Below are 115343 nucleotides of genomic sequence, written 5' to 3' on the forward strand. Positions count from 1 at the left end.
CCAAGCTACCTCTGGTGCAAATCCCTCAACATGATCCTTCTCTACCTGTAGAAGACTCTCTGGAATAAACATTGGCATATATACATTCTGTACGCCAGTTGCCTTGAATCTTCTGTCTAACTCGTGCTGGATATTTTCCCAAATAGCATACCCATCGGGCTTGATAATCATGCATCCCTTTACAGATGAGTATGCAATCAAATCTGCCTTAACAACAACATCGGTATACCATTGTGCGAAATCCTCTGACATAGAGGTAATCGCTTCTACCAGCTTTTTTTCCTGTGCCATTTCAATCTCCTTTGTAATAATTATTCGCATTTTACTATGAAAATGCCGTATTTGCCCGTTTATTTTATAACATACCGCCACTAAAAACAAGCCCACCTCACACAAGGTGAGGCGGGCTATCTATTATATCTATATCAAATAAAGTTCTTCGAAGCGTTTGACTGGGAGGGGCTTGTCGAAGAAGTAGCCCTGCAGGTAGTCGGCTCCGGTGCCGCGAAGGTATTCCATTTGCTCCTGGGTCTCTACGCCTTCGATGATTACAAGCATTCCCAGGGCTTTGGCAAGGGTGATGATTGTGTTGACAATCTTGCGGCCCCTTGTAACGTTTTTATCCATTGATAGGAATGCCATGTCCATTTTCAGGATGTCGGCTGGCACTTCCTTCAGCATGTTTAATGAAGAGTAGCCACTGCCGAAGTCATCGATTTCTACAAGGAATCCATATTCCTTGAGGGAGTTGATGATTTCCAGCTGACGCTCTTTTTCAGTCATGAATATGGTTTCGGTGATTTCTAGCTTTAATCTGGATGGGTGAATGTGGTACTTTTCAACTAGACCTACTAAAGTTTCGTATAAGTCGATATAGTAGAAATCTTTTACGGAAATATTTACCGAAATTGATAGGTCATCAAAGCCCATAGAGGTCCAGTAAGCAAGTCTTTTAGCGGCCTGTTCCCAGATGTACATATCAAGCTTGTATATGTAGCCAGTCTTTTCCAAAAGCGGAATGAATGATGCTGGTGCAATAATTCCGCGGTCTGGATGAATCCAGCGAACCAAAGCCTCTGATAGCTTGACCTTTTGGTCCATATTTACAATTGGCTGAAGGAACATTGCAAACTGACCTGTCTGTAATGCCTCCTCAAACTCGCCAAGTATCTTTTGCTCGCTTAAGTATTCACGGCGAAGCATGTCTCCGTAGTAGGCAATGGAGTTTTTGAAGCTTGAACTGATTGAATCAATTGCAAGGAACGCTCCATCTACCATGGAAATTACTGGTGCCTGCTTGTCAAAGATTTCATATACACCAACAAGGATTACCATTCTGTACTGGGCATTGTTGAGGTAATTGCTTACCATGTTCATGCCAGTCATAAAAAGCTCTTCGGTGTAGCGACTCTTTGGCATGAGTACTGCAAATCTATCTGCTTCAAGACGGGCAAATGTGGAGCCCTTCTGTATCTTTTCCCTGATTGTATCTGCGCATCTGATAAGTAAACGATCAGCTTCCTCCACACCAAACATGTCGTTGATAAGCTTGAAACCTTTGATGTTGCAGCATACCATTACGTATTCTACATTTGGATATTCGTCCAAGATGTTTCTGACATCCTCAAAGAAAGCTTCTCTGTTCAACGCGCCTGTAAGACTATCGTGGGTGCTACGGTATTTTTCCTCTTCGTATGCAATAAAATCTCCAGTTACATCATAGAATGATAAATAACATCCGCAGTAATAGCCTTTTTTGTCATATATTTTGTTGAAGTGGATGTCGAATCGATATTCATCACCATTGATGTTGAACACATCATTCCAACTGGCGTTTGAAATAGAATTTGTCTCGCGTCCATCACGCCATTTTCGGAATCTATCCTCAAAAACCCTCTTTTCTCCTGAAGGACAAAACAGTCTGTTTGCAAACTGATTAGAATAAATGCAACAGTCGTTTTCATCGAAGGATACAAGTGCGCATTCCATTCTCTCTGTGATTGTGGTAAGCATGTACTCCACAAATGTCTTTGGATTATACAAAAGTGAATAATAGCCTACATACACTGCTGCAACAGAATAAAAGCAGACTGATACATCCACTGGATAATCAAAGAATAAATAAAGCACATTTAATAGAATGATTCCCACAAACATAATGAGAATTGATAAATATCTGGTTCGGTGGAAGCCACTTGTTATAATTGTCTTCTTTAAAAGAACGACAACGATAATTGCTACTAATATGTAGCAGAATATCAAATGCACCATATAATAGTCATTGATTTCAAAGGCATAGAACCATTCCTCTGGATTCAATCTACGCTCTACTAGTGAAAAAGCATGATGCCACTTTTGATTTGCAAACAAACTAATGCTATCAAGCACAGCAATTGCCGCTATTATAAGTGGCGCTGAATAAGTATCCAACCAAATTCTAGTATACTGTCTCGCATAGAAAACAAATGTAATCAGAAGCCAATCTATTCCCGCAAAATATAGCGCATAACTAAACTCTGCCTGGCCGAAATCGTGAGTGGATATAGCCCGCACATAGGCCAAACTTGTTATTATTCCAACTATAAATAACTGGATAATAGATATGCTCAGTTTACTATGTTTAATTGTGTGTCGTGTTCCTATGTATACCGCACATGCAAGCATTATGAATGCCGTCAGCATGATTAGTAAACTGTATATCTTAATCAAATAATACCCCCCGTTCTATGCTAGCCTGCCACTTTGCTGTCTGCGAAATCTGCTCCCTTAGGTTTAATATCAAATCCCATTCTTTCACCTGTCACTGGATGATTGAAACCAATGTGATATGAGCATAACGCAAGATTATGTCCTGTAGAAATTCCGCCGTATTTTACATCACCAACGATTGGCGCAGTTCTGCTGGCCAATTGGATGCGAATCTGATGATGTCTTCCGGTGAACAAATCAATATCAAGAAGCTTTTTGTCATCCCAGTGGTCCACTGCGCGATATCTAAGAATCGCTTTCTTGGCACGAGGATCCGACTCCTTAACAACCTTTGATAAATTTGTACGATTATCCTTTACTAAATAATCAACAAGTTCCCCTTCATCCGGGAAGGATTCCCTGCTGATTACCGCATAATATTTCTTTCTAAATGTGTGGTCTGTAATCTGTTTTGTAAGCTTGTTTGCCGCTTCTGATGTTTTGGCAAAAACCATAACTCCCTCTACAGGCTGGTCTAGTCTGTGGACCACATGGGCCGTTGGCTTTTCGTTTTTGGAAACCAGGTAGTTATTAATCTCGCTTACCATGTCCTTTTCGCCAATACTTTTTGTCTGTGTTGCCACACCCGCTGGTTTGTAGCATACGAGAATGCTATCGTCCTCAAAAATTATGTCCATGCATTATACCCCCTTATTAATTGAGCCCTAATAGAATTTTAGCACTTTTCTGTATTCTTTCATAGTTTTCGCAAAATTCTCACACTTTAAATCTGTAGCCTACGCCCCAGATTGTTTCAATGTACTGTGGCTTAGATGTATTTAATTCAATTTTTTCGCGAATCTTATTTACATGCACTGTAACAGTAGAGATATCACCGATTGATTCCTCTCCCCAAAGTGTCTCAAAAAGCTGCTCCTTTGAGTAAATGACATTAGGATTTTCCGCAAGGAATGTAAGTAAATCAAACTCCTTTGCAGTAAATGTCTTTTCCTCGCCATTTATCCATACACGGCGGCTGGCCTTGTCGATTCTAAGTCCACGAATGCTGATTTCATTCTTTTGAATAGCTGGCGACTGAACAAGACGCTCATATCTTGCAAGATGAGCCTTTACTCTAGCTACAAGCTCACTTGGTGAAAATGGCTTTGTGATGTAATCATCTGCGCCAAGGCCGAGCCCTCTGATTTTGTCGATTTCTTCTTTTTTAGCTGTAACCATGAGGATAGGTACATTTTTAACCTCACGGATACGCTTGCAAAGCTCAAATCCATCTACCCCTGGAAGCATTAAATCCAAGATGTACATGTCGTAGTTGCCTGCCAATGCCTTCTGTAAGCCCTTTTCTCCATCAGCTTCTATATCTACCTCGAAATTAGAAAGCTCTAAGTAATCCTTTTCAAGCTCTGCAATTGCTTCCTCATCTTCGATGATTAATATTCTACTCATTATACGACCTCCTCATTTTCAATGAATTTTCTAATGACGAAATACATTGTTGTACCTTCGTTTTCCTTGCTTGTAACCCAAATCTTGCCGCCGTGGTCCTCGATAATTTTCTTTACTATTGAAAGACCAATACCGCTTCCACCGGCTGCAGAATTGCGGGATGTATCAGCTCTATAGAATCTATCAAAAACATATGGCAAATCCTGTGTTGCAATTCCCTTGCCATTGTCCGAAATTTCCACCTGAACAAAATCACCAACATCCTTTATGACTATACCAACACGGGATGCCACATCTGCCCTCATGTATTTAACAGAATTGCTGACGATATTGTGAATGATACGACCTAGCTGCTCTGGGTCTGCAATTATCAAAACATCTGGATCTACAAAATTAGCATAATCAAGCCTGATATGCTGATTTTCAAGATCCATCCCAAGCTCTTCAATGCAATCCTCAAAGTATGCTCTCAAGTTGAGCTTCTGGAAATTGTATGGAATCTTGTTGGTATCGATATTTGAATACAAGGTCAACTCATTAATCAGTGTATTCATTTCATTGGCCTTGTTGTAAATTGTGCGAATGTATTTCTCCTGCTTTTCTGGTGTGTCTGCAACACCATCAAGCATACCTTCTGCATAGCCTTTGATTGCAGTGATTGGAGTCTTAAGGTCGTGAGCGATATTTGAAATCAATGCCCTCTGTTCTGCCTCATCCTCTAGTCTATCCTTGGCATTATTCTTAAGGCGAACTCGCATGTCTTCAAATGCATTACAAAGCTCACTCATTTCATCTGTACCTTGGCTTGCTACGCTAAAATCAAGATTTCCTTCTTTGATGTTGTTAGCTGCAAGCTTCAACGTCTTCAGCTGTGGAGCGATTCCACGGTATATCCAAACAACCATAATGATTGCAGTCAAAAGCAGAATTACGAATTCAGAAATACAAAAGTTTGTAACTAATTCATCAAACTTGCCTGCCTCATCCATATAGCTCTTGAAAGAATGTATAATCTCATTGGATATTAGTTGCTCTTCCGTGGCCTCCAATACAAGTTTTTTCATTCCCAGCATCAAACTGCAAAACAGTGCCACTGGAACAAGTGTAATTATAAAAAAAGAAATAATAAGTCTGTTTTTTAGCTTCATAATACTTACCTCATAAAAAATAGGCAGCCCCTAAGGACTGCCTAAATTATAACATAAGTGATTTATTAAAGATATTTCTTTAAAGCCTCTGCTTTGTCTGTTGCTTCCCATGGAAGCTTAACATCTGTACGGCCGAAGTGACCATAAGCTGCTGTTGGACGATAGATTGGACGACGAAGGTCGAGCATCTTGATGATTCCTGCTGGACGAAGATCGAAGTTCTCGCGAACGATTTCGATAATCTTTTCATCTGAAAGCTTTCCTGTGCCAAATGTATCAACCATAACTGATGTAGGTTCAGCAACACCGATAGCGTATGAAAGCTGAATCTCGCATTTGTCTGCAAGACCTGCTGCTACGATGTTCTTTGCAACGTAACGTGCTGCATATGCACCTGAACGGTCTACCTTTGTGCAGTCCTTTCCTGAGAAAGCACCGCCGCCGTGACGAGCGTATCCACCGTATGTGTCTACGATGATCTTACGTCCTGTAAGACCTGCATCGCCATGAGGACCACCAATAACGAAACGTCCTGTTGGATTGATGTAAAACTTTGTCTTATCATCAATCATGTCCTTTGGAAGGACTGGATCGAATACGTATTTTTTGATGTCTTCGTGAATCTGTTCCTGAGTAACATCTTCATCATGCTGAGTAGATAAAACTACAGCCTCAAGTCGAACTGGCTTGCCAGCCTCGTCATACTCTACAGATACCTGTGTTTTGCCGTCTGGGCGAAGATAGCTAAGTGTGCCATCCTTGCGGACATTGGTAAGCTGAAGAGCAAGTCTATGAGCAAGAGAAATAGGATAAGGCATGAGTTCTTCTGTTTCGTTAGTAGCGTAACCGAACATCATACCCTGGTCACCAGCGCCTGTATCCAGGTCATCTGTAAGTGAGCCTTCCTTTGCCTCAAGAGCCTTGTCAACACCCATAGCAATGTCAGCGGATTGTTGATCAAGAGCGACCATAACAGCGCAAGAGTTTCCGTCGATGCCTTTCTTTCCATCGTCATAACCGATTTCAAGAAGAGTCTTGCGTACAATAGCTGGAACATCAAGCTGTGCCTTTGTTGTGATTTCGCCTGTTACAAGAACGAATCCTGTACATGAAGCAGTTTCACAAGCAACACGGCTCATTGGATCTTCAGCTAGGCAAGCATCGAGGATGGCATCCGATACGGCATCACATACCTTATCTGGATGGCCTTCTGTTACTGACTCTGAAGTAAAAAGTAACTTTTCCATTTTTTGACTCTCTTTCTTAAAATAAAAAAATTAGTTGCCTAAGCTTATATAGTATAACGTCATATGGGAGTTTCGGCAATAGACATATTTTTATAACTGTCATCGTCTAAGTATTGCCTTGTAATCCCGAAATTGTATACGTATAATTATAATATATAATTATGAAAAATTAGAGGTAGAACAATGACACTAGCAGTAGACGAATTGAAGGCTGGTATGGTTATAGCTGAACCTATCTTGACCAAGCGTGGCCAGACCATTTCAAAAGCCGGTGAAACGCTGACTAATCAGCTTATTGCCAAGCTTGCCTTCTACAAAATCGAAGCGGTTACTGTTGAGGACCCTGAGCCAGAACCTGAGCCAGAGCCTGAACCAGAACCAGAACCAACGCCTGCTCCTGCTTCCGCTAAACCAGAATCAAGAGTCAGTGACCAGATCACCTATACTCAGCGCCTGAAGGCTTCTCCAAAATTTCAGAAGTTCCAATCAGACTATGCGTTGAATATCGGTTACTTAAAAGAAAACTTTGAAGCTATTATCGCAGGAGGTGGCGCAGAATGCTCCGACCTCATGCTTGAGAACTGTGAATCTCTTTTCAAATCAAAGACTTCACTTGAGCTTTTAGATATGCTTTCAAACATGCGTAACTTAGATGACCCAATTTACACTCACTCTTTGAACGTAGCCCTCATTTCCCGTTCAATCGGAAAATGGCTTAAGCTTCCAAAGAATGATTTGAACGTCCTTACACTTGCCGGTCTTCTTCATGATATTGGTAAGACACAGATACCAGAATCTATTCTGAACAAGCCTGATAAGCTGACCGCAGAAGAATACGCTACTATGAAGACTCATCCTCTTCTTGGCAAAAAGCTTCTTAATAATAAGGGCTTTGATTCTAGAATTCTTTCCGCTGCTTTACAGCATCACGAGCGAAGCGACGGAAGTGGCTATCCTAGAGGTCTTCTGGAAGATGAGATGGACGACTTCTCATGTATCGTTGCCATCGCCGATGTTTACGATGCAATGACATGTGCCAGAGCACATCGCGATCCACTTTGTTCATTCCAAGTTATTGCTGAGTTTGAAAAAGAAGGACTTCAGAAATACCACACCAAATACGTGCTCACTTTCCTTGAGCGTATTGCAAACGCTTACAGCAACAGCCGCATTATTCTTAATAATGCAAAAACAGGCCGCGTGGTTTACATCAATAAGAGCAACCTTTCACGACCTGTTATTCAAATGGACAACGGCGACATCATCAATCTCGCCGATTCTGTCAACAAAGATTTATATATTAAAGCTATTCTGTAAAGGCTTCCTGTATTCTGTCTTTCAATCCAGAATATCTAGCAGCCTGGGATGTATTATCCACCATAGAGTAAAATACATTTGCGTCGCCTACCATGGTGACGCATTTTTTTGCTCTGGTAATGGCTGTGTAGAGAATGTTTCTGTTCATCAACATCTTTGGACCATCCATAACTGGCATTACAACTGCTGGATATTCAGAGCCCTGAGACTTGTGAATAGTAATAGCATATGCAAGCTCCAACTCATCCAAGTTAGCAAATGGATAAACCACTCTTCGTCTTTCTTCGTATTCTACTGTGATGGTCTTGGCCCAATCGTTAATATCCTTGATGATTCCCACATCTCCATTAAAGACACCAACACCCTTTTCTATGGTGATGTTGTAGCCACCGGTGACTTCCCACTCAAGCTGATAATCGTTACGAATCTGCATAACCTTATCGCCCTCACGGAAAATACGAGTATCTCCTGACCACTCTTTTTTGTTAGGCGCAGGCGGATTCAGGAAATTCTGAAGGATTCCATTTAATCGTTCTACACCTATCAAGCCCTTTCTGGTAGGGGTGAGTACCTGAATCTCGCTAATACCAGCATCTACGTATTTTGGCATTTTATCTCTAACAAGAGTGAGCATTACATTGATGATTGTATCTGCATCGTCTCTCTTTAAGAAGAAGAAATCCTTTGATTTATTATCAAGTACAACATGCTCTCCTTGGTGGATTTTATGAGCATTTACGACGATGTCACTTTCCTGAGCTTGACGGAAAATCTTTTTTAATGTAACTGCTGTAAATCTTTCTGATGCTAAAATATCCTTTAGAACATTTCCAGGGCCAACGCTTGGAAGCTGATTTTCATCACCTACGAGGATAAGTCTGGTACCCGGCGAAATAGCCTTTAGCAAGGAATACATCAATGAAACGTCTACCATGGACATCTCGTCGATGATGATTACATCACACTCAAGAGGATTCTCCTCATTACGGTCGAATCTGGCAAAAGATGTGACGCTATCATCGTCATTCATGTTTCCTGCAACCTCAAGCATACGATGAATTGTTCTGGCCTCGTAGCCGGTGGCCTCACTCATTCGCTTTGCCGCGCGGCCAGTAGGCGCACCTAGGAAGATATTGTAGCCCTGGTCCTCAAACAGCTTAATCATTGTAGTGATAGTGGTGGTTTTACCTGTACCTGGTCCACCAGTAAGTACGAAAAAGCCTCGCTCTGCTGCAGCAATTACAGCATTCTTCTGAAGCACATCAAGCTCAACATTTTCTTCTATTTCGATTCTTCGGATAGTGTTTGAAAGGTCTTCTTTATCGACGCTATATTTCACATCCAGCTCGCGAAGCATGCCGGCGATTGACTCTTCCATGCGATAGAATGCCTTTGAATACACCTGACGATTACCCTCAACATCCTTTTTTATAATAATCTTGCTATCCATAGCAAGGTTCATAATCTGGGCATCGATTGTAGCTTCATCCACCTTTAGCAAATCCTGTGACATGTGGTTCAGTGTCTCGATAGGAAGATAGGTATGTCCCATTCCAGCGCCCTGGCCAAGTATATATTGAATACCACCCTTGATTCGGAATTCAGAGTCCACCTTTATGCCCACCTGGCTTGCGATTTCATCTGCAGTTTTAAATCCGATTCCCGAAATTTCATCTGCAAGCTTGTATGGATTTGTCTGTATTACATTGTAGATTTCATTGCCGAAACGATTGTAGATTTTGATAGCCTTATTGCCGTGAAGGCCGTATTTATCAAGAAAAATAATGGCATTTCGGATATCCTTGGCTCCAACAATCTGGTCAGAAATTTCCATAGCCTTTGTGATAGAAATGCCCTTTACCTCCGCAAGACGCTCAGGCTCGTCCTCTATGATTCTGAAGGTATCAGCACCGAACTTCTTTACCACTCTGGCTGCAAGCTTTGGGCCGATACCCTTGATAGCTCCTGAGCCTAAATATCTTTCCATGGAAAGCTCATCTGCTGGTGCCTCCACCTCATAGCTGGCCACCTTGAACTGCCTGCCGTAGGTTGGATGTTCCACAAATTCTCCACGAAGGAGAAGATTCTCACCTTCTCCAATTACAGGAAAAAGTCCTGTACATGTGAGCAAATCGTCGTCTGCCACAAAGTCCAGAACTGTGTATCCATTATCTGTATTTCTAAAAATTATGTTTTCTACGTAACCCGTTAATTCTTCCATGGGTACAATAATAGCATAAAAAAACACCGCGTACTATATGTACGCGGTGGTCATTATGCTAAAACTTCTGTCACTTTTGACGCGTTTGTCTGTGCGATGTCTTCTGAAACTGTGGCTGCGTCAACACCTGCGGATTCTGTCTGAGCGCCTGTTGTTCCGGTAATTCCATAGTTGCGCATAATCTGCTCAACAAAATCATCTGTTACATCTCCACCGATTTGGTCTACAAGCTGAGATGCAACCTCTGTGATTGCTTTGTCCATATACAAATCCTTGTACATCGACATATTTGTGTCTTTGTTTTCTTCGTCTTCGTTTACAAAAGACTCCTTAACCTGTTTTACAACCTGCTCCATCATGTAAGTCTCGAAGCTTTTTACAGCCTCTTCGATTTCTTCTCTTGATGAATTCTGGGAAATGTTGCCAATTGATTTGGCAGTTGTTTCCGCTGTTGCTTTTGCCTGGTTGGTGTATTGCGATTGCAAATACGTATTCATACTCGTTAAATCCATTTCTCAATCCCCCTATTAGATAGATTTGGCATCATCCGCATCCCCTCTTCTATCAGCTAGTTAACCTACGCTCCGCGTAGGCTTGTTACTTTATCTCTTAAGGTTATTAGCCTGCTCCAACATGGTGTCTGAAGTAGTAATTGCCTTTGAGTTCATTTCATATGCACGCTGTGAGATGATAAGATTTACCATTTCATCTGCAACGTTAACATTTGAGCCTTCCAAGTAGTTCTGGAAAACAGAACTTCTGATAACTCCGTTTGTGTTCCATTCTGAAACTGGCTCGCCAGAAGCTACTGTCTCATCATATAAGTTTTCACCGATTTTTGAAAGACCAACTCTGTTTGTAAACTGATACAAAGCAATTGACTGGCCCGTATTGGTGTATGTACCATCAGGATTTCTATATGAAACAGATGCATCATCTGGGTTTACTGTAAATCCATTTTCACCAGCTGTGGCTGGAAGTGTGATAGGACGTCCTGCCTGATCTAGTACCTTGTAGCCTTCAGCTGTAGTAAGAACCTTCGCTCCGGTGTTGTCGATAGCCCATGTGAAGTTACCATTTCTGGTGTAGTGAGTTTCCTCACCATCCTGTACAGCAAAGAAGCCTTCGCCTGTGATGCACATCGCTGTATTGCTATCATTTGCCTGCTGTGGTCCCTGTGTAAAGTTAGAGTTGATTGATGCAACTCTTGTACCAAGTCCAACCTGTGCGCTAGTAGGTTTTGCCTCACCCTCTGCGTTTGTGCTGGTTGCCTGGAGTGTTTGATATAGTAAAGTCTTGAACTGTGTATTCTGAGCTTTATATGCTGTGGTGTTAACATTTGCAAGGTTATTTGCAATTGTGTCTACTGATGTCTGCTGACTCTTCATTCCTGAAGCTGCAGCCCACAAAGATCTCATCATAAGCTAATTCCTCCTAGAAATTATACCTGGCCTACTTGATTAACTGTTTTATCAAGCGTTTCATCCTCGGCCTGAATCATTTTCTGGCCTGCCTCGTATGCTCTGGCTATGGTAATCATTGTAACCATTTCATCAACTACATTGACATTGGATGATTCAAGAACACCCTGCTCTATGTAGCCATTTTCCGCTTCTATTATTTCTCCTCCATCAATAAGTGAATAGAGGTTTTCGCCGTATTTATTGATGTAATCGTAATCAGCCACATCCACCAATCCGATTGTATCGACTTCCTCGCCATTCTGAGTGATTGTACCATCCTTCGATACTGCATATTCCAATGCTGGATCAATCTGTACGTAATAGTCCTCTCCGTACTGTCCCGTCATGGCTCCCTCTGAATTGAGGAGGTAATCTCCGTTGGATGTTCTGATATAACCATCTGTGTCTACAGTGAAAGCACCATCTCGTGTGTACATGACTGATGTTTCACCAGCTTTGTTAGTGTAAGCAACTGCGAAGAATCCGCTTCCCGCAACTGCTAAATCTGAAGGTTTGTCGGTAATCTGGAATCCGCCCTGCTCCCAGTTAGTGTAAGTCTCTCCTACCTTTGTACCAAGAGAAATGTATCCGATTCCTTCTGGTCTGTTTGCAAGTGCTGATGTGTCCTTAATCTTGATTGCTAGGCGCTCGTCAAACGACTGTGCCACCATGCCTTCCTTTTTAAAGCCTGTAGTGTTGGAGTTGGCAAGGTTGTTAGTAATAGTATCAAGACGCTTCTGCTCATTAATCATGCCTGTATAGGCTGTATAGAGTCCTTTTACCATGGAGTCTCCCTTCTTTTAGACTTGGTTATAATACTCTCCATCTCTTTTATCGGTTTTCTGAAAAATAAAATTAACCCCTTTTATGGAAAAATATTATTCTTCATAATCATTTTACCATATAAAGGGGTCAAACATTCAATATTATTTAATTAATCTCCTGCAAGAAGCTCAACATAGCGACCTGTACCGATAGCTACACATGTCATTGCCTCATCAGCAGTCATTGTGTTGATGCCTGTGCGGTCCTCGATAAGCTCCTCAAGACCACGAAGAAGGGCACCACCACCTGTAAGAACGATACCTCTGTCTGCAACATCGGCTGCAAGCTCTGGTGGAGTCTTCTCGAGAACTGAGTGAATAGCCTCAACGATCTGCATTGTAGATTCCTTGAGAGCTTCCTCTGTCTCCTCTGAAGAAACAGTGATTGTCTTTGGAAGACCTGAAACAAGGTTACGTCCTCTAACGTCCATAGTCTCTGCCTCGCCAAGTGGGAAGCAACGACCGATCTTGATCTTGATATCCTCGGCTGTACGCTCACCGATAAGAAGGTTGTGCTTCTTTCTCATATAACGAACGATAGCCTCGTCGAAATCATCACCAGCAACCTTGATAGATGTGCTGACTACTGAGCTTCCAAGTGAGATAACTGCGATATCTGCTGTACCACCACCGATATCTACGATCATATTTCCCATAGGAAGGGAAATGTCGATACCAGCACCGATAGCTGCTGCGATAGGCTCCTCAATAATAGAAACCTCACGAGCACCTGCTGCAAAAGCTGCATCCTCAACGGCACGCTTCTCAACCTCTGTAGCACCAGAAGGAACACAAACAGCAATACGAGGCTTACGATAGCTCTTCTTGCCCATTGCCTTCTGAACGAAGTACTTAATCATTTTCTCTGTAACTGTGTAGTCAGAGATAACACCCTGACGAAGTGGACGAACTGCCACGATATTACCAGGAGTACGTCCAATCATAAGACGTGCCTCCTCGCCGATTTCCTTAATCTTATTAGTATCTCTATCAAAAGCCACAACTGAAGGCTCTTTTAAAACAACGCCCTTGCCCTTTGCATATACAAGAACGCTTGCTGTACCCAAATCAATTCCGATATCTGATGCTGCCATGTTATTATCCTTTCTAATTCTAATCTATTCTACTGCCTTATCGGCAGAATTGCGCATTTTCACGTTTCTATTATAAACGAATTATTTCATTATTCAAGTAAAAAAAAGCCAGCGTAAAACGCTGGCGTAATTCTCGGGGAGTGCGACCAAAGTCTCCTTCGGTCGCTGAGTTATGAAAAATTTGGTATTAGCTTTCCGCTAGTACATGAAGTAATATACAGTGCTTATGTGATGGCTATGTGAAGATTTGTGAAAAAATATAACTAAACTCCAATCTTCCTCACCTCTGCGAACGTGCGGTTTTATATATAATCTTTCAAATATTGCCCCGTATAACTCTTTTTTACCTTTACGATGTCTTCTGGTGTACCCTTAGCTATAACAGTTCCGCCACGATCACCTCCATCTGGACCCATGTCAATTATGTAGTCTGCACACTTAATAACATCAAGGTTGTGCTCGATTACTACGACTGTGTTTCCTGAGTCAGATAGCTTGCGCATGATTTCAACAAGCTTATTTACATCGTCAAAATGAAGACCAGTAGTTGGCTCGTCCAGGATGTAGATTGTCTTGCCTGTAGCACGACGTGAAAGCTCTGTAGCAAGCTTGATTCGTTGGGCCTCTCCACCTGAAAGTGTGGTGCTTGGTTGTCCAAGCTTGATGTAGCCAAGACCTACATCATACAGTGCCTGGATTTTATTAAGAATGCTTGGAACATTTTTGAAGAATTCCACAGCCTCTTCAACTGTCATATCAAGCACATCGTAAATTGTCTTACCCTTATAATGAACCTCCAAAGTCTCTCGGTTGTAACGCTTGCCGCCGCAGACTTCACAAGGAACATAAACATCTGGAAGGAAGTGCATCTCGATTTTGATGATACCATCTCCTGAGCAGGCTTCACATCGGCCGCCCTTTACGTTGAAGGAGAATCTTCCTTTATTGTATCCGCGCTCCTTCGCCTCAGTTGTTCCAGCAAACAAATCACGAATCAAATCAAACACACCTGTGTAAGTAGCAGGGTTAGAACGTGGTGTACGTCCGATTGGAGACTGGTCGATATCGATAACCTTATCAAGGGCCTCTGTTCCAATAATATCATCGTGCTTTCCAGATACTTTTCTGGCACGATTCAGGCGCTTTGCCAAATCCTTGTAAAGAATCTCATTTACAAGAGAGCTCTTTCCTGAACCAGACACACCGGTAACAACTGTCATGATTCCAAGAGGAATATCAACGTCGATATTTTTAAGGTTATGCTCGCGGGCGCCCTTGATAGTAAGCCATCCCTTTGGCTCGCGGCGCTCCTTTGGAACAGGGATGCAAAGCTTGCCACTAAGATACTGACCGGTGATAGATTCTGGACATGCCATAATCTCCTCTGGTGTACCAGCGGCGATGACTTCTCCACCGTCCTTGCCGGCGCGAGGACCGATATCCACAAGATAATCCGCAGCGCGCATAGTATCAGCGTCGTGTTCTACTACGATCAGCGTATTTCCAAGGTCTCTGAGGCCTTTGAGGGATGCTAATAACTTATCGTTATCTTTTTGATGAAGACCAATAGATGGCTCATCCAAGATGTAGGCTACGCCAACAAGACCTGAACCAATCTGTGTTGCAAGACGGATTCGCTGTGCCTCTCCACCTGAAAGTGTGGCTGTTGCACGGCTAAGTGTAAGATAATCCAGGCCAACATCTACCATGAACTTCAGACGAGCCTTGATTTCCTTCAAGACAACTGCACCGATTTTTTTCTGCTGCTCTGTAAGATTGAGACCGTCAATCATTTCGTACAATTCACGGACAGGATACTGAGTCATTTCGAAAATGTTTTTATCATCCAAAGTAACTGCAAGCGATTCCTTCTTCAGACGCTGACCATGACAGCATGGACAATCGCTGTAGAACATGAACTCCTCGTACTCTTTCTTTGCAGACTCTGAATATGTCTCTTTATATCTACGGCTAACATTTTCGATAAGGCCTTCGAATACGGTAGGGTACACTCCGCGGCCTCGTTGGCCTTCGTAATGAACATCTACTGACTTGTCGAATCCATGGATGAACATGTGGCGAATCTTCTCAGGGAGCTCCTTGTATGGAGTGTCGAGAGAAAACTTGTATTCCTTGGCAAGTGCCTCAAGCAAAGCGTGAGCAAAGCTTGTGGATTTGTTGGATGACTGCCAACCGATAACCTGAACTGCCCCCTCATTGAAAGAAAGGCTCTTGTCAGGAATCATTAAGTCCTCATCAAACTCCATCTTGTATCCAAGACCGAAGCACTCTGGACAGGCACCAAATGGATTGTTGAAGGAGAAGCTTCGTGGCTCCACCTCATCAATGCTGATTCCACAATCAGGACATGAGAATCCCTCAGAGAAATTGATTGGTTCGCCGTCGATTACATCAACAATCATCAATCCTTCAGCCAGCTTGAGCACTGCTTCAATGGAATCTGTAAGACGCTTTTCAATGCCTTCCTTTATAACAAGTCGGTCAACAACGATTTCAATGTTGTGCTTTATATTTTTATCAAGCTTTATCTCTTCGGATAAATCGTAAACATTGCCATCTACATTTACACGAACATAGCCTGATTTCTTTGCCTTTTCAAAAAGCTTTTCATGTGTACCCTTTCGTCCACGGACAACTGGGGCAAGAAGCTGAATCTTTGTGCGTTCTGGAAGTGCCATAATGGCATCAACCATCTGGTCTACAGTCTGTTTGCTGATTGGCTTGCCGCAATTTGGACAGTGAGGCACACCGCATCGAGCGTAAAGCAGACGCATGTAGTCATAAATCTCTGTAACAGTGCCGACTGTAGAACGTGGGTTATGGTTGGTGCTTTTCTGATCAATTGAGATGGCAGGTGGCATACCTTCCATGTGCTCTACATTTGGCTTTTCCATCTGGCCAAGGAACTGACGGGCATAGGAAGAAAGTGACTCCATATAGCGGCGCTGACCCTCGGCAAAAATTGTATCGAATGCCAACGAAGATTTACCTGAGCCTGATAATCCCGTGAGAACAACAAATTCATCACGAGGAATATCTAGGCTGACATTTTTCAGGTTATGCTCATTGGCACCCTTTATTTTTATGTATTTTCTTTCTTTCATTTTCTTTTCCTCATAAAAACGACTTGTTTTACAAGTCTATCCTGCAAGCTACCATTACTCTTCATACATATCTCTAAGCATGTTTTTAAGCTCAACCATCTTGTCACGATATTCTGCGGCAGCTTCGAAGTTAAGCTCTGTGGCGGCTTTCTTCATCTTCTTCTGAATGTCGCCAATCAGCTTCTCAAGCTCCTGCTTGTTCATCTCTTCAGGATCCTTCTTGAACTGCATCTCCTTGTGAGCGATTTCCTTAGAAATAGAAATAAGCTCACGGACTGATTTTTGTATTGTCTGCGGAGTGATGCCATGCTCCTTGTTGTAAGCCTTTTGGATTTCTCTACGACGCTCTGTCTCGGAGATGGCCTTTTCCATGGATTCTGTCATGGTATCTGCGTACATGATAACGTGACCCTCGGAATTTCGAGCGGCACGGCCAATTGTCTGAATCAGCGAACGCTCACTTCGAAGGAAGCCCTCCTTATCAGCGTCGAGAATGGCAACAAGTGTGATTTCCGGAATGTCCAATCCCTCCCTAAGAAGGTTGATTCCAACCAGAACATCAAACACATCCAGTCGCAAATCCCTGATGATTTCTGCACGCTCCATGGTATCAATATCGGAGTGCATGTATTTTACTCTAACTCCAAGCTCTGCCAGATAATCTGTTAAATCCTCTGCCATTCGCTTGGTGAGAGTTGTAATCATTACCTTATTTTTCTTTTCAACTTCCTTCTGGATTTCATTGAAAAGGTCATCTATCTGCCCCTCAACTGGGCGCACCTCAACCTCTGGATCAAGAAGACCTGTTGGGCGTATAACCTGCTCTGTGCGAAGCAGCTCGTGCTCTTCCTCATAATCACCTGGTGTGGCTGACACAAACATAATCTGGTCAATTTTTGATTCGAACTCACCAAAGTTTAGAGGTCGGTTGTCGAGAGCTGATGGCAATCTGAAGCCATACTCAACCAGCGTCTTTTTGCGGGCCTGGTCACCTGCAAACATACCACGAACCTGTGGCAATGTGATGTGACTCTCGTCCACTATAATAAGGAAGTCGTCGTTGAAATAATCAATCAAACACTTTGGTGGCTCCCCCGGCTGCTGATTCGTCATGTGGCGGCTGTAATTTTCGATGCCGGAGCAAAAGCCTGTTTCACGTAGCATTTCAATATCGAAGTTTGTACGCTCTGCGATACGCTGAGCCTCAATAAGCTTATCCTCTGATTTAAAGAACTTCACTCTCTCATCCAGCTCTGCTTCGATGCTGGCACAAGCTGCGTTAATCTTGTCCTGAGGGATGACATAGTGGCTGGCTGGAAAAATCGCAACATGCTCTAGCTCTCGTTTCACCTGGCCTGTCATAATATCTGTCTCGCAAATACGGTCGATTTCATCTCCGAAGAACTCGATCCGAATGCCGTAATCGCTGGTGTTAGCCGGGATAACCTCTAGCGTGTCACCGCGAACACGGAATGTGCCTCGGTCAAAATCCATGTCATTTCGCATGTACTGGATGTTTATCAATTCGTGAATAACATCGTCCCTGTCCTTCATATCTCCCGGGCGCAGACTAACCATCATGTTTTGGAAATCGTCCGGCTCGCCGATGCCGTAAATGCAAGAAACAGACGAGACAATAATTACATCTCGTCTTTCTGATAATGAAGCTGTGGCCGAAAGGCGCAGCTTGTCTATTTCATCATTAATTGAAGAATCCTTCGCGATGTATGTATCAGTGCTAGGCACATAGGCCTCTGGCTGATAATAATCATAGTAAGACACAAAGTATTCCACAGCGTTCTCCGGGAAGAATTCCTTAAACTCGGAATACAGCTGGCCCGCCAAAGTCTTGTTGTGAGCAATGATCAAGGTTGGCTTGTTGAGCTGCTCGATAACATTGGCCATGGTGAATGTCTTTCCAGAACCGGTAACGCCAAGAAGTGTCTGCATCTGGTTTCCTTCTTTGAAACCTCGCACCAAATCTGCGATTGCCTGAGGCTGGTCGCCTGTTGGCTTATATTCAGAATGTAATTTGAAATCCATAGTTTAGCCTTTCGGTTCAATTGTACACAATCGTATGTAATGTATTATAGCACAGCGGTATGATTAGTCAAACATTTGTTTGTACCATCTCGTTTATGTTATTATACTTGACAATTTTGTTTTATCTATGTTATATATAACACTCGTGTGACTCACAACACACATTTCAATTTCATGCAGTATCAATTGCGTAATGAACAGCAGCATTACCCGGATTATTTGCATGTCACGCCGATTTATCGGCTTTTTCCCACCAAAGACAATTGAATAATGGCTTTATAGGAGATTGCGCAAGGGTTTTAAATGCCTTGACTGGATTATTATTGGCTTTAGCTGGCTGAACCTTTTAGAATTGTTAAGTTTATCTATAGCATTCGCTTATTCCACTTAAAAGTTGTGAATGCGGTTAAGTTTATATACAGGATTCTATTTTTCACTTAATTTTACTTAAAATATTTTAATCAAAGTTAAGTTTATTACAATTTTCTTTTCTTTCACTTAACAACATTGCTATGCTTGATAAGTTTATTTCTTATTTGTCGTATATACACTTAACATCCTCTCTCAAGCTTCCACATTTTTTAAGTTTATTTTTCAAAAACGCCAATAAACTTAAGTGGTCATGACGATTTTAAGTTTATTATTTCTATCTACATAATACACTTAACAATTCATCAAAAACCATATAAGTGAAATTCCTTTTCTCTCTTTTTTCACTTAAGTCGGCCCATTTTACTTATAAACTATGCCTTTTTACTAATTAATTCGATCATATTCTCTTACTCAAGTCAGCCAACCTTCGCATTTCTCCTTTAATTCGCCTTATCATGTCTTATTTACACATTAAACAGGAGTAGTTATGAATACAGTTTTAAATATTGATACTAGCAGAACGGAAGCTAGCATCTACAATCTAATCGACGTGGTTGACAAAGAACTATTATCCGCTCCCAAGGGTTACATAAGATTAGAAAGTAGCAAAGGATATCCTCGATATTATTATTACAAAAACCGTTCTGAAACATCAGGAAAATACCTATCCGCCGATAACATAGGTTTTATCGCATCCATTTGTCAGCGAGATTACTATATTAAGCTTCTAAAGAAACTTAAAGATTTAATCAATCGTTACCAACGCGGGATTCATTTTGATATCTACGTGGAGATTGATAGTGTTTACTATTCTTTCAATCCAGGCAAACGCTCTTTGATTAAGCCTATTGTTCCCGACATAGAATCATTCATTGATGAATGGCATCTTCAACATCCCGGCTCATTAAACACTTTTCCTATAGAAAACGGAGTCTATACAAATAATGGCGAATTGGTTAGATCAAAATCCGAAAAAATCATTGCGGACAGATTGTTGGATTATGGAATTCCTTATGCTTATGAACCAAGCCTTATTATTGATGGATTAATAAAGTATCCCGACTTTCTTGTTTTAAACAAAACCACTAGAGAAACTTTGATTTGGGAACATTTAGGTCTTGCCGATAGCCTGGATTACAACTCAAATAATCTGAGCAAACTAGCTCTCTATGAAGCCAATGGACATTTGGTTGGCAAAAATGTAATCACATCGTTTGAGTCCACCAATTATCCATTAAGCACAAAGTTAATTGATAGTAAAATCAATGATTACCTTACTTAATCTAGAAAAGATTTATTTCTACATTTCTAATATCTAATTCTTTTTTATAAAAAACGAGGATGCCAATCAATTGGCATCCTCGTTGTATTTTATAATTCATCCTCTTTTGCGATGTCTTCCTCGGACATGTATTTGCGGAAGACTTTTTCGAGGATTGGGTGCAATGTGCAGGAAATGATTCCTGGTGCGAATAATATTAAAAATAGGAATCTGTAGCAAAGGTAATAGATGGCGATTAAAAGCACAAGCATTACAAGTGTCCAGCCGATGTTTGCAATCATGAAAACTGCTGAGACTTTGAATGATTCCTTGAAGCCATTTTCAAAGCGGGCGATGTATGCAAAATGGTAGATTGCCCAAAGTACTGTGAAGACTAAAAGCACCATGAAGAAAATTGATGCTGCAGCAAATGGGCTGTCTGGGGATAAGTAATTTCTGGTGATGTAGATGTCGCCTCCAAGGATTGCGTATAGCAAAATGAAAATCAGCCATGATAATGTGGACTGCTTGAAGTTGTCCTTGAATGAGTGGAAGAACTCAGTGGTGTAGCCGCGGCCCTTGTAGATGCATTTATGGGTGGCATAGTAAAGGGCTGTAGAGCTGGCGCCGATTGTCACAAGTGGCAATGCGCAAGCTAAGAAGTAAAAACTAATCAAAATCACGTCTGCGATTTTTGAAATCCCATCAATAAATCTGTTGTTAAATAATTTTTCCAAAACCTATTCTCCTATTTCTATTTCATAAAGCAGATTGTAGAAATTCTGCATGTATTCTTCATTCCCTGATAAATCAACAATGACTAGATAACACATGTTGTCATCCAAGCCGAAGTATTCCTGAACTTTTGTGCCGGAAATATCGATGGCTGCGTAGTTGTCGAAGTATGTGTCGTCGTTTTCGTTGCGTTGACTGAAAGTAGCTTCGCGATTTGCCCATAAATCTAAGAGATTGTCGGGAAGCTGCTTTGTCACATCCAGTGGTGTGCCAAGGTCGCATAAATACTGTACGCCTGCTTCGTCGGTGAAGGCGAAATCCATCTGCCCTGATACGGTGTAGATATCGATTTGATTGTAGTAGGCTGTTGAATTTGCATCCACATCTCCGGATAAACCAGCCACCATGGAGAAGCCTTCGTGCTTATCCATGCCAAGCAGCTCCGGCAGCGTTTTTTCTAGGTTTTCATCGACCTGAGATGAATTGATAACAACTCCGTAAAGCTTGTAATCTATGTACGTCATCTGATGGTGGACGAACCAACCAATCACTCCGATGATGACAAGCACAATCAACATGTGCATCCAATAATACGTAAATACGTATCCAATCTTTTTGTCTAAAGGCATCTGGGCTAGCTTTGCTTTTTCCCCTGCCCATGTTTTAGTAACCTGCTCTTGCTCATTGTCTTGATATGCCATATTACCCCACTCCATTATTTCGTCTAGAACCTATCGTAACGTAAAAAAACAGCTACCGCAATAAGCGATAGCCATTTTTAATAAACATTTAATAATAAGGGAAGTCGCAGCTATTGGAAATTTGCCTTCGGCAAAAGCTGCTCCAGTATAGCAAATAATCAAACAAAGTTTTATTATTTGCTATAATTTTAAATATCAAGAAGCTTTGCGTATGCTGCAAGTGCATCTGATGTATCGCCAGCAAGTACCTTCTTTGCAAGTACCTTACCAAGCTGAACACCTTCCTGATCGAATGAGTTAACATTCCATGCAAATCCCTGGAACATAACCTTGTTCTCGAAGTGAGCAAGGAGTGCACCAAGTGTCTCTGGTGTAAGCTGATCACCAACGATGATTGATGATGGACGGTTGCCCTCGAAGTACTTGTTGCGGTTGTCATCATCCTTACCGCAAGCGAATGCCATAATCTGAGCTGCAACGTTTGCCTTAAGCTTCTGCTGTGATGTACTGCCTTCGATTACAACATCTGTTGCCATCTGGCTGTTCTTGAAGCCAACGAACTGAAGAGGGATGATGTTTGTTCCCTGGTGAAGGAGCTGGTAGAAACTGTGCTGTCCGTTTGTACCTGGCTCACCAAAGATAACTGGACCAGTAACGTAATCAATTGCCTCGCCGAAACGGTTAACGCTCTTGCCGTTTGACTCCATGTCGAGCTGCTGTAAGTGAGCAGGGAAACGGCTAAGTGCCTGTGAGTATGGAAGAACGGCTGTAGACTCATATCCAAGGATATTTCTCTCGTATACGCCGATAAGTGCATCAAGTAATGCTGGGTTCTTGCGGATATCTGTGTTCTTTGCAAGAGCATCCTCTGCAGCTGCACCGTTAAGGAAACGAGCAAATACATCAGGACCGAATGCAAGTGAAAGAACTGCGCCACCTACTGAAGATGTAGATGAGTAACGGCCGCCGATGTAATCATCCATGAAGAATGCATCAAGGTAATCAGATGACTTTGCAAGTGGAGATGTCTCTGATGTAACTGCGATCATGTGCTTTGAAGCATCAAGACCAGCGTTCTTAAGAGCATCCTTAACAAATGACTCGTTTGTAAGTGTCTCAAGTGTTGTACCTGACTTAGAAACGAGGATGAAGATAGAGTGAGCAACATCAACGCCTGCAAGAACAGCTGCTGCATCATCAGGATCTACATTTGAAATGAAGTGAGCCTCCATCTTGAATGTGCCTGTAACCTTTGCCCAGTTCTCAAGAGCAAGGTACATAGCGCGAGGACCAAGGTCTGATCCACCGATACCAATCTGAACAACAGATGTGAACTTCTCGCCTGCTTCGTTAACGATTTCGCCAGCGTGAACCTTGTTTGCGAACTCAGCGATGCGCTCCTGCTGCTTTACATAGAACTCTCTCTTGTTAACGCCATCAGCCATAACATCATCGCCAAGCTGACCACGTGTGAGCTGGTGAAGAACGAGACGCTTTTCACCTGTATTGATAACCTCTCCGTTGTAGAGGGCTGCGAACTTGTCAACAAGCTGTGCCTCGTCAGCAAGCTTTGCAAGTGCATCAAGAACTGTGTCATCAACCTGCTTTGAAGCGAAGTTGTAAACCATGCCGTTTGACATTGGCACGCAGTACTCAGCAACACGCTTTGCACCGTTTGCACCAGCCATAGCTGTCTTGAGCTCTACCTGATTCTTAAGCCCCTGGAGAGTCTTGAATGACTCGAGCTTATCAAAATTTTTCCATTCTACCATTTTGAACACTCCTTTATATAAAACAATGTATATTGAAAACGATTTCAGTGAAAATTTTATAATAAAAGCCGTGGTATTTCAAGAAACACCACGGCTTTTTCACAATATTCCTATTTATTACACTTGAAATTGATTTATTAAATCTTCAATTCTTACAGATGACTCTGATACTGCTGTAGCACTTCCATCAACTTTCTTTGAATGAGATGCAACCTGCTCAGCTCCCTCTGCAAGGGTTGTTGCTGTAGCGCTTACTTCCTCTGTACTAGCTGACTGTTCCTCTGAGATAGCAGCCATAGCAGAAGCTATACCGTCAATGCTTCCAATTTTCTGAATCATTTCTCCAACAGTTTCACTAGCATTATCAAGGCTCTTGAAAATCTGTTCAAACGTTTCACCTGCAGTATTTACTGACTCCATGCTTTGATTGATTTCCCCAACATTCTGCTGAGCCTTTTCAGATAACAACCTGATTTGCTCTGAGATTTCTTTGATGATATCCGAAATCTGCTGAGTGCTTTCCGCAGAATTCTGAGCCAATGCACCAATTTCGTCTGCAACTACTGCAAATCCTCGTCCTGCTTCACCTGCTCGCGCAGCCTCAATTGAAGCATTCAAAGAAAGTAGATTTGTCTGGCTAGAGATTGAATTAATCATATCTACAATTGAATCAATCTTCTTTGCTGATTCATCTACAGAGCAAACAACCTCATTCATTTCCTGCATCGAATCAGCAACAGCTGTCATTCCAGACTGCACAGCTTCCATATCCTTTTGACCAGTTCGGGCTGCAGATACTAAATCATCCATAGTTTCTTTTGTTGATTCACTCTGTTGTGTAAGGTCATCTACCTGCTGCGCAAGATCTGTCGCATTCTCTGCAAGCTCTGTAACAGCGTTTGCCATGTCTTCCATAGTTAACTGAATCTGCTGCATTGCGCTAGCTTGGTCCTCTGCACGCTCGTTAAGATCTGTTGAAACTTCCTTGCTAGTGTTAGCTTCTGATGCAAGTGTTCCTGACATTGATTTAATCTCTACCAATGTCTCTCTCATGCTAGCCACGTAATCATGCATATTGTTATTCATGATTCCGATTTCGTTTTTTCCACCTTCTGGTATTTCAACTGTGAAATCACCACTAGCAATTCTTGTGATATTTTCAGTAAGATTGCTTACAGGCTTTGTAATCATATTGTTGATTAAACTGAGAAGTATGACTGTGATTGCAACTACAATACCTGCTGCAATTATCATGCTTATATACATAAATGTGTTAAGTTCCTTTAACACAGCATTTTTAGACACATATGCAGCCATTATCCAGTTTGTATTTGGCACCTCATTAAATGATACAAAATAATATGTACCTTTTATTTGCATTCCTTTTACTTTGCCAATCTGATCCGAAGAAAGTTCTTTTCCAATAGCTGTAGTCATTGGATCATCACTGTGTGAATCGATTGTTGTTCCTATGAATTCTGTCTCTGGATGAGCAAGAATCATATTCTCATAGAAAAGCATAGTTTTGCCAATTCCGCCTGGCTGATAAAGACTTGCAGTAGCTGAAATATCTGCCAAGGAAATGTCAATTGCCATTACGCCTGTTCTGCCATCTTTTAATGTAATTTGGCGCGAAGCTGATACTATCATCTCATTTGTAGAATCATCTATGTAAGGTGCACCAAGTGTCATCTGGGATTTATCAGCACCATCTTTGTACCAATCACGCTGAGTTGGGTCGTAACCTGCCCCTGGATCCCACCCCGATGGATCAATATAAGTTTTATCTGATAATCCTATATAGCAACCATTTGGAACCTGTTCAAAAGCAGTTAATGCTGGTTGCAAAATAGCTGCGATTTCTGAATCATCCGTAAATGTTCCAGATTCTACTAAATCAGCAGCACTATCAAAATAGTTTAAAATGTCTCCAAGCTGAGAGCCGATGTCCAAGGAATTAGCTCTAGACTCTTGATTTAAGGCATCTGTAGCAGATTCTGTGATTACAGATTTTGCTCGAATTGCCACAAAAGAAGTTACAAAAACAATAGCAACTGCAACCATTGGAATCAATACCATCAATAGCTGCCTACTAATTTTCTTATTGCCTCGCTCCTGTCCTTTGTTCTTTTTCATTAAATATACCTCCACTCATAGGATAGTTTTTTGCACTATCCTCAAATATGTCTTTTATGCCTCGCCAAAAAGGCACAAAATTCATCATAATCCCATGAATGATGGAGGTCAAGAGTAATAATACATAAAACGAGCTGCCTCCCAACTTCATTCAGAAGTCAAAAAGCAGCTCTTAAGCAAATACTGATAATGTCATTATTAAGTTCCTTTCTTGAATTGTCCTTCTGCTGTGCCTTCGCGTCAGCCAACCTGACCTTTGTCAAATCAACCAACGGAGATTTGGTCTTCCTGCCGAAAGAATCAACTCTTTTGTTTTATATTCTTTATATCGGCAGGAAGGGTTAAAATATTACCCTCTCTCATTCAACTCCACATCAAGGCCTAATAGATTTGAATCCGTTACTTTCATAAACGCCTCTTAGCCGTACGGCTATATTTGCCTTTGTATTGTATAAAAATAGCCGTACGGCTATGTAAACGGAATTGCTAGATTTCTATTTTACCCCACTAATGCTTACATCACATCAACTATATTTGTCATTCTTCCGAAAAATGGATCTTCTACAACAAGATTTTTAAATGACTGATCAGTGATTTCCAACTTTCCAATTAAAGTTAAAAATGCCTCATCCAACATTTTATTCTGCTGTCTCATGGACACGGGAACAATTTCTAAATAATCATTTACATACTGCATAATCCCCTGCTGCATTCGCGATACACACTCCAGATTCTCATCGCTTCTAGTTTCTTTTGCATAGACAGGTTGTCCATCTTCATCAAATTCATCAACAGATGGCATAGGTGATGTAAGAATAGTTTCTAGAATATAATAGTTATCAAATATAGCACTGGTATCACGCTCTTTTTCTGTGTAGAAAGATTCTATATCTACACCTTTATCAGCCATAAACTCCGGCTCAAGTTGTAAGAAATACAATCCGCTCATTTGCTGAGGCATAAACTTATGCAAAAATAATTGAGTCGTACCCTTAGCTACAAAATCGAACACACCCAGTTTGCCATCTGGCAAATTTAATGAATCAATGTATTTTAAATAGTTGCGGCGTTTATCCTTTGCCTTTTCCAATATCAGCGCATTCCTATCTTTGGCATCTACATAATCTTCTATCCCAAACCTGACTAACATACTTTCCTTTTCGGTACCAAAGAATTTCATGCTATCTACATAATTAATATCATCTTCATCCATTATTCCTGCACGAATAGCAGATATTCTGGATGTCAAAAAATAAAAACCATCTTTATCTTCACAAAATCTATTATAGATTTTCTTCAGTAAATACCCGTCTCTTGCACATAATAAGATGCCGTCCAATCCAAGTTCTTGTTTCTTTGCAATCATCCATTGCATAAAATCAACTATCATCGGACCGCAAATATAGTAGCCTATATCAAAACAATCATCTATTTCTATTTTTGTGCCATTCTCAAATTGAAATGGGCTTGAAAACTTTCTTGAAAGAAACAATCCAAGCTTAGCTCTGTCAGAATATGTCTCTGCTATCGATTCAACTCCCATTCCGCCAAGCGCGTCCATGATGCTATTATTTCCATATATGTGAAAGGTGTCGATTCCATATTCCTTTGCTTTCTCTATATCTGCAAATTCATCATTTCCAATGTGAAGAATCTTCTTTTCTCTATTTGCCTCAATAACATGTGAAAATAGTTTCTGTGTTTTGAATGTACCATATTCGCAAGAGACAAATAACTCATCAAATATATCTAGTCCACACTTTGCCAGCAATTCCTCCATTTGCTCTTTTGTGTAATAGGTATCACTTGTAAGAATTAATTTTTTCCCGTTTTTCTTTGCATAAGAAATGATGGTAGTCATATCATCTCGAGAAACTACCATTTTACTGTCTATTTGAAATTCAATTGAAGCTAATTCTTCAGCCGACTCTTTTATACCAGTGAGTTTTTCTTTTACCCATGTGTAAATATCAAGAAGTGTTGGAGATGAATTACGGGATAATTCTTTTTCAGCAATAATTCGTATATGCGATAATTCTTTGACACCTACTTGATTAGCAACCAAATCAAAAATATCTGTGTAATCACTTATTTTTCTGTTGATTAGTGTGTCAAAAAAATCAAAACTAATTACATCTGATTCATCTACCTTCTTGACTAAATCATCCTTGGTATAGGTTTCGATATTTGAAAATTCATAGGATGCTCGCTTTTCTTCTAATAAATTATTTCCACGAACATCATATACTTCTACGCCATTCGCTATACAAGCGTCTTTAATACGTTTTGCAATCACCTTACATGATCCTGGACGAGCAACAACTATTATTCTCTCAACTTTAAGATCAATAGCCTGCTGCAAAGAAATAATTGGATAGCCAAACTGCTCTCCAGATTCTTTATAGCCGTCAAGAAGCCCTACTATATTTAATTCATTTGTGTATGCTTTTATGAACCTTTCTGTTTCGGATCCAAGTCCGTATAACGCTATTTCAATCTTTCTATTTATTTTGCACATGTTCCAACAACATTAATCCAATTATTATTGTTATAATACTTATTCGACTCTTTCTTTAATAAATTCCTACAAAAAACGTTTAAGATGAAGCTCACGATCTATCTGTCGTCGTAATTCGAGCTTATCATCAAAATTATTCGCATATTCCAAAAACAGATTGATTAGTTTAACATCTTCCTCATCCTTTTGACGTGCATCACGAATCTTTTTGCTCTTAAGAACTTCAAGATTGATAAACTTTAATCCATAAAACTGAATATGAAGATTCTCATCAGAAATCAATACATCATCCGGCATTACAACATCGTTCTCTATAACAACAAAATCCTTACCACAAAGTTCTATATCTTCATCTATTTTCCTCGACTTTTTGCCCAATACAGCCCTGCCTTTTGAATTTACAATAAAGTCAATGTCATTTGACTCTCGTAATCCAAAGACTTCCATAATACTGCTGCCGACAAGCATTGCATCTTCAGGCCTTACGCCGTTGTCATACAGAAGTTTCCTATATTTATCAAGTTTTTCGATAAATGAAGCTCTATAGTTTCTCAAAACAATTCTAGACATATTCTTGCATGTATTAACAGACAGAAATAACTCTCTAACCCATAGGTACTCCTCATAGTTGTCTGTAGCATGTGTTACCGCCCCACTTAATACTTCCAGTTCTTCTGAGACCGAATCTCGCAATAACAGCTTCGTAGCACGTATAGTTTTATATATATCTTTTTCTTTGTTGTTCTGATTCGAAACCAACACAACTCTTATTTTGAGAGGCGCCAATTTTAATAACTTTGCTTTTAAATGGATTTGCGTATTAATCCACAAAGGATCCCAGTACATGTCCCTGATTATATTCTCAAATCCTACATAATCATGTTTAAAGTCCAAATCCACATATCCCACAACAGTACAATTCTTTTTTATCTGAGCTAAAAAATAGTCCCAGTTATGCTCTTGCGTTCCAAAAAGCAAGAAAATGCCACATTCTTTATAACAATCTCCGTAAGCATAAAGAATTCTTTGCATATCTTCGGTGCTAAAGCCATTTTTCACAAACCAGTCAAAGCCAAATCCGTCTCCGTATTCCTCTAAATCGGGATAATACTTTACATATATTTCTTTTTCCAGTGCTGCAGCCCCAGCTATGCGATGTTGGCCATCAAGCAAAATTCGATTACCTGTAACAATCGGTACGTATTTTCTTTGGTCAAAATCAGATGCTTTCATAGCATCAATTAGTTTCTTAAACTCCTCGATAAAATCATTAACAGTTTCTTTTTTTCGTTCGACAAAATAGTTTTCCTTGGTAAATATGTCTCCTTGCGCCAGTATGGTGCGTTTATACAGCGAAAGGTTTGCCTCATTGTAGACATTATTGACTATGTCACGAGCCACCAAAAAACGTGGCATTACCGACAATTCATTGACAAGACACAACTCATCAATTGCTAGACTTTCGATGCTTGGTTCTTTGTGCTCATCCTCAACTCTATTATTCGGATACACCGTATCTGTAGAGTACTCATGGCAGGTAGTGATTATTTTATCTTCGCTAATTCCATATTCATCACGCAGCATTTCTGCGACGCTGTCCGCGATATCCTTATTCACTATAGCAATTACTGCATAATCAAAGTCATTACATTCTTGTATTTTTTCTACTGCAGAAATCGGGAATTTGCAGCCAAATCTATCTTCGCCGTTTTCAATTTCATTTGCTCTTTTATCAACCCAGAGCACAACATTGCAATAATGCGTATTTATGATTTGACGGAAAAATTGAATCCCGCAATCTCCCGCTCCATAAAGGATTATTTTGCTTCCTTTTGGTATTAATTCAAACGGAAATAGTAACACCATATCGAACTACTCCTTTTTTTAGTCTTGTTCAGCCACGCCAACAAAATTCTTGTTAATTGTTTCTATCCAACCATAGCAGTTTTTACAAAGAGTGGAGTAACCCCTGTTACTATAACCCAAAGTAAATTCAACAAACTCTTTCTTTGCTCTGTCTGTCAATTCTTCATTAAGGTCAAAGTAGTCATCTCGGTTCTCCTCGATAAGGCCTGCTTTGATAGCAAAGTCACAATATGCACAGGAATATATCTTTCCATATTCATTCGTATTAAAGGGTATTCCGCATTGATCATAGTATTCTACTAAATCTTTTCCTGTATTGTCACACTCAAAAAAGCCTAAATCTACCCAATTCGACACGCGATTGTAATGATAAGGAATATTGCATTCCTCAAGTTTTTCCTTTATTGCCGAGCATTCATTTCTCATGTTTCCATAGTTTGTTCCGTAATCATCTACTACAACATCCATTTCATATTTTGACAATAGTTGAAGCAATTCATCATTAGGAACCATGGTACCATTTGTAACCAACTCAAACCTGTGTCCAATTTTACTTCTATATTTTTCGCCAATGTACTCAATTAAGCTATTAAGATCTTTCCATAATAACGGCTCACCACCGGATATCTGAAACCACCTAACATAATCAACCCATTGAAAAAAAACATCAACTTCTCTTTTGCACTCAACTAACGTTTTTATCCTATGTTGCTTGATATGAGGTGTAAAAGCCAAGCAGTACTTACATTTTAAGTTGCAAGCGCTTGAAGGAAAAACAGCTGTTGAATCAAGATATATCTTATTCTTTGCATATACAGAATAAATTCGAATATAAAATGTATCTTTGTAATCGTCATTATATGGATTTGGAATAAAATCTTTGTAAAAGAAAAAGTCTACATTTTTTATATATCCCGAAAGTAACAATCGTCGCTCAACTTCGCCAACCCACTCGCAGGAGTCCATAGCAATGATTATTATGTGGTCTTTCATGTGCTCTTTAAAAAGGACATCCGGCGTCAAAACCGGCTTGTCACAGAAGGTTCTTTTTTGCTTTTCCAAGCTTCTGTCAACAAACGCATCTACACAGTCAAGAAAATACAATTGTTCAAAGCAATACTTTCCTATGTTACCTGCCCCGTAGATGTATATATTTTTGTCCTTAAAGTTTTTTCCCAAATCATCATATTGATGACCTTTTTGTGTCCACTTCATGCCTACCTCTTAGAATCTATAAACGCTTTCTTATTCTATATAAAACATTGCATGCTTCATCTTTATCAATTACAAAAGGAATGCCTTTTCCTTTTAGTTCTTCAACCAATGCCTTCGGTTCGCTGATTGAAACTACCACCAAGTACTTTTCTTTGTTTGACAATAACTCTTCTATCGAATGACACATGGTTTTTTTGTAAAATGTACCTGCTTTTTCTTGGTTATTATCAAAGAAACAATCTACTTCCAAGAAACAGCTTTCAAAAGCATCAAAAACCATCCTACCAAAGTTTCCCATTCCAAAGATTGCTATTTTTAGACTCTTATCACAAAAATTAGTTTCAAACAGTTTTCTTACCGGTTCTTTCATCTTCCCAATCAAATAGTCTAATGCATAAGTAGCTTTTGATGTTTGATGCAATACGTCATAATACAGCGAATAAAAATTATACTCTGAACCACATAACTCTATTTTCTCATTTGTGCTTAATACCTTGCAGAAATTAATTACCATCTCATTAAATTCTTCATTATGCTCAGTCATAGTAATCTGACCCATGCTGTCATGAATTCGAACTGTAACTAACTGTTCTCTTACGAAGGCAGATTTTCTGCCACGCATCGCATTAAAAAGCCACACGGAGTCTTGTGTGGTTCTCAGTTTTTCATCCCAACCACCGACTTCATCTATCAGGCTTTTTGAGACCAAAATCGTGCTGCCATGCACAGCAAAAAAAATGGGAGCAAAGCAACTGTTTACTATTTGTTCTTCCTTATAGTAGTTCAGCACGTCTTCCTTACTTATCTTGTTTTCATTAACACGCAAAACACTTATATTAGAAAAGCAAAGACTACAATCGGGACTTTCGCTAAGTTTTTTTATTTGTAATTCGATTTTATTCGGAGAATAGTAATCATCGTGGGATAACCAAGAAAAGTAATCCCCCTTCATCTTGCTTACTCCAAAATTTACTGCTGTAGCTACGCCACCATTATCCTTTTTGAAATAACGCACTTTATTACCGTACGATAAAACAATCTCTTCTGTGTTATCTGTTGATCCATCATTAACAACTATAACTTCTATATTAGAATATGTTTGATTTATTGCACTATCTATTGCACTTCTTATGTAGTTCTCACCGTTATATACTGGTATCACAATCGATACCAAAGGACAAAACTGACTGCTCATTCACATCTCCTAAGGTCTTTAAAAACAATATAGAATGGTTTCCCACATTCCTGAGTGATATTGTCTCAAAGCAAATTTGTAGTCCGGATTATACTGGCTAATAATATACGGAAGCATTACAATATCTTCCGGTTTATGGTAAATGGATATAGCCATTCGAGGTTTATACTTCTTAATTGTCTTTTCAGCACCAACCAATGCTTTATATTCGCTTCCCTCAATATCCATTTTTATAAATGTAGCGGGCTTACCGGATAAAACATTGTCAATTGTATCCGCAGGAACTTTCACACTGGCATCCAACCAATCGTTGCTGTTCAGATTTGCCGATTCCATTACATGGCATCCACCATTACCGTTTGCAAGGCTGATTGAAAAATCCAATGTATCTTTTTTATCCCATGCTGCGATAGGTACAACCTCTGCATCGTGTAGATTATTATTCTTAAAGTACTCCTTAGTAATATCTATAAAGCGTGGATGTGCCTCAAAAGAATAAATAGCTTTGTATCCTTTTTCTCCGCACCACTTTACAAAATCAGTAGCTGTACCACCCCCATTAGCTCCTACATCCAGGAATATCTCGTTACTATTTGCTTCAAACAGGTCAAAATATTGTGGCGTTTCCCTTTCTCCGTATAGTCTATACCCAAAATACGTGAATGGATACACTATCTGTTCCATCTTTGCACCATAACTCCCCAGTTGATCCATTATTTCGCATCTGTAAGCAATAGAACTGATTATGATAACCGCATTATTTATCCTACTTCTTAGCTCTTCCGGACTAATTATAGGTGTCCTTACTACATTCAAATTGTCTATCTCAAACTCATGTGTTTGCCCCCACTGACTCATATTGTTTGTAACAAAGCTTATAGGAATGCTCGCATACTTTGACCTTGCCAATAGGCTTCTTACGTGCCTTCCATCTTTTCCGCATCCCCACAACACAATTTCACTATAGTCATTATCAAAGTTATATGTTTTGTCAAGATAGGGTATTATCCACTTACGTTCCAGCGAAAACATTGCTTTTGAAAACTCATAAAAATCTTTGTCAAACATAAAACGGAGTCTTGCGTCAAATAATACTTTAGATTCATCATCAACCATTTTTCTTCTGATTTCGTCAACGCGTCCCAAAACCCTACTAATCTCTTGCATAATTATTTTCCTTCCCCTTTACGATGCAAAATTGTGTTTGTCAGCGAAAAATCGAACGCAGTTTCTCACCGCTGTATCTTCTTTTTCTATATTGCTTACCGCGTCTTCTTAGCTGCCAATAAAGTATATACTTGCAATTATGTCGAAGCCCGAATGGGATCAGAATGCTACTCCCCCTCAACTTCCGCTCATAATCCCTACTTGCCCGTTTTAGCATTTCATTTCTTAAAAGCTTTTTTAAGATTTCGAGCAATACCTTTTCATTAAAAAACTCTGGAAATGCAAATGCTCGAACCAATAAAATAATTAAATCATTTATGTAATGCTGATGTACTTCTTTTAGATTTATTCCTTTACTGTCATAGAGCATCCTATAGAGCATTTCTCTGTGTAACACAAAAAACTCAAACAGATCTGGATAAAAATATGAGACAGCACTTTCTCTTTCACCTGCATCATATCGATACAGTTTGTAAACCGGGAACTCTCCATCGAAAACCTCTACACGAGAAACATACTTTAAATAGTCTGCAAAAAACAGCCCATCCTCCCCATTTTGATACCTCTCATCGAATCTAATTTTATTCTTTGAAATAATACTTGCAAGAAATAACTTTCCCCAAACGCCGGATGCAAGCAATTCCGTTGAAGGTTCTGTCATCATTTCATATATAAATTCTTCTTTTGTATAACTCGCTTTCTTAGTATAAAGGATTTGCCGTTTAGTGCCGCAAATCCGCACCTCACCCATATACAACTGAGCCTCTTTGCTTGTTAATGTAGTCAAAGATTCCAATGCCTTTTCTGTGACAACATCATCTGAATCTGCAAAGAAATAGTATTCACCATGCGCAGCATCCATCCCTGCATTTCGTGCTGACGACACACCGCCATTATCCTTATGCACCAACACCACACTATCATGGTACCGTTTTTTCATTTCAACACATACATTATATGAATTGTCTTTCGAGCCATCATCGACCAAAACTATTTCAAGATCAACATTGGCACTTTTCTGCACTATAATACTTTCTACGCATCTCTCTATATATTTTTCGCAATTGTACACAGGTATAATTACTGAAATCATACGTAATTGGCTCCTAATACTGTTCTGCAACCGGAATATGTTTTTGGTTAGTCATTTCATGACCGGCACAACGCTTACAAAAATTAGTATATCCTCTGTCTGTAAAACCCTGTCTGAATTCCAAAAGAACTTTTTTGTCTACCTCATCTTTAGTCAAATCAAGATAATCTAACGCACTTTCAGCTACCAGCCTTGCTTCTTTTGCATAATCATCATAATTACAACTGTATAGTTTCCCGTTATGTATTGAAGCAAACGGATTATTGCAGGTATCGTACCAAATACCCAAATCGTCTTCACTTAGATTGGAATTATCTTGATTCTCAGGATCTAAATTAATCCAGTAACCCGCGCCTCGGTCACTGTGACGTATTCCATTCTTGCATAGAATATCGATTATTTCGTCGTTCTTCATTATCTTGCCGGGTAAAGTCTCCCTGTAGTCATCTACTTCCACAAATACATCATATTTTTTTAGAGCCTGTACAAGGCTCTCACGTGGCACAACCGTACCGTTTGTCGCTGTATAAAAATCACGCACTTGCATCCCGTACTTGCTTCCTATATATTCAAGCAATTCTTCATAATGCGGGTAATAAAAAGGCTCTCCTCCTGACATATGGAACTTTCCGACGTAATCCACATGCTTAAAGAAAGCATCAGCATTCTTCTTTAAATCTTCAAGTTCATAGTGCCTTCTATTTTTATTCTGTTTTGTAAAGTTTAGACAACCCTTACAGTTTAAATTGCACGCCGTTGTTAAAAGGAAGGAAATAGAAGGAAAATATGTTATCCCACAAGCATACAAAGCATAGATTGAAAGATAATAATTTACAAACGTATCATAGTAAAAACAATTTCTTCCCAGTTCAAATCCCAAATGCATCAACTGGCTGTGTACCATCATCCCATTGTATCCAAGAACCGTAATGACAACTATTACGTCATCTTTTCTCTTTGCTAACTCACTTACTGAAATTACAGGAAGACCTTTACAACCTGATTCCTGAACGCTCTTGTTCCTGTCAACAAATGCTTCTACGGCATTTAAAAACTTTATCTCTTCATAGAATTCCTGTCCTGTAGCCGCTGCACCATATATTATTATTTTTTTATTCTTAAAACCGTTTCCGAGTTCATCGTACTGATGTCCCTTGTTACTCCACTTCATTAAAGCACCTCCCATGCCGGTATATTTTTAGGTAAAACATCTTCCATCATTTTTTCTAATTCAACATATGACCAAACATTCTTAAATCCTTTATTGTTTAAATCTTCTATTATTTCCTTTGGATCATCTTTTGCCACAAACAAATAATCATCTTTTGAAAGCTCGTTCGGAGAAACTATCCTGATACCACATATTTCTCCTCCCCACTTATCCGGATTATTGTCTGATAAATAATCGACTTCTATTTCCTTGGAAAGCATCTCATAAACAAGACTTTTTCCATATTGCCCTGTACAAAAAACGATAATTCTGCCTTTATTCCGAAACGAGTCCATCTTTTTTCTTACCATCTCAAGAGATTTCAGCTCTCTTTCTTCTCTTTCTGTTTTCGAATACAACTCCCTAACATACTCAAAAGGAGGCCTGTTATTGTCACGTCTATAAAATAAGGCCATATTCCAATAGTAGTTTCTTTTACTACCAAACAAATGGACTATCTCATCATCACTTATACTTTTTAAAAAAGTAATATGTGCCTCACTTTGTTCTTTAGTATATTCCTTGATTATTCTTTTTCCTTGTTCTTCATGTAATCTTACCAAAGTAAGAGGCTCATCTATAAATATATTCTTTTTTTTTCTTAATAATCTAAATAACCATTCAATATCTTGTGTAGTTCGAAGTTTCTCATTGCAAAATCCTACCTCTTCTATTCTCTTCTTCGAAACAACAACAGTACAAAAATGTACAAGGCCAAATAATATAGGATATAATCCATCCTCAATTTTAGCATTATCGCAGTATCTCTTTATATCAAAAAGCTTTGTTTCTCCAGTATTATGGTTTACAAACTCAAAATTTGAAAAACAAACGCAATCCTTGTCATTATTATTAATAATACTTTTCATCTGACGTTCTATCTTCGTAGGTACAAACATATCGTCATGAGAAAGCCATGCAAAATACTCGCCTCTCATCTGTTTAATTCCGTAGTTAATTGCTGTTGCCACACCGCCATTTTCTTTTTCAAAATATCTTATTTGAGAGCCATACGCATTACATATATCTCTTGTTTGTCCATTATCTGTGCTTCCATCATTGACTACTATAACTTCAATGTTTTTATATGTCTGATTAATTGCACTTTCTATTGCATCCGCCACATAATTTGCCCCATTATATACTGGTATGATTATTGATACTATTGGTTGCATACAAATTTACCTCATCAGCAGTTTTTCCAAAAAACATTTCAGATTTATACCATCTTGCTCCGTCTTTAAAACCATCCTCTTTAATTCTTCAGATGGCCAAATTTTTATTGTTTTATATGTATTTTGTTCAACATTGCTTATTATTAATTCCTCTGTCATTGTTGAATAAAATACTATACAGGTATCATTGGCAGAAATATAAATTGGTCCACATCTTTCGTTATCATTTGCATTCAAAAAATCAATTCTAGGCAAATTAAGTGAATCGCATTCTCCTGTCTTAATATCCACTCTTAGAATCATATTAGAATTGAATGACCAAAATATCGCCTTTGTACCAACTATTCTACAACTGCTCATCGATAGAATATTTGAAGCTGTAAAGTCTGATGGTAATATTACATTTTCACCATCGATTAAATCTATACTGTTGTATTTTACGATTGTTTTGTCACTTTTCCCGATCCAATAACGTCCATTTCCAAAGCACATAGACATGCTTCCCTTAAGTTCTTTTCTTAAAAAGAACGTTCCCTTATTACAATCATATTCAACGACAAGATTTGGATTTGAGCACATAATATACAATTTTTCATCGTGTCCATAACTACTAACGATTCCATATTCCTTTGTTGAATCTAAATACTTTTCCATTTCATTCATTGGAAGTTTTATAAAAGAAACTTCACCTGTAACTAAATCAACTACAGCAATATCTTTACGAAATATTGGTAACATATACATTTTTGATTCATAAATATGTATCCTATTGTAATTTACTTTTTCGGGTTCAGGAATCGATATTCTTTTAATCTCATCATATTTTGCATTAAATATAATTAATGTACTACTCACGTGCGGAATTAGAACTAAATTCTCCTCATATTTGGCGACTAAATGTAACGATTCACCTTCTTCATCACTTATTTTTTTTATTAATGATACTTCTCCAGATGATAGTGATATCTTGCATAAAACATCACAGTATGCCATAGCAACATATACATACTCATCGTCGATTACTCCTGATACGGGTTTAAAAATATTCTTATTATTCTCCAATATCATCAAATATAATCACCTCTGTCAATTTTTACATATCCTGTTCTGCCGCTTTTATTTTATATGGGTTTATATCCATATATCCTGCACATTTCTTGCAAAATTCTACGTACCCTTTTTCGGTAAAACCTAATCTGAACTCCATTAATTCTTTCTTATTTTTATTTTTGTATAACGAATAAGTTTCATTATTTATGTCAGTATCCACAATTCCCGCGTTTGCTGCAAAAGAAGCATAATTACACGAATAAAGCATACCGTCTTTATACTCTTGCCATGGACAATGACACTTGTCATACTTTTTTATAAGCTCATCCTCACCTATAGTTTCCAATGTATGCGGAAACAAACTTATCCACTCATCATAACTTCGCACCAACAGATTTTCACCTTTATTTAGTCCTTCATATACATTAATGATTTCTGTTATTTTATCCCTCATATTAGGAAGCGCTTCACGATAGTCATCTACTGTTATTCGTATACGTGTCTTTTTTAAAACTGAAATAATATCTTGTGACGGCATAATAGTTCCATTTGTGACAATTCCCAGTTCATACATCCTATTACTATATTTTGTATCAATATACTCTATTAATTCTGGCAATTGACTATATAACATTGGTTCCCCACCTGATATAAAAAATAAACCAGTATATGTTATACAATCAAAATATAAATCGATTTCTTCTTTCAGCTTTTCTAATGGTTTAAATGTAAAATTTGTAATATAATTAGTGAAATTAAGGCATCCTTTACACCTTAAATTACATGCATCTGTTGGGAGTATGCAAATGGAAGAAAAAAACAGTTCATCGTATTCATACAATGCATAAATGGATAAGAATTGTTCGAAATGCCACGCATTCTTCCCAAACTCAAAACCCATATTCTTAATTTGCAGGTCTATCTTTTGCACAAACTCAGAAGCAAAGCTTACAACAACTCCAACATCTTCTTCAGTTGTCACATTATTAGGGTTTAGAATTGGTATTCCATCAAGCGTTTGTCCCCAAATTCTAGAATCATTATCCAAAAATGCTTTTATCTTTATTCGTGTGTATCTTTCTCTCATTATTCGTGCAACCATTTTTCCATCATGGCCTGCACCAAACAAATATACTTCTTTTATTTTCGAGATACACATACTGTCTTTATTAAATTCTTGCCCCTTATTTTTCCATTTCATTTTGACCCTTTCTCAAACTACTTCTGAATTTACTTATTTATCATTTGTCTATCAAAATCATATTTATTAATTATATTTTTTTCCCCATATGTTTCTAATATTTTCTCTAACGTTTTGTAGAACTTGTTTGTCACTATAATCGTTGCATTCTCGGGAATATTTTCTTTACACAGCTTTTTGCACAATACCCCATCAATTATCTTTCCTTCTTTACTTCTATCATTATCCAAAAATAATAATGGTCTAATACCATTTGCTCTTAGTTCATAATTAACCCTTCGGCCATATCCACCAGCTCCAACAAGTACTATATTCTCATCACGACCATCTATTAACTCAGGAAGATCATCTCTTATCGGACTCATACTCGTTATTATCGACTTTATCTTATCTCTCGTTCTTTTAGCTGTACCTCCTATTTCTTCTAATTCTTTTTCCGATAATTGATTAAGTAGCATTTCATACATTCGTGAATTTTCTGCATTCAATATATCCTTATTTGTCGATGTACCTGACTCTTTATGAAGCCTAACACGACTGGCATAATTAGTATTGAATACTATTCTCTGACCTCTCAATAAACGAAAAAGGAAATCGTTATCTTGAGCTGTTAATAGATTTTCATTAAATAGTCCTACACGTTTAAAATGATCTTTATGAAATAACAAGCTACTAAAATGCAATTCCCCCCATAAAAGAATGAAAATCGATTTTTCGATTCTATTTATCGGATAATATTTTTGAAAATCTGTTGCAATTTCTGCCTTTGATTCCTCATCAAAAAATATATAATTCATTGCAGAAATACATTGTGAATCACCACTTTTTTCTATATCTTCCACTTGTATTTTGATTTTATTATTATCAAAAATATCATCATGTGATAGCCAAGCGAAATAATCACCCGACATATTTCGTATTCCCTCGTTTAACGCTGAAGCAACACCACCATTTTCTTTTTCTATATATTTGATACGATTATCGTATCGTTTCAGAACTTCTCTTGTCTTACCATTATCGTCAGAACCATCATTTACTACTATAACTTCTACGTTTTCATATGTTTGATTCAGCGCACTTTCAACCGCCTCGGCCACATAATTTGATCCATTGTATACAGGTATAATTATCGATACTAGCTTTTTCACCATTAATAACCTACTTTTTAATCTTCTAAGAATTAAACACAATTATCTCTATACCATGAAATATATTCATTTAATCCCTCATCCAAGTCCTTTTCTACTCTAAATCCCAGCTCTCTTGCAATCTTAGAAGCGTCCGCTTTGCAATGTTTCACATCTCCCACTCTCTCTGGTAAATAATCAATTATTACGTCTTTATTAGCAATCTTCTTCATCATGCTCGCAAGTTCGTTTATTGTTATTGTTGTGCCACTACCTAAATTATAAATTGATGTTTGTTCACATTTAATTGAACTTATATAATTTGCTCTTGCAACATCTGATACATTTACAAAATCTCTTGTTTGTTCTCCATCTCCATAAATGCTAATATGCTCACTATCAAATATTCTTTTGGCAAAAATAGGAATAACATTTCCATATGCGTCAAATCGTTGATTTTTACCATATATGTTAAAATATCTCAAACAAATACCTACTATATTATGAATCCCAGAATATGATAATATCATTTTCTCAGCCGCTAATTTACTAACTCCATAAGGCGAATCCGCGTTCTGTATATGGTCTTCGTCAATAGAAGGAGTCTTTAACTCTCCAAATATTGCTGCTGAAGATGAATAAACAATCTTGTGCACATCATTATGTCTCATCCCCTCCAAGACATTAACAGTTCCAACAAGATTGATTGTTGAATCCAACGCAGGATTATCTATAGATCTTTGACGGCCAACTGAAGCTGCCATATGATAAACAACATCAATGTTTTTCATAGCTTTACATAATGCATCCGCATCTCTTACATCTCCCCCAATATATTCAATATCTTTGCCATTTATATATTCTGATATGTTTTCAATGTGACCTGATGATAAATTATCAAAGACTCTAACCTCATGACCTTCTTTCACCAGTAATTCAACCAAATTAGATCCTATAAACCCTGCTCCACCTGTAATTAATGCCTTCATTTTTCTTTTCCTTTCTGTGTTCTATAATTCACATATAGTCTATATCGGCGCTTTTTCATCATTTATTTATACCAAAAAGGGCCTCGCACCACTAGGTGCGAAGCCCTTAAATTATTACCATATTACCCTTACTCCCCACCAAGCATTCAGTTTAAATTAGCCTAGCTTTCCCGTCCGTGGCCAGATTTACTCCACGAATTAATTATTCTGTATTAATTATATTGAATCTGGTAGGGTTATTCAATAAATAAGGAGTGTGGACACAGAATTGTCACAAGGTATTCGTTGTTCTTCGAACTGGCAATGTGCTACTTATAGCAATATCGCAATGATTGGTCAAATTCATTCCTACTTATACCAGACTTGAATTTCTTCTAATTAAAATATATCTTGAGCTCATCATCGATTTTTGCCATTGTAACCCCTCCATTTCAACAACAATATTTCATGTTCATATTTATATCGACATATTTTTTAATGTTGAAATAGACTATTGAATATCAATTATTCTAAACCATCACTTAATAATTTCATCTCATAAAACTTTTCCCCAAATAAATCTTCAGCTCGTTTAATATCTTTTATAACATGGGGTTTTGACATATTAAAAATATATTTTAACTTTATGTCATAGCCCTCTTCATCCACTTCGTTAACAAAAAAGGCAAAATTACATCCAGCATAAGCCCATGCTTCTTCACTTTTACATGATTCATAGATTATACCATCAGCAATTTTATTATCTTTTGCCCACTCCAAAAATACCTGTGAAAAATAGTATTCTTGTTTATCCTCATTGTCTTCTGAAGGTATTGTTGTTGCCAATCTAATTGGAATCATACAAATTACTTTTAGCAAATAATCATAACTTGCAGATAGACTCTTCCCCTTAGGTCTAGCATTATTAATATCTGCAAACAGTTGATACGCATCTGAAATCTGTTTTCCTGATATATCAATCATTTTTATTGCATTATCTAAATAATCATTTAATGCATATTTAGCAGCCATGCATATTTTAGGTTTATCCATTTCTAGCCATGATAAAGGCAACTGTGTTGCTAGATATAAGCACGGTACTCCTTTTTTACTAAAACGTCCATCCTTACAAATTTCTCTCTTACTCATGGGTACATGAAATAGTTCTCTTCGCTTTGTAGGGTAGTTATCATTCGGTCTTATTCTGTACATACTCCTTTCTTCCTTACGGCCAAGAGAACGTATTATCATATTATTGCGATTATCAAAAAGTACCTTTTTAGACATGCACTCGGCCTCGAGTAACTTGTTTTCCTCATATAATTCATATGATTTTATTATATTTTCGGTAGTTACTCTAATCGCTGGCAACCTCTTTTTCAGCTCGTCAATAAAGGAGCTATCAATAAAATTATCTTCTTTTATAGACTGTTCCAAAGATTTTATATAAAAGTTGAATCTATCCTTTAAATAGACACTAATTCTATTTCCATTTCTATAATGGTATTGATTATTATCCTTAAGTAACTTCAAAATCGGATTTAATTCGTGTTTTTCATCCATATCTTTACACCTCATTAATTCCCCGCTACAAGTTATTGTTGTAGTTTTTCTGATAAATCCATTTATTTACGACATTTTCATTTTAGTATTTTCGGCACTTTCATTTTAGCATTTTCGGATTATTTCCTCTCTCGAAAATGTAAAATGAGATGGTTTCCCATCTCATTTCATGTAACCACTTATTCCTATGCAATTAGCATTTTAGCAATAGTATCTAGCTTCCCCGAAATGTTCGTTCCACTTGTCAATTATAATTTTACTATTTGCTTCTATCATTCTAAGAATATTCTTTTGTGCATTTGTTGGTATGTCTGATTTCCAGTCTACAACAAAGGCCTTTCCAGATTCTGTAATCCAAATCTTAGTAGCATCTCTCCTTGGTATGCCATCAGCCACATGTACATGTATGGGTTCTAGCGGTTCGCCCTCATTAGACCAAAAATATACAGTATAGTTTCCTATCTTAAAAACCTGAGGCATTCTTAAATCCACCTTTCGTTGAAAATTCCATAATCAAATGAGCATTATTTTTTATAAGTTCCTTATATTCTTCTATTTCCTCATCTGAATATCCATTTATATCTTCCCAACGATATTCCGGTAACCAGCAAACCGCATTATGAAATCCATCGTTCTCATCAGGTGTCTCAATGTACACTTTGACCGTACCATCTGGCTTCATCTCAGAATGTGTAATTTCTGTTTCATCTGCTAAAGTTAAAAATGGGTACATCATATCTAATTCCTCCACTACTTTATTTCTTTATTCAACTAATTCTTTCGCTAATTAGTCTATTTATTGGTCCCACATATTTTATATCGATTATTTGGGCGACAGAATTAAATCTCTTAAATTCTTTGACAGTATCCCTAAATACTGAACCTGTTATCTTTTCATCAAATACATTTACAGTATCTTTTTCAAAAAAGAAAATCCCCCTCCGATATGGTTCGTCCGTAGATATAGTATATTTTAATAAGCCTGATCCGATTATTTTCCCTGCATATTGAAATAAAATGAGTGTATTATTATAAAAATAATCCATGGAAACATTCATGCACCCAGGTTTCAATTCACCTTCCTTATGGAATCCATTTTCTATAAATTTTCTTGCATCTTCATAAGAGCGAAAATCGGCTTTATTGAGAGGTAGTATTCTTATATGTCTAGCTGTAACAATATTCATAAAAACTCCCCAACGTACAATTCAATTATACTTTTTAATTAATATCTTTTATTATACTATTCATCAGCGCAAAATTCATTTTATGTACTCTATTTTTAACAAATATTCGCTAATCCATTTATTTCACATCATTTCCCTTCCCACCGGTTCTCCCCAGTCATATTCATATATCTCTATTTCACCGTCATACTCTTTGAGCCTTTCACCAAATGACTTGCGTTCAAATATTGCATTACTATCATCTGATTTTTCAGCTTCAACCATTTCCCGGTTTGAATAATTTAGTAACGTCACTTTTCCAACCTCTTTCACCTGCATTTTCGCAACTTTTCCAACTCCAATTATAGCATAAGACACAAATGGCTTCGCAGCATCAGCCGCGAAACCATTTTCATCTTTCTGTTCTTGTATAACTGTTTTTGCTAAAAATTATATTGTATATTAATAATTGCTAATCCTCATTAGCTCGCTTTTCTTCATATGCTTTTATGACGTCATTTTTAAAAACCTCTATATGATCTCTATAAATCAGTAAAGTATCTACAGTAAAACCATTTTCATCAATTACATTAACAAAAGAACTGTACTTCGTGCCCTTTTTATATTCATAAATTTTTGTTTCACCTATGTGATAAAAGAACTTCTTCCCATCGATTACAAAATTTCCTTCATATTCATTCATTGATTGACACCTCCATTTTCATTTTACTATTTTTACCCCAAATGTCCCCGCACGCATTCTTCAACTTCTACCACAATCCTCTTCGCCTTTGGCAAGCTCAATCCTATATTCTCTGCCACAGCCAACAAATCGTTCTCCCCTGGATTAGTTCCATTTCCATTGACTGTAGTTGCGTGCTCACCTCCAATGGAGTTGCTGTATGTCATATCGTATGCCGGTGAAAGAACCCAGCGATTTTCATTTTCTATATACAAATAGCTAAAGTTCTTAGCATGATCATCCCTATTATGAGCGTACACATTAAAGCACATACGTCTAAATAACTGTTCACACTCTTCCATTGAGCCTGTGAGCTGTAGAGTCAATCGCATGAGTATATTGTAATCAAGATTTGGTGTTCTATGAGATGTCTCCAGCAGACCTGCGGCGGAAACCATGTGCACTCTATCACAAATGCGATTCCCCACTCTATCGAATCTTTTCATTCCGAAATACCCATCTGTATCTTCGGAATCAAAAAGTCGTACTTCCTCTAGGTTTATTCCACACTCCCTTGCACACAAAGCATATTCATATTCTTGCTTTCCAATATTTTTATCATCAAAGGTTGTAGGGAATTTAATTATCCAATCTTCTCCATCTACCTTAGTTAGAATCTTTGGACGTGCACCGCCTGATGTGCCTCCCTTTGCAAATAAGTAGTCCAATTTATCACTAGACTCGGACAATAAGATTTTTTCACATTCCTTAGCAATTTCGTCCAACGAATAGTCGTCATATTCTTCATCCATATCTATCACAGGACGATAAGTAAGAGCACCCATTCCAGTTTCGCCAACTATTGCAAGACGCTCCATATTGCCATAAGAAAAAGAATCTATTCCCTTCTTTCTCATTAGGCGATCTACTAATAAACGGCCCCAGCCATCAGGCAAACTATCGGCAAATACTCCGAACAAACCTTCAAAAGGATCTATCTTTGGCATAAATACACCTTTTTCTAATGGAAGTGAAAAAGGGCTGATAGAGAATCCCTCTGTCAGCCATTCCTTGCTATATTCAAATGCACACAATGTCCCATTATAGAGTGCCATTGTTCCAACTAATCTATCGTGATAGAAAACATCTAATTTCTTAACTCTGTCCATTTAATATTTCCTCTATAGATTCAAAATTAGCACTTGTAAATAGTGACTCCAGTTCGTCTTCGGCGCGAAGCGCTATTGCAATCTTAGTCAGAGATTGCAACGATATCTCACCTGTCTGTTCAAATCTTTTTATAGAACCTAAGCTTACCCCTGATCTTTCAGCAAGCTCTTTTTGCGATATCTTCTTTCTCTTGCGAAGCTTTTGAACATTGGATGCTACTTCATTATTTATTTCTTTCCATGTCTTTTGATATAAACTAATCATGCTAATATATTAGTCTTTTTCGCCAAAATTAGCAAATATAGCTAATATATTAGCCCTTCTTCTACTTCCCTATCTCCCCCATCACCTTCACATACTCTTCCTTCTTATCACTCATAATCTCAAAGCCTTCCAGAATCTCCTCCAGCCCGAACTTATGAGTAATCAGCTTCTCTGGCTTCACTGCGCCCTGCTGCAATCTGCCAAGCACGTAGTGCCAGTCGTCGGTGGTGTCGTGGGTGAAAGATGAATTCCAGGTGCCCACCAGGGTTAGCTGGTTGCGGAGGATTTGCCAATACACGTTTCTTGGTATGTCCATGTCGGAATGCGGATTGCCCACTGTGCAGACCACGCCGCCAGGGGCGGCTGCGTTGATTCCGGTGATGAGGCTTTCTGTGGAGCCCACACATTCGAAGAAAAGGTCCGCATCTGCAATCTCTTTTACATAGTGAGCTTCGTCCACGCCAAACTCAAAGGCTTTCTGCCTTTGTATCTCTTTTTTTCCGATGGTATACACATTTTCAAATCCCATATCCTTCAAAAACATGGTCACCAGCAAGCCAATAGTACCAAGACCTATTACAGCCACCTTAGCTTTGCGAAGCTGGCCCAAATCCTGCAAGTCCTTACCGCAGGCTCTCAATCCCTGCCTAATCGCATGCACTGCCACTGCCATTGGCTCCATCATTGCTGCCTGCTCCATAGAAACGCCGCTGCCTAGCTCCATAAGATTCCATTCTGGCACTGCCACATATTCGGCGAAGCCGCCATCCACACGGGAGCCCAAATATGAGTAGTTTTTACACATTTCGTATTTCTTTTCCACACAGCAAGGACATTTTTTGCATGGAATCAGAGGGAAAATTCCCACGGCCTTACCAGCCCAGCTACTATCCACGCCTTCTCCTACTTCGCAGACCTCGCCTGCAAACTCGTGGCCTATCATAAGTGGCATGTTGTGAGCTCCGTCCTTGTAGGCTCTTGGTATGTCCGACCCGCAAATTCCGCAGGCCTTTACATGCACTAAAACCTCCCCCTGCTTAGGGGAAGGTTTTGCTATTTCATCTATCTTGATTTTTCCAACATCTTCTAAAACTAATGCCTTCATTTCATCGCCTTTATCTGTTCTTTAAAACGTTCTAAATCATCGCTTGTAGTGATTTTGAAATTGCCCTCGTCACCAACAATCATGTGCATTTTCATGCCAGCCATCACTGCAGGTTCTGTGGAGCCGTTGATTTTCATAATCTCACCAGAATTTACAAGCCTTTCATTGGCCTCCAAATATTTTCCATACACGAAAGTCTCTGGTGCCTGGCCTGCAAATATTTCCTGTCGATTCAAAAGAGAATCGATTTCCAATCCGTCCTTGCTCAAATAAACTGTATCTTTCATTGGAAGGACCGGAATAACTCCGTCGTATCCACTTATAGCTTCAAATGAATCCTGGATTGTTGATAACCTAAGATTTGGTCTGGCTGCATCGTGGATAAACACATTGTCATCGTCGCTGGCAAAATTTCTGATATCCTTCAGCCCATTATAAATAGACAACTGCCTATTCTCCCCTGGCTTTGAGAAACCACAAATCTTATCCTCAACACCGTACTGCGCAGCCCAATATTTAATCAAATCTGCCCATTCATCATGAGCTACAATTTGAATCTTATCGATTAATTCGCTTTTCTCAAGGGTCTCCATGCAATACATGATGATAGGTTTCCCTTCCACATCCAGATACTGCTTTGGCTTCTGCGAACCAAGCCTGCTGCCGGTTCCCCCTGAAAGTAAAATCGCTATATTCATACGCTTACCTACAAGTTCATGTTTCTAATATCGTTGATAATCTCGTCGTATGGGCGTCCCTGGCCAAACAAAAGTGTAGTTCCAAGAACGAATCCATCAAGCCCCATTGGAGCGTACTTCATAATCTTGTCCTTTGCGCAAGCTCCGTCCCAATATAGTTTGAAGCCCATTTCTTCCTTCAAATCCAGCAAACGCTCAATCTTCTGACCAACGTAAGGCAGATACATCTGACCAGCATTTCCTGGATTTACAGACATTACTAAAACCTTATCAACAATACGAAGCATCTCCATTACCGTTTCAATACTTGTACCTGGGTTGATAGCAATTCCAGGAATCATCCCTGCATCGATAATCTTCTGCAGTGTTGTAGATGGATGATACTCTGCCTCAGGATGAATGTAAATTGTGTCGCCTTTTCTCAGATTCCTGATAAACAATTCGATTGTGTTGCTAGGGTGCTCCACCATCAGATGAACATCCAATGGCTTGAAAGTAACCTTGGAAATATATGTCATATCATTCAAAGACATGGCAAAGTTTGGCACATAACGACCATCCATAATATCAATATGGAATGAATCGATACCTGCGTTTTCCAAATCGTTTACTTCTCTGGACAAATGTCCATAATTGGCACACATCATTGATGCATTTAATTCAAAGCTCATACGCTCTCCTTTTCAAGCACATCCACATTTTGGATCATGATTGGTTTTTCTAATTTCTCATACAACTGTACAAGACTACTTGGGTCCCCGTAATAAGCGTCGCTAATGATAATTGCCCTATCCATATTCGGAGTATCGTCGTAGATTCCCCAGCCTTCGGTGCGATAATCCTCAATTATCTTTTTATACTGGTCACGAATCTCGGGAACCATACTTTCAATTGTTGCCATGGTAAGCGGATGTGGGCGCCATAAAAGTGCCACGTCATCCTTGCACTCCTTGAACACTGCAAGAGCATCCTTTATCTTTTCAATCATCTTTTGCTTCTGATTAAGCATTGCAACTACGCTTGTATTGTAAAAAATAATTTTCTTTCTACTGCCATCTGGCTTTGTGATAATCTTCTTCCATTCCTCTGGAATTTCCTGCTCTTCCTTAGACAGGCGAAGAAGTCTTTCAACCTTTGGCGAGCCTGTACCTTTTATTTTGGCTTCCCAGCTAGGTCTGGTATCTTCACCGAACTGTGCAGAAAGCACACGGATATAGGCCTCTCTCATCTGTTCCGACTGAACAATGACCTCATCTGCATTTACCACGCCCTTCGAAAGCACGTATCCCTTCAAGCTCTCAAGCACATCTGGATTGTCCACATCCGGCTCCGCCAATACGAAGTATGGGATGTAGATGAGCTTGTCTGTAAACTTTTTGATGTTATCCGTGTAGAAATATGGATGTACCGATGTTACATAATTCCAATCATCATATGGATTGTGAATATACACCTCGTCCGGATGGACGCCCATAAAATCAAAGTTTTCAAATGACACTACCGGCACATTATCAGGATAATCATTTCCTTCGTAGTGCATTTGTTTTACCGAACCATCTGGGTTCTTGTCGAAATATGGTATCGGAATTACGATAGCAGTACAGTTTGGATTCTCGTTTGCCTTCATCCAAACGCTTTCAAGGGAATCCCACATGCTTGCCTTATATGGCAAAAACAGCTTCACTGTAGTGAGTGTGATATCCTTGTTTGCACTTTCTTCAATTCTATTAACCATGGTATCGAGGCGGGCCTTGGCAGAGTCTGCCGATAAGCCTCTTTCAGACTGAATCTCCTCGTGAATTTCATATAGAACTTCGCAAAATTCTTCCAGCATTTTTACAGTAGGATGACCTTCCCCTTCTTCACCCTCAATAAAAGTGCCGAAATCAATCGCGCGCTGTTGGCACATTTCCAGATATGAACATGCCCCTTCAATATCCACATTTTTTGCGGATAAACTTGTGTAGATTCCCTCTACAATCTTCCTAAATAATGCAATGTAATTAGTGATTTGTTTAGCCTTAGACTGTCGCATCAATTAGTCTCCTATTTTTCTACAAACTCCCCAATCGCCTCAACTGTAGCCTCTGTCTGCTCTTCCACAGTGATTGTAGGTTCGCCGTCCCCAGACTGCATGCCATAGTCCCCAAAATATCCATGGCAGCCGCCTTCGATAATCACCTCTTCATAATCTGCAGGCAGATTTGCTAAGTATTCATTATACTTCTCCATATTTAAAACGCCGTCTTCTGAACCAAGGATTGATAAAACGTCGATTGTTGGTTCATCAGTCAAATCCTTGGTAGAATATGCGGCAAGTAGAATCAATCCTTCGTACTCGCTCTGATGTCTGTTGGCATAGAGCGATGCCATGGCACCGCCTAAGCTGTGTCCGCCCAAGTACCAGTCGTCGATTTCTGGATACTTGGCCTGGATGCCTCTGGCCCCGTTTGCATCAAACATAGCTAGGTAATGTGGCATTTCTACGATGATGCACATGATATCCTGCTCTGCTAGCTGCTCCATCAAAGGCGCATATGCCTCAGATTCCACCAATCCACCTGGATAGAAAATAAACCCGGCCACTGGATTTTCCGGCTCAAATACGATTGTATTATCAACATACTCCACAGTTACTCCCTCTGCTGGATTGTTGATGTACTCCATGGCTCTGTCTGTAGCCTGATAATAATTGTTCACATAGCTAAAAAACTTAGCCACAATTGTAATGATTAATACAAGGACAATAATCCCTGTGATTCTTAACTTTTTACCCTTATTACTTTTCATTTATACCCTTATTAACCCTTTTCTAGAATGCCCCTCAATGCACTGCCAGTCTGTTAATCTGGGTCGCGATATAACCTGCTCCGTAGCCATTGTCGATGTTTACCACGGAAATTCCGTTAGCACAGGAATTGATCATGGTAAGAAGTGCGGATATACCACCCATGTTGGCCCCATAGCCTACGCTTGTTGGCACAGCAATAACCGGAACCTTAACCAATCCGCCTACCACTGACGCCAGTGCGCCTTCCATGCCTGCCACTGCCACCACGCAGTTGGCTTCATTTAAAGTATCTACGTTTTCAAGCAATCTATGAATTCCGCTTACTCCCACATCGAAAACCCTAGTTGCCTTACTTCCAAAAAACTCGATTGTTTGTGCTGCTTCCTCGGCTACAGGAATATCTGCTGTGCCAGCTGTAAGCACTGCCACATTTCCAATAAGCTCCTGCTCTTTAAAATCAGGCTTTTTTGCCTTGAGAATCCTGCTCACTTTATCATAAGTGGCTGTTGGCAATACCGCCTTTACGATTTCGTATTGATGCTCCGTTGCTCTGGTGCCAAACGCGCAGCCATCTCTTTCGTACATCTTTTGATAGATATCTACCAGAAAGTCATCCATTTTGCCCTGGCAAAAAATCACTTCTGGGAATCCTGTCCGATTCTTTCGATCAAAATCCAAGTTTGCAAATTCCATTCAGAATCCTCCTAGATACCATTATTATAATGGAAATGCAACAAAAATAAAACGGGGTAGCATTGCTACCCCTACATTATCGTTTACATCATTTCCATATAAGCTTCTGCGATTCTCTTATAATCAATCTGGTTGGTAATCTTTTCTACTTTGAAATCTTCCTCTCCAACCTTTACTCTGTAGATGAAGCAGCCCTCGTCACTGACTGTATCTCCATCTACCAAAGCTGCTGCAACATAGCCTTTGTTCTCAAACTCGAACTGGTCTATTACAGCCATCTCAACTTCATCGCCATCTTTAGTATTAACCACAAATGTGATGTACTCTTTGAATTCATTATCCATCGTTGGGAACCTCCTTTTAGGATTCATATCTCTCCCCGACTATAGGAAATATTGTACAATAGATTTGTGTATAAGTTTAGCAAAATTTATGAATTAAAAGCGAATATCCGGTGAATACTCATACTCTAGCCCCAGTTATCATCCTCATCCGTAACTTCATATGTTGTTGGCATAGTCGTGAACCTAGATGTCTTTTCCATCAACGCATTTGCTTCTGCTGACAATTCTTCAAATATTGCTTTTATTTCCTCTATATCGTCTGTCTCATTTATTCCCATTGCAAAGCTCTGCAAATTGATAGCAGAAAACTGGATATCGGAAATCATATCGTTAAACCTAGCTTTGATAGAATTAACCGACATACTGATATCATTCATCTCGCCTGGGAATTCATCCATATCTGCCACGGCCAAATTTCCCTGCTCCATCTCGGACAGAACATGCTGCTGAATATGGATAATATCTGAAAGCTCGGCCAAAGTCATAGCCAGCTTGTTCTGCAAATCACCAATCTCGTCATCGGCTGTTGCAAAATCAATAGGTGTAGAAAAATCGCCTTCCATAATTCTGTCCATTGCTGGATTAATCTTATCCAAAGGCTTAAGCACTTTTCTAACTGTGTATGTAATATCTCCAACTGCAAGGAGCGCACATACTAACGCCACGAACAAACTGATTCTTATGCCTCTATCGACGTGTGACAAAAATCCCTTTCTTGGATATGCCACAGCTACAGTCCATCCACTATCGTGGAGCTTTGTTACCGAATATACCATCTCTGTTCCAGTGTAATCTGGAGCTGTTATAAATTCATCCTTGGAATCAAGCACTTCCTCAAGCTCTGGCATTACTTCCACTGCAGAAACTATAGCTTCTGATGTTGGGTTATACTGAGAATTTGGATGAACGATGATATTGTCCTGACTATCAAGTAGGAATCCATATGAACCAGCCTCGAAATCTATTGTGTTCATAAACTCCTGAATGCTTTCTATATCTGCATCCACTGCAACTACTCCGACCATTGTGGTGCCCCAATAAACTGGAGTTGCCACTGTCACCATCATTACATCAGGTCTAGTTGCACTTGCATATGGGTCGATTACAACTGTGTGACCATACTTTGCTGCCTTTTGATACCAGCCTCTTTCTCTTGGATCCATTCCTGTAGATTTGAAATCGATTCCTCTAGCCATGGTCATATTTCCATGGTAGTCAGCGAAGTAAACATAGAAAAACTCTGGATGATTCAACGCTACTCTATCAACGACCGCTCTAACTGTGGCTTCATTTAGATCAGCGATAGCAGTAAGGGTACTGGCCATATCCTCAGTTACTATGGCCATGTCTCTTACCCAGTCTTCAACTTCCTGAGCACTAATCTGAGTGGCCAATTCAAGCTTAGTCTCCTGCTGTTCTATTATTCTTCTAGACAGATAAATCAGGTTGATAACCGTCATAAATGAAATAGTAATTACCAACGCTGCAATTACATGCCTAGTAATCTTTCTTTTTATAGATGAACGCTTCCTATTTTTCATTCTGAATCCTCTCAAATCCACAATGTCACTAAGGTACTATATGAGTATCTTAGTATATAAATAAGAGAATTCTGTGAAAAAACTATTTAATTTCTCGCAAAAACAAAGCAATCATAGCGAATCGCTTTGCCCTCCAAACTATAGCTTGGCTTTCTGTCTGCCAAGTATGGTCCTTTTAAAGGACGCTTAATAACAATTCGTTTTGGATCCGCAGCCACAGCTGCATCAAGCAGCTGTTCTTCTGTGGAGCATGGGCTTTCTAATCGCTGAATCAGCTGGAATTTTTTCTTTATCAAAGCGCTCTTTTGTCTTGCTGGAAACATAGGATCAAGGAGCACGATATCTGGCTTGAAATTCAGATTCTTCATGCCCTCTGTGCTGTCTCCGCACACCAGCTTCATGCGCCCTACCGCTTCTTTCAGCTCTGGAATTTCCATTGCTCTTTCCATTCCATCCTTTAAAAGCGCGGCGATAACCTCATCAAATTCATAAAGCTGCACCTGAAACCCTGCAGCCGCTAAAATAAGGGAATCCTCTCCAAATCCAGCAGTAGCATCGATAAGAGTCTGTGGCATTGGCTGCCCCTTTATTCTGGCTGCCTTCACCAGCATCTCTCGCTGAAGGTTACTCTGCTTTAATCTTGGAAGCATTTCCCTAAAATCGACCATTATAGAAAGCTCACCGTCAGTCAAAGTGAGCCCCTCAGCATTTTGCTGAAGGCTCAGATTAACTGTGGCAAGCTTTGTATTAAATCTTAATAATTCTTCATTTGTCATGAACTATTTGTCCTCTTTGCGAAGAAGATCCATCTTCATGTTGTAGTAGTTTGGAGTCATATCAAGATAGTGCTTGTGAGGATTTTCAAAACGCTGCTCCTCAGGCCATACGCTTGTCTCCAACTGAGTTTTAACACGGTTGCGGATTGTCTCCATATCCTCATCCTCAACAACCGGCTTTCCACCGCGGATAAGAGGCTGCTGCAACAACTCTGCTGTGCAGTTTTCAAAGATGTGTGTACTCTTCCATGGCTGCTCTGGGTCTACGAATTTGTAGCCGCCTTCCACAGACATATCAACATCCTCACCCTTGATAGCAAGCAAATCTGCAACTGCTCTGCCGTGCTCGTCCTTGATTCTATATACATCCTTCAAACCAGGATTTGTAATCTTCTCAACTGTTTCAGAAATCTTTATCTTTGGAATCACCTGGCCAGTCTTTGAATCTGTAACTGCGCAAAGTTTATAAACTGCGCCAAATACAGGCTCAGACTTTGCAGTGATAAGTCGCTCACCTACACCAAATGAATTTACCTGTCCACTCTGCTGGAGGATAGATGTGATGGTGTATTCATCCAAAGAATTGCTGACGATGATTTTGGCATCAGTAAAGCCAGCATCATCAAGCATCTTTCTAGCCTTCTTTGTAAGGTATGCCAAGTCACCAGAATCGATTCTGATACCAAAGCTCTTTGATTCTATTCCAGCATCCTTCATCTCCTGGAACACCTTGATAGCATTTGGCACACCGGATTTCAAAACATTATATGTATCTACTAAAAGGATACAGTTGTTAGGATAGCTCTTTGCAAAACTTCTGAAAGCTGCAAGCTCAGAAGTACGGTAATCGTTGTCATCTGATGTAAAGTACATTACATAGCTGTGGGCCATAGTTCCGCCGATTGGAATATCGAAGTACTGGCCTGCAGATACTGTAGCTGTACCGCTGGCACCGCCGATGTATGCTGCTCTAGCACCGTAAATTGCAGCGTCATTGTTGTGGGCACGTCTTGCACCGAAATCTGAAACTGCACGGCCTGCTGCTGCACGAACAATACGACTAGCTTTTGTTGCAATCAAAGACTGGTGGTTAACCTGAGCCAAAATCTCTGTCTCCACAAGCTGTGCCTCGATGATAGGTGCAGTAACTGTGATGATTGGCTCATTAGGGTACATGATAGTTCCCTCAGGGAACGCATCCACGTCGCCTGTAAATTTGAAGTCCTTAAGGTACTCAAGGAAGTTCTCAGTGAAGTGTCCCACACTTCTCAAGTATTCAATATCCTCGTCAGTGAAGTGCATGTTAAGAAGATAATCCTTAACCTGCTGAAGTCCTGCAAAAATTGCAAAACCGCCTCCATCTGGATTCATTCTATAAAACACATCAAAGCTAACCCTTGTATTGTTATCAATAGTAGGGTCGTTAAAGTACGCATTTGCCATAGTAAGTTCGTACTCATCCATCATCATGGTAAGATTACGAGCTTTATCCTGTGTCTGCTTCATCATTTCCTTCTTTCTCCCAGTTTACTCTCCTGGTGCACTGTTAATTACTTTGCCAGTATTCCAAAGCATTGCTGCTTTCTCGGCAGCTTCCTGTCTGCCTTCTTCTGTCTTGAAGCCAACAGTACCTGTGTAGCTTCCGCAGTCAAGGCATGCCACATAGTATCCGTGATCCTCTGCCTCAATCAAACCTGCGCCTCCGCAGATTGGGCAATCATGTATGTCAATGTTCTCTGTAAAATCGCTCATGTGTATCTCCTTAAAACCGTATTTCTAAATTATTATAGTTTAATTACTACAAAAAAGCTATCTTGTAGGCACTAAACCTTAACAAGATAGCTTTATATCGTCTATAAATTATAGATTATTTAGCTGATGCTTTGAGCAATTCAACAATTTCCTTTTCTGTAGTAAGGGCAAGAACCTTCTCTGCAAGAGCGTCAGCCTCTGCCTTTGACCACTTAGAAATAATTGAACGTGCTGTAAGCACAAGTACAGGGTTTACACTGTATTCCTTTAATCCAAATGAGATAAGGAGTGGAATCATAAGTGGATCTGCAGCGGCCTCGCCACACATACCAACAGTGATGCCAGCAGCGTTACCTGCCTCGATAATGTTCTTGATAGAACGAAGTACAGCTGGCTGGAATGCTGAGTAAAGATATGCAACTTCTGCATTTCCTCTATCAACACTCATTGTGTACTGTGTTAAGTCGTTTGTTCCGATTGAGAAGAAATCAGCTTCCTTTGCAAGGATATCAGCGATAAGTGAAGCAGCTGCTGTCTCTACCATGCAACCAACCTCGATGTTTTCATCGAACTTAACGCCTTCTGATCTGAGCTCGTTCTTGCACTCCTCAACGAGAGCCTTAACGGCGCGAACCTCGTCTACGCAAGTAACAAGTGGAACCATGATCTTAACATTTCCGAATGCACTAGCTCTGAGGATACCTCTAAGCTGAATCTTGTACATATCAGAATTTGCTAAGCAATATCTAACTGCTCTATATCCGAGGAATGGGTTTTCCTCTTTTTCAAGTCCGAGATATGGAATATCCTTGTCACCACCGATATCAAGTGTACGGATGATAACTGTGCGGCCACCCATGATTTCTACAGCTTCTTTGTAAGCCTCGAACTGCTCTTCCTCTGTAGGAAGGTGTGGTCTATCCATAAATAAGAACTCTGAACGGAAAAGACCGATGCCTTCGCCGTCGCATTCAACAGCTTTTCTAGCATCCTTTGGAGTGCCGATGTTACAGAATAATTCAAGCTCTGTTCCATCAGCTGTAACTGTCTTCTGTCCAATGAACTTCTTAAGCTCTGCCTGAGCCTTAACGAACTCTTCACGCTTAATTACGTACTGAGAAATAACTTCTCCGTCTGGGTTGATGTAAACATCACCCTCAGTACCGTCTACGATTGCTGTATCCTTGTCCTTAACGATTTCTGTAATGTTAGGAACTGAAAGTACAGCTGGGATTTCAAGTGCTCTAGCAAGAATTGCAGAGTGAGATGTCTTACCACCAACTTCTGTAATGATACCTACAACGTTCTCCTTAACAATCTGAGAACACATAGAAGGTGTAAGATCATGAGCAACAAGTACTGTACCTGGTGCCACCTTGCTAATATCAACGTCCTCAATGCCAAGTAAAAGCTTGAGTAAGCTGATCTTGATATCAGAAATATCTGATGCACGCTGACGCATCATATCATCTTCCATCTTTGAGAACATGCCAATGAACATATCGCAAACAGCTGTAACTGCAGCTTCTGCGCACTGACCAGCTTCGATCATCTTTGTCATCTCGCCAGCCATTGTAGGATCAGCGATCATTGCAAGGTGACCTTCCATGATTTCTGCTTCCTTAGGACCGATGTTCTTTCTGATGTTTTCAGCCATAGCTGATGTCTCTGTCTTGAATGCTTCGATTGCGTTATTGAATCTAGCCTTCTCTGCCTCAGTATCATCGATGTGCTTAGATTCAAAGCTTAAATCGTGCTCAACAATAAGACAAATGCTTCCGATACCAATACCTCTAGACGCTTCAATGCCTTTGTACATAAGTATCCTCCTGTATTAGTCTCCGAGACCGCTCTCTACTAACTCTACTGCCTTTGCAAGTGCAGCTTCCTCATCAGAACCAGTACACTGGATTTCGATTTCAGCACCACACTTAATGCAAGCAGCCATAAGCATCATAACGCTCTTTCCGTCGTATGAGTTACCGTTGAATACAATCTTAACATCTGAATCGAATGGTGTAACTGCTGCGCTGAATACTGTAGCTGGGCGCATGTGCATACCCTGTTCGTTAGTTACCTTTACCTTCTGTGAAACCATAAATAAAACTCCTTTCGTTTCGCAAAATACAATTATCTATTTTATGTGTCTATACTTTATAGAATAAACGGGAAGTCTATAAAGTACAAAAACATAAAATCCATTCCGGGGGGACATAGTCCCCCAGAATGGTTTTTTATCGTTCAATATATTAACAGATTCTTGACTATTCTTCTACAGTTTTTTTCAATAAGCCAAGAAGTACACAGCTTACGATTGAACCAACTGCAAGTGCTACAAGGTAAAGTGCCCAGTGACCAACTACAGGGAATACGAAGATTCCACCGTGTGGAGCCATAAGAGTACATCTAAATACCATTGAAAGTGCACCAGCTACACCAGAACCAACCATAAGAGATGGGATTACGTGAAGTGGATCTGCTGCTGCGTAAGGAATAGCACCCTCTGTGATGAAGCAGAAGCCCATGATGAAGTTAACTGGGCCAGCCTTTCTCTCAGCAACTGTAAACTTCTTAGGGAAGATAAGTGTTGCAAGAGCGATAGCGATTGGAGGAACCATACCACCAACCATAACTGCTGCCATGATCATCCAGCCTACTTCGTTCTGCTCTGCAAGAGCTGCTGTACCGAATACGTAAGCTGCCTTGTTAAGTGGGCCACCCATATCTGTTGCCATCATTGCACCAAGGATAATTCCAAGTGGTACAAGTGATGTTGTTCCCATACCTGAAAGAACACCAGAAATCCAAGCGTTAAGTGCACCAACGATTGGGTTAACAGCGCACATGATAACACCGATTACTGTAATACCGCAAAGTGGGTAAATAAGAACTGGCTTGATACCTTCAAGAGACTGTGGAAGCTTGTCGCAAAGCTTCTCGAGCCACTTCATGAAGTAACCAGCTGCAAAACCTGCTACTAAAGCGCCAAGGAATGCTGATGGAATGTTTCCACCTGGAGCTGCAAATGTAGCACCAGAAGCTGCAAGAGCACCACCAACGAAACCAACTGCAAGACCTGGTCTGTCTGCGATTGACTGAGCGATGAAACCAGCAAGAATTGGAAGCATGAATCCAAATGCTGCACCACCAACTGTCTTGAACCAAGCTGCTACTGGAGTGTTCATACCAAAGTTGCTTGGATCAATTGAATAATCATCAAGTAAGAATGCGATAGCGATAAGGATACCACCACCGATAACGAATGGAAGCATGTGTGATACACCATTCATAAGGTGCTTGTAAAGCTGACGTCCGATAGACTCGTTGCTATCGTCAGACTTCTTTGAAACTGCACCTGTGTGATGATATACAGAAGCTGTCTCAGCCTTATCGAAAAGCTTCTCTGGTGTGTGGATAGCATCCTTTGTAGATGCAAGTACAACCTTCTTACCATCGAATACGCTCATATCTACATTCTTATCTGCAGCGATGATAACTGCATCTGCTTCTTCGATTTCCTTTGCTGTAAGAGGATCCTTAGCTCCGCCAGAACCATCTTTTTCTACTCTAAATGCAATACCAAGCTCTTTAGCCTTCTGCTCAAGAGACTCAGCTGCCATAAATGTATGTGCAATACCTGTTGGGCATGCTGTAACTGCAACGATCTTCTTTGTGCCTGAAGCAGCCTTTGAAAGATCTGTCTTGTTTGCGTTTGCTGCGTCCTTCTCAGCTTCCTTTGCATCGATGTGTGCAAGGAACTCGTCAACTGACTTTGACTCAACAAGAGTCTTGCAGAATGCAGGGTCCATAAGCATCTGCATAAGCTTTGAAAGAACCTCAAGATGTGTATCAGCGCCACCCTCTGGAGCTGCGATCATGAATAATAAATTACTTGGCTTACCATCAAGAGCCTTGTAATCAACACCTGCTGGACAAGTGATTGCAACAAGACCAGCCTTCTTAACTGCTGCTGACTTTCCGTGTGGTACTGCAATACCATTTCCAATAGCTGTTGTGCCCTTTGCCTCACGTGCAAGGATTGCCTCTTTAAATCCTGCTACATCGCTTAAGTTGCCTACTTCGTTATGAAGAGCAATAAGCTTGTCGATTGCTTCGTCCTGAGAAGCTATCGCCTCTTGAAGCTTGATCCCTCTAGGATCGATAAACTCTGAAATTTTCATATTCCCTCCTACATGTGTTTAAAAATTAATATATATTAACTGCCTTCTCCGAGTAAGCAGCTAATTACAATGTTTTATAAAGTGCATCGATATCTGCAGCCTGAGCAAGACCATCAGAGAATGCTGTTGCAGAACCTGCAGCTGTTCCCATCTTTAACGCTACATCGTAGTCCTTTGTCTTCATGTAGCCTGCAACGAAACCAGCAACCATTGAATCGCCAGCTCCTACTGAGTTGCGAACCTTTCCCTTAGGTACGCCGATGCGATATCTGTTTCCATTTTCATCAACAAGCATTGCGCCGTCGCCAGCCATTGAGATAAGAACGTTTCTAGCGCCCATTTCCTGAAGCTTTAATGCTCCCTCGTAAATCTCGTCGTCTGTCTTAAGCTCCTTGCCTACGATTTCGCCAAGCTCAAAGTTGTTTGGCTTGATTAAGAATGGATGATACTTTAATACGTTTGTAAGAAGATCCTTAGTAGCATCAACTACAAACTCAATTCCCTTGCCGTCTAAAGCAGAAAGAATTCTTTCATATACATCATCTGGTAAAGAATTTGGAATTGATCCAGCGAGAATAAGTACGTCGCCCTCTACCAGCTTTGAAAGCTTATTGAAAAGTTCCATCTGTGCAGCTTCGTCAATCTTTGGTCCCTGAGCGTTAATCTCTGTTTCCTCTGTTGCCTTAAGCTTTACATTGATTCGTGAAATGCCTTCTTTTAATTCGATGAAATCTGTGTCGATTCCTGCAGCCTTAACACCTGCGTCAATTGCATGACCTGTGAAACCTGCGATAAATCCTAATGCTGTACTCTTTAATCCAAGCTCTGAGAGAACCATTGATACGTTGATTCCCTTACCTCCGAAATAGTATTCCTCACTTGAAGAACGGTTTGTCATGCCTGGAAGTAAATCTCCATCCATACGCACAACATAATCCAATGCTGGATTGAATGTAACAGTATAAATCATTGCGTTTCCTCCTAGTTTATTCTGCACATACTTTTACTACTGTGTGATTAATATAATCTCTAGCCTGTAGCTTATCTGTGATGATGCAGCAATCACCAATCTGCGCAAATGTGACCGAATTAATCTGGTCAAATTTGGTGTGGTCTGCCAAAACGTATGACATATAAGCATGTCTGATTGCTTCTGTCTTAATCATGGCCTCGTCCACATCTGGTGTGGTAAACCCTGCATGAATTGAAATGCCATTGGTTCCCATGAAGGCTTTTGTGAAATGATATTTACGAATAAACTCGACACAATCCGGACCAACCACCGCTTCTGTTGGTGCTTTGAGCCTACCACCAATCATTATGGTTTCTAGGCCTTTGTCCATAAGCTTCTTTGCATGAACTACACCGTTTGTAATGTACTTTGCCTTGCGATTATCTATGTAATCAATCATGGTCAGTGTTGTAGTTCCTGCATCGATGTACACAAAATCATTGTCCTGTATAAGCCCTGCTGCATATTTGCTGATGCAATCTTTTTCAGCTACATTTTTGCTAGCCTTTGCTTTTACCGCATCCTCTTTGGTGTTTACATCCAAAGTAGAGATTGCAGTAGCACCTCCAAATACCTTCACCAGTTGCTTAGAACGATTGAGTGCATTGATGTCTCTTCGTATGGTAGCTGCTGATGTATCAAGCAAATCTACCAACTCATTTACTGAAACCGCCTTTTTTTCATTGACTATTTCAATTATTTTTGCCCTTCGTTCTTCTGTTAGCATTTTCCACCCCTTGAACAAATTCGATTGAATTTGATTGTTCTAAGGAAAATATAACACCATATTTCGGGCATTGCAATCATAAACGCTCACAAATGAGCACATGTAATCAAATTCTGTCACTATTACCATTTCAAGGGGGTATATTTTGTAACTATTTTACTAACAGAAAAAGGAAGACACTGTGATAATGCCTTCCCTTATTTGATTATTTCTTCGACAACTTATCCTCATACATGCGTTTATCAGATAATTCATACATCCGTTCCTTATCCATAGACTCTGTATAGGCAGACACTCCAACTGAGACCTTTATCTTTATAAGCTCATTGTCTATTCGTTTAATCCTAGAAATCTTACTATTAAATTCCTGCGTGATGCTTTCAATCTCTTCCTTACACTGGAACTGATGCAAAATTGCAAACTCGTCTCCGCCTATTCTAAAAGCGAGACTGTTGTTATAGGTTACTTCCTTTACGCATTTGCTTACAGCCTTAAGAACTAAATCGCCAAATCCATGACCGTAGAGATCATTTACTTGTTTAAACTTGTCCACATCGAAAATCATCAGAGCAAAATCAGTTTTATCCGTATTGTATTGCTCTATATATTTATCAATAATTACTTCAAATGCTCTTCTGTTAAGCACACCTGTTAATTCATCTGTGGTAGAGAGAATTTCCAAATTAGCCTTTTCTTTTTCATTATCAGTAATGTCCATAAAGAATCCCAGTAATCCTGCTGTTTCTCCATTGATTACTAATGGTTGTTTGCTGGCAGCAATATTTCTAAGCTCTCCTCTAACGATGCACTCGCCATGGACATTTCTAATAGCCTTTCCTTCATTTATTACAGAAAGTTCATCCTGCTTAAATGGTTCTGGATTAATATGCCATCCCATATCTTCATCGTTTTTGCCCTTGATGCTATCCACTGATTTTAGGCCATAGTAATCCAGGAACATCTTATTTGCTCCTAAGAATCTACGGTCTTTATCCTTCCAGAAGACACCTACCGGTACCTGGTCCAAGATATTTGCATATGTATATTCCTTCACCATTTCAGGACTTACTTCAATTTCATCTATCTTTTTATGATTGATAAAGTCACTCATATAATTAGACATTGCAGTAGTGGCCTCTGATACACAGCTCAGCAGGGCTTCCCTACCATATATATCAACAATTCTTGTGGTGACAGATTTCCACACATATTCACCACTGGCATCCATGATTCTAAAGAGTCCAATCTTTACTCCACCCGGTTCATATAGAAGTCTTGCTTTTGCAGTCTTCAAGTCCATAAGCTTATAGAAGTATTCTCTATCCTCTTCTAATACTCTTTTTTCTCCCAACTCCTTTATCATTTCATTTGCTTTTAAATTCCTGCTACGCACATGCACGCTTCCACTAGAAAGATAAACATTCTCATAATAAATCCCATCTAATCCAAATACATCAATGCACTCATAGAATGAGAAAATATAATTGCTTACCATCTTTGTTTTTTGTTCGTAACTTTCATTCAGATAACTTGCCAATAATCTGATTGAAACTAAATATGCATCTGTATCAGTATCAATATCATATGCAATGTGACGGGCTCTCATATTAACAATCTGGCCATTTTCCACGAACTCTATGCTCTCTGCCTCGCCAGATTCCTTTGCTCGTAAACACATTTTCCAAAAATCATCTCTTTGTACCCAAGTCCGTCCATTATCGTTATTTATCATGTCCTGAGCTACCTGCATATCCTCATCGCCATAAATCTTTATAGCTTTTTCGTATCCCTCATTTGCATATGCAAAACGCCATCTATTATCGCGCACTAATCCCATGGCAAGAGGGAGGTCATTTTCTGTAACATTGTTTGGAGCAGCTTCCAATGGATTCTGGCGAAGTAAATCTGTCTTTCCAACCATGTCCAGGAATTTTCTGTAATCAAGATTCTCGTAATTATGGCCAGACCTCTCCATTTCCTCCATGCTCTCTTCAAGTGGCAAAGGCCTTCCGATATAGTATCCCTGCAACAACTCGCAGCCTAAAAGCTTCAAGAAATCATATTGCTCTTTTGTCTCCACGCCCTCTGTCAATGTATGAATACCTACATTTTTAAGCATAGAAACCGCGTGCTTTAATACAATCTTTCCATTATCAGATGTATCAAAATTCTGGAGGAATTCCATATCAATTTTTGCCAAATCAAACTGAAAATCCTTCAGCAAATTCAAGGATGAATATCCACTACCAAAGTCATCCATCCAGACAATATAGCCATTTGTTCTTAATCTGGATATTTGTTCCTGAATGAATCTAGGATTATCTATCATGACACTTTCAGTCACTTCAAGTCTGATTATTTCTTTTTCTGTGTCATATTTTTCAATCAAACTATCCACATAGGTCAAAATATCCAGGATTTCAAAATCTATTCTTGAAAGATTGACTGAAACCGGAACAGCTGCTTTTATACCAGCTTTTTTCATTTCTGAAAAAGTTTTTACAACCTGCTCAATCACATAACAATCAATCCTGTGAATCATTCTGTATTCTTCCAAAACAGGTATAAATTCATCAGGATAATAAACTCCCTTCGGAGTAATCCAACGAACCAAAGCTTCCCAACCACAAATATTTCCAGTCAGACTTCTAACTATTGGCTGGTAATATACTTTGATATATCCCTTTTTCAGAGCCTCATCCATTGAATCAATAATTGACTGCTTTCTCTGGACGTTTCCGCCCAGCTCATCATCATAAAATCTGTAGTCGACATCATACTTTTTCTTTATACTGACGCAGGCCATTCTTGCTCTGTCGACGCATCGTGAAACGTCCATTTTTTCATCTTCGAGAATGTATACTCCTGCTTTTAATTCAATATTAATTTTTCTTTGTAGGGCTTTAACACGTTTTCTTGTTTCAACTATTGAAGGCACAATCTGTATACTATTTGTGCACACCACAAAATGATCCCCAGAGAATCTGGCTACAAGCTGATCTTTGAAAATATCTTTTAAAATATTACCTATGTTAATTAAAAGCTCATCACCTTTTTCGTAACCGTAGTTTGCGTTGTAGAGCTTAAAGTTTTCCATGTCAAAGAAGACAAACCCATACTCTACTTGTTTGTCTCTTGTGTTGATAAGCTCCTGCCCCCACTCTATAAAAGCGTGTTTATCCAGAAGGCCTGTCAATTCGTCTCGATTGTCCTTTAAAAACTCACTCTTCCCCATTACTTAGCCCTTTTCTTCTCCGATAATACATTCTATCACTCATTTGTGAATAAATTTTATACATTCCATGTATTACAAAAAAAGAGCCATCCTTTCTTATAAAAATAAGAAGAATGGCTCTCATGATGGCTAACAAGTTTATTTATGCAATTCCTTTTCCATCTGCCTTAGCAGCTGCTCCCTGAGCGATTGGAATAAAAATCATAGCAATGATGTAACAAAGTACATACATAGGAATGAAAGTTCCGATAAATGCAAACAAGAATGCTGGCGCTGGCGCTCCTGCAAAAAGCTGCACATTTACAAAGTTCATTGCAAGTCCGATGATTGCAACAAAGATAAGTACAACTGGAACATTTCCTAGGAATCTTCCTGGAACACTCTCAGGATCAACTTTAAATAATCCTGGGAATTTCATAGCAATAAGTGGAATAGGGAATAGCGCATTTACGATGCACGCTAATATGAATCCTAGCAGTATATTAATTGGAAGTGCTGGAGTAGCTAAATTTGCAGCATTTCCTGAAAAAATCATTCCACCAATTGACATAGCTGTTGCCAATGGAATATTCATTACTAAGTTAAATACAATAAAGAACTTTAAACTTGGTTTTCCCATTTCGTTACCCTCCCAATAATTCAATTAGACTGCCTTCGATGGTGAAGGAGTTGGTTCACATACTGATGTGAAGTGCTCTTTACGAGCCTTAAACTCAGGATCCTTGAAGAGGTTCATAAGACGTCCCTCGTTCTCAAAGATATCATCGCCGTGAAGCTTCTTTCCTGAGATTGTGTCATGAGCCTTGTGCTCATCTTCTGGAGCAAACTTGAACTTGAATGCACCGTCTACAACCTCAAGTGTTCCCTCAAGACCGCAAAGCTCGCATACACAGTGAGTTGTGCCTGGGAAGATGTAGAAGTTGTTACCATTGCAGTGAGGGCATGCACCTGGCTCGCCCATCCACTTAGCATTGTCAACATCCTTTGCAGCTTCAACAAGATTGCGTCCGATCTGTCTCATACGCTCAACCTTCTCATCCTGCATGATTACATCCTTTGACCATGAGAAGAACTCATTATTTACTACAGTCCAAGCTGGGCTCATTGCAAGCATAGCGTGATCTGTCTCAACACGGCATGCCCAGTCAGATCCACCGATACCTACGAAAGAAATTGCCTTCTTCTTTAAGTACTTAGGATCAAGACCTTCCTTACCCTGCTCCTTGAGCTTTCCATCAAGCATGTACATCATTCCGATGTCATGTCCAGGGCCCATACGGTCACATAATACGTGGAATAATCCAGATCCACCTGACTCATAAATAGGGTCAACTACGAGAACGCCATCTGCCTCAGCCATCTTATCGAAAAGCTTTGCAAAATCGTCCTTCTGAGAGCAAACCATGCCCTTACCCATTACTAAACTTCTAGAGCAAGCAACACAGCCTGTACAGTACTTGATGTCCCAATCAAATACGTGGATAAACTCGATTTCTGCCCCCATTTCTTTTGCTGCTTCAAGAGCAACACGGCACATTGTATCATTGTTGCCGTTTCTTGTTCCGCATGAAAGTCCTAAAATTTTCATACCATAAACCTCCTAAATAGTTATTAGTTCCTTTTATAAAATTGTTCCGCTGAACATTTTTATCTAGTTATTTGCCATACGCTAGTTTAGTTACTGGCTTCTCTATAACAAGACTTGTAATAAGGCCTACAATATGAAGAATAGGATAGGTTGAAAACCAAACTGCTATAAGCGAATCCCCAACTCCAACATTAATAATGGCCATACAGAAGCTTACTATGGTCACGTATATTGCATTTACGATGAAATTCCTTGCCAACATTTCAAGGAAGGTACCAGGTTTCTGGTTGCAAACTTCTTCTGCAAACCAACTTCCAATCATCCCCATTGGAAGAATAACTGCTGCAACTGTGTTGATTGTAAAAGCACAGCAGCATCCTCTTACCCATCCGGCCAAAGAATCTCCGCCTGCTAGTATGGTTGCTGTAGTGTTGATAGAAAGCGCCATACATACATTGATGATTACATTCCATCTGAAAAAGCGAATTTTATCATCCATTTTTATTTTCCTTTCGCAGGTCTTTTAATTAATAAAGTACAGATTGTTGCAAGAACTATTGCCCCAATCATAATCATGAAAATGCTAAGATATGTGCCTTGCATGTCGTATATCATACCTGCAAGAGTCCCTCCGAATGATGCCAATAGCAGATTCAAATTGATAATCGAAAAGTTAACTGGATAATTCTTAACACCGTAAAAATCCATTATGTATGCAGAGTTTGTAGGTGTTACACCTCCGTATGAAAGACCGAAGAATATAAATCCAATTACAACAAGTGGCAAACTAACTGAGTTGATTGCTACGATGTTGATAAGAACTGAAACCAAGAAAAGTCCGCAGTTTAAAAGCATTGTTTTCTTCTGTCCCAGCTTGTCATACAAACCACCAAAGATAACTCGTCCTATTCCGTTGAATATGGAAATAAGTCCTACGATTGTTGCGATAGAGCCTGCTGCAAGTGCAGGGGCTGTCTCTGTAACAATTCCACTTGCCTGCGCGATTAAAGCTAATGCTGCTGCACTAAGCAATATCGCATATACGAAGTAAAGCCAGAAGCTTACCTTCGACACCATCTCTATTGTGGTGAAATCCTCTGAAGTACTCTTCTCAGATTTTTTGTCTTCTACTGCATATGCTTTCTGCTCTTCAGCAGTAGGTTTTCTAACAATAAATGCGCCTATGAAAATTACCGCAAATACGATAATTCCAAGAGCCTTGAACTCTTCTCTCCATCCAAATGAACCTAAGAGTCCTGCATATACCTTTCCGATGATGAAAGCACCAATTCCAAATCCCATTAATAGGATTCCTGAAATAAGTCCTTTCTTATCTGGGAACCATTTTGTAACGCTTCCCATCACCGCGTTGTAGGAGCAGCCAGCACCAAGGCCAGCCAACACTCCAAAACCTAAATAAAGCATTCCAATAGAAGAAATCATGCTGACTAACTCAAAGCCAATCAAGAAAAGCACTGCAGATACAATGAAGATGTATCTTTCCCTAACCTTGTCCGCTACAAGTCCTGCAACAAGACCTCCTATACAAAAGAAGCTCATTGCAAGAGTGAATGTGAGAGAAAGTGCCCCCTTACTCCAAGATGTAAACTCTGCAGCGATAGGACTTGAAAGTACACTCCATGCGTAGATTAGTCCTGCAAACAGAAGCACAATCACTCCTGCGATTGCATAAATCCATCTATTTGTTTTATTCATTTATAAACTCCAAATTTCCAATAAGATTATTCGTAGATTCTTGCCTTTTCCTGGCCTCTCATAACACGAAGAGTTCCTTCAGCAAGAGCCTTCATTTCGTTTTCACCTGGAATTACTTCGATAGGTCCAACGAAACCAACGTGCTTTTTGATTGAATCTACAAACATATCTGAATAAGCGAGACCGCCTGTAAGAACAATGTAATCAACCTTTCCATCAACTGATGGAGCGATACGTGCAATTGTCTTTGCTGTATTGAGAGCCATTGCTTCGAAAAGAAGAGATGCCTCTTCGTTTCCATCAACAACCATCTGCTCTACTTCACGCATGTCTGCTGTTCCAAGGTAAGAAGCTATTCCACCCTTACGCTGGAGTTTCTTCATCATCTCTTCCTTTGTGTACTCACCGCTGTAGCACAAATCTACAAGTGCGTATGTAGGAAGTCCGCCGGCACGCTCTGGTGCAAATGTTCCGATTTCATCATTGAAGAAATCAACAATCTGTCCATTAGAATGAAGGTTTACTGTGATACCTCCACCAAGGTGAGCTACGATGATGTTTACCTTGTTATAATCAATCCCCTTATCTGCACAAAGCTTGAGGGCTGCTGCTCTTGTATTTAAGTTGTGTCCCTTGGCTGGAACTCTAACGCCCTTAAGTCCTGTGATTTTGTTTACCTCAGTCATCTCGTCAACTGTGATAGCATCGTAGATGTAGGCTTTTACGCCGATTTCCTGGGCAAGGCTGTATGCAATACCAGCACCAAGATTTGAAGCATGCTGATCAACTGGATGATATCTTAATGTATCAACCATCTTCTCATTTACTTCATAAGCGCCAGTCTTTACTGGAGGAAGTGCTCCACCACGACCTACGATTGCTCCAAGAGAATCAAGCTTGTCGCCATGCTTTGTAAGGCATGCCATGATTAGTTCTTTTCTCATATCAAGCTGATTATAGATTGTTGGGTAGTTCTTTAAGTCATCCATCGAGTGAGCAATACTTTCAACCCACTGCTGTTCATCAGCCTGATAAACAGCAATTTTTGTTGAAGTAGAACCTGGATTGATGACAAGAATTTTTTCATTTGCCATGTTTTTCTCCTTATTTAACAGCTGCTGCAGAAACAACTATTGAAAGATATTTCTCCTCAGCCGATGAACCTCTTGAAACCATAACGATTGGGCACTTTGCACCTACGATAAATCCGGCCATCTTTGCACCGCAGCTTATTGCGTACATCTTTCCCATGATGTTTCCAGCATGGATGTTTGGGGCAACAAGTACATCTGGGTCGCCAGCAATTCTAGACTCAAGTCCCTTGAAATCAGCAAGGTCTTTTCTCATAACGCAGTCGTACTGGATAGGTCCTTCTACGATACAATTTGTAATCTCGCCTCTTTCATTCATTGCCTGGAGCTCTGCTGCATCAACAGACTCTGGCATCTTTGGATTAACCTTCTCAACACATGCAAGCACACCAACCTTTGGGCAGTCATATCCCATAGCTACAAGTGTGTCTACTGTGTTTTGGATAATCTCCTTCTTCTGCTGAAGGTCAGGATATGTAACCATACCGCCATCAACTGGAAGAATTACCTTGTGATATGTAGGAACTTCAAACATTGTGAAGTGAGACATAAGTCTTCCCTGTCCAAGTCCGTATTCCTTATTAACAACTTCCTTAAGGATAATCTTTGTATCAACCTTACCCTTCATAAGGAAATCCGCCTTGCCTGAGCTAACAAGCTTTACCGCTGTTTCGCAGGCCTTCTGTAAATCATCAGCAGGAACATCGATGATGTTTTCCTCAGGAATTTCTTCCTTAAGCTCTGATAAGATTTCTGTGATAATCTTCTTCTCACCAACAAGAATTGGCTCAACAATTCCTTCGCGTCGAGCGTGAACAACAGCCTCAAGTGTGTGATCATCGTTTGCACATGCAACTGCCATAATCTTTCTTGAAGGGTTACCCTTTACCTTTGCGATAAGCTCATCAAAATTATGAAATACCATATGCTTTACCTTTCAAATCAAATTAGTTTTTGCCGTTCTTAACCTTGAACTCGCGTCCAATTTCAAGACCCTTATCAAATGCTGCCTTGTTGAGAGGTAAAAGCTTTGGCTTGCTAGAAAGCTTGTGCTCTACTGTGCCCCATACGATTTCTGGAGCGATAACCTCTGTATAACCTACGTAAACACCAAGCATGATTACGTTAAGAACCTTTGCATTACCCATCTCAAGAGCAAGCTCTGTTACAGGTGCTTCTACGATTTCAACATCTGTTCTTTCAATCTTGTCCTTTACGATTGAGCTGTTGATGAAAAGGCGTCCGCCTGGCTTAAGTGTTCCGATGAACTTGTTTAATGAAGGACCATTCATAACGATAAGGTCGTCCATTGTGTCACCAAGTGGTGCACCAATCATTTCATCTGAAATAACTACGTAGCAGTTAGCTGTACCACCACGCTGCTCTGCGCCGTATGAAGGGAAGAATGTTACATTCTTATCTGTAGAATCACAAGTTGCAGAAGCAAGGAATTTTCCGAGGGTCATAACGCCCTGTCCGCCGAATCCGGCTACACATAAATTTGTTTCCATTATTTCTCCTCCATTCCTTTATCTCTGATGACACCAAGTGGGTATTCCTTAAGCATGTTCTCCTCAAGGAAATCAAGTGCCTTAAGTGAATCAAGTCCCCAGTTTGTTGGGCAGCTTGTAACGATTTCAACAAGTGAGAAGCCCTTGCCTTCCATCTGGTACTGGAATGCCTTCTTAATGGCCTTCTTTGTCTTCAATACATTTGCTGGTGTGTTGCAGCTTGTTCTCTCAAGATAGTAAGGAGCTGTAAGCTGGTTGAGAGTCTCACAAACGTGCATTGGATAACCATGCTCTTCAGCAATACGTCCCTTAGGAGCAGTTGATGCCTTCATTCCGAAAAGTGTAGTAGGAGCAAGCTGACCACCTGTCATACCATAAATTCCGTTGTTAACGAAGATAACTGTGAAGTTCTCGCCACGGTTTGCTGCAGACATTGTCTCTGCAAGACCGATTGATGCAAGGTCACCATCACCCTGATATGTATAGTAAATAGTATCTGGATTTGCTCTCTTCATACCTGTTGCAACAGCACATGCTCTACCATGTGGAGCTGTGATGTTATCGTATGCCATGTAGTCCATCTGAAGACCACAGCAACCAATACCAAGAACAGCTGCTGTCTTATCAACGATACCGAGCTCATCGATAACTTCTCCGATTAACTTCATAACTGAAGAATGCATACATCCTGGACAAAATCCTGAAACCTTGTCCTCCTGAATTGTTTTTGTTCTGCTATATAATAATTCTGCCATGTTAAGCCTCCTGTCCTGCTATTTTCATTACAGCCTCAAGCACGGCCTCTCTTGACATTACGTTACCACCAGAGCATAAGCACTTCTCAACTGGGCAACGACGTCTAACAACTGCTTCAACATCTGTTGCATACTGAGCTGGGATTGACATCTCAACATCAAGAATTGCCTTTACCTTTGAGTAATCTAACTTCTCAAATGCTTCTGTTGGGAATGGGTTAAGTGTGATAGGACGAATAAGTCCAACCTTGATTCCCTGCTTTCTGAGAATGTCTACAGAAGACTTAGCAATACGTCCTGAAATACCATAAGCTGTAAGGATGATTTCAGCATCCTCAACCATGTATTCCTCAACCATTACGTCATTCTTCTTCCATGACTCATAAAGTGCTGCAGCTTCTTCGTTACATTTCTGCATAACAGTTGTCTGCCACTGACCTGGCTGGATCCAAGCACGATTTGCATAATCAAGCTCATGTCCTACGCAAGCCCACTTCTTCTTTGACTCTCTGATTTCAGCAACCTTTTCCTCAGACATCATCTCTGGAAGCTCAACTGGCTCCATCATTGTTGCGATAACACCATCTGCAAGGATGTGAACTGGGTTTCTATCTCTATCAGCAAGCTCGAAAGCCTTAACTGTAAGATCTACAGCTTCCTGTACTGTTGAAGGAGCAAGTACCATCATCTGGAAACCACCGTTACCAGCTGCCTTTGTAGCCTCAAAGTAATCCATCTGTGCTGGCTGGATTGAACCTACTCCAGGGCCCCCTCTTGCGAAGTTTGTATACACAATTGGAATACGAGCTGATGCACAATATGAGATACCCTCACTCTTAAGTGCGATTCCTGGTGAAGAAGATGATGTCATTGCTCTGACACCTGCTGATGCTGCACCATAAACCATGTTGATTGATGCAACCTCAGACTCACCCTGTATAAATGTTCCACCAACTTCTGGAAGTCTTCTTGAGAAATACTCTGGGACTTCGTTCTGAGGTGTGATAGGATAACCTGCGAAAAAACGGCAACCGGCACGTACTGCTGCTTCAGCTACAGCCTCGCTGCCCTTCATAAATGTTCTAGCCATTTTTTAATCCTCCTTATAAATCTCAATTGCCCCATCAGGACAAATGCGACCGCATGTGAGACAACCTATACAGTCATCTTGTCTTGCAGCCACTACATATTCATAGCCTTTTGCATTTACTTCTGTTCCAACTTCTAGAACATTCTTTGGACAGAATTTCATGCAATAACCACAGCTTTTGCAACGTTCGGCAACTACATTAACTTTAAACTTTGCCATTATTAGACCTCCTTTATCTAATATCTATATCCATAAACTTAGTCTCTTAACCATTCATAGGTTAGGAACAAGTGTATAGGCATAATCTTTTCTTTTTGGAGCTTGTTTTTAACAGATTCATAGAATCCTTCGTGAATTACATTCATCTCTATTTCTCTGTATTCAGAAATGATTTCATTCATTTTGTTTGCGCCATCAACAACCTCATCAATAGTTGTTGTCAGGCCTGCATTTGGATTATCCACAAAGTGAATATCCTCAAGTGTTAAATGGGAAACTGCGAGAATTTCCGAAAGGAATCGATCAATGTGATCAATGTCCTGGCAGAATGGTCTGTAGTAATTTAGTACATACATGATACATAGGGATTTTTTGTCCACACCAAGCATGAATCCTCCTATGGATCTGGCGCCGATGTCATCACCGCCTACATCCATAACAACAATGCTTTCCGGATCTGCTAAAAGCTCTCTGACTCCTCCTACTACTGTTGGAGCATCAAAGAATTGTTCTTCATAGTGGATATTTACTTCAGAGAGCTTCCCGCTGTTTAGCAAATCCCTGGATCTAAATAGAGGTTTTGTCATGTCCATATCAATCAGATGGACATGCTTATCAGTATTTTTAGCAAGGTATTCAGCAAGATTGAGAGCTATCTCGCTCTTTCCGCATCCCGCCTCTCCAATGAGAATGAAATTTGTTTTGTTCATTGCCAATGCATTTTTGATAAGTTGCATTTTTCTACCTCGCTAAAACCTATAAGTGAATTTATCTAAGTGTGATATAGCCCTTGTACTGTCTTAAGTTGTCAGATGTACATCTGTCACCAAGGAATACTGAAGCTATATTGTGCTGTGGCTTTAAGAATGGAAACTCATCCTGCTGTGCCCAAGCTGGCTTTGTAAGATGTGTCTTTGAAAGGTTTACACAAAGCTCATACCATTCTTCTGGTCCTTCAAACCAAACCTCAACAACTCTATCGAACTGTGCTTCTGGAGCACCGTAGTTAACGATTACCTTGCTACTTACAACTCTGTTTACTCGAACAGATCCTGTAAGGAATGGAACCACCTCTTCATGGAACCATCTTTCTCCTTCTTCCTTACCGCACTCCTCTGGATACTTGATAAGGAACTGCCAACGGAAGTTTGGTCCATCTTCCATTGTTCTGTCTTTTCCCTTGAAATCTTCCTCCCAGTTGATTGGGACGAATGAGAAAATAAATGGTGGGAAATCTCCGCCACCTGCTGCACGACCTGCGTCGCCAGACTCTGAATTATCGTGTACTGTTGCACTTTCTACATCAGGAATACATCCCTGCCAGCGAAGTACATCCATTGGCATATATTCACAGAAGATGTTGTTTGCCATCTCTGGAAGATGCTCATTTACTAACCAGTAATGTTCTGTAAGCTGCATCTCTCTTGCACCAAATCTTTTTCCTTCTGGTGGTGTTGGGTATGCCTGGTAGAACGCATACTTTGTTACATATGGGGAAAACTTGCTGATGCTTTCTGGCACATGATGATAGTAGAGCCAGTGCTCAAGTTTAGGTCTATATTCTTCCTTTGCTAACCCCACATAGATTAAGCTTCTCATTAAGTTAAACTCGTAAGCCATAACAATCCTCCTTCTACATCGGTTAGATAAAACTAACCAACTGGACTTCTCTTTTAGGCACATTTATTGTGCATATTTAACTATTTGTGATAATAACACCGCAGATTCTTGATAAAAAATATCAATATTGTTGGATATTGATAACAAAATTGATATAAGTCTGTTAAATTTTTAACCTATATAATGAAAGAAAATTTTTATCCAGATTTGGATCTAAGTGAGAAATTTTTTTCAATAACAAAATTGATATTATTGATGACCACTTTTTAATATTGGACTTGTTCAAAAAACCAGACCTATAATTAAGGCAATCACTTATAAGGAGGTTTTTATGAGCGAAAAGTTTTATGCTAAAAGCCCAGGAAACGAAGGCTATATAAAGAATATGGAAGTTGTCGCATATCACGATGCTGACAATCATTACTTATTCCAGTCACAGTTATATAAAACAGCTGACGGCAAGTATTATCTTTACGGCGGCTGCTTCTATGGATATGGTGTTGAAATTATCGATGTAACAGATCCTGCAAATCCACGTCATGTACAGTACATGCCTGTTATGGATCCAGAGGTTTATCCTTACATGTCTACACCTAAGGTTCAGATTGCAGATGATCTCATGATTGTTTCAAATGGTAACTGTCTTGAGTTCCTTCATGGACCCGCTCCTGAGAAGTACACTCCAGCTCCAGGCGGAGTACATATCTTCTCTCTTAAGGAAGACCCAGAGCATCCAAAGAAGCTTTCATTCTGGTCGACAGGTGATGAAGGCAACCCAGGTGCCGGTGTTCATCGTTTCACATATAACGGTGGCAAATATTTACATCTTTCTGCTACTGCAGTTGGATTTAAGGATTTCATCTACAGAATCGTAGATATTTCAGACCCAACAAATCCACATGAGGTTGGACGTTGGTGGAATCCTGGTCAGTTCTATGGAAATCAGACCAAGAAGACTAGAGAAAAAGAATGGAATGGATGGCAGGGCTACAACACTTACCCTGGTTTCGTACATTTCCCATATGTTGATGGCGATACAGCTTACCTTAGTTGCGCTGGTGCCGGATTCAAGATTCTTGATGTTTCAAATCCAGAGTGGCCACAGGTAATCGGTGAAGCTAAAATGACTCCACCTTTCGCTACAAAGTTTGGAGGCGCACTTTGCCATACATTCATGCCTATCCACGGCACAAAGTATGCTATCGGTATGCAGGAAGGCGAGCGTCAGTGGACTTATAACAAAAATGATTTTGATAAGTTCGGCGTACAGGCTATGTGCGGTATTGAGATGTTTGATATCTCTAATCCTGAGGATCCAGTACTTATTTCAGTACTTCCTTATCCTGAGGTGCCAGAGGACTTCCCATATAAAAACTTTAATGATTTAGGATATGGTTATCCTACTTCCTTTGGTCCACACAACCTTCATGAGCCAATGACAGGTAAGCCTTGGCTTGAGGACAGAAGTGACAGAGCTTATGACTGCTACTTCCATGCAGGACTTCGTGTATACGATATCTCTGATCCATACGTACCAAAGGAAATCGCTTACTTCATCCCACCAAACCCAGAGAAGCTTTGCTTCGATGTAAAGATGCCTAACAAGCCTCTTGGCACAGCTGAGGATTTGGTTGTTGATGACAGAGGATACATCTACATGAACGCAATGCATGATGGCGTCTATATCCTTAAGTGTTTAGTATAGGTTATTTCTACTAATTTTAAATTCTCCATATATAAATAACAGTTGCCCACGTGACAGCTGTTATTTTTTTGCTATAATAGGTGGCATGAATGATAAACAGATAGAATGTTTTTTACAAACAGCAAAACATTTAAGCTTTACAAAAGCTGCCCAAAATTTATATCTTCCTCAGCCAGCTGTCAGCAGATATATTTCTGCCTTGGAAGAAGAACTTGGAGTAGATCTTTTCATCAGAGAAAACAGCAGACACATCTCTCTTTCTGATGAAGGAACTCTTTATTTCAATTTCTTCCAGCGCTATTTTGCTGAGCTACACAACATCCGCAAGATGCTTGCCAACACCACCAACCATATCCGCCTGGGATACAACATCGGTTGGAATGTTTCAAGCTTTCTTCCAAAGGTTGTTAACGAATGCCGTAATGAGGATCCAGACTTTATGATTTCATTTGAATGTCTTGGCTTTAGAGACCTTCTTCAGGCCCTTGAGGACAAGCATTTAGATGCTATTATTACTTCGTCTGATTATGTTGAGGGAAGAGCTGATTTAGTTAGATACAAGTTTACAAGCATACCTCGTATCGTGGTATACTCTGAACTTTTACCAGATTTTGACAAAATAAAAACAGCTGCCGATTTCGCCTCATATACTTTCTATATGATTGACGACCCACGTGTTGGCGAGCTGTGTCAGGACATTGAATTATTATTTAGACCTTATGGTTTTGTCCCAAGATTTACTGCAGTTCCAAACATCAATACTGTGTTTGCCTCTGTAGAAAATGGACTTGGAGTAGCGGTCCTGGATGGTTGGTACCAGGGAATCCACCACCCAGGAATCCATTATTTCAATCTCAATGATTATCTTCCAATCTCTATCGCTTGGAAGCGTAACACTATTTCGTCTTCAATTGATATGCTCTATAAAAAGATAAACGAGCATTTCAAATCTAACGATTAAAGACCGCAATCCTTTGCCAGTTGTTCAAAGGCTGGCAAAGAGCGTTCTATCATTTTGTAATCCACACAATATGCAATACGTACATATCCAGGACAACCAAATGTCTTAGTAGAAACCAGGATAATGTGGTTTTTCTTTGCTGCCTTTACAAACTCTTCCTCGTTTTCATATGGAGATTTTACAAGTAAATAAAATGCTCCCTGAGGCTTAACAACTTCAAAGCCAAGATCTGTAAGCTTGCTATATAAAAGCTTTCTATTCTTATCGTAGAATTCCAAATCTACATCCACATCAAGGCATCTTGATACTACAAGCTGGAACAGAGATGGGGCGTTAATATATCCCAAGCATCTATTGGCTACAACCATGGCACCAATCATTTCCTCGTAGTAATCCATTCTCTTAGAAAGCGCCATGTAGCCAATACGCTCTCCTGGAAGTGAAAGAGTCTTGCTGAATGAATACATGTAAATGCTGTTCTTGATAATAGAAGGAATGTAAGGCACTTCATCTCTATCGTATACAAGCTCTCTGTAAGGCTCGTCTGCGATTACATAAATAGGATGACCCACTCTCTTTTCAGCCTTCTCCAAAATATCTGCTAGCTTCTGAAGTGTAGCTGCAGGATAAACCTTTCCTGATGGATTGTTTGGATTGTTTACAATGACACACTTTGTTTTCTCGTTGATAAGTGCATCAAGCTCATCCAAATTCAAATCGAAATCGTCAAGCTTTGCTGGTACAACCTTCAAGATACCACCGTAATTTGCCACATAGCTTCTATATTCACCAAAATAAGGAGCGAATGCAATTACTTCATCCTCATATCCTAAAAGGGCTCTAAACACGCAATTCATGGCTCCAGCAGCACCCACAGTCATAACAACATCCTCTGGTCCATATCCCATATCAAACTTTTTATTTAAGCTGTTTGCAACGTTTGATCTAACCTCATCAAATCCTGCATTCTTCATATATCCATGAACATATGAATCAGGATTCTCAGCTAATATATCCTTAATAGACTGAGTAACCTTCTCAGGCACAGGTGCAGCTGGATTTCCCAAGCTGAAATCGTACACATTCTCTGCACCAACTTCAGCCGCAAGCTGCAAGCCCTCCTCAAATAATTTTCTGATTGTGGAACTTCCCGCTACAAGTGCTTCCATGTTCTTCGAAATAACCATTCTTCTCACCCTCTCTGTCACTTTAAATCGTTAAATTACTTTGTATTATATGCCTCTTTTTCCTTAATGTCCATGCAAAAAAATAAGAGACTAAACAAATGTTAGTCTCTCATTTTTATCTATACTCATTCATTCCTTTAATTCATACTACCACGAGAGATTGTAAGAATGTCATGGAGGATTTCTTTGGTGCTTTCCATGTCAGCTTCACAGTCTTGATTAAGAGTGATGCTAGATTCTGAAGATGCAGCAACTTCCTGTGATGTTGCAGATAGGTTGCTGATAGCATCCATTACTTTACTGTTGGCATCTACGCAGCCATCTACGTTGTCGGAAATCATCGCTACGCGGCGAGCAAGGTCTGTAATCTTCTCCAGAATAATTTCAAATTTCTCTCCAGTTTCTGCAATCATTTCGCCCTGCTGATTTGCTGAGTCCACGCTCTTTTGCATGTTTGTAGATGCTGTATTTACACGCTGGATTAATTCATCTATTGTTGATGAAATCTGCTCTGCAGATTCTTTTGTATGCTCTGAAAGGGCACGGATTTCGTCTGCTACTACTGCAAAGCCCTTGCCAGCTTCACCTGCTCTAGCAGCCTCAATAGAAGCGTTGAGAGCCAAAAGGTTTGTCTGGCCTGATATATCAAGAATTGTACCAACAATATCTTTTACAGTTACGGCTGATTCCTGAAGCTCGCTTGTCATTGTTGCAGTCTCAGCGTTAATTGCAGATGCCTCGTCTGATTTAGCTCGAAGCTCTTCAATGAGGGCATTACCATCGCTAATATTCTCTGATACTTCATCTGAGTTCTTTCTCATCGCTCTAGCCTGATGAGCAATCTCTTCAAGGGAATCTGTAATGTTTGAATTCATTTCAGTTTGAGTCTGGATTGCCTCTGCTGTAAGGTTTACAGACTCACTAATCTGCTGCGCAGCCTCTGCGCTGGAGCTAACCTTTGACGCCAATGCCTCCATTGCATCGTTTGCATCCTCAAGCTTCTTAGCAATAGTAATACCTGTATTTTTAATAACCTCAGAACTTTCTTCTTGAAGCCTTACATTCTCTTCGATTTCATCCATTGTTTCTTTGTTCTGAAGTGAATTAAGGCGCACATAGAAGATGCCCATAAGAGAAAGTAAAACCATAAATATGGTATCTGTCATTACCGCAAAATGTCTGTCTGCTACCTCAACTGAGAACATGTAAAACAAAGGGATATATAAAAGATTAATTACTGCTGTAATTATGGATGTAGCTATAGTCAGTTTTACATCGTTGAACAAAAGGGAAAGAATAATAAATGCTGGTCCAAATGCCCACATGTATGTGACATGAACACATCCTGCCATCAATACAGCGTATCCTATGAGCATTGAGCCTATCATCAAATATCTGCCTCTTGTTCTATGGCTGTATCGGAGGTATGCATAAATTGAGAATATGAACACAATTATCTGCAATATAGACATAGTCGTTGTATTTACAAATGAAAATCCTACTCGCTGGTCGCTATATAGGATTGTAGCTGCTAATTCGAATACCTGGATAATACATGCCAACTTGAATCCTAGCTTATTACTTTCGTATATATGTCTTTCTTTTATATCCATAAAAAGTCCTCCTATCCCTTATAACTAAGAGAATATATTGATTTTTATTTATTTTCAACAAGGTTCACAGATTGTTACGCTTTTTTCATATAAATGTTCATTAATATCTTTTCATAACAAAAAATACCTTCTTGAAAGAATCTTCCAAGAAGGTATTATAGCTCAAATTTATTATTCTGTTACAACGTTTTCATCAACATCAGATGTATTTTCTTTATTGAATTCACCTGCTGCTAATCTCTTCTCGTAACGTGTGTAAATAATCCATGCAGCTAATCCGAAGATTACTGGACCACTTAATGACCAGAATGTTGTCTTCCAATCGCCATCAAGAGCTGGCTGAATAATAGCAAATGCGTTTGCAAAGAACAATGTTAGTGTTACAACATAGCCCCAGATATTTGCAGACTTCTGTGTCTTGAATACTTCGAAGCTTCTGTCGATGTTCTTCATCTTCTTAAACTTAGGGAATGCAAATGAAATAAACATGTATGGTACTGTCATACCAACATTTACCATTGCTGTAAGGATAACGAAGAACTGCTGCATTGTATCTCCACCAAATGAAACTAAAAGAACCATGATGCAAACGATTGCACACTGGATCCACATAGCGTTCTTTGGCATACCATCCTCTGCGATTTCACCCATCTTACCTGGCCAAAGCTCCTTTGGAGTTCCGTCGATAATCTGCTTAAGTGGTGAATAAACAAGTGTAAACATAGCACCCATAAGTGCAAGAAGCATAATAAGTGCATATACTCTAGCGAATCCATGAGCAAGCGCAACCTGTGTAGCAGCTGAAGCACCAAATGCCTTACCAAATGCTGCTGCAAAGTTTGACATGATTACATATGAAACATTTCCAAGTGTAATGTTGTCTGAGCCAAGGATCTCGCTGTAGTTTGTAAATGAACCTACAAGCATGATAAGAAGAGCATAACCAACTACGATTACCATAGCTGCTGTAACGATTCCCTTAGGGAAGTTCTTCTTTGGGTTCTCTGTCTTGTCAACAAGACCACCAACTGCTTCGATTCCGCCGTAAGCGAAAAGTGCATATACAATAAATGATAAAATCATGATTGGGCTGCCCTGGTATGCTGCATTAAGAGGAACCATCAATGACTCTGTGCCAAGGAATGGCTGCTCAAGCTGACCATGACGAGCGATAATCATAACGATTGAACCAACTACTACCATGATGTTGATTACAAGAACTGCTGTACCACCGATTGATGTTACCTTGCTAATCTTATCAATACCCTTTGAATCAAAGTATGTGATAAAGATAAAGAAGATGATTGCCATGATACCAAGAAGTCTTGAGCCAGAAAGGATTTCTGAACCAAAGAATGACCAGCTTGATGTACAATCCTCACCAAAAATAAGGTTTGATACAGGTACCCAGATACCTGATGAAACATTTACCATCCAAAGTACATATGATGTGTACCACATGAATGTTCCGATGAATGCATACTTAGGACCTACTGACTTGCACATCCAAGAATACATACCACCTGTCTCATCCTTAAATGCAGAACCAAACTCTGCTACCATAAATGCAAATGGTATAAAGAATAAAATACCAGCAATTACAAACCAAGGAATTGCTGCATATCCCATCAAGTAATATGAACGTGGGATATTGTTGAATCCGTATACTGATGTAAAGATCATCAGTATGAGGGCCATGAGCCCTAATTTCTTTTCTTCTTTCATTACTACTTCCTTTATAAAATATATTCTTTATTTAATTTTCTTATACACGCAGCGTCCTCGATTATACCATGATTCTCAATGTTTTTAGGGCTCATAAACACAGAAAATACAATGCATTAGCACTTTAAACTTTAGAACTTTAAACACTAAAATTTCATGCAACAAAAAAACCTCCCTGGATATTTCTATCCAAGAAGGTTTTGAAAATTTATTTTAGTATAACTTAGCACCAGCTGGGATGTGGTTGTCAATCATGAGAAGGTGAAGTTCCTCATCCTCGCTGTCCTTAAGGTTGTTAACAGCTGAAAGAAGCATACCGCATGATTTGATACCCATCATTGGTCTTGGTGGAAGGTTTGTAATAGCTACAAGTGTCTTTCCAACAAGCTCCTCTGGCTCATAGAATGCATGAATTCCTGAAAGGATTGTACGGTCTGTACCTGTACCATCATCAAGTGTGAACTGAAGAAGCTTCTTTGACTTAGGTACTGCCTGGCAAGCCTTTACCTTTACAGCTCTGAAATCACTCTTTGAGAATGTGTCAAAATCAACCTGCTCCTCAAAAAGTGGCTCGATCTTAACATTAGAGAAATCGATGCTAGAATTTGGAGCAAAGAATCCATTATCAGCACCTGCTGCCTGTGGCTTTGCAGGGTTAAGTGACTTCATTGTTGGGAATAATAATACGTCACGGATTGCAGCGCTATCTGTAAGAAGCATGCAAAGTCTGTCGAGACCGTATCCAATACCGCCTGTAGGTGGCATACCAATTTCAAGTGCGTTGAGGAAGTCCTCATCTGTGTGCTCAGCTTCATCATCACCAGCTTCTGCATTTGCATCCTGAGCTGCGAAACGCTCACGCTGATCGATTGGATCGTTAAGCTCTGAGTATGCGTTACACATCTCCCATCCGTTGATGAAGAGCTCGAAACGCTCAACCTTTGTAGGGTCAGATGGCTTCTTCTTTGTAAGTGGAGAAATCTCGATTGGGTGATCCATAATAAATGTAGGCTGGATAAGATTCTCCTCGCAGAACTCCTCGAAGAAGAGGTTAAGGATATCGCCCTTCTTGTGACGGTCCTCAAACTCGATGCCCTTCTCACGAGCAAGTGCCTTTGCAGCCTCATCGTCTGCAACTGTATCAAAATCGATGCCTGCGTACTTCTTAACAGCATCTGTCATTGTAAGTCTTTCGAATGGCTTGCCAAGGTCGATTTCTACTCCGTTGTAAGAAATCTTTGTAGAACCAACAACCTTTTCAGCAAGATATCTGAACATGCTCTCGGTGAGCTCCATCATACCTTCATAATCTGTGTATGCCTGGTAAAGCTCCATAAGAGTGAACTCTGGGTTGTGACGAGCATCAACACCCTCGTTTCTAAATACACGACCAATCTCGAATACACGCTCAAGACCACCAACGATAAGTCTCTTAAGGTAAAGCTCAAGAGAGATACGAAGCTTACGCTCCTCGCCAAGTGCATTGTAGTGTGTGAAGAATGGACGAGCTGCTGCACCACCTGCGTTTTCAACAAGCATAGGTGTCTCAACTTCCATGAAATCACGATTTGCAAGGAAGTTACGGATTTCACGCATCATAAGTGAACGCTTAATAAATACATCCTTTGAATCCTTGTTCATGATAAGGTCAACATAACGCTGACGGTAACGTGTGTCTGTATCTGTAAGACCGTGGAACTTCTCTGGAAGAATCTGGAGTGACTTTGAAAGAAGTGTCATCTCCTCAGCATGGATAGAAATCTCACCTGTCTTTGTTCTGAATGCATATCCCTTTACGCCATAGATATCACCGATATCTGACTTCTTGAAATCTGCATATGAATCTTCGCCGATTGCATCACGAGCAACATAAACCTGAATGCTGTTCTGTAAGTCCTGGATATTGCAGAAGCTTGCCTTACCCATAACACGCTTGAACATCATACGACCTGCAATGCTAACGTGGATTGGATCTGCATCCATGATTGCACGGCGCTCGTTGTAATCATCATTAATGGCCTGCTTTGCAGCCTCCTCATCCATTCCATCTGTGTTAACAGCTGGACGACCTGCTAAAAGCTTTGCCTCATGCTCCTCGTAAAGAGCGCGAACTTCATCGCTGTGATGAGTCTGATCGAATTTTGTGATCTGGAATGGATCCTTGCCAGCTTCCTGAAGTGCAGAAAGCTTTTCACGGCGAACCTGAAGTAACTGATTAATATCCTGCTCTGCCATAATTTCTCCTTATCTATTTAAAAACATTTTAATTATTGTCAAACTACTTGATTATAGTCTAGTTTCCTCAATTGTGTCAAGGAACTATACTATCTGCTGGAGCCATACATCGCTCTTTACCATGAAATATCCCATGATGTTTTTGATGATTTCTGTTCCCTGAACAAAGAAGTACACCGAAACGATTCCAAGGCCAGTAAAATGAGCCAATACAAATGCAAGCGGAGCCATAACAACCCATGTAAATACTGAGTCGAAAAGGAAAGTTACAAGTGTCTTGCCGCCTGAACGAAGTGTAAAGTACGAGCAGTGGCTAAATGAACAGAATGGCATCCATAGAGCAGCTACAGCAATGAATTTTGTAGCAAGTGCTCTGATTTCTGGTGTGACATTGTAAATGTGAGGGAACAATCCTCCAAATGCAAACATGATAACCGCCATGATTGTACAGCAGAATACGCTGAAGGCAATCATCTTATTATCTGCATCCTTTGCTTCCTCAAGCTCTCCTGCTCCAAGGTACTGTCCAACAATAATACTGATACATGCGCCAAGCTGGATAAATACAATATTGAAAAGGTTTCCTACTGTATTTGAAATGCTGAGTGCTGTAAGTACGTTCATTCCACGGATTGAGTAACTCTGTGTTACAGCGCTAACGCCCGCTGCCCAAAGTACTTCGTTGAGCATAAGTGGCGCACCTTTGATGAGAATCTGATTAAAAATCTTTCTTGGGATTCCAAAACCAAGATAAGCTCCTGCAAGATATTTGTTTTTGTCTGCGTGAGTGTGAGCCCAAATAATAACGATGGCTGCTTCGATATATCTTGCGATAACAGTTGCAATAGCAGCACCCTCAACTCCAAGCTGTGGGAATGGTCCAAATCCGAAAATCAAGCAGTAGTCCAAAATAGCGTTTGTAGCAACTGCCACCATACCTGCTACCATAGGCACTACCGTCTGGCCTGTTTCTTTGATGTTTGTGGCGTATGCCTGGTTTACAGCAAATGGAATCAATCCAACTAAAATAATACTCAAGTATTTAAGTCCAAGTGAAAGTGCAAGCTCTGGAGATGCACCTTCGCTTTCTGTAAGGAAAAGGGAAATAAGCTGGCTTCCCCAAACCTTGAACATCAAAATACCTAGTATAGTTACAAGCAATGTGGTGTAGAGCTTGAATCGGAAGGTGTACATATGACCTTTGTGGTCGCCCTTACCAAAGTACTGAGCTCCGTAGATGCTTCCTGCGGAAGCTGCACCAAAAACTGCCAGTGAAAAAACAAAGTTTAGCTGATTGACTGTTGCGACAGCAGATATTGCTTCCTGTCCCAATTGTCCAACCATGATATTATCCAAGAAACTTACGAAGTTGGTAATTGCATTCTGGATAATCATAGGTGTTGCCAGGAAAATATATCGTCTGTAAAACGCCTTGTCACCGATGTATTTTTTCTTAAGTCTAGCTAGCATATTTTCCTCCTTTTATTGTGTGATTATTTATAGGTACAAAAAAAGCGGCCCTGAATAGGCCGCCTTAATGTGCGATATTACTTGTTCTTCTTTGCAGCAAGAATCTTGTACTGGAATTCTCCAGCTTCTGTCTCTACTGTAACTGTATCGCCCTTCTTGTGTCCAAGAATAGCCTTACCTACAGGAGACTCGTTAGAAATCTTGCCCTTAAGGCTGTTTGCCTCTGTAGAACCTACGATTTTGTACTCAACTTCCTCGTCGAACTCTACATCAAGAAGTGTAACGGTCCATCCAATGTTAATGTTCTTTGTATCGTGTTCTTCTGTAACGACCTCAGCGTTTTTAAGAATCTTTTCGATTTCTTCGATACGAGCTTCGATATCTCTCTGCTCATCCTTAGCTGCATCGTATTCTGCGTTCTCTGAAAGGTCACCCTGCTCACGAGCTTCCTTAATCTTCTGTGATACTTCTTTACGTTTATTGACCTTGAGATCCTCAAGTTCATCCTCTAATATTCTAAGTCCTTCAGCAGTAAGTAAATTCTTCTTTGCTTCCATATTATTTCCTCCAGGGTCTATAATTTTCAAAAGAGCCTTGCTAAGCAAGACCCTACTAACTTCAATAACTTAGTGAATTATAAGCCACCCACATATTGATGTCAAGAATTCCAAATTAATTCATAAATTATTTAAAATTTGCCAAAAAGTTGTGGAAAAGAGCTTCTAATTCTTCGTATGATTCTACATCGTTTATCATGCCTCTAAGCTTGCTTGCCCCCTTGTATCCAGCGGTGTACCAAGCTGCGTGCTTTCGCATTTCTCTGATTCCAAGGTAGTCTCCCTTGAACTCAATTTGAAGTCTGGCATGACGAAGCATGGTTTCAATCATCTCCTCGATAGGTGGTTTGCCAATCAGCTCTCCTGTTTCGAAGTAATGGAGAATCTGATGGAATATCCAAGGATTGCCCTGTGCTCCACGACCAATCATAAAGCCATCACAGTTTGTCTGCTCCTTCATGGCGATTACATCCTTTGCATCAAGAATATCGCCATTGCCAATTACAGGAATTGATACTGCATTTTTAACGTCAGCAATAATACTCCAATCCGCTTTTCCAGAATAGTATTGCTCACGAGTACGTCCGTGGACTGCAACTGCAGCTGCACCAGATTCCTGTGCGATGTGAGCCATCTCTACAGCGTTAATATGTTCATCGTCAAATCCCTTACGAATCTTAACAGTAACAGGCTTGTCGATTGCCTTTACCATCTTTTCGATGATTTCGCCCGCCAGTTTAGGATTCTTCATGAGGGCAGAACCGTCGCCGTTATTAACTACCTTTGGCACCGGGCATCCCATATTGATATCAAGGATATCGAAATTACGATGCTCGATTTTGGCCGCCATAGCTGCCATGATTTCTGGGTCTGATCCAAAAAGCTGAAGGCTAACAGGACGCTCTCTTTCATCTACAGTAAGAAGGCTTTCTGTATTTTTATTGTTGTAATAGATGCCCTTGGCGCTGACCATTTCCATGCAACAAAGCGCAGCTCCCTGCTCTTTGCATAACAGACGAAATGGCAGGTCTGTTACGCCTGCCATTGGTGCCAAAATTAAATTATTGTCTAGTGTTACATTTCCAATTTTTAATTTATTAATCATTATCTCTTTTGCTTGTTATAAATAAACTTCATTCCATAGAGTGTAAGATTTGGATTGTAGATGTCGATGCACTTTGTTTCGCTTGCAATAAGATTTCCAAGTCCACCTGTTGCTACAACCTTGACGTTATCATAGCCACTCTCTTCTATCATGTGTTTTACGATGTATTCTGTCTGACCAATCTGACCATATACAAGACCCGCCTGCATAGATGAGATTGTTTCCTTTGCGAGGATTTTTTCAGGCTTCTTGATTTCGATTTCAGGAAGCTTTGCCGCATCCTCCCAAAGAGCCTTTGCGCTGATGCGGATACCAGGTGCAGTTACACCTGAAACGAATGCTCCATTTCCATCCACCAAATCGTATGTGGTAGCTGTGCCGTAATCAATTACAAGAACTGGTCCACCGTAGAGCTCGTAAGCACCTGCTGCATCAACAATTCTGTCTGCACCAATCTGCTTTGGATTCTCTGTAGCAATGCGTATGCCTGTCTTGATACCAGCCTCTACAATGATAGGCTGAATATCAAAATACTTGATGATTGCACTTGTAAGAGAGTGCATTACATTTGGAACTACAGATGCGATGATAACATCGTTTACCTTGGATGCGTCCAAATCGTTTGAACGAAGAATATCCTTGATTACGATACCAAATTCATCTGATGTTCTGTTTATCTTTGTAGTGATACGGAAGTTGCCAAGAAGATTGTCTCCATCAAAAACTCCCATAGTGATATTTGTATTTCCAACGTCGATTGTAAGTAACATTACATGCCCTCCCCAAGGAAAACTACTTTATAGTATGTCTCAAGTGCCTCGAATAACTCTGTGCGTTCTCTCTGCATTCTTTTTACTTCAAGTGCAGAACCAATCTCGTCATAGAGTAAATCATCCTCGTTGTGATCTACGTCGATTCTGAGACTGCCATCCTCTTCGTAGATGAACTGGATTGTTCCACTAACCTCTTCAGTGTACATTACGCACAAGATTTTTAATTCATCCTTAATCATTGGAGGGAGTCCCTCGAAGTCCGGATTCAAATAAAATTTTTTAGTGTAGCAGCTAGCGCCGCATAATACTACTTCTTCTTCCATATCAAATGTATCCATAGATTCCTCTAACAGAAACCTCTCCTGTACTAATTATTTGTTGCTGACCGTCCACTTCAACAATGAGCTGACCTCGGTCATCGATCCCTCTAGCAATCGCTTCGTAGGAATTCTCCTGAGCCTCTATTCTAACACGTTCATTCAGATTAGCAAGATATCTTTCATATTCTTCCTTTAGGCCGGACATATCCTGGGTCTTAATAAAGATGTTGTAATACTTCTGAAAGCTCTCCCAGATTGCTTTTGTAATCTCTGAACGGTGGCCTTTTTCCCCGGATTGCTTCTGCAACTCAATATCTACTGATGTAGCCTTGAATGCAATCTCCTCTGGGAACTGAGTGTTGTGAACGTTGACACCAATTCCTACAACTACATACCAGACTTTATTGTCCTTCATTTCCATTTCGGTGAGGATACCGCAGATTTTCTTGCCACCAAGAACAATATCGTTTGGCCATTTTATTTTACCCTCTAGGCCATATAGGTTTGATAACGCATCCCTAACTGCCATTGCCGCAACTACAGTGATTGTTGGAATAGCTTCTAATGAGATGTCATCTGGTCTAAGCAAAAGCGAAGTGGATACTGAATCCTTTGTAGGTGATTCCCACTTTCTTCCGATGCGGCCCTTTCCTGCAGTTTGTGTGCCTGCTGAAATAACTAGTCCCTGTGCCTCATTATCATGAGCACGTTCTTTAATTCTGTCGTTTGTTGAATCTACTGATTCGTAATATTCGTATCGTATTTCCTCTAACATGAACCTAATGTTGCATACATAATAGCCTTGATGGAATGCATGCGATTTTCTGCCTCATCAAATACTATTGAATGCTCGCCTTCAAAAATTTCGTCTGTAACTTCCATACAGTCTATTCCAAATTTGTCATGAATCTGCTTGCCGATTGTGGTATTCAAATCGTGGAAAGCAGGAAGGCAATGCATGAATTTTGCATCGGCCTTTGCATAAGAAAATGCCTTTGCATTTACCTGATATGGGCTAAGGTCCTTAATACGCTCTGCCCAAACCTCATCAGGCTCGCCCATTGATACCCACACATCTGTGTAGATAACATCAGCATCCTTGCAGCCCTCTGCTACATCCTCTGTAAGTGTGATTGTAGCTCCTGTCTGGCTTGCAATGTCCTGGCACTGCTTTACAAGTGACTCCTCTGGAAAATATTTTTTGTTTGTGCAAGCCACAAAATCCATACCAAGCTTTGCACAAGTAACCATAAGGGAATTACCCATATTATAACGGGCATCGCCCATATATACAAACTTTATTCCCTCAAGTTTGCCAAAATGTTCCTTTATTGTCATCATATCTGCAATCATCTGTGTAGGATGTGATTCATTTGTAAGACCATTCCATACTGGTACGCCTGCATATTTTGCAAGGTCCTCTACGATAGTCTGCTCAAATCCACGGTACTCGATTCCATCATACATGCGACCAAGTACGCGTGCTGTATCGGCAATAGATTCCTTTTTGCCAATCTGAGAGCCTGATGGATCCAGGTAAGTTACATTAGCCCCCATATCGTAGGCTGCAACTTCAAATGAACATCTGGTACGTGTTGATGTCTTCTCAAAAATCAAAGCAATATTCTTTCCTGCCATGTAATCCTTTTGAGACTTACCCTGCTTCTTTTCAGCCTTAAGCTGTATAGATAAATCAATAAGATAATTGATTTCCTCAGTAGTTAAGTCCAACATCTTTAAATAGTTCTTTCCTTTTAAGCTCATAACGTACCTCCTTAGCGATGTATATTTATGCATTTATTGTAATTAATTATGCATTATACAATAAAAGAGCTCTTGGGTAAAGCCCAAGAGCTCGATTTTTTGCATCATTATCAATATATTTAAAACTAGTAGAAAACGTGGTTACCAATGATAAGTCCATCTTTTGAACCTGCGCGTCTAAAGTGTGTTGCGCCACCTGTTGTATCAACACCTGCAAGGGCATCGTAAGCTGCCTGAATACAAGAAGCCTTTGGTCCCTTTGAGATAACTGATGACATACGTGAAGTTGCAAACTGTCCCTTTGCGAAAATAACTCCGCTGATTGTGTTTGCATAAGAACCACTGCGAACTCTGTTCATAACAACAGAACCAACTGCAACCTGGCCCTCGTAAATCTCGTTTCCTGCTTCAATCTGGATGATTGCTGCAAGAAGAGTAACATCGTCTGCAGAATCAATAATGCTTTGATTTGCTGCAGCGGCAGCAGCTGCTGCCTCCTTTGCCTGACGTGCTGCTTCTTCTGCTGCAGCCTTAGCCTCTGCCTCTTCTTCAAGAGTGATAGCTTCGCCAGTAACCATGTCCACCTGGACATACTCTGCCTTAACATATCCTGATACGCCTGCTGATGTAACTGCTACCCAGCCATCAACTACCTCTGCATCAGAATTAACTGTAAGCTTTGTTCCCTTAGAAACAACCTTGAGGATGCTAGAATCCTCTGAAGCTTCGCTACGAATGCGAAGTCCTGCTACATCTGTTGTAGCGTATGTATCACATACATCCATTGCAAGCTCGTAAGCTTCGATGCCTGTCACACAGAAATCTGCTGATACAAATCCGTGTGCATTACCTGACTCGATTTCGTACCATCCGTCAAAAACATCTACGAGTGTAGCAACATCGCCAGAACGAAGCTTTCCAATAACTTCTGCATCTGAGCTGGCTTCTGAACGAATAGAAAGATAATCGTCAACCTGTGCCATAACCTTGTCTGCCCACTCATCGTATTCATTTTCTAAATCAGGTTCAACCTGATCTGTTGTAGACGCAACCACTGTAACATCCGCTGATGCATAAACCAGACTTGAATCTCCTGCTGTGAGCTCCATTGATGATACTGCTGAGAATACACCTGCTGTGCTAGCTGGCTGAACTTCTACAGCTGTAGTAGAAACCTCTTCCTCAGGTGCGCCTGTGTATGCGCCTGTAAATAAGAGCATCAATGCTACTGCAAGAGCTCCTGACTGCATAGTACGTTTATTGATATACTTTCTATTTTTATCGTACGCTGCAGCAAGATAATTGCTAAATTTAACCATAAGCCTCCGTTGTTTTTTACAAAAAAATTCTATTTATTACAACTTTGTTACGAAGGCTAATATAACATTCTTACATTTTTTTGTCAAATTACGGCATCAATACAGTCCCAAAGCTCTTGATATTTGATTGGTTTTTGGATGCAATACTTCGCTCCCATAAGCTTATATTTAAGCAAATCTGTCTTTTGTCTGCCTGAGCAAACTATGATTTTGGCGTGCTCATCAAGCTGAAGGAGTTTATCAATCAGCCAATCTCCGCCGATTCCGCCCTTCATCATGATATCTGTAATCACAACATCAGGATGAAATACTTCATACATAGTGTACGCGTCATAACAATCTTTAGCTTCGATTATTTCTGCATCATCTGAAAGGATTCTTTCCAAAGTGCGTCTTGCAAAAAGCTCGTCATCAACAATTAGTACTTTCATACGCCATTCCCCTTTTTCATAATAGTTATTCTCCATAACTAATTCTACCATGTATTTTCGCAGGATTGTACTATTATTTGACTTTTAATTCACGATTGTTATCATGTAAATGTTCAAATAAAAATACTTTATATTTATATAAGAGGTTCTATATGAAAAAGATAGTAATGACAGGCGGAGGCACCGCTGGTCATGTCACACCAAACCTTGCTTTGGCTCCTCTTCTCAAGGAGCAGGGCTATGAAATCTACTACATCGGTTCATACACTGGAATCGAAAAGAAATTGGTAGAAAATGCTGGTATCACTTACTATGGTATTTCATCTGGTAAGCTTCGCAGATATCACGACTGGAAGAACTTCACTGATCCTTTCAGAGTAATCAAAGGCTTTTCCGAGGCAAATCAATTGCTCAAGCACATTCAGCCAGATGTTGTGTTCTCAAAAGGTGGATTTGTTTCTGTACCAGTTGTTATGGCGGCTGCTCGTCAGCATGTTCCTTCTATTATTCATGAGTCTGATATGACTCCAGGACTTGCCAACAAGCTTGCTATTCCATTTGCTACAAAAGTGTGCTGCAACTTTCCTGAAACACTTCAGTATCTTCCAGAAGGCAAAGCAGTTCACACTGGCTCGCCTATTCGCCGAGAGCTTTTCACAGGCTCAAAGGAAAAGGGCCTTGAGTTCACAGGATTTACTGCCGACAAGCCAGTTATCTTAATTATGGGTGGAAGCATCGGTTCCCGTTTTATAAACAATGCTGTTTGGGAATCACTTGATACTTTACTTTCTGATTTTCAGATTGTTCATTTGGTTGGTAAGGGAAATATCAACAAGGATTTGGAAGGCAAGGCAGGCTATCAACAATATGAGTTTGTCAGTGAACAATTAAACGATGTGTTCGCTATGACAGATTTGATGATAAGCCGTGCAGGTGCAAACTCAATTTGCGAGATTCTTGCTTTAAAGATTCCAAACATCCTTATTCCACTTTCAGCTGCTGCCAGTCGTGGAGACCAGATTCTTAACGCAGAAAGCTACAAGAAACAGGGATTTTCAACAGTTCTTCAGGAGGAGGAACTAACATCAGAGATTCTTATTAATGCTGTAAAGGATGTTTATGATAGAAGAGATTCTATAAAAGAAACCATGGCATCAAGCCATTTGCTGGATGCTAATAGCACTATTTTAAAGCTTATAACAGATATAAATAAGTAAAAAGAAAGGAGCCGGTACATTAAGTACCTGCTCCTATTTTTATCTTAGTACAATGATGAAGCGATTGCAGCTCCGAAAACAGCAATCAAAATGATGTAAAGTACTAACACGATAGCTACCCAGATAAGTGCAGCCCTAGCCCAGTTCTTCTTAGATGGCTTTGTGTTGTTGCTGAATGACCAAACAAACATCAAAACGATGTTTACGATTGGAATACAGCAAAGAAGTGTTGTAAGCATCCACTCACCTACACCAACTGTCTCATCAACTACAGGCTGCTGGTATACAGGCTGCTGATTAACTGGCTGACCTGTCATTGGGTCAAAATTCACATTGTTGTCCATATCTCTTCTCTCCTTTTTGTTATGAAATTAACATACCAGTAAATTATAAATTTCTTAACTTTCAGAGTCAAGAGATTAGTTAAATCTTTTTAAAATAATTTTTTTCACTATTATTTTATAATGAAAGCTTCTTTACAACCTCTGCAGTCTCTTCTTCAGTAAATGACTGATGGCTCCAACCGCAAATTGTTTTATCAGGATCATCCTCATATCTTGGGATGATGTGGATGTGTAAATGATGTACTGTCTGGCCTGCTGCCTCACCATTGTTTTGTACGATATTTACGCCAGCGCAGCCAAGTTCTGCCTTCATTTTATTTGCTACTTTTTTAGCAAGTGGTAATGCCTTTTCAAGCACATCATCATCTGCCTCAAGAAGGTTTGCAAAGTGATTCTTTGGAAGGATAAGTGCATGTCCTTTTGTAGCAGGATCTGCATCCAAAATTACCTTAAAATCATTATCCTCAAAAATAGAATTTGTTGGAATATCTCCATTTGCCAACTTACAGAAAATACAATTGTTGTCCTTCATTACATTATCCTCCTAGCTAAAATTGAATATTTCATCAAGCATGCGAAGGGTTCTGAAATTACCCTTTGCTGTCATATCCCCTACTGAAAATGCACGCTGGAATGTTTCACGGCCTGCTACGATATTGTCCATGATTGAGCCGGAAAGCTTCATGTAAACATCGATATTGTCCTCTTTGCCGTAGTGACATTCAAGCTGCTCACCCATTACATTCATAAATAATGGCTGACTCTTCCCCTCGACCATAAATAGATATTTTGCGTAGAATTCAGGATTACCTCTAAAGTGAACCTTGAAATCATTTATGTATTCATTAGTGCTGTCTTCCTGCTTCTGCCCCATCATATCTCTGAACATGCTTGTAAGATCGGCGATGTCTGCCTTCTGTGTCTGAACATATTCATCGTCAGATACAAACTTTGAAAGCTGCTCTGATTCCTGTGGAGAAAGCTCAAGCTGCGCTGTTCTAAGAATGCTTCGTGTGACAGCCTGATTGCTGGTTGGCAATCCCTTTGTATGCTGTGAAATTGTGCGGTAAAGTGTCTCTACTTTCTTTTCGATGATGTGTGCATATTCCGCATTTTCTCTGAATTCTTTAAGATCCTCTACGTATCCGCAGAAGCCAGAACATGGCAACCCACCAAGAATCTCCCACGCATTTTCAAGGGTAACCATAGCCTCGCGCTCGCCATATGTTGTAGACATTACAACTGGCTGCATATATGTGGTCGCAAGGGCTGATTTATCAGCATACAGCCAACATGCGTCCAAAAACTGGTTCATATAGCCACCAATTCCAAGCCATTCCACTGTGGTTGCAAGAATGATTCCATCTGCATCCTTAAGTGTCTGTGGAAGCATAGAGATTGCATTCTTTTGTTCGTAAATATTGTAAAGGCGAACCTCAACCTGTAGCTCGGTTAAAACCTGCTCCATTTTGTTAATTACATATAAAGTTGGGTCCTCCAAAAGGCCTCTTCCGCCGTAATAGATATTAACTTTCATACATCATTCCTCATTGATATCATCCTGTTTTAAAGTATAATTTTTTTCGAACTCAAAATCAACGTGTGGCCCCTTTATTAATGTAGGAATTCCGTAGGTAAAGAATGTAATGATTATGCCTGAAGTAAGTCCTCCCAGGTGACCTACATTATCTGTTCCAGCGTAGGCAAACCCGAAATAGAGGGTAAGTCCTGCCATAATCAGCATTCTCTTGGTGCTTATTCCTTTATATTTCCCTTTGTGTACAAGAATAACGATAAGCATTCCACCAATTATTCCAAATATTCCACCAGATGCTCCCGCCACAATATCATTTTTTCCCATCAAACACATAAAAAAGAATGACAAAAAAGAGCCAGTAAGTCCTGACCCTAAATAAATTCCTAAATAACGCACTGGCCCTACTGCTCGCTCAAAAATCTGACCAAGCAAGAATAAAAGCAGCATGTTATTCATCAAATGTTCAATTCCAAAATGCATGAATGTAGCTGTAAGAAGACGATACCACTCCCCCTCCGCAAGTACTTTGTTTGGGTTCATGGCACCATTTAACAGCATGAATAAACCATCCGTAGTGTCCCCCATGATTTCCAACACTACGAATGTAATGATATTTATAGCTACCAATATATATGTTATTGGTGTTTCCTTTGGATTAAAATACTCGTCCCTCAAAACTATGCTAGCATTTCCTGTGGCATTCTGTGCAAGAGCTTACTCATAGCCACTTTGTGCTCTTCCTCCATCTCCGTAAGTGGAAGTCTAAGGCTTCCTACATTAAATCCTAACATATTCATTGTGGATTTAACAGGGATTGGATTTACTTCACAGAACAATGCATCCACTAGCTCGAGGTAATCAAGCTGTAATCTTCTGGCCTTTTCTTCGTTGCCATTGAGGTATTCCATAACCATGTCATGTGTACCCTGTGGTGCAACATTTGAAAGTACGGAAATTACTCCGATTCCACCAAGTGAAAGAATTGGAATAACCTGGTCATCATTTCCTGAATAGATATCAAGGCATCCTCTGCAGAGGCTGGCAAGCTTTGTAATCTGAGAAATATCTCCACTTGCTTCCTTGATTCCTACGATATTTGAATTCTCAAGGCCAAGACGCATAGCTGTTTCTGGCTGGATGTTGCATCCTGTACGGCTAGGTACGTTGTACATGATGATTGGAAGTTTTACCTCATGAGCGATTGCTGTGTAGTGCTCGTACAAGCCCTGCTGTGTAGCCTTGTTGTAGAAAGGTGTAACAATAAGAAGACCATCTACACCAAGCTTTTCAAGCTTCTTTGAAAAATCGATAACAAGCTTTGTAGAATTGGCTCCTGCGCCTGCAATAACAGGAATTCTATGATTAACACGTTTTACTGTAAAATCTATAACTGAAAGCTTTTCTTCCTCAGTCATTGTGGCTGGCTCGCCTGTTGTACCGCACACAACGATTGCATCTGTATGGCCTTCAATCTGTCTATCAATTAAAGTTCCGAGCATGTCATAATTTACGGTATCATCTTCGTTAAATGGAGTGATTAGTGCTACTCCAGCTCCCTTAAATAATGTCATGTCCATCCTCCTTAATAATCTCTGCGATAAGCTCGCGCTCATCCATGTGGTGCTTAACACCCTTAATTTCCTGATAATCCTCGTGGCCCTTACCTGCAAGTACCACAATATCCCCTTCTTTTGCGTTTACAAGGCAATAGCGGATTGCTTCCTTGCGGTCAGGGATTGTTACGTATTCTCCATCAGCCTTTTTAACGCCGATTAAGATGTCGTTGATAATGTCCATTGGCTCCTCGTTACGAGGGTTGTCTGATGTGACAACTGTAAGATCAGCAAGCTTTGAGCTTACCTCTCCCATTTCATAACGACGGCTCTTTGCACGGTTTCCACCACAGCCAAAGAGGCATACCAATCTGCCTGGCTCATAAGCCTTTAAAGTTGTGAGAAGGCTGTCCAAGGCCATTGCATTATGTGCATAGTCAATCATGACTGTAAATTTCTTTGAAACTGGAACAAGCTCGATACGTCCCTTTACATGAACATCCTTGAGAGCTGCCTTGATTTTATCCTCTGCAACATCAAACTGCTTGCAGATTGCAACTGCTGTAAGTGAGTTGTAAACAGAGAATGTTCCTGGCACATTTACCTCAACATCCATGTTTTCCTTGCCTGCGATGTGGTACTTAACTCCAAGAGCGCCGTGCTCCTTGAGAAGCTCAACATTTTCTGCTATAAGGTCGTTGTCCTTGCCGTAGCCATATTTAACAACATCGCAAGTGTGGCCCTTAAGGATACCATCGATGTGCTCGCTATCTCCGTTGAAGATACCAACCTTACACTGCTGGAAAAGAAGGCTCTTGCAGTGCATATAGTCCTCAAAATCCTTGTGCTCATTCTCACCAATGTGATCTGGCTCAAGGTTTGTAAATACACCAATATCAAAAGTGAAACCTGAAACTCTGTGAAGCATTAGCGCCTGTGAGCTTACTTCCATAACAACAGCATCAAGACCAGCATCTACCATCTGTCTGAAAAGCTCCTGAACTCTGTAAGACTCTGGTGTTGTGTTTACAGCTGGGATACGCTCCTCACCAACAATAGACTCAATTGTGCCAATAAGGCCTGTCTTGATACCAGCCTTTTCAAGGATTGACTTTACCATGTATGTGGTAGTTGTCTTGCCCTTTGTTCCGGTGATACCGATAGTCTTAAGCTCCTTTGCCGGATGACCGAAATATGCAGCTGAAAGGATTGCAAGGGCCTGACGGCTGTTCTTTACTTTGATGTAAGTAACACCTGGAACTGTTTCAACATCTTTTTCGATAATGATTGTGCCTGCTCCCTTTTCGATTACATCAGGGATGAAATCGTGGGCATCTCTAACTGTACCTGAGATGCAGACAAACACTGAATCCTTTTCTACTTTTCTTGAGTCGTATGTAAGTGTAGATATTTCGCGGTCTAATTCTCCTGCGAATAACTCATAGTCTAATTCTTCTAAAAGAGTTGTTAATTTCATTTTTATACCTCTATTTCTCCTGAAAATACCTCGGTTGCTGGACCTGTCATGAATACGTGATTGCTTGCGCGGTCGTATTCTATAGTAAGGTCGCCACCTCTCAGGTGAACTAATACTTTGTCTTCTGTCTTTCCGTTAAGGATGCACGCCATAACAGTGGCGCATGTTCCTGTGCCGCATGCCCATGTCTCTGCGCTGCCTCGCTCCCAAACTCGCATATTAGCTTCTGTGCGACTAATAACTTGAACAAACTCTGTGTTGGTGCGCTTCGGAAATCTTTCATGATTTTCAAAAAGTGGACCGTATGTCTCAAGTGGGAAGCTTGCCGTGTCATCTACGAAAACAACTGCATGTGGGTTTCCCATAGAAACGCATGTCATGTTCCAGGTCTTGCCGCCAACTTCGATTGGTTCATCGATGACCTTGTCATTCTGAGAAACCACTGGGATGTCTGCAGATGTAAGAATTGGCTCACCCATATCTACACGAACCTGCTGAACCTTGCCATTCTCTGGATAAAGGATAAGAGTAAGAACTCCGGCTCCTGTCTCCACTGTGATTTCTGTTTTGTCTGTAAGCTTGTGGTCGTAGACATATTTAGCAACGCAACGAATTCCGTTGCCACACATCTCTGCCTCTGAACCATCAGCGTTATATATGTGCATTCTGAAATCTGCCTTGTCAGATGGACCAATTGTGATGAGACCGTCTGAACCGATTCCGAAATGTCTGTCGCTAACTTTAATAGAAACTTCTGCTGGGTTATCAAGCTGCTCCTCAAAAAGGTTTACATAAACGTAGTCGTTACCGCAGCCATGCATTTTTGTAAATTTCATAGGTTGTCCTTTCGAAACTAGTTAACTGTACTGTTTCTATCATACCACAAGTATACTCCGCACTTTTTAATATTATAATGCTGCTTTGTGCTTAAATTATTGCAAATAGTGCTGATGGTTATATAATATATTTAAGATTTCAAAGGAGGTTACCCATGGATAGATACTCAAAGAAGGGTTATTTATACGATAATTTCAAGATTTTTCATCTTGTAGATTCCAATTTGGGCGAGATAGATTTTCACTATCACGATTTCCATAAAGTGCTCATTCATTTATCTGGGAATACTTCATATTCTATCGAGGGCCAGACTTTTGATCTGCAGGCTGATGATATTGTGTTTGTCAGTGCAGGCGAGGTTCATCGCCCTATTTTTCACGATGATTCTCCTTATGAAAGAATCATCATTTATATTTCGAAGGAGTTTTTGGCAGAATACAGCCGTGAGGGAAATGATTTGTCTTATTGCTTTAGAAATGCAATGGAAAAAGGCTCTCATGTATTGAGACTTCACTCTTTTAAGAATTCAAAGGTTGCCGCTGCTGTTGGAAAGCTTACTGCAAATCTTGGTAATGATGATTATGCCAACGAGCTTTTTATGCAGGTGCTATTTTTGGAATTCATGATTGAGCTTAACAGAGCAGCAATCGGCGATGAGGTGGAATATATTTCTACTAATTATGCTGGGTCAAAAATCGGAGAGATTATCCATTATATTAACGAACACCTGGCTGAGGATTTGTCTGTGGATGCAATCGCGGGGCAATTTTACCTTTCACGATATTATTTGATGCACACGTTCAAGGATGAAACTGGATACACCATAGGAAACTATATTTCAATTAAGCGACTGTCATTAGCTCAATCGCTGATTAATTCTGGTGTTGCTATCGTGGAAGCTGCCGAGCAGGCCGGTTTTGGTACCTACTCCACATTCCTTAGGGCATACAAAAAGACCTATGGCACTAGCCCTAAGAAAAAGGCTATGTCACAGGCCTCGCTGTCATTTTAATCTATTAGAATAAGTAGCTTGCAATATATTCTGTTTTTTCTGGGATAGCAATTCCTGGATCTACAAGCTTAAATGTAAGCTGCTTTCCTTCTTCGCGACACTGGTTTTCAAAATGATACATGGCAATGCCTAAATCTACTTTCTGCAAATCATATGTGCCATTGTCGTAGCCGCGGTCCTTCTTTTCGTAGAAGTGTGCACCCTTTTCAGTTACTACCACTCTCCAAGGCTGCTTGTTTACTGCCGATGGTGCAAGGCGAACTGCCTCAAGTGCCAAAAAGATTCCACATTCCTTTGCCTCTTCCTGTGTTAGTGGAGTGTTGAAATCACCTTTGAAGAATAGGTCCGAGAAGTCAAATCTTGTGTCAGCTTTCACACCTTTTCTCATAAGCACTTCCTTAACACCCATTTTATCAGCCTGGTATCCAATAGGACTCATGCATGGCATAATTTCATCTGCCTGAAGATTTGAAGCAGCTTCAAATTTATCTCTTGGCATTGTTCCACCAATCCAAACTGAACCTATTCCTTTACTTTCCGCATACATTAATAATTCTTCAAAACTATAGCCATAGGCAACATCTGCATTTTCGCCTTTTTTGACCTTTGCTGAAATATAATGCTTTTCACCAGACAGAACTGAGCTCGATAAATCATGATCTTCCTTATTCAAAAATACAAATTCAATTGGGATATTGTATGGATTTACAATACTTGTAGAGTAAGCCTGTAAATCCTTTAATTCTTCTTGAGTTAATCCCTCTCCATCAAAAGTTCTAACACTTCTTCTATTCTTTACATCATCAAAAAACATATACCGTACCTCCAATTAATTTACATTATACTATTTAATTGTGCTAAATCAATCAGAACTGTTATAGATTTATGTTATAGCGGGTTGTGTGCGCAATTTTTGTGCATTATATACATTTTGCGATTGTGAGAATTGTATAATTTGTATAACTTCTCAATGGAAGTTTTCAGAAATCATGGTATTCTATAGATGTTGATTGATAAAAATGTTTATAGGAGGTTTTGACATGAACATTTTCAGAGAGTTATTTGACAGCGAAAACGGCAAGGTTATGACATTTATAGATTATTTAAAAAGCAGCTACATCGACTAAGTCGATTAGCTGCTTTTGTTTTATATTTTCATTGTCTTTTTTCTTAAGAATAATTCCATTGCCATTGTGACAACTTGATTTAATGTACATCCATTTTCTGCTGCATACACTGAAGCCTTTTCATGAATCTCTGGTGATGTTCTTACATTGAATGTTCCTGAAAACTCTTTTTCTGGAACCTTTCCATATTTTTCACATATTTCCAAATAATTATCAATAGAATCATGAAAAGAATTCTCTAATTCTTCAATTGAGCTTCCATGAAAATTCAATGAATCTTTTATCCCAAAGACCTTTCCAATAAATATATTGTCGCGGCTATCATAGCCTACTGTTGCTCGATATCCTTTATATTTCATCATATCTGATTTCATAAGCTACTACTCCTTTTCTCCAATATCATTTATATATTTTTTAATCATATCAATCTGATATTTATATAATTCTTTACCTGGATGCGGCCCATCAAATTGAACTATTCTACCTGTTTTAATATGAATATATCCTATACTTGAACCTCTACCTCCCTGAAATTTATCGCAATTGCATTTACTCATAAGAGCATCTAAATCTCTAACTGTGAAGTTTTTAGGATATGGTTTTCTAAATAATTTTTCTAATAACTCTTTCTTTTTTGGCATTTGAATCATGCAACTAAATTCTAGTTACATTTTATCATCCTTTCTTTATTTTTCAAATACCCAATTACATAATATATAATTTTTACTTTTTTAATATGTCTACAGTGTGGGCGCTGGCGCCGAGCAAGTCGGCGCGCTCGCAGACGGCCATTTGATACTCTATAAATGCTGCAAACTGCTCCTCTGTAAGTGCATTTACCTCGCGACGCATATGATTAGCTGGGCCGTCTGGCGATATGATTTGTACGCGGGCAAGTCCAGCATCTGCATTCAAGCTTTCAATGTCCTCGGTCCTCATGAACGCGTACAAATCATCAGCGCCCGGCCGTACGTGGAAGGCTTCATCCAACTTGCCCTCAGCAATATTCTCTAAGACGTGTCCCTCTTTGATTCCATAGGTCAGGAAGGCGTATTCATTCATTACATACGCAACAAGAATATATCCACCAGTCTTTGTAACACGCTTTGCTTCTTTCAAAGCCTGAAGCTGTTCTTCTCTGGTTTTTAGGTGATACATCGGTCCAAATAAAAGTGTCAAATCGAAAGACTCATCCTCAAATCTCTTGAGCTTAAGTGCATTTCCCTGGAAAGCCTTTACACCTGTGCCCTTGGCTTTAAGCATACCAAGGTTGTGCTTTACCAATTCCACCGCAGTGACATCGTATCCCTCTTCCCAAAGAGGGATACTGTAGCCGCCTGTGGCGGCTCCAATATCCAGAATCTGGATATTGGATTTGTCCTTTCCAGTCTCTGCTGCAACCATATCTAAATATTTATGGACATACTTCATAGTAACAGTAAACTCCATAATTCCATGGCGGCTTCGCAGGCGTTTGTCCTCATTGAATTTGTTATAGTATTCTTCTAAATCTGTCATACTCAATCCTTTTAAAAGGGCCTCATACTTCGTATGAGGCCCCTAATCTTTATATTATTTTGCTCTACCACAACACTGCTTATACTTTAATCCCGAACCACATGGACATGGATCGTTAGGGAAGATTTTCTTTTCCTTACGAACCTTTGGTCCTGAAGATGCTATGTCGTCTTTGTTTGTACCAGTAACCTTAGCTACTTCCTCACGCTCAACCTTCTTTTCAATGCGGATTCTGTAAAGCATTGTAAGTGTATCATTGATGATTGCAGCGTTCATTGCATCAAGCATATCGTAGCTGGCTGCCTTGTATTCATCAACTGGATTACGGTTACCATAAGCCTGAAGACGGATACCCTGACGAAGCTGTTCCATATCATCAAGCTCTTCCATCCACTTGCGGTCGATAACTCTAAGAAGGATAACTCGCTCAACCTCACGGAACTGCTCTGGCTGCTCGAATTCCTTTTCCTTTTTATCGTACATATCAAGTGCGATTTCTGTAAGCTTTTCTTTGAGCTGCTTTTTCTCTTTGATGTTACCAAGAGAAAGCTTTGTCATTACAGGAACTGGAATGACTGGGCAAAGGAGGTGGTTAAGCTCCTGAAGCTCCCAAAGGTCTGTCTCAACATCATCTGGAATAGTCTTTTCGATACATTCGTCAACCTTGTCCTTAATCATGCCGATGATCTGCTCATGCATATCCTCGCCCATAAGTACACGACGACGCTGCTTATAAATAAGCTCTCTCTGCTCATTCATTACCTGATCATAATCAAGCAAGTTCTTACGAGCTGAGAAGTTGTTTTCCTCAATCTTCTTCTGAGCCTTTTCGATTGCATCAGAAAGCATCTTGTGCTTAATCTGCTCACCCTCTGGAACACCAAGAGAGTTGAACATTGTGATGAGACGATCCGAACCGAAGAGTCTCATAAGGTCATCCTCAAGTGAGATGAAGAACTGTGATTCACCAACATCTCCCTGACGACCTGAACGTCCACGGAGCTGGTTATCAATACGACGAGATTCATGACGCTCAGTACCGATGATCTTAAGACCGCCTGCTGCACGTGCTTCCTCATCAAGCTTAATATCTGTACCACGACCAGCCATGTTTGTAGCGATTGTAACTGCGCCATGCTTACCAGCCTCTGCTACGATTTCAGCTTCCTTCTCATGATACTTTGCATTTAATACGTTATGCTCGATTCCTTCGCGACGAAGCATCTTTGAAACAAGCTCTGAAATATCAATATCGATAGTACCAACAAGTACTGGCTGTCCCTTTTCGTGAGCCTTTTTAACTTCCTCAACAACTGCCTTGTACTTTTCAGCCTTTGTCTTGTAAACAGCATCATCATGATCGATACGCTGTACTGGACGGTTTGTAGGAACCTCTACAACGTCCATTCCGTAGATATCACGGAACTCCTGCTCCTCTGTAAGAGCAGTACCTGTCATACCTGCCTTTTTATCGTATTTATTGAAGAAGCTCTGGAATGTGATGCTTGCAAGAGTCATAGACTCGCGCTTAACCTCTACACGCTCCTTTGCTTCGATAGCCTGATGTAAACCATCTGAATAACGACGACCTGGCATGATACGACCTGTGAATGAATCAACGATCATTACCTGACCATCTGAAACAACGTAATCCTGATCCTTAAACATAAGGTTGTGAGCACGAAGTGCAAGGATGATGTTGTGCTGGATTTCAAGGTTCTCTGGGTCTGCAAGGTTCTCAATGTGGAAGAACTGCTCAACCTTTGCAACACCCTGTGCTGTAAGGTTAACTACCTTGTCCTTTTCATCTACGATGAAGTCACCAGTTTCGTTACGCTCAACGCCCATGATGGCATCCATCTTTGAGAACTCAGGAAGATCCTCGCCTCGCTGAAGCTGGCGAGCAAGAACATCGCAAAGCTCATAAAGCTTTGTAGACTTTCCTGACTGACCGGAAATGATAAGTGGTGTACGTGCCTCATCAATAAGAACTGAGTCAACCTCATCGATGATACAGTAGTGAAGACCACGCTGAACCAAATCCTTTTCATATACACACATATTGTCACGAAGATAATCGAAACCGAGCTCGTTGTTTGTGATATAAGTGATATCACAATTGTAAGCTGCCTGACGCTCTTCCTTTGACATGTCGTTTAATACAACACCAACTGTAAGGCCGAGGAAACGATGAACCTCACCCATCCACTCAGCATCACGCTTTGCAAGGTAATCGTTTACAGTAACGATGTGAACGCCCTTGCCCTCAAGTGCATTAAGGTATGCTGGAAGTGTTGAAACAAGAGTCTTACCTTCACCAGTACGCATCTCTGAGATACGACCCTGATGCAAAATAACACCACCGATGAGCTGCACTCTAAAGTGCTCCATGCCAAGGGCACGCTTACCAGCTTCACGAACTGTAGCGTATGCCTCTGGAAGAAGGTCATCAAGTGTCTCTCCGTTAGCAAGTCTCTCCTTGTATTCTATTGTCTTATGGCGAAGCTCTTCATCAGTAAGAGCCCCCATAGCTTCTCTATATGATTCAATTTTATCTACGATTGGATTGATGCGCCTTAACTCGCGCTGTGAGTGTGTTCCAAACACCTTGTCGATAATACTCATTTTCGTTAACTCTCCTAACTAGGGAAAATCCCACAAACTTTTATTATTTTACCAAAAATAAAGGGAGTTAACAACAAAAGTTGGCACTTTACACCAATTACATAAACACATAGGATTCTGATGCAAATTGAATTATATCCATAGGTTTTAATTTGTAGGGAATACGGTAAGACAATATATTTCCGTTTAACAACGTTCCATTTAAACTGTTGTTGTCTACAAGGAAGAAATCGTCCCCTTCCTTAGTAATTTTCCCATGGTTTCCACTGACTGTACGAGCCTTTAAAATGGCATCATTATTCTTTGATGAACCAATCCTGAAAATATCTTTGTTTATGATGAAGTCATCCTCGTTATTATTGCCATCGTATACAAGCTTTCCTACAGCCTTTGCGTCAGTTAATAGAACTGTCTTTTCTTCAATCTCATAATCTGGCTCAACAAGGAAATCCTCTGTATATATCTCCTCTTCATCTTTTACAGGTTTTCTCTTTGAAATAATACCTTTTGTGGCTGACAAAAGCTTCTCGACAAAGGATTTTTTTGGCTCATCTTCCTCATAGTAATTTGTCAGGTAATCCATATCAGGGTCCTCCTCCAATGTGACCTTTTCTACATAAATCTCTGGTCTTTCCGTTTCAGGTTCCTGCACATATTCATCGTTATCCTGATAAGATTCTTTGTATTCTCTATCTTGAAGACAATCAATTATTTCCTCAAGCGTGTAATCATCTTTCAAGCATAAATCATATGCCATATATAATAGCTTTGCTGATTCCCTATCAGCCTGAGATGCCTTTGAAAGAAAGTATTCCATCAGTTGTCTAAACTGTTCCTGAACTGATCCAAACTCTCCTGGATAATAGCAAAGACTAAGCTTATAATTCTCATTTGATTTTTCCAAAAACACTGATTCTTTGCTAATCCAAATATGCTGTTCATCAATAAGATACTTTCCTACTTCATCAAGGGCTAACTGCAAATTGATAATGATTCGCTCCAACATTTCTATAGTTAAATCATGGGCATCGATAAAGTCTTCCAGATTTTCTTTTCTACTAATCGTATAACTACGCTTTTCTTTTCCATCCAATGCAAAGCTGCTCATGGTTAACAATGAAGATATATGGTTGGCGTTAATCATTTTGTTTTCATAATCAATGCTTTTCCCATTACCATCTATCACCATGAAGCTATCATTGTGCTTTCGTTCATAACTTATTTCCATATACTCTACTCCTTTATAGCATGATATATTCCAACAATCCCTTCCTTTAATCTAAATAGATTTACCGCATCAAAGTTTCCTTCTTTGTATTTCACATATTCTAAAGTGATTTGAAATAATTCGTAGGCAACGCCAATAGCCATGCCAAATAATATAAAACAAAAACTGATTATGAATGCAGCCTCCACAGTGTAGCTTCCCTTCAGCTTCATAAAACAATTCCTCCTAAAATATGGATTAAATACATGATTATATAGGCTATTAAAAGGAATGGCACAAATGGTATTTCCATTTTAGGATTATCGTATTTACGTATTAAAACCAATCCTGTAACTGCTGCTAATAGCGAACTGAGCCATAGCAATACTGCGGTATCTATAAATCCTAAATACAAGCCTGTCACCGTAATAATATATGCATCTCCCATTCCGATTTTTTCTTTTGAAATGTAACTAAACAGAATTGTCAAAAGACCTATTCCAACTCCACCTAACACGCTAAGTAACGAATGAGGTTTGTAAATTATATTTATCACTATTCCTAGTATTCCAAATATAATGATTTCTATTACTCGTACCTGCTTCGTTTTCAAATCATCCATTGCTGTCAATCCGTATAGACAAGCCAAACCAATTGTTTCCATCTCTCTTACTCCTCATCATGAGCCTCTCCTGCAGAACATTTGCTGCAAGGTGCCATTGTATCCTTCACTTCCTCATAAAGCACTTTCTTTATGTTGTGTTTAATCTCCGTGCAATTTACATCGTTATGATATGATGTTCCATAATCAGTAATATACAAAAACCCGTTTGGATCTTTGTTTTTACAGCGATGACATTCATAATAAATTGCACCACTTTTATTTCTCTTATCTTTAACCTCTCCTTTGGGCACTCTGTGTACTGAAGGGTTAAGATATGTGCAGAAATAATTCACATGATAAACTGACCCATGTTCTGTTATATACACATAACGACCATCGGACTCGTATTCTGCCTTGTCATACCCCACCCATTTTCTGGTTCTGGCGCGCTGATTTACATCGAATGATAAATTGCCTAGCAAGCCAACAGGAAATGTCATGGTGTAGCTAACCTTTAAATCTATGTAGTTGCCTTCCGCTTCGCTTTCCAGAAAGTTTAGGCCTATTGCACCACCATCTATGAACTCTAGTGGTACTTTATTTTTTGCAACTTCTATACCTGCAAGTGTTATGGTTCCTGCTAAAAGTCCAGCTTCAGACAATTCTCCATGTACAGATGGATCCTGTTCATTAGGATTTACATCCTCATTGGACTCTCCTGTATTAGCTACATTTCCAAGAGTCACCGCCATAGTTCTGCTGGCAAAATCTATGGACTGTTGAATGCCAGACTGTACCTGCAACACCCTAAAAATAAACATTCCAAACACCATCAAAGATATGAAAAGTGGCATTATTATGGCCGCTTCAATGGTGTAACTAGCTTTCTTAAAGGAGGCATAAAAAGGTATCTCCATATCTTCTCTTTTGCAGTTAAGAAACACGGGCATATTACCTTTCTTTAAACTATTTATATAAACAATCATTTTTAAAACCAGTGCAAATGGTTTTATTAGGGAAACAGAATTGATATAAGACTGAGACACCTTTTTACACCTCCTTTCGCTAGTATTAATAAGAAATATATTTATGTTTACTCAAGCTGTATTCGCCTACGGTATTGCTACTATCTAAGAGTGACATGAACATTTCATCAGCGGCATATGTTATGGTTACATCTGCTGCAAATGCCATATTATCCACCTTTACATCTTTATAATCCTCGGTGGCATTCAATGCATTTTCCATTACATCGCAGGCTCTCATAGCCAGAGTATTGTTGCTATTCAATGTGAGAAATCCTATGAGATAGTCTTTATAGCTAATTCCTGTCTCACTTGGTTTCGCTTTGCAATTTACATCCAGGAAATTTGAAAGATGCCACACATCTGATGTCCACTGATCCAGATTTTTAACCAATGGAACCTTTCCTCCAGATATTAATAGACGTACATCTAACGTACTTTCTATGTATGCCCACGCTGCTATAACTGCATACTTTACAGCTTCGATTATTGCTGGATTCATGGTGAACCCAGCTATAATATCTGCAATGGCCTGGGCCTGAGCAACCATGGATGGATTTTGCATAATGGTAGAAAAATTTGCAGCTTCTCTAATGAGCATGATTTCTTCTAGCACTGTAGCCAGCGACTGTATATCCGACTCTTTTCCTGCTATCAAATACTCAACCTCATATTTCATGCCATCATGCTTTAAATCCACACCGTAATAGCTGTAGCTTGTAAGCAGATAATCTATAAACAATGCTTTATCAACCAAAACATTTCCATTGGTTATCTCCATATTTCCTGCATTTAATGTTCTATGGGATGGTGTGGCACTTAAATCAATTTGTACATCTGATAATTTCTCCGCATCTGCTACTGTAGACAAAAATCCTTTTTGAATTGATTCTTTCATCACAGTAAATGCATCCAATGGATTATCCTCCACCTCTTGTGGTTCCGGATAATCTGACGGATTTGTATCTGGATTATCATCCGCTGCCGCTGCTTGCTTTTTCGCTTGCAATGCAGCCTTCTCATTATCCAAAGTTGATTTTCCCTCTGATGCTTGCTGCTCAACAGAAACCTTTTCTACACCGTTTATACTCTCTGCTTTCTGCTGCACACCAGTGATTATCTGCTCAGCCAGGCCATCCTTTGCAGCCTTTACCCCCAGCATTACCACGCCTGCTCCTTTACTATCTGTAAGCAACGAATAATTGGAAGCACTACATGATTCTGGTATGAGTCTGGCATAATTACTGCCATATTCCATGTTTGCATTGTATGTACAATACTCCAGTATTTTTTGCTCCAATGTGGCAGGTCCAACATTTCCACTTCCATATCCCAAATCAACCGCTAGAATTCTATAATTAGTCCAAAGATATGGATTGTATTCTGAGAAACCACTTTCCACTGCCATGTCTGTATATTCCTGGCTAAAATCTTGTAATTCGTATATACGAATACACTCGCCCATTGTGAAAATCAGTGTCATTACTGAAACCATTATCAGAGCAAAAAATACTGTCAATGACCCCTTAGCCACTATACCTTCTTAGCCTGCTCGTTGATTGTTTTAAAGATGCTCTCAACTAATGAATTGAGCTGTTCCTTAAAAATAAGTACAATTCCGATTAAAACAACCAAAATCAATATCATCTCTACTGTTCCAATTCCATCTTCTTCTGTAAGAAAATCTTTTATCTTTTGTTTAAGCATTAAATAATACATTCTTTACCTCTTTCTATATATTCATTTGCATAATTGCCGGCACTACCAAAATTACTATTACAATAAAAAGCATGCCTGCCATTGGTATTAAAAGCTTTGTTGAAGCTTCCTCTCCTGCTTTTATTGCTCTTTGCTTTCGCATTTCAAAAGCATATTTCTCTTCTTTCTCCAAGCAACTTATTAGGTCTGCAGAGCCTTTCCTCAGATTCTGTGCAAGAAGCATAGCCAACTTTCTATACTCCTTGCTTTCGCTATTCATTCCCAAGTCTTCAAGGGCCGCGACCTCACCTAGACCGTCACACATCTTGCGGTATGTCACAGATATGTCTTCATATCCAGGGCGAACTAATCCCGATTTCTTTTTCTGGTTATATCTAGCAATAATTCGCTCCAATGCCTTTCTTAAACTCATACCAGCGCCCATCAAAATCGACAGCTCACTGACTATCATTGGGTAATCATTTTCCTTCTCTGCTATTTCTAGTTGCTTTGCTTTTTTCTCATCCTTCTTTTTCCCAAGCTGAATTCCAAGAACTGTGACAAGTCCAAGGATTATTACCTGCAATCCTCTGTAATCCATTTTCTTCTTCCAAGAAAGTTTCATATCTTCCACTTCAGTTGGAAGGACCATTTTATCCTTATCACGTGTTGTGGAATCTATATTTTTTACAGCTTTCTCGATAGCTTCCAACTGGCCATCAAGTGTATTGATGCTTTTATGGCATACAAATACTGAGAAGCTATAGAGCTCCGTCGTCTCCTCATAACTCAGCTGAGCTACCAGATTTACAACTTCACCCTCTTCAGGAATTTCTGCTGTTCTAAGCTTTCCATCGCTTGAAATCAATCCAAACTTATCAAAAGTCCAATTGGCATCTATCATTCCATCGCAATAGCTTGATTTCAGGTTTAAGTCATAGCAAACCTCATTGGCAGATTTATTCTTCCCTAAATAAGTCGCTTCTATTTCTTCTATAGCCTGGCTAATCTTTGTAGATATCTCTTTATCAGAAAGACTCTGGTCAGATACCTCAACCGACAATTCTTTATTCTGATCTAAAAAATTCAGCTCTAAATCTTCTGTTGTATTCCCTGTGCCTGCTGCACTTCTTTTTATAGTTCCATCAAAGTTTATTCTTGTTTCCAAATAGTCATGTACAAGCAGCCCTATTCCAAGCGCCAGGCACACAACTACAATTTCAATCAATTGCTTTGAGGTTAAATCATGATTCTTTTGCAAGACACCCACCTCCCTATTTTTAGACCTTAATATCAATTATCTTTCTTCCTAACATAATCAAAAATCCATATGCAATTAGGCATGTGCTCATTATGAATATGCCTGCTAAATTTCCATATAGTGGCGCCACAAATCCCCTTGACGTAAGGGTGATATACGCAAGAATTCCTATTGGCATAACACACATTACCTTTAGCTCCAGTCGCTTTTCTGTGGTGATCGTTTCTATATCCTGTTTGACCGCCAGATTGTCTTCTATCTTCATGGCAGTCTCCCTGATATTCTTTCCATAGTCTCCGCCACTTCGCTTCGCAAATGCGATAATCTCTGCCAGACTTGTGGCCTCTTCCAAACCTACTGATAACGCAAATTCCATAAAGGCCTTTTCCAGCTGCACGTTCATAGAGATTTTCTGGTTCATCACATGAGCATACGGCAGTAAAACAGAATCGTCTGGATATAGTCTTTTTAGCTCGTTCTCTGCCTGCTTTATTCCTCGTTCCAGGGAATAACCTGTCTGAAGTCCTTGTACTATCAAAATCATGAATTCCTTAAACTCCACAAGCATTCTCGCCTTCCTTTTTTCAACTCTCTCCACTCTATTTAGATGAATCCAAAAGGGCACTACACCCACACCAATCAAAAGTCCCATGAATGATCTATAAAACAAAAATGCGATTACACAGGTCAGCCCTATCCCTTGAAGCAGAGGCATGAAATCATCCTTTGTCAGCCTTAAATCTGCATTCCATTTGCTGCTAGCTTTTCTTGGTTTACTAGGGTTCCTACCTTTTCCCATTGGCCTACTATCCTTCCATTTACTTCTTCTATCTCTTTGAATCTATACAGTGGATTCAATTGAATTTCATTGTCCTCAAGCCCTAACACTTCTGTAATCTCAAGCAGCTTTCTGCTTTTATCACGGAGTCTTCCAAGCTGCACAATGATATCGATTCCAGATGCAATCTGCTGCCTAATAGCAGGCAACGGAATCTCTGCTCCCATCAACACCATGGTCTCCAACCGCGACAACATATCCTTGCAGGAATTGCTATGACCAGTTGAACAACTTCCATCGTGACCGGTGTTGAAGGCCTGGAGCATTTCAAGTGCTTCCGCACCTCTGCACTCACCTACAATGATTCTGTCCGGGCGCATTCTAAGAGAGGATTTGAGCAAATCTCTGATGGTAATCTCATTCTTACCTTCAAGGTTTGCATTTCGCGCCTCTAAACGAACCAGGTTGTCTACATTTTTCAGCTGAAGCTCTGCCGAATCCTCTATAGTAATAACTCTTTCATCACTAGGTATGAATTCACCTAGGGCATTCAAAAAAGATGTCTTACCACTACCCGTTCCGCCTGACACAAATATGTTGTATCCGCTTGCCACCAGCTTTCTCAAAAGGTCCACCTGCTCCTCAGAAATAGAGCCAAAGGATTTCAATCTTTCCATGTTCATTTGCTCTTTTGGAAACTTTCGTATTGAAAGAATGCTGTAGTCTACAGCTGCAGGTTTCAACACGATATTCACTCGCGAGCCATCAGAAAGTCTGGTGTCTACGATGGGGTTTGACTCATTAACGATCTTGTTACTTTGAGCTACGATATTTTGAATAATGTCATTCAATTTCTCCTCGGAAGAGAATTTTTCACTGCACTGAACCACTCGGCCCTTCTTTTCTATGAAGATATTCTCCGGGCCATTAATCATTATTTCCGTTATCTCTTCGTCGTTTAACAAGTCCTCCAGAACATCCAATTTTCGTAGCGAATTAAAGACATGATTTTCAATTCTCTTCCTGTCTGCCAGCGAAATTGGCCTGTTCTTTCCTTTTTCGATTATGATATTTTTTATTAAAGTTAATATTTCTTCATCAGACACATCCATCGATAAATCAAGTGCATTCATTACCTCCTGACGTATCTCTTTTTCTAAATCATCTGTAACACTCAATTGCATTTTTGACCTTCGTACTAATTAGCTTTTTTACAAATACTCCTAAATTGCCCTGCATCAGCTCCTGAATCTGGTATGTACCATCTGTCAGATTTCCTGCAGACATAGGAAGAATTACACTCTCCCTATCTACTTCTGCATTTATTCGCTCAAGATATTCCATGAATGCTTCCTGGCCTTTTTTAAAGTAATCTCCAGGTTTTCCTAAAACATATAGGTGTTCAAATCTTTGCAGGATTGATATAAATCCATTTATTGTTCTTCCAAATAAAACTACAATCACGTCATAATCAGATTTGGCAAGAACATCAAACAGCAAATTCCATGTTTCTGCCTCAATCTCACCTAGCTCATTTGGATTTCTAAATGGCTGAATAAAATCAAATCCCATAAAGTTTCTTACATATGTAGTTATGTCAAAATCACTTGCGCTTGTATTGATTTCGTATAGAAGATCCAGAAGATTTCTTTCCATTTCACTGCCAATCAAATCCGGCATGATAGATATCTCTTCTAAATCCAAGAACAGAACTTTCCCACCTGTTCTGTATCCTTGACCCAGCGCCATTGAAAATGGCAGCTGCAATTCATGATCAACAGGAGAATACACTCCTATAAACTTTGAATTTCCATTAGACTTTTTTATACTAGCGCCTACACCTTTTTGTTTTCGTAACTCAGTTATTTTTCCCAAGACGTTGTCGATGGATTGATATTTATATATGTAATCCTCATCTTCTACATCCGGTTCTTCACATAAGAAGTATTTGCGTTTTACTTCTCCCTTAGGTCTAAACTCGGAAACTTCTTTAAAATCCTCAGACATAATCGCCACAACATAGCAACCCTCATCGGAAAAGAAGCTTTCTGTTGTTGTAAAAATATGAATGCTGGCATCCACATTGGACATAAGATATGAAGCAAACTTTAATATGTAATCTTCACAGCAATCACATAAGGCAACTTCCAAATTTCTCATGGTAACTCCTCCATTATTTCTCTTGTTCATTTATACTGCAGTAAAAAAAACGCAGCCGTTATATAAAAAGAATAATGAAGCTTTCTTCTTATTAATTGCCCTTCATATATACTCACAATGACAATCGCGATCCCAGCAAGAATCACAGAAGTGATCATCGTATTTACGGTAATGTCTGCACCCACCAGTGTTGCCATTACAGAAAACAATTTGATGTCACCAGCGCCAAGCTGTTTACCTAAAATATACAGCAGCGATAAACATGCTATTGGCCACATTGCTTTCATAAGGAAGTATGCAATTCCTATCCATCCATAGCTCAACAGGTTCACATAAATTCCTGCTAAGTAACCCAGGATGATTAGTTGATTTGGAATCCTGTACGACCTGGCATCAAACAGCGATGCCGACGTCAAAATGCTCCAGATCAAAAACGTACTCGTCTTTTTCACCTCCTGTCGACGCAACAGTATGCTCCGGATCCTGGAATATTGCTATAGCGTTTGACACTATGAAATCTGCTTGTATATTTTTAACAAGATTTTTATTTATAAAAAGCGCACAAAAAATGAGACCCTAGCGAACTAGAGTCTCATTTATTATTTACTACTGTTATGCCCAAAATCCTCTTCTTGCCTGGTTACCCATAACACTTTCATTCAAAGAATTTTTTCCATAAGTTATTCCTGCCATTACATGTTGTGTATTTTGCATAATCGGTGCGGATGTATCTTCCTTTGCCAACTGGTCAAAGGCATCTCCTAACTCGTCCATCACCTTTTTTGCTTCTAATAAGCCGTCAGTGTTTGCCTTGTATATGGACTTGGATACATTTCGCTGTACATAATCGTAAAGCGCGTACAGATTTCCACTTACCTTGTATTCAAAATTTAAATCTTTCTGGAGGTGACTTACAACCTCTGCGCACTTTTTAAGTGCTGCAATTGCTTCTGTCACTTGGCCAGCTTCAAAATTTTCCAGCGCGTCTGTTTCATATTCTTCATATATATCATAAAGAATTGAAATCAATCCACATCCATTGCTGGAAGCTATTTTCAGGGTAAAAGCTGAAATCTTATCTCTGTTCATTTATTTCACTCCTATAAAGGCAAATTTGATTTCTTATTTATTGAAGCAACTGTAATGCAAGTTGTGGTAACTCATTTGCCTGCGCAAGTGCAGATGTACCTGCCTGCTCTAATACGTTGAGCTTTGTGTACTCAACCATAGTTGTTGCCATATCAGCATCCTCTACTCGAGAAATAGCTGATGTCATGTTCTCTTCTGTTGTATCAAGAGATTTAGTTGTATGCTCAAGTCGGTTCTCATATGCACCAAGCTGTGATCTGACTGAAGTCACATAATTGAGAGCTGTGTCGAGAGAATCAAGTGCATCCTCTGGACCATTCACTCTTGTTACACTAAGGTCATCAATGTACATGAACTCTGTTGTAACTGCTGCAATTCTTACTTCCATGTTCTGGTTCTTATTTGCACCAACATGAAGCG

General features: G+C 39.8%; 110 protein-coding genes (2 of these 110 running past the window's edge). 6 read left to right on the plus strand and 104 right to left on the minus strand.

The window, feature by feature from the left end; all coding sequences use genetic code 11:
- From proS to metK, 6 genes are all read right to left on the minus strand, one after another.
- Window positions 1-291, minus strand: partial view of a proline--tRNA ligase gene (gene proS, locus CRN97_RS04060; RefSeq protein WP_044936417.1) — the start only. It extends 1149 nt beyond the left edge of the window; 291 of the gene's 1440 nt are visible here — the first part of the coding sequence; it begins with the start codon at window positions 289-291; its stop codon lies beyond the left edge, outside the window.
- Between the two features lie 129 nt (window positions 292-420).
- A complete protein-coding gene (locus CRN97_RS04065) occupies window positions 421-2709 on the minus strand; it encodes an EAL domain-containing protein (RefSeq protein WP_143483236.1) in 2289 nt (762 codons plus the stop codon).
- Between the two features lie 20 nt (window positions 2710-2729).
- On the minus strand, window positions 2730-3386 hold the full coding sequence (locus tag CRN97_RS04070; protein WP_044936418.1) for an RluA family pseudouridine synthase: 657 nt from the start codon (window positions 3384-3386) through the stop codon (window positions 2730-2732).
- 79 nt (window positions 3387-3465) lie between these two features.
- On the minus strand, window positions 3466-4155 hold the full coding sequence (locus CRN97_RS04075) for a response regulator transcription factor (protein WP_033152829.1): 690 nt from the start codon (window positions 4153-4155) through the stop codon (window positions 3466-3468).
- On the minus strand, window positions 4155-5303 hold the full coding sequence (locus CRN97_RS04080; RefSeq protein ID WP_179670671.1) for a sensor histidine kinase: 1149 nt from the start codon (window positions 5301-5303) through the stop codon (window positions 4155-4157). The genes CRN97_RS04075 and CRN97_RS04080 overlap by 1 nt, the downstream gene beginning before the upstream one ends.
- Window positions 5304-5368: 65 nt before the next feature.
- Window positions 5369-6550 carry a methionine adenosyltransferase gene (gene metK / locus CRN97_RS04085; protein WP_074790876.1) on the minus strand — a complete coding sequence of 394 codons (1182 nt, stop codon included), beginning with the start codon at window positions 6548-6550 and terminating at the stop codon, window positions 5369-5371.
- A gap of 183 nt (window positions 6551-6733) precedes the next feature.
- Here metK and CRN97_RS04090 point away from each other — a divergent pair, with 183 nt between their 5' ends.
- The gene (locus tag CRN97_RS04090) at window positions 6734-7867 is read left to right on the plus strand and encodes an HD-GYP domain-containing protein (RefSeq protein WP_097075960.1); all 1134 of its coding nucleotides are present in this window, start codon (window positions 6734-6736) and stop codon (window positions 7865-7867) included.
- Here the strand turns inward: CRN97_RS04090 and recD2 are convergent.
- The 7 genes from recD2 to uvrB form a co-directional block, all read right to left on the minus strand.
- Window positions 7857-10088 carry an SF1B family DNA helicase RecD2 gene (gene recD2 / locus CRN97_RS04095; protein ID WP_179670672.1) on the minus strand — a complete coding sequence of 744 codons (2232 nt, stop codon included), beginning with the start codon at window positions 10086-10088 and terminating at the stop codon, window positions 7857-7859. The two genes, CRN97_RS04090 and recD2, sit on opposite strands and share 11 nt — an antisense overlap.
- Before the next feature lie 53 nt (window positions 10089-10141).
- The gene (locus tag CRN97_RS04100) at window positions 10142-10600 is read right to left on the minus strand and encodes a hypothetical protein (protein ID WP_097075961.1); all 459 of its coding nucleotides are present in this window, start codon (window positions 10598-10600) and stop codon (window positions 10142-10144) included.
- A 90-nt stretch (window positions 10601-10690) separates the two neighbouring features.
- Complete coding sequence (locus CRN97_RS04105; RefSeq protein ID WP_097075962.1) at window positions 10691-11509, minus strand: flagellar hook-basal body protein; 819 nt, start codon at window positions 11507-11509, stop codon at window positions 10691-10693.
- 20 nt (window positions 11510-11529) lie between these two features.
- The gene (locus CRN97_RS04110; protein ID WP_097075963.1) at window positions 11530-12336 is read right to left on the minus strand and encodes a flagellar hook-basal body protein; all 807 of its coding nucleotides are present in this window, start codon (window positions 12334-12336) and stop codon (window positions 11530-11532) included.
- Window positions 12337-12485: 149 nt separating this feature from the next.
- On the minus strand, window positions 12486-13469 hold the full coding sequence (mreB, locus tag CRN97_RS04115; RefSeq protein WP_033152819.1) for a rod shape-determining protein: 984 nt from the start codon (window positions 13467-13469) through the stop codon (window positions 12486-12488).
- A 302-nt stretch (window positions 13470-13771) separates the two neighbouring features.
- Window positions 13772-16594, minus strand: coding sequence for an excinuclease ABC subunit UvrA (uvrA, locus tag CRN97_RS04120; protein WP_090482861.1), 2823 nt, complete (start codon window positions 16592-16594; stop codon window positions 13772-13774).
- 54 nt (window positions 16595-16648) lie between these two features.
- Window positions 16649-18637 (minus strand): excinuclease ABC subunit UvrB, encoded by a 1989-nt coding sequence (uvrB, locus tag CRN97_RS04125; RefSeq protein ID WP_097075964.1) that lies wholly within the window; start codon window positions 18635-18637, stop codon window positions 16649-16651.
- Window positions 18638-19496: 859 nt separating this feature from the next.
- Between uvrB and CRN97_RS04130 the strand changes: the two genes are divergently transcribed.
- The gene (locus CRN97_RS04130) at window positions 19497-20291 is read left to right on the plus strand and encodes a hypothetical protein (RefSeq protein WP_097075965.1); all 795 of its coding nucleotides are present in this window, start codon (window positions 19497-19499) and stop codon (window positions 20289-20291) included.
- Between the two features lie 89 nt (window positions 20292-20380).
- Here the strand turns inward: CRN97_RS04130 and CRN97_RS04135 are convergent, their stop codons facing one another.
- The 53 genes from CRN97_RS04135 to CRN97_RS04395 all read right to left on the minus strand — a co-directional run bounded on the left by CRN97_RS04135 (window position 20381) and on the right by CRN97_RS04395 (window position 74689).
- Window positions 20381-21007, minus strand: a complete 627-nt coding sequence (locus CRN97_RS04135) for a YesL family protein (RefSeq protein WP_097075966.1) — start codon at window positions 21005-21007, stop codon at window positions 20381-20383.
- 3 nt (window positions 21008-21010) lie between these two features.
- Window positions 21011-21706 (minus strand): hypothetical protein, encoded by a 696-nt coding sequence (locus CRN97_RS04140; RefSeq protein WP_097075967.1) that lies wholly within the window; start codon window positions 21704-21706, stop codon window positions 21011-21013.
- A 188-nt stretch (window positions 21707-21894) separates the two neighbouring features.
- On the minus strand, window positions 21895-23478 hold the full coding sequence (locus CRN97_RS04145) for a glucose-6-phosphate isomerase (RefSeq protein WP_074790861.1): 1584 nt from the start codon (window positions 23476-23478) through the stop codon (window positions 21895-21897).
- Between the two features lie 117 nt (window positions 23479-23595).
- The gene (locus CRN97_RS04150; protein WP_097075968.1) at window positions 23596-25614 is read right to left on the minus strand and encodes a methyl-accepting chemotaxis protein; all 2019 of its coding nucleotides are present in this window, start codon (window positions 25612-25614) and stop codon (window positions 23596-23598) included.
- Between the two features lie 514 nt (window positions 25615-26128).
- A complete protein-coding gene (locus CRN97_RS04155; RefSeq protein WP_097075969.1) occupies window positions 26129-28132 on the minus strand; it encodes a hypothetical protein in 2004 nt (667 codons plus the stop codon).
- A gap of 66 nt (window positions 28133-28198) precedes the next feature.
- Window positions 28199-29998: a hypothetical protein gene (locus CRN97_RS04160; protein WP_097075970.1), complete on the minus strand. Its 1800-nt coding sequence runs from the start codon at window positions 29996-29998 to the stop codon at window positions 28199-28201.
- 18 nt (window positions 29999-30016) lie between these two features.
- On the minus strand, window positions 30017-31213 hold the full coding sequence (locus tag CRN97_RS04165; RefSeq protein WP_097075971.1) for a radical SAM protein: 1197 nt from the start codon (window positions 31211-31213) through the stop codon (window positions 30017-30019).
- Between the two features lie 16 nt (window positions 31214-31229).
- Complete coding sequence (locus CRN97_RS04170; RefSeq protein WP_097075972.1) at window positions 31230-32408, minus strand: glycosyltransferase; 1179 nt, start codon at window positions 32406-32408, stop codon at window positions 31230-31232.
- A gap of 18 nt (window positions 32409-32426) precedes the next feature.
- Window positions 32427-33575 carry an FkbM family methyltransferase gene (locus CRN97_RS04175; RefSeq protein ID WP_097075973.1) on the minus strand — a complete coding sequence of 383 codons (1149 nt, stop codon included), beginning with the start codon at window positions 33573-33575 and terminating at the stop codon, window positions 32427-32429.
- 40 nt (window positions 33576-33615) lie between these two features.
- Window positions 33616-34668 (minus strand): glycosyltransferase family 2 protein, encoded by a 1053-nt coding sequence (locus CRN97_RS04180; RefSeq protein WP_097075974.1) that lies wholly within the window; start codon window positions 34666-34668, stop codon window positions 33616-33618.
- A gap of 13 nt (window positions 34669-34681) precedes the next feature.
- Window positions 34682-35839 carry a radical SAM protein gene (locus CRN97_RS04185; RefSeq protein ID WP_179670673.1) on the minus strand — a complete coding sequence of 386 codons (1158 nt, stop codon included), beginning with the start codon at window positions 35837-35839 and terminating at the stop codon, window positions 34682-34684.
- Window positions 35839-37053, minus strand: a complete 1215-nt coding sequence (locus tag CRN97_RS04190; RefSeq protein ID WP_097075976.1) for a glycosyltransferase family 2 protein — start codon at window positions 37051-37053, stop codon at window positions 35839-35841. Before CRN97_RS04190 ends, CRN97_RS04185 begins: the two co-directional genes overlap by 1 nt.
- A gap of 6 nt (window positions 37054-37059) precedes the next feature.
- On the minus strand, window positions 37060-38124 hold the full coding sequence (locus CRN97_RS04195) for a hypothetical protein (protein WP_143483237.1): 1065 nt from the start codon (window positions 38122-38124) through the stop codon (window positions 37060-37062).
- A gap of 22 nt (window positions 38125-38146) precedes the next feature.
- Window positions 38147-39304: a radical SAM protein gene (locus CRN97_RS04200; protein WP_097075978.1), complete on the minus strand. Its 1158-nt coding sequence runs from the start codon at window positions 39302-39304 to the stop codon at window positions 38147-38149.
- 29 nt (window positions 39305-39333) lie between these two features.
- A complete protein-coding gene (locus CRN97_RS04205) occupies window positions 39334-40455 on the minus strand; it encodes a glycosyltransferase (protein ID WP_097075979.1) in 1122 nt (373 codons plus the stop codon).
- 29 nt (window positions 40456-40484) lie between these two features.
- On the minus strand, window positions 40485-41420 hold the full coding sequence (locus CRN97_RS04210; RefSeq protein WP_097075980.1) for an SDR family NAD(P)-dependent oxidoreductase: 936 nt from the start codon (window positions 41418-41420) through the stop codon (window positions 40485-40487).
- Between the two features lie 504 nt (window positions 41421-41924).
- Window positions 41925-42962, minus strand: coding sequence for an RES domain-containing protein (locus CRN97_RS04215; protein ID WP_179670674.1), 1038 nt, complete (start codon window positions 42960-42962; stop codon window positions 41925-41927).
- Window positions 42963-43163: 201 nt separating this feature from the next.
- Window positions 43164-43442: a DUF4160 domain-containing protein gene (locus tag CRN97_RS04220; protein ID WP_097075982.1), complete on the minus strand. Its 279-nt coding sequence runs from the start codon at window positions 43440-43442 to the stop codon at window positions 43164-43166.
- Window positions 43426-43698 (minus strand): hypothetical protein, encoded by a 273-nt coding sequence (locus tag CRN97_RS04225; RefSeq protein ID WP_097075983.1) that lies wholly within the window; start codon window positions 43696-43698, stop codon window positions 43426-43428. Before CRN97_RS04225 ends, CRN97_RS04220 begins: the two co-directional genes overlap by 17 nt.
- Before the next feature lie 31 nt (window positions 43699-43729).
- The gene (locus CRN97_RS04230) at window positions 43730-44149 is read right to left on the minus strand and encodes a hypothetical protein (RefSeq protein ID WP_097075984.1); all 420 of its coding nucleotides are present in this window, start codon (window positions 44147-44149) and stop codon (window positions 43730-43732) included.
- A 123-nt stretch (window positions 44150-44272) separates the two neighbouring features.
- Window positions 44273-44461: a hypothetical protein gene (locus tag CRN97_RS04235; protein WP_179670675.1), complete on the minus strand. Its 189-nt coding sequence runs from the start codon at window positions 44459-44461 to the stop codon at window positions 44273-44275.
- A 139-nt stretch (window positions 44462-44600) separates the two neighbouring features.
- Window positions 44601-44831: a hypothetical protein gene (locus tag CRN97_RS04240; RefSeq protein ID WP_097075986.1), complete on the minus strand. Its 231-nt coding sequence runs from the start codon at window positions 44829-44831 to the stop codon at window positions 44601-44603.
- Between the two features lie 32 nt (window positions 44832-44863).
- Entirely contained in the window at window positions 44864-45979 is a 1116-nt protein-coding gene (locus CRN97_RS04245; RefSeq protein ID WP_097075987.1) for a type II toxin-antitoxin system HipA family toxin, read from the minus strand.
- Window positions 45966-46244: a helix-turn-helix domain-containing protein gene (locus CRN97_RS04250; RefSeq protein WP_097075988.1), complete on the minus strand. Its 279-nt coding sequence runs from the start codon at window positions 46242-46244 to the stop codon at window positions 45966-45968. The genes CRN97_RS04245 and CRN97_RS04250 overlap by 14 nt, the downstream gene beginning before the upstream one ends.
- A 61-nt stretch (window positions 46245-46305) precedes the next feature.
- Entirely contained in the window at window positions 46306-47349 is a 1044-nt protein-coding gene (locus CRN97_RS04255; RefSeq protein WP_097075989.1) for a galactitol-1-phosphate 5-dehydrogenase, read from the minus strand.
- Window positions 47346-48047 carry an IspD/TarI family cytidylyltransferase gene (locus CRN97_RS04260; protein ID WP_097075990.1) on the minus strand — a complete coding sequence of 234 codons (702 nt, stop codon included), beginning with the start codon at window positions 48045-48047 and terminating at the stop codon, window positions 47346-47348. The genes CRN97_RS04255 and CRN97_RS04260 overlap by 4 nt, the downstream gene beginning before the upstream one ends.
- Before the next feature lie 8 nt (window positions 48048-48055).
- Entirely contained in the window at window positions 48056-48718 is a 663-nt protein-coding gene (locus CRN97_RS04265) for a ribulose-phosphate 3-epimerase (RefSeq protein WP_097075991.1), read from the minus strand.
- Window positions 48715-50082 (minus strand): hypothetical protein, encoded by a 1368-nt coding sequence (locus CRN97_RS04270; protein ID WP_097075992.1) that lies wholly within the window; start codon window positions 50080-50082, stop codon window positions 48715-48717. The genes CRN97_RS04265 and CRN97_RS04270 overlap by 4 nt, the downstream gene beginning before the upstream one ends.
- An 11-nt stretch (window positions 50083-50093) precedes the next feature.
- Complete coding sequence (locus CRN97_RS04275) at window positions 50094-50837, minus strand: alpha/beta hydrolase (RefSeq protein WP_097075993.1); 744 nt, start codon at window positions 50835-50837, stop codon at window positions 50094-50096.
- Window positions 50838-50871: 34 nt separating this feature from the next.
- Window positions 50872-51531, minus strand: coding sequence for a nickel pincer cofactor biosynthesis protein LarB (gene larB, locus CRN97_RS04280; protein ID WP_097075994.1), 660 nt, complete (start codon window positions 51529-51531; stop codon window positions 50872-50874).
- A gap of 83 nt (window positions 51532-51614) precedes the next feature.
- Window positions 51615-51875 (minus strand): DUF1292 domain-containing protein, encoded by a 261-nt coding sequence (locus CRN97_RS04285; RefSeq protein WP_044936461.1) that lies wholly within the window; start codon window positions 51873-51875, stop codon window positions 51615-51617.
- A 125-nt stretch (window positions 51876-52000) separates the two neighbouring features.
- Window positions 52001-53416 carry a methyl-accepting chemotaxis protein gene (locus tag CRN97_RS04290; protein WP_097075995.1) on the minus strand — a complete coding sequence of 472 codons (1416 nt, stop codon included), beginning with the start codon at window positions 53414-53416 and terminating at the stop codon, window positions 52001-52003.
- A gap of 86 nt (window positions 53417-53502) precedes the next feature.
- Window positions 53503-54192: a class I SAM-dependent methyltransferase gene (locus tag CRN97_RS04295; protein WP_097075996.1), complete on the minus strand. Its 690-nt coding sequence runs from the start codon at window positions 54190-54192 to the stop codon at window positions 53503-53505.
- A 3-nt stretch (window positions 54193-54195) separates the two neighbouring features.
- On the minus strand, window positions 54196-55698 hold the full coding sequence (locus tag CRN97_RS04300; RefSeq protein WP_097076086.1) for a nicotinate phosphoribosyltransferase: 1503 nt from the start codon (window positions 55696-55698) through the stop codon (window positions 54196-54198).
- A gap of 21 nt (window positions 55699-55719) precedes the next feature.
- Window positions 55720-55944, minus strand: coding sequence for a Lar family restriction alleviation protein (locus CRN97_RS04305; protein WP_074791433.1), 225 nt, complete (start codon window positions 55942-55944; stop codon window positions 55720-55722).
- Window positions 55945-56059: 115 nt separating this feature from the next.
- A complete protein-coding gene (ptsP, locus tag CRN97_RS04310) occupies window positions 56060-57763 on the minus strand; it encodes a phosphoenolpyruvate--protein phosphotransferase (RefSeq protein WP_097075997.1) in 1704 nt (567 codons plus the stop codon).
- A 15-nt stretch (window positions 57764-57778) separates the two neighbouring features.
- Window positions 57779-58042 (minus strand): HPr family phosphocarrier protein, encoded by a 264-nt coding sequence (locus CRN97_RS04315; protein ID WP_090481030.1) that lies wholly within the window; start codon window positions 58040-58042, stop codon window positions 57779-57781.
- Window positions 58043-58208: 166 nt separating this feature from the next.
- Window positions 58209-60125 carry a PTS fructose transporter subunit IIABC gene (locus tag CRN97_RS04320; RefSeq protein WP_097075998.1) on the minus strand — a complete coding sequence of 639 codons (1917 nt, stop codon included), beginning with the start codon at window positions 60123-60125 and terminating at the stop codon, window positions 58209-58211.
- A 64-nt stretch (window positions 60126-60189) separates the two neighbouring features.
- A complete protein-coding gene (gene pfkB / locus CRN97_RS04325) occupies window positions 60190-61095 on the minus strand; it encodes a 1-phosphofructokinase (protein ID WP_033152758.1) in 906 nt (301 codons plus the stop codon).
- Between the two features lie 16 nt (window positions 61096-61111).
- Window positions 61112-61864: a DeoR/GlpR family DNA-binding transcription regulator gene (locus CRN97_RS04330; RefSeq protein WP_074791441.1), complete on the minus strand. Its 753-nt coding sequence runs from the start codon at window positions 61862-61864 to the stop codon at window positions 61112-61114.
- 205 nt (window positions 61865-62069) lie between these two features.
- Window positions 62070-65099 (minus strand): EAL domain-containing protein, encoded by a 3030-nt coding sequence (locus tag CRN97_RS04335; protein WP_097075999.1) that lies wholly within the window; start codon window positions 65097-65099, stop codon window positions 62070-62072.
- A 142-nt stretch (window positions 65100-65241) separates the two neighbouring features.
- On the minus strand, window positions 65242-65718 hold the full coding sequence (locus CRN97_RS04340; protein WP_097076000.1) for a hypothetical protein: 477 nt from the start codon (window positions 65716-65718) through the stop codon (window positions 65242-65244).
- A 24-nt stretch (window positions 65719-65742) separates the two neighbouring features.
- Window positions 65743-66687, minus strand: coding sequence for a flavodoxin family protein (locus CRN97_RS04345; RefSeq protein WP_044936475.1), 945 nt, complete (start codon window positions 66685-66687; stop codon window positions 65743-65745).
- 67 nt (window positions 66688-66754) lie between these two features.
- Window positions 66755-67186 (minus strand): hypothetical protein, encoded by a 432-nt coding sequence (locus CRN97_RS04350; protein WP_097076001.1) that lies wholly within the window; start codon window positions 67184-67186, stop codon window positions 66755-66757.
- Between the two features lie 2 nt (window positions 67187-67188).
- Complete coding sequence (locus tag CRN97_RS04355) at window positions 67189-68403, minus strand: MFS transporter (RefSeq protein WP_097076002.1); 1215 nt, start codon at window positions 68401-68403, stop codon at window positions 67189-67191.
- Window positions 68404-68429: 26 nt separating this feature from the next.
- Window positions 68430-69497, minus strand: a complete 1068-nt coding sequence (buk, locus tag CRN97_RS04360) for a butyrate kinase (RefSeq protein ID WP_097076003.1) — start codon at window positions 69495-69497, stop codon at window positions 68430-68432.
- Between the two features lie 10 nt (window positions 69498-69507).
- Complete coding sequence (locus CRN97_RS04365) at window positions 69508-70419, minus strand: phosphate acyltransferase (protein ID WP_097076004.1); 912 nt, start codon at window positions 70417-70419, stop codon at window positions 69508-69510.
- Between the two features lie 22 nt (window positions 70420-70441).
- A complete protein-coding gene (locus CRN97_RS04370; RefSeq protein WP_033152747.1) occupies window positions 70442-71005 on the minus strand; it encodes a 2-oxoacid:acceptor oxidoreductase family protein in 564 nt (187 codons plus the stop codon).
- The gene (locus CRN97_RS04375) at window positions 71005-71760 is read right to left on the minus strand and encodes a thiamine pyrophosphate-dependent enzyme (protein WP_044936482.1); all 756 of its coding nucleotides are present in this window, start codon (window positions 71758-71760) and stop codon (window positions 71005-71007) included. Before CRN97_RS04375 ends, CRN97_RS04370 begins: the two co-directional genes overlap by 1 nt.
- A 1-nt stretch (window position 71761) precedes the next feature.
- On the minus strand, window positions 71762-72850 hold the full coding sequence (vorB, locus tag CRN97_RS04380; protein WP_044936484.1) for a 3-methyl-2-oxobutanoate dehydrogenase subunit VorB: 1089 nt from the start codon (window positions 72848-72850) through the stop codon (window positions 71762-71764).
- Between the two features lie 3 nt (window positions 72851-72853).
- Window positions 72854-73069, minus strand: a complete 216-nt coding sequence (locus CRN97_RS04385; protein ID WP_074791453.1) for a 4Fe-4S dicluster domain-containing protein — start codon at window positions 73067-73069, stop codon at window positions 72854-72856.
- 38 nt (window positions 73070-73107) lie between these two features.
- Window positions 73108-73806 carry a nucleotide-binding protein gene (locus CRN97_RS04390; RefSeq protein WP_097076005.1) on the minus strand — a complete coding sequence of 233 codons (699 nt, stop codon included), beginning with the start codon at window positions 73804-73806 and terminating at the stop codon, window positions 73108-73110.
- A gap of 31 nt (window positions 73807-73837) precedes the next feature.
- Window positions 73838-74689, minus strand: coding sequence for an acetyl-CoA hydrolase (locus CRN97_RS04395; RefSeq protein ID WP_097076006.1), 852 nt, complete (start codon window positions 74687-74689; stop codon window positions 73838-73840).
- Between the two features lie 331 nt (window positions 74690-75020).
- Here CRN97_RS04395 and CRN97_RS04400 point away from each other — a divergent pair, with 331 nt between their 5' ends.
- Together CRN97_RS04400 and CRN97_RS04405 are read left to right on the plus strand one after the other, a co-directional pair.
- Window positions 75021-76394 (plus strand): LVIVD repeat-containing protein, encoded by a 1374-nt coding sequence (locus tag CRN97_RS04400; RefSeq protein WP_097076007.1) that lies wholly within the window; start codon window positions 75021-75023, stop codon window positions 76392-76394.
- Between the two features lie 85 nt (window positions 76395-76479).
- Entirely contained in the window at window positions 76480-77355 is an 876-nt protein-coding gene (locus CRN97_RS04405) for a LysR family transcriptional regulator (RefSeq protein WP_097076008.1), read from the plus strand.
- Here the strand turns inward: CRN97_RS04405 and CRN97_RS04410 are convergent.
- The 13 genes from CRN97_RS04410 to CRN97_RS04470 form a co-directional block, all read right to left on the minus strand.
- Window positions 77352-78542 carry a pyridoxal phosphate-dependent aminotransferase gene (locus tag CRN97_RS04410; protein WP_097076009.1) on the minus strand — a complete coding sequence of 397 codons (1191 nt, stop codon included), beginning with the start codon at window positions 78540-78542 and terminating at the stop codon, window positions 77352-77354. The genes CRN97_RS04405 and CRN97_RS04410 overlap by 4 nt on opposite strands.
- A 137-nt stretch (window positions 78543-78679) precedes the next feature.
- The gene (locus tag CRN97_RS04415) at window positions 78680-80155 is read right to left on the minus strand and encodes a methyl-accepting chemotaxis protein (RefSeq protein WP_097076010.1); all 1476 of its coding nucleotides are present in this window, start codon (window positions 80153-80155) and stop codon (window positions 78680-78682) included.
- A 171-nt stretch (window positions 80156-80326) separates the two neighbouring features.
- Complete coding sequence (gene yjeM / locus CRN97_RS04420; RefSeq protein WP_097076011.1) at window positions 80327-81880, minus strand: glutamate/gamma-aminobutyrate family transporter YjeM; 1554 nt, start codon at window positions 81878-81880, stop codon at window positions 80327-80329.
- A 213-nt stretch (window positions 81881-82093) separates the two neighbouring features.
- Entirely contained in the window at window positions 82094-84115 is a 2022-nt protein-coding gene (gene lysS / locus CRN97_RS04425) for a lysine--tRNA ligase (protein WP_097076012.1), read from the minus strand.
- An 84-nt stretch (window positions 84116-84199) separates the two neighbouring features.
- Window positions 84200-85585, minus strand: coding sequence for an MATE family efflux transporter (locus CRN97_RS04430; protein ID WP_097076013.1), 1386 nt, complete (start codon window positions 85583-85585; stop codon window positions 84200-84202).
- A 77-nt stretch (window positions 85586-85662) separates the two neighbouring features.
- A complete protein-coding gene (gene greA / locus CRN97_RS04435; protein WP_044936502.1) occupies window positions 85663-86142 on the minus strand; it encodes a transcription elongation factor GreA in 480 nt (159 codons plus the stop codon).
- Window positions 86143-86269: 127 nt separating this feature from the next.
- Window positions 86270-87247 (minus strand): tRNA dihydrouridine synthase DusB, encoded by a 978-nt coding sequence (gene dusB, locus CRN97_RS04440; protein WP_179670676.1) that lies wholly within the window; start codon window positions 87245-87247, stop codon window positions 86270-86272.
- Window positions 87247-88017: a type III pantothenate kinase gene (locus CRN97_RS04445; RefSeq protein WP_074791469.1), complete on the minus strand. Its 771-nt coding sequence runs from the start codon at window positions 88015-88017 to the stop codon at window positions 87247-87249. Before CRN97_RS04445 ends, dusB begins: the two co-directional genes overlap by 1 nt.
- The gene (locus CRN97_RS04450) at window positions 88017-88358 is read right to left on the minus strand and encodes a DUF6145 family protein (protein WP_330388444.1); all 342 of its coding nucleotides are present in this window, start codon (window positions 88356-88358) and stop codon (window positions 88017-88019) included. The genes CRN97_RS04445 and CRN97_RS04450 overlap by 1 nt, the downstream gene beginning before the upstream one ends.
- Complete coding sequence (locus tag CRN97_RS04455; protein WP_097076014.1) at window positions 88345-89115, minus strand: biotin--[acetyl-CoA-carboxylase] ligase; 771 nt, start codon at window positions 89113-89115, stop codon at window positions 88345-88347. Before CRN97_RS04455 ends, CRN97_RS04450 begins: the two co-directional genes overlap by 14 nt.
- Complete coding sequence (argF, locus tag CRN97_RS04460) at window positions 89109-90104, minus strand: ornithine carbamoyltransferase (RefSeq protein ID WP_097076015.1); 996 nt, start codon at window positions 90102-90104, stop codon at window positions 89109-89111. The genes CRN97_RS04455 and argF overlap by 7 nt, the downstream gene beginning before the upstream one ends.
- Window positions 90105-90229: 125 nt before the next feature.
- The gene (locus CRN97_RS04465) at window positions 90230-91423 is read right to left on the minus strand and encodes a cell wall hydrolase (RefSeq protein WP_097076016.1); all 1194 of its coding nucleotides are present in this window, start codon (window positions 91421-91423) and stop codon (window positions 90230-90232) included.
- An 83-nt stretch (window positions 91424-91506) separates the two neighbouring features.
- On the minus strand, window positions 91507-91854 hold the full coding sequence (locus CRN97_RS04470; RefSeq protein ID WP_074791475.1) for a response regulator: 348 nt from the start codon (window positions 91852-91854) through the stop codon (window positions 91507-91509).
- Between the two features lie 152 nt (window positions 91855-92006).
- Here CRN97_RS04470 and CRN97_RS04475 point away from each other — a divergent pair, with 152 nt between their 5' ends.
- Complete coding sequence (locus CRN97_RS04475) at window positions 92007-93071, plus strand: undecaprenyldiphospho-muramoylpentapeptide beta-N-acetylglucosaminyltransferase (RefSeq protein ID WP_097076018.1); 1065 nt, start codon at window positions 92007-92009, stop codon at window positions 93069-93071.
- A gap of 44 nt (window positions 93072-93115) precedes the next feature.
- Here CRN97_RS04475 and CRN97_RS04480 read toward each other — a convergent pair whose 3' ends face one another.
- The 7 genes from CRN97_RS04480 to dapF form a co-directional block, all read right to left on the minus strand.
- Window positions 93116-93415, minus strand: a complete 300-nt coding sequence (locus CRN97_RS04480) for a hypothetical protein (RefSeq protein WP_207653198.1) — start codon at window positions 93413-93415, stop codon at window positions 93116-93118.
- A gap of 115 nt (window positions 93416-93530) precedes the next feature.
- On the minus strand, window positions 93531-93947 hold the full coding sequence (locus CRN97_RS04485) for an HIT family protein (RefSeq protein ID WP_033152705.1): 417 nt from the start codon (window positions 93945-93947) through the stop codon (window positions 93531-93533).
- A gap of 12 nt (window positions 93948-93959) precedes the next feature.
- Window positions 93960-94952 carry an SCP-2 sterol transfer family protein gene (locus CRN97_RS04490; RefSeq protein WP_097076019.1) on the minus strand — a complete coding sequence of 331 codons (993 nt, stop codon included), beginning with the start codon at window positions 94950-94952 and terminating at the stop codon, window positions 93960-93962.
- 3 nt (window positions 94953-94955) lie between these two features.
- Window positions 94956-95627, minus strand: a complete 672-nt coding sequence (locus CRN97_RS04495) for a rhomboid family intramembrane serine protease (protein WP_242961999.1) — start codon at window positions 95625-95627, stop codon at window positions 94956-94958.
- Window positions 95628-95629: 2 nt separating this feature from the next.
- Entirely contained in the window at window positions 95630-96523 is an 894-nt protein-coding gene (gene dapA / locus CRN97_RS04500; protein WP_074791481.1) for a 4-hydroxy-tetrahydrodipicolinate synthase, read from the minus strand.
- Complete coding sequence (locus tag CRN97_RS04505) at window positions 96510-97982, minus strand: UDP-N-acetylmuramoyl-L-alanyl-D-glutamate--2,6-diaminopimelate ligase (RefSeq protein WP_074791483.1); 1473 nt, start codon at window positions 97980-97982, stop codon at window positions 96510-96512. The genes dapA and CRN97_RS04505 overlap by 14 nt, the downstream gene beginning before the upstream one ends.
- Window positions 97983-97984: 2 nt before the next feature.
- Window positions 97985-98818, minus strand: a complete 834-nt coding sequence (dapF, locus tag CRN97_RS04510; protein ID WP_097076020.1) for a diaminopimelate epimerase — start codon at window positions 98816-98818, stop codon at window positions 97985-97987.
- A 155-nt stretch (window positions 98819-98973) separates the two neighbouring features.
- On the opposite strand from dapF, the gene CRN97_RS04515 reads away from it, so the two are divergent.
- Entirely contained in the window at window positions 98974-99831 is an 858-nt protein-coding gene (locus tag CRN97_RS04515; protein ID WP_097076021.1) for an AraC family transcriptional regulator, read from the plus strand.
- Window positions 99832-99835: 4 nt separating this feature from the next.
- On the opposite strand, the gene CRN97_RS04520 is transcribed toward CRN97_RS04515, so the two are convergent.
- The 18 genes from CRN97_RS04520 to CRN97_RS04605 form a co-directional block, all read right to left on the minus strand.
- Window positions 99836-100645 carry a nitroreductase family protein gene (locus CRN97_RS04520; protein ID WP_097076022.1) on the minus strand — a complete coding sequence of 270 codons (810 nt, stop codon included), beginning with the start codon at window positions 100643-100645 and terminating at the stop codon, window positions 99836-99838.
- Window positions 100646-100978: 333 nt separating this feature from the next.
- Window positions 100979-101332: a type II toxin-antitoxin system HicB family antitoxin gene (locus tag CRN97_RS04525; RefSeq protein ID WP_090481101.1), complete on the minus strand. Its 354-nt coding sequence runs from the start codon at window positions 101330-101332 to the stop codon at window positions 100979-100981.
- Window positions 101333-101338: 6 nt separating this feature from the next.
- Window positions 101339-101599, minus strand: a complete 261-nt coding sequence (locus CRN97_RS04530; RefSeq protein ID WP_033154679.1) for a type II toxin-antitoxin system HicA family toxin — start codon at window positions 101597-101599, stop codon at window positions 101339-101341.
- An 82-nt stretch (window positions 101600-101681) separates the two neighbouring features.
- The gene (locus CRN97_RS04535) at window positions 101682-102476 is read right to left on the minus strand and encodes a class I SAM-dependent methyltransferase (RefSeq protein ID WP_097076023.1); all 795 of its coding nucleotides are present in this window, start codon (window positions 102474-102476) and stop codon (window positions 101682-101684) included.
- A 54-nt stretch (window positions 102477-102530) separates the two neighbouring features.
- Entirely contained in the window at window positions 102531-105101 is a 2571-nt protein-coding gene (gene secA, locus CRN97_RS04540) for a preprotein translocase subunit SecA (protein WP_097076024.1), read from the minus strand.
- Between the two features lie 97 nt (window positions 105102-105198).
- Window positions 105199-106329 carry a DUF6382 domain-containing protein gene (locus CRN97_RS04545; RefSeq protein ID WP_097076025.1) on the minus strand — a complete coding sequence of 377 codons (1131 nt, stop codon included), beginning with the start codon at window positions 106327-106329 and terminating at the stop codon, window positions 105199-105201.
- A gap of 5 nt (window positions 106330-106334) precedes the next feature.
- The gene (locus tag CRN97_RS04550) at window positions 106335-106541 is read right to left on the minus strand and encodes a hypothetical protein (RefSeq protein ID WP_097076026.1); all 207 of its coding nucleotides are present in this window, start codon (window positions 106539-106541) and stop codon (window positions 106335-106337) included.
- Window positions 106538-106972 carry a prepilin peptidase gene (locus CRN97_RS04555; RefSeq protein WP_097076027.1) on the minus strand — a complete coding sequence of 145 codons (435 nt, stop codon included), beginning with the start codon at window positions 106970-106972 and terminating at the stop codon, window positions 106538-106540. The genes CRN97_RS04550 and CRN97_RS04555 overlap by 4 nt, the downstream gene beginning before the upstream one ends.
- Before the next feature lie 5 nt (window positions 106973-106977).
- Window positions 106978-107829: a TadE/TadG family type IV pilus assembly protein gene (locus tag CRN97_RS04560; RefSeq protein ID WP_143483239.1), complete on the minus strand. Its 852-nt coding sequence runs from the start codon at window positions 107827-107829 to the stop codon at window positions 106978-106980.
- A gap of 154 nt (window positions 107830-107983) precedes the next feature.
- Window positions 107984-109471, minus strand: coding sequence for a DUF5702 domain-containing protein (locus CRN97_RS04565; protein ID WP_097076029.1), 1488 nt, complete (start codon window positions 109469-109471; stop codon window positions 107984-107986).
- Window positions 109471-109656 carry a Flp1 family type IVb pilin gene (locus CRN97_RS04570; RefSeq protein ID WP_081828553.1) on the minus strand — a complete coding sequence of 62 codons (186 nt, stop codon included), beginning with the start codon at window positions 109654-109656 and terminating at the stop codon, window positions 109471-109473. The genes CRN97_RS04565 and CRN97_RS04570 overlap by 1 nt, the downstream gene beginning before the upstream one ends.
- Before the next feature lie 13 nt (window positions 109657-109669).
- Window positions 109670-110896 (minus strand): type II secretion system F family protein, encoded by a 1227-nt coding sequence (locus tag CRN97_RS04575; RefSeq protein WP_097076030.1) that lies wholly within the window; start codon window positions 110894-110896, stop codon window positions 109670-109672.
- A 19-nt stretch (window positions 110897-110915) separates the two neighbouring features.
- Window positions 110916-111695, minus strand: a complete 780-nt coding sequence (locus tag CRN97_RS04580) for a type II secretion system F family protein (RefSeq protein ID WP_143483240.1) — start codon at window positions 111693-111695, stop codon at window positions 110916-110918.
- Window positions 111632-112858: a CpaF family protein gene (locus CRN97_RS04585; protein WP_242962000.1), complete on the minus strand. Its 1227-nt coding sequence runs from the start codon at window positions 112856-112858 to the stop codon at window positions 111632-111634. The genes CRN97_RS04580 and CRN97_RS04585 overlap by 64 nt, the downstream gene beginning before the upstream one ends.
- Complete coding sequence (locus CRN97_RS04590; RefSeq protein ID WP_097076032.1) at window positions 112836-113834, minus strand: hypothetical protein; 999 nt, start codon at window positions 113832-113834, stop codon at window positions 112836-112838. Before CRN97_RS04590 ends, CRN97_RS04585 begins: the two co-directional genes overlap by 23 nt.
- 26 nt (window positions 113835-113860) lie before the next feature.
- On the minus strand, window positions 113861-114286 hold the full coding sequence (locus CRN97_RS04595) for a prepilin peptidase (protein ID WP_179670677.1): 426 nt from the start codon (window positions 114284-114286) through the stop codon (window positions 113861-113863).
- 160 nt (window positions 114287-114446) lie between these two features.
- Window positions 114447-114923 carry a flagellar export chaperone FliS gene (locus CRN97_RS04600; RefSeq protein WP_097076034.1) on the minus strand — a complete coding sequence of 159 codons (477 nt, stop codon included), beginning with the start codon at window positions 114921-114923 and terminating at the stop codon, window positions 114447-114449.
- Between the two features lie 37 nt (window positions 114924-114960).
- Window positions 114961-115343, minus strand: the final stretch of a protein-coding gene (locus CRN97_RS04605) for a flagellin N-terminal helical domain-containing protein (protein WP_097076035.1). Its footprint extends 1216 nt past the window's final position; 383 of the gene's 1599 nt are visible here — the last part of the coding sequence; the start codon falls outside the window, past its right edge; it ends in the stop codon at window positions 114961-114963.

It is taken from the genome of Pseudobutyrivibrio ruminis DSM 9787, from assembly GCF_900218035.1.
Classification (GTDB): domain Bacteria; phylum Bacillota; class Clostridia; order Lachnospirales; family Lachnospiraceae; genus Pseudobutyrivibrio; species Pseudobutyrivibrio ruminis.

Excerpts from the sequence above, each read along its gene's own strand:
- CRN97_RS04480 (WP_207653198.1), bottom strand. The coding sequence starts at position 93,415 with ATGGACAACAATGTGAATTTTGACCCAATGACAGGTCAGCCAGTTAAT.
- CRN97_RS04290 (WP_097075995.1), bottom strand. The coding sequence starts at position 53,416 with ATGAAAAATAGGAAGCGTTCATCTATAAAAAGAAAGATTACTAGGCAT.
- CRN97_RS04465 (WP_097076016.1), bottom strand. The coding sequence starts at position 91,423 with ATGGTTAAATTTAGCAATTATCTTGCTGCAGCGTACGATAAAAATAGA.
- lysS (WP_097076012.1), bottom strand. The coding sequence starts at position 84,115 with ATGGCAGAGCAGGATATTAATCAGTTACTTCAGGTTCGCCGTGAAAAG.
- CRN97_RS04090 (WP_097075960.1), top strand. The coding sequence starts at position 6,734 with ATGACACTAGCAGTAGACGAATTGAAGGCTGGTATGGTTATAGCTGAA.
- CRN97_RS04590 (WP_097076032.1), bottom strand. The coding sequence starts at position 113,834 with ATGAGAAATTTGGAAGTTGCCTTATGTGATTGCTGTGAAGATTACATA.
- CRN97_RS04355 (WP_097076002.1), bottom strand. The coding sequence starts at position 68,403 with ATGAATAAAACAAATAGATGGATTTATGCAATCGCAGGAGTGATTGTG.
- larB (WP_097075994.1), bottom strand. The coding sequence starts at position 51,531 with ATGGAATTTGCAAACTTGGATTTTGATCGAAAGAATCGGACAGGATTC.
- CRN97_RS04275 (WP_097075993.1), bottom strand. The coding sequence starts at position 50,837 with ATGAAAAGTAATAAGGGTAAAAAGTTAAGAATCACAGGGATTATTGTC.
- CRN97_RS04600 (WP_097076034.1), bottom strand. The coding sequence starts at position 114,923 with ATGAACAGAGATAAGATTTCAGCTTTTACCCTGAAAATAGCTTCCAGC.
- vorB (WP_044936484.1), bottom strand. The coding sequence starts at position 72,850 with ATGGCTAGAACATTTATGAAGGGCAGCGAGGCTGTAGCTGAAGCAGCA.
- CRN97_RS04455 (WP_097076014.1), bottom strand. The coding sequence starts at position 89,115 with ATGTTAGAGGAAATACGATACGAATATTACGAATCAGTAGATTCAACA.
- CRN97_RS04220 (WP_097075982.1), bottom strand. The coding sequence starts at position 43,442 with ATGCCTCAGGTTTTTAAGATAGGAAACTATACTGTATATTTTTGGTCT.
- CRN97_RS04545 (WP_097076025.1), bottom strand. The coding sequence starts at position 106,329 with ATGGAAATAAGTTATGAACGAAAGCACAATGATAGCTTCATGGTGATA.
- CRN97_RS04415 (WP_097076010.1), bottom strand. The coding sequence starts at position 80,155 with ATGGATATAAAAGAAAGACATATATACGAAAGTAATAAGCTAGGATTC.
- mreB (WP_033152819.1), bottom strand. The coding sequence starts at position 13,469 with ATGGCAGCATCAGATATCGGAATTGATTTGGGTACAGCAAGCGTTCTT.
- CRN97_RS04390 (WP_097076005.1), bottom strand. The coding sequence starts at position 73,806 with ATGCAACTTATCAAAAATGCATTGGCAATGAACAAAACAAATTTCATT.
- uvrA (WP_090482861.1), bottom strand. The coding sequence starts at position 16,594 with ATGAAAGAAAGAAAATACATAAAAATAAAGGGTGCCAATGAGCATAAC.
- CRN97_RS04515 (WP_097076021.1), top strand. The coding sequence starts at position 98,974 with ATGGATAGATACTCAAAGAAGGGTTATTTATACGATAATTTCAAGATT.
- CRN97_RS04110 (WP_097075963.1), bottom strand. The coding sequence starts at position 12,336 with ATGGTAAAAGGACTCTATACAGCCTATACAGGCATGATTAATGAGCAG.
- CRN97_RS04445 (WP_074791469.1), bottom strand. The coding sequence starts at position 88,017 with ATGTTACTTACAATCGACGTTGGAAATACAAATATCACTATGGGAGTT.
- pfkB (WP_033152758.1), bottom strand. The coding sequence starts at position 61,095 with ATGATTTATACTGTTACATTCAATCCAGCATTGGATTATGTTGTGCGT.
- CRN97_RS04530 (WP_033154679.1), bottom strand. The coding sequence starts at position 101,599 with ATGCCAAAAAAGAAAGAGTTATTAGAAAAATTATTTAGAAAACCATAT.
- CRN97_RS04260 (WP_097075990.1), bottom strand. The coding sequence starts at position 48,047 with ATGAATATAGCGATTTTACTTTCAGGGGGAACCGGCAGCAGGCTTGGT.
- CRN97_RS04580 (WP_143483240.1), bottom strand. The coding sequence starts at position 111,695 with ATGGGAAAAGGTAGGAACCCTAGTAAACCAAGAAAAGCTAGCAGCAAA.
- CRN97_RS04430 (WP_097076013.1), bottom strand. The coding sequence starts at position 85,585 with ATGCTAGCTAGACTTAAGAAAAAATACATCGGTGACAAGGCGTTTTAC.
- CRN97_RS04105 (WP_097075962.1), bottom strand. The coding sequence starts at position 11,509 with ATGATGAGATCTTTGTGGGCTGCAGCTTCAGGAATGAAGAGTCAGCAG.
- CRN97_RS04450 (WP_330388444.1), bottom strand. The coding sequence starts at position 88,358 with ATGGATACATTTGATATGGAAGAAGAAGTAGTATTATGCGGCGCTAGC.
- CRN97_RS04350 (WP_097076001.1), bottom strand. The coding sequence starts at position 67,186 with ATGGATGATAAAATTCGCTTTTTCAGATGGAATGTAATCATCAATGTA.
- greA (WP_044936502.1), bottom strand. The coding sequence starts at position 86,142 with ATGGAAGCAAAGAAGAATTTACTTACTGCTGAAGGACTTAGAATATTA.
- CRN97_RS04300 (WP_097076086.1), bottom strand. The coding sequence starts at position 55,698 with ATGAAGCAGACACAGGATAAAGCTCGTAATCTTACCATGATGATGGAT.
- CRN97_RS04190 (WP_097075976.1), bottom strand. The coding sequence starts at position 37,053 with ATGCAACCAATAGTATCAATAATCATACCAGTATATAATGGGGCAAAT.
- metK (WP_074790876.1), bottom strand. The coding sequence starts at position 6,550 with ATGGAAAAGTTACTTTTTACTTCAGAGTCAGTAACAGAAGGCCATCCA.
- CRN97_RS04375 (WP_044936482.1), bottom strand. The coding sequence starts at position 71,760 with ATGGCAGAATTATTATATAGCAGAACAAAAACAATTCAGGAGGACAAG.
- CRN97_RS04485 (WP_033152705.1), bottom strand. The coding sequence starts at position 93,947 with ATGAAGGACAACAATTGTATTTTCTGTAAGTTGGCAAATGGAGATATT.
- CRN97_RS04535 (WP_097076023.1), bottom strand. The coding sequence starts at position 102,476 with ATGACAGATTTAGAAGAATACTATAACAAATTCAATGAGGACAAACGC.
- CRN97_RS04520 (WP_097076022.1), bottom strand. The coding sequence starts at position 100,645 with ATGTTTTTTGATGATGTAAAGAATAGAAGAAGTGTTAGAACTTTTGAT.
- CRN97_RS04165 (WP_097075971.1), bottom strand. The coding sequence starts at position 31,213 with ATGAAGTGGACACAAAAAGGTCATCAATATGATGATTTGGGAAAAAAC.
- CRN97_RS04210 (WP_097075980.1), bottom strand. The coding sequence starts at position 41,420 with ATGAAGGCATTAATTACAGGTGGAGCAGGGTTTATAGGATCTAATTTG.
- CRN97_RS04180 (WP_097075974.1), bottom strand. The coding sequence starts at position 34,668 with ATGATTTCAGTAATTATACCTGTGTACAATTGCGAAAAATATATAGAG.
- CRN97_RS04330 (WP_074791441.1), bottom strand. The coding sequence starts at position 61,864 with ATGCTAACAGAAGAACGAAGGGCAAAAATAATTGAAATAGTCAATGAA.
- argF (WP_097076015.1), bottom strand. The coding sequence starts at position 90,104 with ATGAGCTTAAAAGGAAAGAACTATTTAAAGATGTTGGACTTAACTACT.
- CRN97_RS04145 (WP_074790861.1), bottom strand. The coding sequence starts at position 23,478 with ATGGTAGAATGGAAAAATTTTGATAAGCTCGAGTCATTCAAGACTCTC.
- CRN97_RS04560 (WP_143483239.1), bottom strand. The coding sequence starts at position 107,829 with ATGGAGATACCTTTTTATGCCTCCTTTAAGAAAGCTAGTTACACCATT.
- CRN97_RS04475 (WP_097076018.1), top strand. The coding sequence starts at position 92,007 with ATGAAAAAGATAGTAATGACAGGCGGAGGCACCGCTGGTCATGTCACA.
- CRN97_RS04215 (WP_179670674.1), bottom strand. The coding sequence starts at position 42,962 with ATGGATGAAAAACACGAATTAAATCCGATTTTGAAGTTACTTAAGGAT.
- CRN97_RS04525 (WP_090481101.1), bottom strand. The coding sequence starts at position 101,332 with ATGAAATCAGATATGATGAAATATAAAGGATATCGAGCAACAGTAGGC.
- CRN97_RS04170 (WP_097075972.1), bottom strand. The coding sequence starts at position 32,408 with ATGAGCAGTCAGTTTTGTCCTTTGGTATCGATTGTGATACCAGTATAT.
- CRN97_RS04270 (WP_097075992.1), bottom strand. The coding sequence starts at position 50,082 with ATGCGACAGTCTAAGGCTAAACAAATCACTAATTACATTGCATTATTT.
- CRN97_RS04200 (WP_097075978.1), bottom strand. The coding sequence starts at position 39,304 with ATGAAATGGAAAAATAAGGGGCAAGAATTTAATAAAGACAGTATGTGT.
- CRN97_RS04555 (WP_097076027.1), bottom strand. The coding sequence starts at position 106,972 with ATGGAAACAATTGGTTTGGCTTGTCTATACGGATTGACAGCAATGGAT.
- CRN97_RS04100 (WP_097075961.1), bottom strand. The coding sequence starts at position 10,600 with ATGGATTTAACGAGTATGAATACGTATTTGCAATCGCAATACACCAAC.
- CRN97_RS04570 (WP_081828553.1), bottom strand. The coding sequence starts at position 109,656 with ATGTATTATTTAATGCTTAAACAAAAGATAAAAGATTTTCTTACAGAA.
- CRN97_RS04250 (WP_097075988.1), bottom strand. The coding sequence starts at position 46,244 with ATGATTAGTTTATATCAAAAGACATGGAAAGAAATAAATAATGAAGTA.
- CRN97_RS04365 (WP_097076004.1), bottom strand. The coding sequence starts at position 70,419 with ATGGTATTTCATAATTTTGATGAGCTTATCGCAAAGGTAAAGGGTAAC.
- CRN97_RS04340 (WP_097076000.1), bottom strand. The coding sequence starts at position 65,718 with ATGGGAAAACCAAGTTTAAAGTTCTTTATTGTATTTAACTTAGTAATG.
- CRN97_RS04405 (WP_097076008.1), top strand. The coding sequence starts at position 76,480 with ATGAATGATAAACAGATAGAATGTTTTTTACAAACAGCAAAACATTTA.
- CRN97_RS04155 (WP_097075969.1), bottom strand. The coding sequence starts at position 28,132 with ATGTGCAAAATAAATAGAAAGATTGAAATAGCGTTATACGGACTTGGA.
- CRN97_RS04295 (WP_097075996.1), bottom strand. The coding sequence starts at position 54,192 with ATGACAAATGAAGAATTATTAAGATTTAATACAAAGCTTGCCACAGTT.
- dusB (WP_179670676.1), bottom strand. The coding sequence starts at position 87,247 with ATGATTAATAAATTAAAAATTGGAAATGTAACACTAGACAATAATTTA.
- CRN97_RS04505 (WP_074791483.1), bottom strand. The coding sequence starts at position 97,982 with ATGAAATTAACAACTCTTTTAGAAGAATTAGACTATGAGTTATTCGCA.
- CRN97_RS04470 (WP_074791475.1), bottom strand. The coding sequence starts at position 91,854 with ATGAAAGTACTAATTGTTGATGACGAGCTTTTTGCAAGACGCACTTTG.
- CRN97_RS04240 (WP_097075986.1), bottom strand. The coding sequence starts at position 44,831 with ATGAATGAATATGAAGGAAATTTTGTAATCGATGGGAAGAAGTTCTTT.
- CRN97_RS04550 (WP_097076026.1), bottom strand. The coding sequence starts at position 106,541 with ATGAAGCTGAAGGGAAGCTACACTGTGGAGGCTGCATTCATAATCAGT.
- CRN97_RS04315 (WP_090481030.1), bottom strand. The coding sequence starts at position 58,042 with ATGGTTTCACAGAAGGTAAAGGTAACTAACGAACAGGGTATGCACATG.
- CRN97_RS04230 (WP_097075984.1), bottom strand. The coding sequence starts at position 44,149 with ATGAATATTGTTACAGCTAGACATATAAGAATACTACCTCTCAATAAA.
- dapA (WP_074791481.1), bottom strand. The coding sequence starts at position 96,523 with ATGACATTATTTAAGGGAGCTGGAGTAGCACTAATCACTCCATTTAAC.
- CRN97_RS04490 (WP_097076019.1), bottom strand. The coding sequence starts at position 94,952 with ATGAAAGTTAATATCTATTACGGCGGAAGAGGCCTTTTGGAGGACCCA.
- yjeM (WP_097076011.1), bottom strand. The coding sequence starts at position 81,880 with ATGAAAGAAGAAAAGAAATTAGGGCTCATGGCCCTCATACTGATGATC.
- CRN97_RS04335 (WP_097075999.1), bottom strand. The coding sequence starts at position 65,099 with ATGGGGAAGAGTGAGTTTTTAAAGGACAATCGAGACGAATTGACAGGC.
- CRN97_RS04305 (WP_074791433.1), bottom strand. The coding sequence starts at position 55,944 with ATGAGCGATTTTACAGAGAACATTGACATACATGATTGCCCAATCTGC.
- CRN97_RS04225 (WP_097075983.1), bottom strand. The coding sequence starts at position 43,698 with ATGATGTACCCATTTTTAACTTTAGCAGATGAAACAGAAATTACACAT.
- CRN97_RS04285 (WP_044936461.1), bottom strand. The coding sequence starts at position 51,875 with ATGGATAATGAATTCAAAGAGTACATCACATTTGTGGTTAATACTAAA.
- CRN97_RS04245 (WP_097075987.1), bottom strand. The coding sequence starts at position 45,979 with ATGGACAGAGTTAAGAAATTAGATGTTTTCTATCACGATAGATTAGTT.
- CRN97_RS04265 (WP_097075991.1), bottom strand. The coding sequence starts at position 48,718 with ATGAGCTTTGAATTAAATGCATCAATGATGTGTGCCAATTATGGACAT.
- CRN97_RS04075 (WP_033152829.1), bottom strand. The coding sequence starts at position 4,155 with ATGAGTAGAATATTAATCATCGAAGATGAGGAAGCAATTGCAGAGCTT.
- CRN97_RS04150 (WP_097075968.1), bottom strand. The coding sequence starts at position 25,614 with ATGAAAAAGAACAAAGGACAGGAGCGAGGCAATAAGAAAATTAGTAGG.
- CRN97_RS04130 (WP_097075965.1), top strand. The coding sequence starts at position 19,497 with ATGAATACAGTTTTAAATATTGATACTAGCAGAACGGAAGCTAGCATC.
- CRN97_RS04585 (WP_242962000.1), bottom strand. The coding sequence starts at position 112,858 with ATGCAATTGAGTGTTACAGATGATTTAGAAAAAGAGATACGTCAGGAG.
- CRN97_RS04255 (WP_097075989.1), bottom strand. The coding sequence starts at position 47,349 with ATGAAGGCATTAGTTTTAGAAGATGTTGGAAAAATCAAGATAGATGAA.
- CRN97_RS04080 (WP_179670671.1), bottom strand. The coding sequence starts at position 5,303 with ATGAAGCTAAAAAACAGACTTATTATTTCTTTTTTTATAATTACACTT.
- CRN97_RS04160 (WP_097075970.1), bottom strand. The coding sequence starts at position 29,998 with ATGGTGTTACTATTTCCGTTTGAATTAATACCAAAAGGAAGCAAAATA.
- uvrB (WP_097075964.1), bottom strand. The coding sequence starts at position 18,637 with ATGGATTTCAAATTACATTCTGAATATAAGCCAACAGGCGACCAGCCT.
- CRN97_RS04185 (WP_179670673.1), bottom strand. The coding sequence starts at position 35,839 with ATGAAGTGGAGTAACAAGGGACATCAGTACGATGAACTCGGAAACGGT.
- CRN97_RS04320 (WP_097075998.1), bottom strand. The coding sequence starts at position 60,125 with ATGAAAATTTCAGAGTTTATCGATCCTAGAGGGATCAAGCTTCAAGAG.
- recD2 (WP_179670672.1), bottom strand. The coding sequence starts at position 10,088 with ATGGAAGAATTAACGGGTTACGTAGAAAACATAATTTTTAGAAATACA.
- CRN97_RS04140 (WP_097075967.1), bottom strand. The coding sequence starts at position 21,706 with ATGGCATATCAAGACAATGAGCAAGAGCAGGTTACTAAAACATGGGCA.
- dapF (WP_097076020.1), bottom strand. The coding sequence starts at position 98,818 with ATGAAATTTACAAAAATGCATGGCTGCGGTAACGACTACGTTTATGTA.
- CRN97_RS04370 (WP_033152747.1), bottom strand. The coding sequence starts at position 71,005 with ATGGAAACAAATTTATGTGTAGCCGGATTCGGCGGACAGGGCGTTATG.
- secA (WP_097076024.1), bottom strand. The coding sequence starts at position 105,101 with ATGAGTATTATCGACAAGGTGTTTGGAACACACTCACAGCGCGAGTTA.
- CRN97_RS04410 (WP_097076009.1), bottom strand. The coding sequence starts at position 78,542 with ATGGTTATTTCGAAGAACATGGAAGCACTTGTAGCGGGAAGTTCCACA.
- CRN97_RS04400 (WP_097076007.1), top strand. The coding sequence starts at position 75,021 with ATGAGCGAAAAGTTTTATGCTAAAAGCCCAGGAAACGAAGGCTATATA.
- CRN97_RS04175 (WP_097075973.1), bottom strand. The coding sequence starts at position 33,575 with ATGCAAGAGATTAGTAGGGTTTTGGGACGCGTTGACGAAATCAGAAGA.
- CRN97_RS04070 (WP_044936418.1), bottom strand. The coding sequence starts at position 3,386 with ATGGACATAATTTTTGAGGACGATAGCATTCTCGTATGCTACAAACCA.
- buk (WP_097076003.1), bottom strand. The coding sequence starts at position 69,497 with ATGGCAAATGAAAAAATTCTTGTCATCAATCCAGGTTCTACTTCAACA.
- ptsP (WP_097075997.1), bottom strand. The coding sequence starts at position 57,763 with ATGTACAAAGGCATTGAAGCGTCTAGAGGTATTGGTATCGGAAGCATT.
- CRN97_RS04345 (WP_044936475.1), bottom strand. The coding sequence starts at position 66,687 with ATGAAAATTTTAGGACTTTCATGCGGAACAAGAAACGGCAACAATGAT.
- CRN97_RS04205 (WP_097075979.1), bottom strand. The coding sequence starts at position 40,455 with ATGGTGAAAAAGCTAGTATCGATAATTATACCTGTATACAATGGATCA.
- CRN97_RS04385 (WP_074791453.1), bottom strand. The coding sequence starts at position 73,069 with ATGGCAAAGTTTAAAGTTAATGTAGTTGCCGAACGTTGCAAAAGCTGT.
- CRN97_RS04395 (WP_097076006.1), bottom strand. The coding sequence starts at position 74,689 with ATGGCTTACGAGTTTAACTTAATGAGAAGCTTAATCTATGTGGGGTTA.